We start from the raw sequence: 115,343 nt of genomic DNA on the forward strand, positions 1-115,343 counted from the left end.
TGACTTTTCGATTGGTCCATTACAGGGTTATAGCGGTGGCACCCACGAAATTTCGGTTGGTTATTTCTTCAACAAAAGAAACATCCGTTTAATGACGCCAAGGTACTTCTAAGTGATATAGTTGACGGATTTAGAATAAAACGGTTAACTTGCTTCAATGAAACAAAGTGCCGGCTTATTGCCCTTTCGTAAAGTAAACAACCAGGTAGAATTTTTCCTTGTACACCCCGGCGGGCCTTTCTTTGCTAAAAAAGATGCAGGTTGGTGGACCGTTTCTAAAGGTGAAATTATGGAAGGTGAAGAACCCTTGGTTGCCGCAATAAGAGAATTTAAAGAAGAAACCAGTTTTAAACTAAATGGAGATTTTATCGAATTAAAACCTGTTGTTCAAAAAGCAGGTAAAAAAGTGTTTTGCTGGGCAATAGTAGCTGATTTTGCATCGGCAGATGTGAAAAGTAATACTTTCGAAATGGAATGGCCACCACGCTCAGGAAAAATGAAAAGTTTCCCTGAAATTGATAAAGCCGGCTGGTTTAAATACGACGAGGCCGTTAAAGTAATCAATGAACAACAAATTTTATTTTTAGATGAGTTGTTAAGCCTGATTTAATCAAGCCAGCAACTCAAAGTTTAATTTATCTTTTTCTGCCCCGTTTATAATAACCGAAATTTGATGCGTACCCAGATGAAACCTTCTGGTGGTAATTAAAACAAATTTTTGCTTTCTGCTAACCGCTGTTTTTGAATTGGCCGGATAAACCCGTTCAGAAATTTTAAATACTTTCTTGGTATTCTCCCCGTTAAGTTTTTTATAATAAACAGCATATTCAAGTCTTACCTTTTGCTCCGTTTGTTTAGTGTTGGCAACCGAAAAGGAAAACTCCAGACTTTCTCCAATTTTAACCTCAGCCGTTAACAACTTAAAGTCCGATAATAAAATTCCTTCGTCAGAAAGGCCGTAATGTTTTAAAATGTCTACATGTCCTTGTTTTAGCAAGGTACGGCAGCCGTGTTTTACAATTGCATCAGTTTCTTTACTAATGCCCGACCACCTTTGTGCAATTTCCAAAACCGTTTGTGGATGGTCTTTAGCAATGTCGTTTAGGTTGTTGGCTACGCTGCGCCTTACCCATTCAGAAGAGTCGTTTTTAAGATTTTCCAGTATGGGAAGAATGCCTGCTGGATTTTTTTTCAAATCAGGAATGCCCATTGCCCAGGGTAATCTTGGCCGGCAACCTTCTGTAGCCAGTCTGCGTACTTTATGGTTTTCGTGCAACGACCATTTCTGCATTTCGTTAATCATGTTCCCTCCATATTTCAAAATAAACGGGCGAACAGCAAATTCACAACTTACAAATTGAGTAATAAATTCAAGCGCTTCCACCGAATTTGAAAAGTCATCAATGCCGTAAGTTTCAATATAATCTGGTAAAAACATGTAAGCAAGCCCATCTTCTCCAATCCCCTTAATTCTTAACTGATCAATTGTTCTTTTTATAAGGCCAATGGTTTTTGGATAATCTTCAGGCAGGAACTGATGCAGCACTTTCGAAGTATGTTTCATTCTTTCCTTAAGTTCCTTCGCCTCAAAATCAGGCGTAAAAATCTCCTCAATGAATTTCGTTTTGCTAAAACCGGGAACGGTTGTCGTTAAAACATTACTTAACCTTTCGTAAAAGGCAGGAGAATATAAATCTTTAAGAAGGCTGCTCATATTTTTAATATCTGCCTGTAAAGTTAAACCTTAAATTATATTTTGTTTCATCCAATGCATTTTTACGATTTATCTACATATATAAGTTTTTTGTTTACCAAATTTGTTAAACTACTAAGAGATAAAAAAAAATGAACGACATGAAAATAGGCTGGATTGGTTTAGGCAATATGGGCATCCCAATGGCAGAACAATTAATAAAAGCGGGTTATGCAGTAACCGTTTATAACCGGAATAAAGAAAAAGAAGTTGCGCTAAAAGATATGGGCGCCAATATTGCTTTATCGCCTGCTGAGTTAATTGAAAAAACAGCTATAGTATTTGTAATGGTTACTGATGACCGGGCTATTGAAGAAATTTTTAAAGGAGAAAACGGACTTTTAAAAGCAAATTCTTCAGGGAAATTTATCATTAACATGAGTACTGTTTCGCCTGGTATTTCCAAACAAATGGCAAAAGATTGTAAAGAAAGTGGAAATGAGTATTTAGATGCACCTGTATCAGGAAGTGTAAAGCAAGCAGAAAGTGGCCAGCTGGTGATTATGGTTGGTGGAAACGAAGAGGCATTTGAAAAAGTGAAACCGGTATTGGAAAAATTAGGGAAAATGGCTATGCGTGTAGGCGATACAGGAGCGGGCAACAGTGCAAAGCTGGCCATTAACTCACTGCTTGCGTATTATACACAGGGTTTGGCCGAAACGGTGTTATTCGCCAATGAGCAGGGAATTAAAACTGAAGATTTATTAAACCTGATTAATAATGCCGCCATAGGAAACATTTTTACAAAAATTAAAGGTGATGCGATTGCGAATGATAATTATAAAGCAGCATTTGCCTTAAAACATATTGTTAAGGATTTAAAACTGGCTAAAAACGAAGGACTTTCATCGCCACTGGCTAAAACCACCTTACAAACCTTTCAGGATGCTCAGGATGTATATGGAGAAGAAGATCTTATTGCGGTGATTAAATCACTAAAAAACTAAAAATCTCTTGGAGATCGGAATTAAAATGGCCTTGCTTGAATCTATTTCTTGCAAGGCTTTTTTTTAAAAACTTATTATGCCTTATGTAACGCATGTGAATGCGATGAACAGTACCAATTGTAAAAAAAAAATAAAAAAAAAGCATCGTAATATTTGCATCGTACGAAAAGTATCGTACCTTTAGGTTATGAAAAGTAATCAAACTGAAAATAACCTTCCCGAACCAACCAAAGCCGAACTGGAAATACTACAGGTTTTGTGGGAATTTGGTCCTTCAACAGTTCGGTTTGTAAACGATAAACTGAATGAGCATAGAGAAGTAAATTATACCTCAACGCTTAAGCAAATGCAGATTTTAACAGAAAAGGGAATCTTAAAGCGGGATGAAAGCCAGATGAAGCATATTTATATCCCGGTAGAGGCAGAAGAAAAAACGAAAGACCAATTGCTCGATCGTTTTGTAAATACCCTTTACAAAGGTTCGGCTTCAAAATTAATGATGCAACTTTTGGGCAACGAAAAAACATCAAAATCAGACATAGAAGAGATTAAGCGGCTATTGAATGGCATGAATTAATAAACCAGATAATAAAATTCTGAAGAACCACGATTATGGAATTTAAAATAATTAATCTTTTACCCGAAAACTGGCTACATGCTTTAGGCACTACGCTTTTTCACTCCCTCTGGCTTGGTGTTATCCTGGCTTTCGTCAGCGCTGTTGTCATTTTCAGTACACGTAAAGCAAGTGCAACAACCCGCTATAATTTACTAACCGCTTGTTTGGCGCTATTTGTAGTGGCAATTGGTGTTATATTTTATAATGAATTAAGCCTATCGGTGGCCGCGCAAACTTTGCTTAATAACCAGGCACAAGCAACTAATGTTTCAAATGTTTTAAACCAGCACATCTCTGATGGGACCAAAGCAGAGTTACAGGACAGTTTGGATAAAATACGTGCACTTTGGAATGCGTACAACTATCAGATAGTCATGATCTGGTTTTTAATCATCTGCGTAAAAAGCATTCAGTTATTGGTAGGTGTTAATACCATATATCATTTAAGAAACCATAAAGTTTATGCTGCAGGGCGTAAATGGGACGAAAAATTAGAAGAACTTGCCGCGAAATTAGGCATAAATCAACCTGTTAAATTATTGCAATCTGGTTTGGCACAAGTGCCGATGGCTGTAGGACATTTTAAGCCGCTAATTCTGATCCCACTGGGTTTGCTCAATGGGTTATCAGTTCCTGAAGTAGAAGCCATTCTTTCTCACGAACTGGCGCATACTAAACGTAAAGATTATCTGGTTAATTTTCTGCAAAGCTTTATTGAGATTGTGTTTTTCTTTAATCCAGCCGTATTATGGGTTTCAAAATTAATCAAAATTGAAAGAGAACACTGTTGCGATGATTTGGCAATTGCCTGCATTAACGACCGCAAAAATTATGTTAAAGCATTAATCTTTTGTCAGGAATTTAAAGAAAATGCACCAAACTACGCTATGGCCATTACCGGCAAAAAAAATAACCTGCTGCACAGAGCAAGCAGGATGTTGTTAAATACCAAATCAACCCTAAATAAGATGGAAAAGACAATTTTAACCGTTGCACTCGTATTTGTTGTGTTGTGCACGGCTGCATTTAAAAATGCAGAACAAGCAAAAAATAGCATTAAAAAACACATTTCTACAGCAATTACAACATTACAGGAAAGTGTAAGTACTCAGGATACCACTAAAAAGTCTGCAGCGGTTAAAAGCAAAGGCGGAAAAGCGGAGAAGCAATCACCAGTGGATTTAGAAAAGGCAATTTCTGATAAAGTTCGTATTTTGGATGAGCAGTTAATTAAGAATGACAAAGCCTTGGCAATTGCAGATAAACAACGTGTTGTAGATGATTCAAACTACCTCAAAAACCAAAAAAGGCATGCAGAAGATCAGAAACAGTATGCAAGAGATGCGGCACAATATGCAAAAGATGCCGCACAATATGCTGAAGACGCAAAACGTTATGCAAGAGACGGGAAAAACCTGCCTGTTCCACCAACACCACCCGTACCGGTTTATGTCCCTTCTCCAAAAACCCCAAATACGCCACCTACTCCTCCAACACCTCCAACACCTCCAACGCCATTAACACCAGTTACAATGGTGACTCCACCAGCAGCGCCACTGCCTCCGGTTACTTTAAAAAATGATGGAACCAAAACAACATCAAATACCGAACGTACCTACCGTTCAGTTTCTATAACCAATGGAGATGGAAAGGATTATACCGATGAAATAAACAGCGAATTGATGAGGGATGGCGTAGTAAGCCAAACCAATAAGTTATCTTATATGCTGGATAAAGACAATTTAATTGTTAATGGTGTAAAACAATCATCAGCTTTGCACAAAAAATATAAGTCAAAATATCTTAAAACAGATAACAGGTCTTTAGTATACAATTACGAGTCTAATGCTAAAAAATAGATTCTAAGACCGAAATAAAAAAAATAGTATGAAATTTAAATTAACGGCATTTTTAGCCGCAGGGCTTTGTTTTGCTTCAACTTTCGTGTATGCTCAACAACCGGAAACTAAGATTTTCGGACATGTAAAAGATGCAGAACTGAAAAATATAGAATTTGCAACAGTAGCTTTAATGAGAGATTCTACCTTGCTTAAAACAACATTTACAGAAACAGACGGACTTTTTAGCTTTGTGAAATTAAGTTATGGCAAATATCAAATTAAAGTTGCTGTTTTGGGTTCACCTGTTTATAAAACCGAAACGATTTTATTGGATGCAAATCACACAGAAATTAACCTTGGCGACTTAAAAATAAGTACCGGAGCCACCAATCTTAAAGAAGTAAATGTGACGGCGCAAAAGGCTTTTGTAGAACGGAAGATAGATAGAACGGTTGTAAATGTAGATGCCCTGATTTCTAATGCCGGAAGCACCGCTCTGGATGTTTTAAGCAAATCGCCTGGTGTAAATGTTGATCAGAATGGCAACATTACTTTAAAGGGAAAAAACGGTGTTGCCATTTTTATTGATGATAAACCAACGTATTTATCCGGCGCTGATCTCGAAAATTATTTAAAGTCTTTGCCTTCTTCTTCACTCGATCAGGTTGAATTAATGACGAATCCACCGGCGAAATATGATGCAGCAGGCAATGCAGGCGTAATCAACATCAAAACTAAAAAAACAAAGATTGCAGGTTTTAACGGAGGCATTAACCTGGCACTGAATCAGGGCGAGCTCACCAGATCCAATAACAGTTTTAATTTTAACTATAGAAAAGATAAAATCAACATATTTGGAAATTTAAGCTACAATTTGAACAACAGCTTTACCGACCTGGATTTAAACCGGAAATATAAAAAAGCCGATGGTAGCCCGGATTATTATTTCAATCAGAATTCATATTTTAAAAGGCACGGAAATACTTTAAACCTTAAAACGGGTTTGGATTATTATGCATCCGATAAAACCACATGGGGGGTGGTGTTTACGGGCATGAACCGGAAATCGAAACAGGTTAATAATAATACAAGCAATTTGTCAAATGCAAGTTTGCAGCTCGATTCTGTAATTAAAGCAGAAAACATCGATCATATTTTATATCAAAATGCTGGTATAAACTTAAACTACCGTCATAAATTTGATAAAGCCGGCAGGGAATTAACCATTGATGCAGATTACCTGCTGTATCGCAACCAAACCAACCAAACCTACTACAATTACAGTTATCTACCCAACATGGCTTTAAAATCTCAGGATATTTTATTGGGTAATTTACCTTCCAATATAGATATTTATACAGCAAAGGCAGATTATTCCCATCCTTTGGCCAACAACTGGAAATTAGATGCCGGACTGAAAACGGCTTATACACAAACCAATAATATTGCCGATTATGCTATAAACGCAAACAATAAAACAGTTGCCGATTACGAAAAAAGCAATCACTTTCTGTATAAAGAAAATATCAATGCGCTTTATTTAAATTTTAGCAGGGAGGGTAAAAGGTTCTCTTTGCAAGTGGGTTTAAGATATGAGAATACCATTTCAAACGGACATCAGCTTGGTAATCTGGTAAAACCCGATTCGAGTTTTAAAAGAACATACAACAGTTTATTTCCGACAGTTTATTTCACTTACAAACTGGATACAGCCGGGAATAATCAGCTCGGACTAAACTATGGAAGAAGAATAGATCGTCCGTATTACCAGGATTTAAATCCTTTTTTCTCTCCGCTTGATAAATTTACCTATTATGTAGGTAACCCTTTCTTAAGGCCTGCTTTTACACAAAGTATAGAACTTTCTCACACGTTTAAAAATAAAATAACAACAACGCTTGGCTATAGCTGGGTACGTGATGAGGTGAATGAAACCATTGAAATTTTAAATGGAACTTATTACAGCAGGCCTGCTAACGTAGGTAAAACAACGGTAAAAAACATAGCCGTAAATGGAGAAATAGACATTTCGAAATGGCTTAAATTAAATGCTTACTTAGAACTGGGCAACATCATATCCAAAACTGATTTTTATACCGGGTTTTTATCCACCAATGGTACTTATTTCAGAACAGCACCAAATTTACAAATGAAAATAAGCCCAACCTGGAATGCTGAGGCTAATTTTAGTTACCAAAGCAAATTATCCAATGTGCAGTTTCTGGTAGGTGCTGTTCACGAATTTGGCGCAGCAGTACAGAAAAAACTTTCGGCTAAAAGTACTTTAAAGCTTTCGGCAAGTGATATTTTTAAAGATCGTGTATTTGTGGGGGTAATTAATAACCTGGCAAATACAGAAGCCAACTGGACCAATCGCGGAGATTCGAGAGTGGTTGTGTTAAGCTACAGCTACCGTTTTGGAAAAGCATTTTCTACACCATCCAAACACGAATCATCAGGTGCAAATGAGGAGAAAAACAGGGTTAAGAACTAAAATTTAACCAATTGTGATAACAAGCTGAAAGGGAGCGGAATTTTAGATCAACTTTCAAGGTTTTATAATTATTGCCCCAGGAATTATTTATTCCGGGGGCAATAATTGTTTTGGAGTTAATACGCCTGGGAAAGACCTTAGCTTCCTTCATTCCTTAATATTTTTAGCGGAGGCTGGTTCAATACATTTCTACTGCTTAAAACGCCTGTAATTAAAACCAGTAAAATAACCGATCCAAATAAAATAAGTGTTGGCACTAAAGGCGGAATAAATGCTACATCGAAAAGAAATTTAGCCAAAACCCAGCTACTGCCCAATGCCAGGATTAAGCCGGCGGCCGAAGCAAAAAAGCCTAAAAAGAAATATTCTATGGCCGTAATGGTTAAAATTTGTTTTCTGCTGGCCCCCATAGTTCTCAATAAAATACTTTCTTTAGTACGCTGGTTTTTACTGGTTAATACCGCCGAAATCAGTACAATCCACCCGGTAGCCATACTAAAACCAGCCATAAACCTGATTACAAAACCAATTTTGCCAAGCAATTCATCCAGTAATTTTAAAATCAGGTCTAAATCAATTACAGAAACATTCGGGAAATCCTGCACAACTGCCGCCTGAAACTTTGCCGAAATTTCGCTCGATGGGATTCTGGTCATCAATACATGAAATTGGGGTGCATCTTCGAGTACACCCGCAGGAAATACAACACGGAAATTGGTTTGTAACCTGCTCCAGTTTATTTCGCGCAAACTCCCTACAACCGTTGGAATCATCATGCCCTGCACATTGAATAAAATAGTATCATTTAATTTTACCTGTATTCGTTCTGCAAACATTTGATCCAGGGAGATGTAAATGGTTTTACCGGGTTCTGTTTTTCCAATCCAGGTCCCTTCGGTTATTTTTTCTGCAGCCGTTAGTGTATCCTGGTAGGTTGCCCTAATCTCATTTCTAAAAGCACTGCGGTTGCTACTATCGGCGCTGGCTTTTTTGCCATTAATTTCCTCAATCCGCATGGTAATTACGGGCACCTGATTCATTAAAGGCAAATGATAGGAAGTAGTTAGTTTATTTAAAGGCTCCTTTTGTGTATTCTGAATATCAAACAATGCCATATTCGGCTGGTTTTTCCCTGAAGAAAAAGTAACCCGGTTAATCAGGATTACCTGAACAAAATATAAAGTACAAATAAACGCGGTAGATAGCCCGATAGAAACCGTAAGCATCAAAGTTTGGTTATTAGGGCGGTACAAATTTGCAAAGCCCTGGCGCCACAAATAACTTAAAGAATCTGGCAACAGCTTCCTCACCAGAAACATCAGTACTTTTGAAAATAAAACCAGCAATAAAAATGCTGCCGAAATACCAGCGGTAAACATCAGCGTTTGTAGCCAGTCTTTCATTTGAAGATAGGTGAAGCCAAAAACAAACAGAATCATCAGAAAATTAACAAACCACAACAAGTAATCGCGTTTTACTGTAGCTTTTTCAAATGAAGCGCGAATCGCATTTAAAGGCGAAATTTTACGAACCGAAAGGAGAGAAGGCAGGGCGAAAAGAATAGAAATAACTAAGCCAAGTAAAATGCCCTGTCCGATAGCCAGCCACGAAATTTGCATGGTTACTTCTACCGGAATAAAATCTTTCATAACTAAAGGGAACAGAAACTGGATAATTGTACCCAACGCTGACCCTAAAAATGCGGCAATAAAACCTATTATAGAAACCTGGATTAAATAAATGAAAAAGGCATCCTTAGCTTTTAATCCTAAACATCGTAATGTAGCTATGGCACTTAGTTTTTCCTGGATATAAACATGAATGGCGCTACCAACACCAATACAGCCCAACAATAAAGCTATAAAACCTGATAAAGCCAGAAATCGGTTTACATCCCGAAACGATCGTCCGGTTTGTGTTTTTCTTGATTCCACCGTTTCAGGATCAAGGCTTTCCTGGTCAAATCGCGGCTGCATTTTTTTAACAAAAGCATCAACAGATGAAGGATTGTTGTATCGATAATAAAAGCGGTTAATTACCCGGCTTCCCAATTGGATTAACTTGGTTTGATCCAGATATTGAAAAGGAATATAAACTATAGGTGCAATGCTTGATGAAATTCCGGTTTGCCCCGGTGCTTTATTTAAAATGCCTGCAATCCGGAAATTGAGCTCACCAATTTTTACCGAATCGCCAACTTTAGCATTGTATTGGAGCATTAATGTTTGATCAACAAGTACATCTCTGCCATTTTGAAACGTTTTTGCAGCACTCAGCGGATTGGTTTCTATGGTGCCATAATATGGATATTTACCTTTTAAAGCTTTAATTTGCACCAATCTGCTGCCATTGCCTTTTAAAAAGTAAATCATAGAACCAAAGCTTTTTTCCTGAGATTGTTCATCGCCCAGTGTATCCAGCATGGCCTGCGTATTTTTACTAATTGCCTTGCGGCTTTCTATAATCAGGTCGGCACCGGTTAACTCTTTAGCCTGCTGGTCTATATCCCTTTGCAGGTTATCTTTAAAAGAATAAACGGCAACTAAAGCTGCAATGCCTAAAATGATAGACGAAATAAATAAGAATAACCTTGACCGGTTTCTGCGGCTATCCCTCCAGGCCATTTTAAATAGCCAGGATGTACTGATTTTTTGAGTGGTAACGGATGGATTAGGCATGGCGCTGGCTTTCGTCTGATTGAATTAAGCCTCCTTTTATTTTAATGATTCGGCTGGTGCGGGCGGCAAGTTCCAGGTCGTGCGTTACAATAACCAATGTTGTGCCGGCATCCTTGTTTAAGTCAAATAAAAGTTTAATTATTTTTTCGCTGGTTTCAGCATCAAGGTTGCCTGTGGGTTCATCGGCAAAAAGGATTGCGGGCTGATTGGAAAAGGCCCTTGCCAAAGAAACCCGTTGTTGCTCACCGCCCGATAACTGTACCGGATAATGATGCGAACGGTTAACTAAGCCAACTTTATCCAAAAGTTCGAGTGCCTGGTTTTTAATGTTTTTTGCACCACGTAATTCCAGCGGCACCATAACATTTTCTAAAGCCGTAAGCGTGGGAAGCAGTTGGAAATTCTGAAAAATAAAACCCACATATTTATTTCGTACAGCAGCACGTTCATCTTCATTTAATTGCTCTAAAGCAATTTGATTTAATTCCACACTGCCACTACTCGATTGATCTAAGCCTGCACATAAACCTAATAAAGTGGTTTTTCCACTTCCCGATGGACCCGTGATGGCTACGGTAGAACCTGCTGTAATTGAAAAGTTAATTTGATCCAGAACGGTTAATTCCCGACCGGCACTTTGATAAATTTTACTTACATTTCGAATGTTTAAGATACTTTCCAATGGATGGGGATTTTAATTTTAAATGAAGATTAAGCGACAAACATTATGTACTTGTTGCCTGTTAAATTACTAATTTATAATTAGATAAAAATACTTGTATATGTTACGAAAACGCCTGATGGGATTAATTGTTTTGACCGTCTTCTTCGCTTCCTGCGGAAATCAGCAGAATAAAACCAATAATACTAAAACTTTAGATTCAACTGACCGAGCGGCCAAAAAATCTGATGTGAAAACTAAAAATATACTTTTTTTTGGTACAAGCCTTACCGCTGGTTATGGCCTTGATCCTACAGAAGCTTATCCTGCATTGATCCAAAACAGGATAGATTCTTTAAAACTTCCATACAAAGTTATAAATGCGGGCCTGAGTGGCGAAACTTCTGCTGGTGGCAAAGGCAGGATTGATTGGTTATTGAAACAGCCAGTAGATATTTTTGTGTTGGAATTGGGTTCAAATGATGGCTTGAGAGGGCTGCCGGTTGATCAGACCATTAAAAACCTGCAGGATATTATTGATCGGGTAAAAGGTAAATATCCTGATGCTAAACTGGTTTTAGCCGGTATGCAGATTCCACCAAATATGGGCGCCAAATATGCTACGGATTTTAAAAACATATTTCCTGAACTTGCCAGGAAAAATAAGATGGCGTTAATTCCTTTTTTATTGGATAAGGTTGGTGGCATTCCCAGGCTTAATCAGGCAGATGGCATTCACCCAACAGCAGAGGGCGATAAAATCCTGGCAGAAAATGTTTGGGTTGTTTTAAAGGATTTGTTGAAATAATAATCCATTTCAGATAATTTTTAACACCATTTTCCTAACCAGTTGTTGGCTTATAATAAATGTATTATGACAATTGAATCTATCAATCCTTTAAACGGATCAAAAATAAAAGCCTATACTGTAGATACAGAGGCACAAATTGCTGCGAAAATTGAAAAAGTACACTCGGGTTGGCTCGAATATAAACAAACAGGTTATCAATACCGGGCAAAGCAACTTTTAAAAATTGCAGAAATATTAACCCGGAGGAAGGAAGAACTGGCTAAGCTAATGGCCTTAGAAATGGGTAAACCCCTGAAAGCAGGAGTTGCTGAAGTGTTAAAATGCGCATCAGTTTGCAAATACTATGCTGAAAATGGAGAACAGTTTTTAGCAGATCAATTGATTAAAACAGACGCACAAAAAAGTTATGTAAGTTTTAGGCCAATTGGTGTGGTTTTGGCTATAATGCCTTGGAATTTTCCCTTTTGGCAAGTGTTTCGTTTTGTTGCCCCTGCTTTAATAGCCGGAAATGGAGGAATCCTTAAGCATGCATCAGGAGTTATGGGTTGTGCCATAGCCATTCGTGATGTGATTATAGAAGCAGGTTTTGATCATCCTGTTTTCGACGTTTTAATTACAGGAAGCAAAGCAATTGATAAAGTAATAGAACACCCTTTAATAAAAGCAGTAACCCTTACCGGAAGTACAGAAGCCGGTAAAAAAGTTGCGGCACATGCAGGTCAGTTTTTAAAGAAAACGGTATTAGAACTGGGGGGAAGCGATCCCTACATTGTACTTGCTGACGCGGACTTAGCCATGGCCGCTAAAGTATGTGCCGAAGCCCGTTTAATTAATAACGGACAAAGCTGCATTGCCGCAAAAAGATTTATTGTGGTTAAAGAAGTTGAAGAAACATTTACCGGGCTTTTCAAAGCACACATGGCCTCAAAAAAAATGGGAGATCCCTTGCAGGAAGGAACAGATTTAGGACCAATGTCGAGAGTTGAACTGCGCGACGAACTTCATGAACAAGTATTAGCCTGTATAAAACAAGGCGCCGAATGTATTTTGGGTGGTGAAATTCCAGATATGGAGGGCGAACATGCTTTTTATCCCCCAACCATTTTAAAAGGTGTAAAGAAAGGAATATTGGCCTACGATGAAGAGATTTTTGGACCTGTAGCCGCCATTATTACCGCTAAGGATACAGATGATGCCATTTTTATAGCCAATGATACACCCTTTGGGTTAGGCGCAGCGGTGTTTACAGCGGATAAAGAAGTGGCAGAAGATATTGCGAAAAACCGGTTGTCCGCAGGTTCTTGTTTTGTAAACGAGGGTGTAAAATCCGATCCGGCTTTGCCTTTTGGTGGCATTAATCAATCGGGTTATGGCCGCGAATTGGGCATGTTTGGGATTCACGAATTTGTAAACATTAAAACTGTTTATATAAAATAGGATGAACCATTAAAGAAAATTGAACTGATTTAACAGCAACACACCGAGTAAGCCTAAAACAGAAACAATACTTTCCATCGTGGTCCAGGTAGCAAAGGTTTGCTTCAAAGTGAGGTTGAAATATTCTTTAAACATCCAGAAGCCAGTATCGTTAACATGCGAAAACATAAGGCTGCCTGCACCAACCGCCAGTACCATCAATTCTGGTGAAGCAGTAGGGCCGATAAGGGGTAATACCATACCAGATGCGGTAAGTGCCGCTACAGTTGCTGATCCCAGTGTAATGCGTAGCGAAGCGGTAATAAGCCAGGCTAACAAAAGCGGTGAAAGATTTAAGCCCGCTGTAAGTGTTTTAACGGTTTCTCCAACACCACTATCTACTAAAATTTGTTTAAAAGCACCACCAGCTGCTATAATTAATACAATCATCGCAATACTTTTTACACCTTCTGTACAAGATTCCATCGCCTTAACAACGCTTCCGCCCTGAATAAGGAGGGTAAGCAAAACTGAAATCAATAAGGCAGAAGTTGGGTCGGCAAGGAAGGTGAAAATTGGTTTTACAGCATAATCTATTTTTATGCTGTTTCCAATGGTTCCGGCAATGATTAAAAATACGGGAAGTAAAGCCGTAATAAAACTTTTTAAACCCGAAGGAAGATTGACTTCCTGATCCATGCTAAACGAATGTAGAGTGGCTGTACGCTTTACAATAAGCCTGGGGAAATATACACCAGCGATAATTGCAATCGGAATGCTTAATATCAGCCCGTAAATTAATGTTTTACCTATATCTGCATGAAATATGCCTGCAAGTGCTACCGGGCCGGGATGTGGAGGCAGAAAACCATGGGTTACAGACAGGGCCGCTGCCATGGGAATGCCAACATACAATTTTGATAGGCCTGTTGCAGATGCAATGGCAAATACCAGCGGAATGAGAACTACAAAACCTGCATTGTAGAAAAGTGGAATACCCACCAGTATACCCGTTAGTAAAACCGCCCATTGTATATTTTTTTGTCCAAATGCACGGATTAGGATAAATACAATTTTTTTTGCGGAACCACTATCCTCAATTAATTTTCCCATCATGGCACCCAGGGCAAGTACCATAACCATGCTGCCTAAAGTGCTGCCAATCCCATTGCTTACTGAAGCCATTACATTGGTTGCAGGCATACCTAAAAATAAGCCCGTAACAATGGCTACGGCCAGTAAGGCAATCATAGGGTTTAGCTTTTTTAAAATCAGTACAAAAAGTAGTAAAATTCCAAAAAGTACAATAAATAGCTGCATAAAATAGGTTTATTAGATTAGAACAGGGCGCTCGATTACTTCTTAACGGTAATGCTTCGGCCGGTAACGAGGGTAAATTCATAAATTCTGTATAAACCGTCATCGCTGATGTTAATGCTTTCCACCAATCCGGTTTTGCTAAAAGTATCTGTAACCACATCGCCCACTTTAACATCCTGTAAAATTTCGGTGGGCATTTCGTTAAATAATCTAATCATGTAGTAAATATAGGGATAAAGGTTTTTTATTTATCCCGTATGTTTTATTTATATTGGAACATTGGAGTTCTCACCTCGAAGAATATTTACATGAAGGTTTCTGCTCCAATTTCTTACTGATTTTAAATTACTTTACTATTTGCCATGAAAAAGATTCTGTTATCATTCCTGTTTCTTATTAGTTTATCGGTTTCAGCGCAAAAGAATTTAAGTCCTCGGCAACTTTATCCAGGATTATTTGAACAGGTGCAGCTTAGCGGAATTTATCCGGATGGAAAGTCTTTTCCGGATGCAACTCCAAAAAGATTGCCCAAGGAAATTATGGAGGATTACCAATTTCAGAAAAGCAGGAAAGCATTTGATCTAAAATCTTTTATAGATGAAAATTTTACTGCCCCCGAAAGCCACAGTGTACATTATACTTCAGATATACAGGCCGGTATAGAAAAACACCTGGATACTTTATGGACGGTGCTTAAAAGGAAACCTGATGCGACTGTTGAATTTCAAACCTCACTTATTCCATTGCCAAATGCTTATATCGTGCCAGGCGGGCGTTTTAGAGAAATTTACTATTGGGATTCGTATTTCACCATGCTTGGCCTGAAAGAGGCGGGCAAAAAAGAACTGATAAAAAATATGGTCGATAATTTTGCATGGCTAATTCAAAATTATGGCTTTATACCCAACGGTAACCGAACCTATTATTTAACCCGATCGCAGCCACCATTTTTTGCCTTAATGGTACAACTTCTTGCAGCGGGTGATTCGTCTGTTAAAATAAGCGATTACAGCGAAGCTTTAGAGAAGGAATATGCCTTCTGGATGAAGGGTGTAGAAAAACTTCAAAATGGGAAGGCCATAAATCATGTTGTAAAATTTAAAGATGGTACCATTTTAAACAGATATTGGGATTCGGGCAGCGTACCCAGAGAAGAATCTTATGCAGAGGATTTAAAATCTGCTCAAAAAACAAACCAGGTAAAAGCAGATTTTTACAGAAATGTACGCTCGGCTGCAGAGTCTGGATGGGATTTTAGCACCAGATGGTTTGCCGATGGTAAAACCTTTGGAGAAATTATAACGACAGATTTGATCCCCGTTGATTTAAATGGGCTGCTTTATAACCTCGAAAATGTAATTGCATCCGCTTACGCGCAAAAGGGCAACCTGGCAAAAGCGAAGTTATATTCAGCAAAAGCAACCAAACGAAAACAGGCAATATTAAAATACTGCTGGAACCCCTCATTAAAGTTTTTTACCGATTATAACTGGAAGAAACAGCAATACTCAAAACAACTTACCCTGGCAGCCACATCGCCTTTGTTTTTTAAGATAGCCTCAAATGCCCAGGCTGCTGCGGTTGTCGAAAAAATTAAGTCGGCCTTTTTAAATAATGGCGGATTAATAACCACATTAAATAAATCTGGAGAACAATGGGATAGTCCGAATGCCTGGGCACCGTTGCAATGGATTAGTATTACCGGGATGAGAAATTACGGTTATAATGCATTGGCTGATACGGTTTCAAACCGTTGGATAAATTTAAATGTGAAAGTATTTAAACAAACCGGAAAACTGATGGAAAAGTATGATGTTACAGCCTCTGAAAGTTTAGGCGGTGGCGGAGAATACCCTTTGCAGGATGGCTTTGGCTGGACCAATGGTGTTTTGCTGAAATTGCTTAGGCTTAAATCAAAATAACACCACGCTTATAAATAATTACAGCATGCAAGGCCTTTTTATAAGCAAGATAAGCAAGGCAAAACAACAGGAAGGAAACCGGACTTCATTAAAAGTCCGGTTTCCAAATAGGATATAAAATTATATTTATAAGTATTTAAGCACTTAATTTTCTCTGGTTCTCTATTGATAATACGCCATTGCCTTCAATTAAAAAGCAAGCCAAGCCAACGAGAACAGCTACAGAAAACCAAAATTCAGAATAAGGTCTGAAAATATTTTCTGATAAATTAACAAAAAATACCGCACCAATTAATACGGGCAAATTAAGTAAACAAAATAGTCTGGTTTGTGTACCCAGGGCAATTGCCAAACCACCAATAATGTGTAATACAATAATTAAATGCGCTAAAAGGCTGATTGAGATTGCTGTTCCCAGCATTGCACCACGCATCAATCCGTTAAAAGCATCTAAATTCAGGGCAAACGCTACTCCTTTCCAAATTAAAACAATTCCTAACACCATTCTGAAAAAGTCGAGCCATTTTGGGTGGTGGTGATCCCCCCAGTTTTGGATTTTTTTGAGCATGTTCATAATTTCTATATTTTGGTTATATCAATTTACGGAAATTATTTAAGGATAACAAAAAAGCCGCTTAGCGGCTTTAATAAATTTTAAAGGGAAAAGCGTATTACAGCTTTTCTATGTTTTATTTAATAATCCGATCTTTTATTTTAACCGCCGGGTTACCTTGGTAAATGCTATAGGTTTCCAGGTTTTTTGTGGCTACGCTGCCCATAGAAAGTACAGAATGGCTACCCAAGGTTAGCCCCGGAGAAACTTTAGCTCCTGCTCCAACCCAAACGCCATCTTCTAAAAAAATAGGTTTTGTTATTAAATCAAAGGTTGTTCTTGTAAAATCATGATTCCCTGTTATTAACATCGCTTGCTGGGAAATGCAGCAGTTTTTGCCAATTTTAATCACATCAAGGTTTTCCAGGTAACAATCAGCAAGCCAGCTATAATCACCAATATCTAATTTCCATGGGTATTTGATGTAAATGCCCGGCTTAATTCTAACCTCTCTACCAATCTTAGCCCCAAACAAACGCAATAAAAAAACTAAAATATTGCTAAATGGCACAATCCTGCTTTTAAAAAAAAAAATACTTGTAAAATACCAAATAAATTGTTTGAGTGTAGAAGCTCCTACATTGAAGGAACCGATATTGAAATTTTTACGTAGTTGTGTATTAAGCACTAATTAGGTCGGTTTTAGTTGCATTTTTATCAAATGCAGGGTTTCTTTTAATCCATAAGTATAACATTGCAAAAATGCATACGTACACAATAATGTTAAATACTTCGTGATGGTAGGTGAAGTTGTTGCGTTGTGATTTAAAGAAACCCAGTAAAACGCCCAGTCCTGCAATTCGTAAAATGTTAAGTACATATATGGTAACCATACCAATAACAAGCATTTTTAAAGTCGATTTCCACGATGCAGGAAAGGCCAGCACAAAAGCTGCCAGAAAACTCATCACACCCAGGCCCAGGCAGGAATAATTTATCCTTAAATATGGACCGTCAATAACCATAACATCCATTTCGTTATGAATGGCGTAAAAGCCAAATAATTTTATAATCCATACAGCAGGTTTAATCAAAGCCGTTTTTAGGGCCTGAATATAATCCAGATGCGTAGCAATAAAAGCATTGTAGTATTTCCCTTCGGGATTCATTACACTGTTCATAAATAAATTCCCCTGGCTAAAGAATATATACAGTACAAATAATGTAATTATAAATTTAATTGCTTTTTTATTAGCTTGCTTTTTAGCTTCTTCAGTTGTCATATTTTTTTATTTCGGACTTCGATTTTAGGGTGATTTCTTTTTTCAATAATTTAATTTTTTTATCAACTAATTTTCTAAACCAAAACCCCTGTAAATAATGAAACTTAATTCCTGTTATACCATCAAATATACCCAGTTTAAATAACATCCGATAACTAAAATACAAATAGGGGCGTAAACCAAGTGGCAATTTCCACCATAATCTTTTTAACCATGCCCGTTGTTCATCAGGATTGCCCAAAAGGGTAGGTTTTAATGTTTGAACTCTTAAATTCTGGGCTCTTTCAATTTCCTCTGCCGCAATCAGGTCACTGTATCTTTGGTGTTTTGATAGCCAAAAGTTGAGATCATTTTCTTTTAAGTTTTCTTCAATTATACATCCTTCTTTCCAAATCATTGTTTGACCGGTAACAATAAAACGATGATCCATATTCTCGTTCAAATCTGAGAAACCTACCGCAGTTCTAAACATTTTTAATAGATAAAATGGATAATATCCTCCAAATCTAATCCATTGACCTTGAAAGTAGTTTTTGCGGTTAAAGTAAATCCCGTTAATATCCTGATGTTCCATATCTTTAAATTCGGCAAGGCGTTTAAAAAGCTCGGGGCTAACAATTTGATCGGCATCAAGACCAATTGTCCAGGGGGTATTAATGTCGAAACTCTTCAATGCATGGTTCCACTGTAAAGGATGGTTAATAAAGGGATTTGTTTTGATTTCAGCATGATAATCCTTAGCAATACAGAGTGTTTTATCTGTACTGCCACTGTCCATAATATATAAGGGCGCATTCAAATCTTTAATTGATTCCAGTAGCCTGGGTAAATGAATTTCCTCATTAAAAGTTAATACGATAAAACTAAAATTCTTATTCAAAATTTTCAATACTTTGATATAAATCCATATACTGCCCGGTTATTTTCTCCGGATTAAAATCAGTATTTATGATGTGATGTGCCGTTTCATTTATAAATTGCCTTTTTTGACGATCGGCGTATGCGGATAAAATGTTTTTGCGAATACTTTCAACATCCAAGTTAGTAATCCAGCCAAGCCCTTTTGAATCTACATAATCGGCCAGCCCAACCTGCTTTGAAATAAGTGCCGGAGTACCCACACTTAAACTTTCGATAACTACATTTGCAAAGTTCTCATTAAAAGAGGTTAACACTAATAAATCATGTTTAGCCATCAGGTTAAATTTGTGTTCGTTGCTAACTTGGCCAATCCAGCTGATATGATCTTGTATCCCTAAAGTCTTAATTTGTGTTTTGAGCTTATTGAGGTAAATTGCTTCGCCGCTCCCGGCCAGGGTTAAACTCCATTCCATTTTTATTGTAGATAGTGCATCAAACAATAATTCCAAACCTTTTTTCTCCTCAATACGAGAGAGAAAAATTAATTTAAATGGATCATTGGGCTTGGAAATACCACGGTTTATTTGCGCTGTAGGAAAGTTTACCATATTGGGTATAACAATAATACTTTTTGGATGAATTAAACTTAAAATATCTGCTTTTTCTTTTTCGCTTGTGGCATGAATCCGGGAATATTCCAATAATTTTTCCCCTAAAAAACGATGAATCTTATCCTTAGTAAAACCATTCCTGTTGCTTAGAGTATAACTTGTTAACATTCCCCTGGGCGAAAGTACAACAGGAATTTTATACCACTTCGCAACCAGACAGCTTAATATGGAAACCAGGTTCCACCAGGCATGAATATGAATCACAAGTTTTTGTTCTTTATTCTTCTTAATTTCCTTAGCCAATGCATGGAGCAAAGAAGGTGAAAAATGTGTATGATCTTTAGTTAAACGGTTAAAATATCTAACCGAAACGCCATTAACCTGATAGGTTTTGCCAGGTATAACATCCAATTCAGTTTTTCCGTTGGCAGTAGTCGTTAGTAGTTCAATTTCGCAATTGAGTTTTTTGCCATAGACACGGAGTTGCTCGCATAAAATACCAACGGATTGGATCGGGCCACCGTAAATATACGCCGGCTTATAGGAAGCTGTAATATGGATTATTTTCAATATTTAATTAAAAAAGCTTTGGCTTTTAGTATGTTAAAAATAATAAGCATGGTTATGTAGCTCCAGAATACAGAATTAAACATAAATTCGAAACTGTTGCCTCGCCAAAATAACTGAAATAAGCCGGCAAACATTACGGCTGAACCTAAAAAATATCCTCCGAATAACATCTCTGCTTTTCTGCTTATAAATTGTGCGATGTAGCCAAATAAAAACAAGCCAATCCAAATCCCTGGATATCCATAAGAAAGAAAACAATCAACTATGTAAGCAGGTTTTGCCGAAACAGCAGAATTATCACTAATAATTCCGGCCCTGTACACCCGGTCCATAACCAGGTTTTCGGTTACAGGTTTGGCAGACCAAAGCGCTCTTGGTATAATGGATTGTATGCCTTGCTCTACCAAATCATATTTATAGTATGGTATAAACTGAGGAGTGCTTTTGGTAAAACCAATAAACATATCTATTTCTGATAGCCGGTTGGTTAAAAAAGACCAATAGTTTTGTTCAAGGTCTTGCGAAAGATTTCCTTTGTCAAATACAGCATCTAAGCCTTTATCACGCGCTTCAATAAGCCCGCCTCCAGAAAACGCCACCCCTCTGTAAGCCCCTATAAATGTGGGTAACAGAATAAATAAAGCAATTAAAATTACTGTAAATAGTGGAATTATTTTTTTTCCGTAAACAGGGATAAGAAAAATGCCGAGTAGCAGAAAACAAATGATAATGGGTTCTTTATAGCCAGATACAGAGATTTTTAACAAGTTAGCCAGAAAAAGTAATGCGGTTAATAGTATTAAGGTATTTTTTCTTTCGTATAGTGCAAATGCAAATGCAATGGTGCCAGCTACAAAACTCAATCCGTTTAATTGTACGCTAAATTGATTAAGAAAACTAATTTTTTCAAAAAGCAGACCCAGGGGTAAACAAATTATGGATAACTGGAATAAAAAACTGCTCATTGAACCTACCCTGAGTAAGTATTTCTTATTAAAGTTATAATCCATTTTAAATAGGATGCCATGTACCAGGGCAGCATGACCAAGAACATAATATCTTTGGCATTTAGCAATATCTTCAAATAAATAACTGTTTAAAAAACTCTTATTAACCAGTTTAAAATATTCGTAGCCAAGTGCATTTACATAATAGAAAATAGAAGTACAGGCCATGTAACCAACAAAAATTACATGTAACAAAAATATAGGCCTTAAAAGTTGCTGCAGCACGGGTAAATCATCAGGCAGTTTTTTTAACCGCCCGCTAAAGGCCATGTAAAATATAAAGAAAGATCCAAACCAGGCAATCAGGTAAGATGTATGCGGTAAATCCTTAAACAAAAAGGATAATACAAACGGAATGTATAAAAATGTAAAGGCAAAAAAATTCTTAGCAAGCATTAATTTTAATTTGTTTTTTTATTGCTAAAACTTGTTCTTCGAACGACCAGCTTTGTATTTTATGATAAGATGCTAAACCCATCGATTTTATTTCCTTTTTATCATGGAATAAGCTTTTGAGCGATTGTATTAAATCTGGTAAGTTTTGGCTTTTAAAAATCAGTCCGTTTATTTTATTTTCAACCAAATCAACCGCACACCCTACAGCATCAGAAACCAGAACAGGCTTACCTGCTGCCATAGCTTCATTTACTGCTAATCCCCAGGTTTCGTTCAAAGAGGGTAAACAGAAAACATCACAGGCTTGGTAAATAATAGGCATTTGGCTTTGATTTTGGAAGTCTATAAAGGTAATGTTATTTGTACTCAATTTTTGAACTTTACTTTTCAAGCTATTCTCCAAAATGCCATTACCAACCAGTAACAAATGGGTATTGGGTTGATTTAAGCTGATAAAAGCATCTAATAATAATTCTGGATTTTTTACAGGCGCTAACTTACCGGCAAAAACAACCAGTGCATCTTGTTCACTAAGGCCTAATTCTGTTCTTAGTTTTAAAGCTTCTGTATTTCTGTTTTCGGTAAAACGTTTGTTATCAATGGCGTGTGGCGCATGTTTCAACTGACTTTCTGCTAATCCGGCCGCTAAAAAATAAGCCTTATTATTGGCGCCAACATAAAAGGCTAGGTCGATTTTTTTATATATCCTGCTTAAAAAAAATCTTCTGATTATCTTTTTCCAGGCTGGCTGATTATTTAATAATGTGCTATCCCCTCTAAACCAAATTGGTATTTTGCCATGAAAATAGCTGATGGCCTTGAGGTGGCTTTTGTACGACCATCCATAAACTAAAAGAGCATCAGGTTTAAAGGCGTTAATTTTTGCTATAATATCAGGGTTTTTGATGCCCTTGTAATGATGGCTTCCGGGCTGACTTGATGTGTTTTCAAGAAATTCATATTCATAACCTTCCAATAAGGGAACATCCCAGATGATATTTTTTCCAAACCCTTTGTCTTCAATGTTATCATGACCGAGTGTATAAAACACCTTTAAATCTAACGATTCGTCTGCTGCCAAAAGCTTAAATACCGGGGCGTAATATTGTATAGGGTGCGAAACCAGGATGGCTAAACGAAAAGGCATATTTATTTTGGAAGGGCTATAATTTCGGCACCTGAAATGTGCGGTTGATAAATAAAAGGTTTAGTATTTCCGTAACCATCAACCTCCGTAAAACCATAACCAAGTTTTTCTAAAAATTTAAAAATAGCCTCAGGTTCTTTTGTGCTTTTGAGCTGATAATTTCTATCGTATTCGAAAATAATAACGGGTTTATCTTTTTGAATGGTTTTCTCCAGGCCCTGTAAAACAGGATATTCATATCCTTCAACATCTATTTTAATAAAGGCAATAATTTCAGGTACATACTCATTTAAATAATCATCGCCTTTTTTACAGTCAATTTTTGTGTTTTTTTCTCCTTCTTCAAAAAGATTGTGTGCACCTGGATTTTTTAAATTTTTGCTGAGGTGGATATTTAATATTTCGTTGTTGTTGCCCAAAGCAATTTGAACAGGTTGTACCTGACTTAAATTATTTAATTCAATATTTTCCTTCAGTATATTAAAATTATCTTCAATGGGCTCAAATGCAATAACTTTTCCTTTTGTGCCGGTAAGGGTGGCAAAGTACAAAGTATGGAAACCAATATTCGCACCGATATCCAATACGGTCATCCCTTCGCTTACATATTTTTTATAATGTGTTTTCAGATAAGGTTCATAATCGCCGGTAAAATATATACAGGCATCTATATAATGTTGTGTATTTAGTTTTAACCTGAATTGTTTTTTTAATGGCCTACTTATGGTTTGTACAGGTTTTAATAGCTTGCTGTTGTAAAGCCAGAAAAATAATCTTAATTGTCCTTTAAATGGCTTTCGGTTTAATATGAATCTACAAATCGTATTTAACATAAAGAATTTTCTTTTACAGCAATAACTTCATCAAATAATTCGCATTGTTTTTTTGTCATATGCTTTGCGCTGTATTGCTCAAATTCAAGCCAGTTGGTATTTACTTGCTCAATACTTTGGTTGCCCATTTTAATTAAAAAGTTAAGAATAAATGGGATTGATTTTTCTTCGTTATTAAGATCTGCTACTAAGCCTGCCTCACAGTTTTCTATAATTTTTGCAGCGCTGCTTTGCTTGTTAAATATGGCCAGCAATGGTTTTTTTGCCAGAATATAAGGAAATATTTTAGAGGCAGTGTACTGAGGATCGTCGGAAGCGGGAATGATTAGGCCGTTTGCATTTTGTAAATAACTTAAGCTTTCATAAAAACCAACCCGATCGGTTTGTTCAAATATATAATGTTCAATGCCGAACTTAACCGCAAGTGGTTGAATGGTTTTATTTCCTGTTCCTTTTTCGGCGTAGCTGGTTCCAATAAAATAAATCCTAAGCTTTTTAAAATTTTCTGGTTGCTGTTTAAGCCCCAACTGGAAGCTTTTAAACAAAATTTTTAATGATTTTTGTAAATCATGACCTCCACGACCTACGTACACCAGATTAATAAAATCTTCGCCTGTTTTAAATGAAGGATTAAAATTTTTTATATGTTTTAGAGAAATTTCCTGATCTTTTTCAAATGCGCCAAATGTAATCGTAGAAGAAGGAATGTTTTTTATTTGAGGGTACCTATTTTTTAAATCATTAATATAAGCCTCAGAAACGCTGATTAATCCATCTGTATTTTTTATACCTACAGGCTCCAGGTACTTATTTAGCCTGTACGAAAACCAGTATTTATTGGGCCTTTCCGATTTTGGCTTGTTCTGATAATAATCGGTATGCCAGGGATCTTGCATATCAACTACATAAGGAATACCAAATTTTCGTTTCCAATAGCGCCCTAAAATGGTAAGAGGAAACTCGGTAGTCGAGAAATAAATTAGATCGAATTTTTCTTTTTTTATCAATTGGCTGACATACTTTTTATAAAAAATAATCGACCGAAGAGAGAGGCTTCCTAAACCAAATTTAGAGGTCCATTTTTTTGAAAATGCTTTTATCTTGTGAATTTTAATGTCTTTAGGAATACTTTCTAACAGCAGCGGATCTTTCAATAAACTGGTGTACTGCTCATCTACCATTACAACTTCTGGATTCCATCCAAAATGCCTGAAATAAGATAGACTCATTCTTACTCTTTGCATATCAGGTGTGTTAACAGGAGCAAAGTAAGGCGAAATAATTAGCAGGCGTTTCAATGCGTTTTGACCAAATTTATGTTGTAGCGGAATTGGCACATTTAATTTAAATGGCTAAGGGTATGATGAACCACCGATAAGAATTTCAATTTTTCCTGCAGCCAGTTTAAGCTACCCGATGCATATTTTTTTGAGTTTATCTTTTGCAATACAAGTAAGTCGGGGCGATGAATGTAATCAAGCAGAATGTTTTTCAACGAATCCAGATTGCCACGTTGGTACACAAATCCAATCCCTTTATATTCTTCCATAAATTGCTTTTGGGCAGAGGTATCAGAAGCTATAACTGGCAATCCAGACTGTAAATAAGTGAAGATTTTGTTGCTTAAAGCAAAATCATTATTTAAGCAAAATCCAGGTTCAAGCGCCAGGCCAATATCAAACTGACTACAAAAGTTTATAACATCTGTTGATGGAATGGGCGGGTAATAAAAAACTTTTGATAAATCGACATTATAATCTGCGCACAATCTATTAAACTCTTCTTTGGTATGGCTGGCCATGTTACCCAATAAATGAAGCTCCATTTGTTCGGATAGGTTAAGGTATTTTAGTACATCTTCTATACCTCTGTTATGGCCTATGGTTTGCGAGAACCAGACAAGTTTTAACTTTTTATCCGTGCTTTTTAGGTTAAGAGATGAACCTTGCTCAAAAACATTTAAAATCGTAACTGGATTTAGTTCTGGGAAAAGTACTTTATAGGTATTGGAAATAAGCAGACTGGATGTTGTTAAATAATCCAATTCAGGAAAGTACTGATCTTCAATTTTTGTTTTTAATCTCACATCCGGGTGGTTAAAATCATTGCTAACTTCATTACGGTGCAAATCTTCTGCGTCGAATCCAATTTTTGCCTTATTTTTTTTTGCGGCTTTAATGGCTGCTGGTAATGCAGCTAAATTATGTGCAATGTATAAATCAGCGTTATGTTTTATGGCTTCCCGGTATAATAATGCCGAACATCTGCCAATGGCCAATTCAGGATTTAAACTAAAAAACTTAAATAGAAATACCCGGCATTTAAATTTCAGCCTGCTGTATCCGTATGTAAATTTTCCCTGGTCGGGGCTTCCGCCAACTCTAATGGCTTTCCAGCTTTTTTCGGCGAGTAATTTAACATCTTGTACGGTACCCCAATTGTTCCAATACTGGTAGATAACGGTTACATCATAACCTGCTAACACTAAAGCATCGGCTTCTTTAACTAAGCGTGGGTTTAACGAGGGCTGGCCTGAAGTAATGAGCACAACTTTATTCATTTAATTATTTTGGCCAATTAATTTCCTATACAAGTTTAAATATTGGCTAACAATTACCTGCGATGAAAACCTCAACTCGCAATCCTGCCTAACTTTTTGGCGGTCTATTTCATTTATTTTAAAAACAGAACTAATCATTTCTTCTGTAGAACTGCATCGAAATCCATTTAATCCGTTTATTACCACTTCAGGTACCGAACCTCTGTTAAAACCAATTACGGGTGTACCACAAGCCATCGCCTCGGCCATTACAATGCCAAAGGGTTCGTTCCACTCAATGGGCATTAAAAAAGCCAGTGCATTGCCCAATAATTTGTTTTTTTCTACATCATTTACAGGGCCTATGTGAGTAATTTGATCATCAAGTTCCGGCCTTATTTTATCATCGTAATATTGCTGGTATTCAGGCGGGATGTTGCCTGCAATGATTAATTTCTTTTTAGTTTTTCTGGCAATTTCAATAGCTATATGTGCCCCTTTTATCGGCTCTATCCTCCCTAAAAAAACAAGGGGAGCATTATCTGCTATTTCTGGTTTAAAGTTATACACCTTTAAATCTACGCCATTAAATATAGGGTATGCAGCTGCATAATCAGCAATTTGGTTACTGATATAGGCACTGCAACCCGTGAACGATAATGTATTATGTTTAGCTAACTTTATAGCCTTTTTAATCTGGCTTATCGAAGGTTCTCTTTGGTAACTCATTAGCTTTGGGATACCTAAGGGAAGTTGTGGCAGTAAATACGCCAGCCTGCCAAAACTATGTACAATATCATATTTGTTGCTGAATAATTCTTTATTAATCAACCATGAATTTCTAATCACATCTATTTTATTGCCGCTACTTGCTCCTTTATAGGGAATAAGCTTTGCAGGTGTAACAGAAGCTGCGTGGGCAAATAAACTTACTTCGTGCCCAAGGTTAATGTAGCCATCAATCAGCATGGCTATAATTCTTTCTATGCCGCCATACAAAAGGGGAGGTACAGGTAATTCAGGATCGGCTATTAGGGCTATTTTCAAGTAGAGGATTGATATAATTTTAGATAATGATCAGTCATATGTGCTGAAGTATAATTTTTTTCGAAAACCTCCCTGCACATTGCCCTGTCAATTTCTTGTATATTGTTTACAGCAGAAACCAGATCTTCAAACGTTTCTCCTTTAAAGCCATTTATTCCGTTTACAATATATTCATCAAAACAAAATTTATTGTAGCTTATAACAGGACAGCCGCAAGCATTGGCTTCGAGCATTGTGGTATTAAAGGCTTCACTATCTATCGTCGGAATTAATAATGCTGCGGCCTCATTTAATAAGGTATTTTTTTGTTTATCATTTACCTCGCCAATAAATTTGATTTTTTCACCATCGCACTCAGCCAATACATATTGGTTAAACCAAGCTATTTCATGGGCGTAATCTCCAACTTTACCGGCAATAATTAACCTACGGTTTGTTGCTTTTGCTAATGATATTGCATCCATTACACCTTTAGTTTTACCCATTCTGCAAATTATAATTAATGGTGCATCAGGTAATATCGTTTTTTGCTCGAAGGTGTAAAGATGCTCAGGCAAACCGTTATTAACATAGTTCCAGTTGCCATTCAAATGGACAGATTTGTCCTGAATCCATTTTCCGCAGGGGCTAAAAGTTAAATTTGTTGGGTTCAGTGCCAGAAACCTGAGAAAGGAACTGGTTTCCAGTTCGGCCATGTGAAAGGTGTGAATTTTTCTTGTTTTGCTCCATATTTTCGGTAAGAAATAAATAAGCCGCCCGTGATTATGGATTACATCATATTTTTTGCTTAAAAGATGTCGCCATATTTTTTTAACCGCGTTTTTTTGATCTGAATAATTTCCAATTGGAATTAATTTTACACCTTTTTGTACAATAGAATCGCTATGCCCCATCAGGGTAACCTCATGCCCCCTTTTCACCAATTCATCTATTAAGTATTGAACAATACGTTCTGTACCTCCAATTGTAGTTGGAGGAAATGGCATAACCGGGTTAACGATTTGTAATATTCTCATTAACAGCTTGTACGATATTGATATAGGCCTGGGCCGATATTTCTAAAGTTAAATTTTTTAGAATGTAAGAACGTGGCGAAAAAGTTTCAATTTTAGATAAAAAAAGATCTAAACTGCTTTTAAAATTTGAAAGGTCTTTAAATTTAACGCCGCAAGTGTCATCCCAATAAGGAACAGAACTTACAGATTTATATTTGACCAATTCTGGATAAAAAGAGGGATCTTTCCAATAACCGCCCTCATCCCAGGCTAAAATAGGTGTTCCGGTAGCCAATATTTGTTGATAAGCAATACCTTGGGTTTCATGATTGCTCAGGAATATAGCAGCCTTAGCTATAGCTAAATCATTTATTAAATCATCATGTGTATAAGATCCATACCGGATAATCTTATAATTCAAGTTATAGGAATCTAATATTTTAAGAATAGGCAATAAGAATTGCTCGTTGTTTATCTGGTTCGCTAATGCAAATTTATCATAGATTAAAAAATCTATACTTTTATGTTGTTGTTTAATTTCAGGTGACCATTTTTCACTATCGATACCCACGGGCCACGCACAAACCTGATCTCCATAATAGGGCTTACACATTTTTTCCATCCATGGTCCCGGGACAAGCATTTTTTTTACATTAGGGTACTTAGTGAAAAAATCTGGACATTCAATCGGGTGTGAAAAGGTTCCCGCTCCAAAAAGAATGGGATTTTTAAAGCGTTTCTCAAAAATAAGATGAGGTTTTCCAATGATGCAGATTAACTCATTGGGGTGCTTTCTTGCATATTTATAATCGTTAAAACGATAAGGCATTTTTAATAAGTCAAGCCCCTTCATCAATTCAAGTGCTATCATCATTACACCTCCAGGCCTTGGCTTTCTTCTCACCAAACTTCTAATGATTTGCCGTGGATAACGATCGTATTTAATCCATCTGTCGGGATTTGGCTCTTCGTAAAAGAGATTAATTGGATGAGAAGACACTTAATACTTCTTTTTGTACAATATTTTTTTACTAAATTTTAAGGCGGGTACTTCTATACTCGCATAAAATACCCAAGCCATCGATATAGAAACTATCAATCCAAATATTAATGAAATTATCGGGAAATTTTCATGAAGTATATATTTTGAAATAGACATGCTTGTTCTGCCAAAATCCCAATGCGTTAAGTATAAGGAATAACTAATAGTGCCTAACCATAAAATTAGCTTGGTAAATAGATTGGTAACATTTATCCTAACATATAGAATAAATAACACAGTGAAGAGAGAAATTAAAGCTTCAGGAAAACCATTGTGATAGAAAGTAAAGATACAAATTATGGCAACTGAAATCCAGAATATATATATGTTCAAGTTTAGATATAACTTTTTGAAAGTAAGGATGCCTAAAGCAAACATGCTAAACCAATAAGGCAAATATGCTGATGTTGTAAACGACGATAAAAATAAGATAAGCGCAAACAGTACTAAAGTTCCGTAATTATTTTTTACCATAAAGTTATATGATAAGCCTAAAAAAATATAGAATTGAAACTCAATGGCTAAAGTCCAAAAAACCGGACTAATCCATTTGAGTCCAAGGACATCATTCAAATAACCAATGTGAGAAATGATTGTTTTGAAATTTGGAAATGGCCTTTTGCTTAACAAGATTAAGATTAACGATAAAATAATGATGATCAAGTATGGAGGTGATATTCTGGCCATTCTTTTTAACAGGAAACCTGGTGTTTGGCTCAGCTGAAAATTTCTATTATTCATGCTGATTGGAATAATAAAACCACTAACTATGAAGAAAATCTCAACACCTAAATAACCAAATTTTCCAGTTTTTCCTAATTCCTGAGAAACGAATGTACTCCCTGAAAGATGAAAATAGGTTACTGACAGCGCTGCTATCCCCCTTAGAAAGTCAATATTTTTTAGTCTGTGTAAAGGCTTAATTTGAGAATTATACACGTTTATTTTTGATTTACACAATATTACCTATTCCTCTATTAATTCCTTTGATTCAAGGCCGGCAATGTGCCCTTTAATGTTTAAAATATCAGTTAACTGATATTTGAATTTACCTTTCTTTAATACCCTTGCGGCGGCAAACTCTACTGAAATATAAGATCCTGATTTTAGCTTAGGATTAAAAAATTCTTGAATAAAATTCCAGAAACTTCTTAATCCAACAATCCGGTAAGGATAACTGTATAACTCATTTAAACAACTTAACAGAAATTCTTCGTAAACAATTTTATTTTTTACAAAATAACCTCTTGTTGAAATCGTAGATCTTTTAGTGTCAAAGTCAAAACCTTTAACCTTAAAATCTAATGCATCATCCATTTCCGTTTTGAAATTGTCGGTAGGGAAGTATCTGCCAGAAATCTTAAATATTTTCGTGTCAGAGGGGACATCATCCAGTACCGATAAAAGGATTAAAATTTCATTGATACTTTTATTTGCAAACTGATATTGTTTAAGCTGAATAACCTGTACACCATCTACCGCTGATCCAAATTTTGAGAAGTCATATTCCGCAGAATTATCTGCTAAAATTATCTGTTTAAATCCTGCGGATTTAAGTTTTTCAAGTGTATTGATCGTTTGTAGTTCTCTTTCTTCAAGCGAAAAAAAACTTTTAGTTGTATACGACATTACCTTTGGGCTTACGCAAGATGTTATAATAGCAATCATTCTTTTAACTTTAAATAGTACTGAATAATTCTAATGGTTTTCCAACCAAAAAAAGTAGCTAATTTTTGTGTTATCGGCCCACCAATAGAAGGCTGGTAGTTTTTTGGATCAATTTTAGGTAAGGCTTTAACCGCAATTTTATAAAGCTTATAATATCTGGGCAGGCATTTTAATGCAACGCCGGTTAGCATTTTATAAATTGCCAATTTGGCTTCGTAAGAGTTTACTTTTTTTAATAAAGTTTCTTTTTTTAATAAAACAGCAGTGAGCATGCTTTCAAACCTCTCTTTTGAATCAAGATCAGATAATGAACCCGCCATTTGTTTTCTATAGTAGCTATAACCTTTTTCACTATATACAATTCCTTTTGAGTTTAATACAACTCGTGAAAAAAATTCGCCATCATCATCATACGTTAAATTTTCGTTCCAAAACCCGGCTGCTTTAATAAGGTGTTTTGGTGTTAACCAGGCATGTATGCTTACCATTGAGCCGTAAGGAGTATTGCCTCCCCATAAATTCACTAAAAAATCTACAGGATTTTCAGAATATTTTAAAAAACCTTCCTCATAACTGCTTGCAGATAGATAAGACAATTGGTCTTCATCGTGAAAATGAATGGTACGGCAGATTGAAGCATATCCAGGTAATTGATGAAGGATTTTTAACTGACCTTCTATTTTATCCGGACTTAACAAATCATCTGCATCCAAAAACTGGATATAATCACCTTTGGCTATATTAATTCCGAGGTTTCTGGCTGCACTTGCACCTTTATTTTTCTGCTTAACAAGTGTTAACCTATCACTTTTAAACTTTTGGGCTATTGCATTTGAAGCATCATTTGATCCATCATCTACAACAATAATTTCAATATTGGTATAGCTTTGCTTCAGTGCAGATTGGATGGTTTCTTCAAGATGCTTTTCTGCATTATAAAATGGAATAATAATAGAAACCTTAGCTTGATCCATTTGAGCTATATTTAAGTTTTTTGGCTAAGTTTCTGGTTTTATTTTCTATTAAAATATAGAAAACGTAGGCTGCTATAATCACGATGGTTAATTCTGAAAATAAAAATAGCAATTCGTGTTTTTTAATATCAAATAATTTTTTTCCAATTCCTAAAAGATAGATTAAAATTAAAGGATGTATTAAATAAAGCGAGTAAGAGATTTTACCTAAAAATACAAGGGGCTTAAATGATCGGTTGCAATACTGTATAATCAACCCTGCTGCAATTAAGGTTAGAGTAATTAGCACGTCAAACTTATAGTATACAATAAATAAGCACACCAACATCACAATTAAGTAGGTGCTCTGCTTAGTTTTGGTATACTGCATTTGTGCCATGCCTAACGCGAAAATAGGGGCGTAGTTCGTGACTAAATAATAAGAATTTTGAAAATTAGCGAAGGTGCTTAAAGCGAATAACAGTAGAAAGGTGATTTTATAAATGGCGGAATTGCTTATGAAATAAAGCAAGCCTATCAATATATAAAATTGAAATTCTACACATAATGTCCAGAAAACAGTATTGTAAAAGCCCCATTTGGTAAATGGAATAATATAGAAAAGGTGAGAAATAAATTGTCCGGGAATAAATGGAATAATATTTCCGTTGTAGGATGGGATAAACCCAAGTAGCCAAAAAGTTACTAAAGTAAGGATAATTACAATAATATAAGGCGGGTCAATTCTGATGACCCTTTTTAGCAAAAATCTGAAAAAATTTTTAGGGTGATAATTGTTTTTTATCAGCGCGTGTAAAATAATGTAGCCGCTTATTAAAAAGAATACATGGACACCAATTTGCCCTTTATTGAAAATTTTCGATAATAAATGGTAATTGTTTAAATCAGAACCGTAATGGCAAAGCACCACGGCCAATGCTGCGAGTCCGCGGAGCTGCTGAACACCAATATTAAGCTGTGATTTTTTAATTAACTGCATTAAAAATTTCTATCCAACGCATTTTCCCAGCCTCATCTTCTACTTTATTCTGATTTAGAAAAGGTTCTGCCAGCATGCTCATATATGCCGTTGGATTACGGTCAAGCTCAATAATTCTATCTATCAAAGGGCTGAAATCCAATTTGTTTAATTGCAGTTTCATTTTTTGGGCTTTACCAATGGTTTTAAGCTTGCGACGAACTTTATAATATAACTTAGTATAAGTTGCCGGCCGGTAATCTTTAAAATTATACTGGCAGTTTGACTCTAAAAAATCTACTATGTTTTGATTAGCAACCGGTACATAGCTTGAGGCATCAACTAAGCTTTTTGGATTAAATACTTCGCTAATTAATGGATCGCCACAATAAATAGGTATGCTATTCATTTGCATGGCATCGTAAAGTTTTTCGGTCTGGTATCCTGGGTAAGCGTAACTCTCAAAGGCGATCGTAAATTTATAAGGTGTTAAAAATTGCCGTTTAATCTCCCATTTACTGCCGGTATATTGCGAATCAATAGATGGCATATTATTCATTGATCGGCCTGGTGCATCTACTTTTTTGTATTTAGATAGTTGCCTGAAAAACTCTTCCCGATAAGGAATATGGTTGGAATATAGAAAGTTGCAGAATTTAGTTTTTTTATTGAACTCTTCTTCCACATTTATATTTTTTATAAGTGATTTTGGATCTAAGCCATGCCATTGGATTCTTCTATAACGGTTGTTGTTTACTTCTTTTGCCGTAGGTACACCAAATGCCCAATCACAAATGCTTAAATCAGGCGTGATGCATTCGCAATAATAGCCTATCCTGAGGTAATTACCCTTAGATGGAACATCATTTCCGTAGGGTCCGAAAATAATAACATCCGGATTTTCAGATTTGACGAAATCAAACATTTGCGATAGTCCATTTTTATCAAAAACTTCTTCTTTAAATCCCTCAAATGATAATCCATTCTGAACTTTAATTTTAATCGCTTTTTTCAATGAAAAGGGTTTTTAGATGACCAAGATAAAATCTAATAAAAAACAGGGAAGGCGATTTAAGCCCAAAAACTAAAAAACGGCTAAAATTATTTTCTGCAGTTTTTTCGATTTGGGTAACAACTTTTAAGTACCTGGTTAACTTAAAAATGTACTTAAACAAAACGATCTTTTTCTTTAAATTTTTCGTTTTTTTTAAATAATCCTTAACAATTTTTAATTTTTCGTATTTGAATAACAAACTGTCTTTAAATGTTTTGGCATCCTCATGCTCTCTAAAATAAGACAAGTTTAGCGGCAGGTAATTAATTTCTTCTTCCTTTAAATCAAAATTTAATATCATTCCCCAATCAAATGAATAATGTAAACTCTTGTCAATATTTAATTTTTGAATGTTTTGGAGTATAATCCACTGTGAGGGTTGTTGAAAGTAGGATTTTTCACTGATTAAGCCATTAAATGTCAGGTTTCTAACCAATGTAGGTGGATTTTCATTTTTATAATTTGTAAAATGGGTACAACCACCTGCAATAATCTTTTGCTTATTGTTTTTTAAATAATGCCCGGCGATATTAAACAATGCCTTTTCTGCAAGTAAATCATCACTGTTTATCCAGTTAAAAATTTGCCCAGTACAATGATTTAATCCTTTAAGAATAGCATCTACTTGTCCGTTATCTGATTCTGAAATCCAATACTTTAAATGAGATTCGTATTTTTTTATAATTTCGACCGTATTGTCTTTACTTCCACCATCCACAATAATAAACTCAAGATTTGGGTAGTTTTGATTAATTATAGACAATAGGGTTTCTTCAATATATTTAGCCTGGTTGTAACTTGGGGTAACGATTGAGATTTTTGGCCAGTTATTTATGCCATTATAAATATCCGGATGAACCTCATTAATCCATGGCCAGCTTTTTTCGTTTTTATTTTGATTATCGCCTGTCATTAGTGTTTAAATCATTTCAAATTGACAGTTCAAACGATTAATATGAATTCGGGTGGCTGGTTTTTTTAATAGATTTCGTTCTAACTTATTCAAAATCCTACTAAAAATTTTTAAGTCAAACAGGATCGAATATTTTAATACCAATCGAATAATCTTAATGGCCTTAAGCATCCTTAAATCATTTAAAATGGAAGGTGGTAAGTCTTTTTTTTCTTTGTCTATAATTTTGTTTACTTCAGCCTGGTAAGTATTTAAAAAATTGAGCGAAAGTTGGTTGGCAGATCGCATTCTGAAGCCACCGATCAGTACATCACAGGGATAAAGATTTGAAAATTTGAAGAAACGAATCCATAGATCAAAATCAGCGGCATATTTGTAATCTATATTTAAACAGCCTCCGGCTTTTTCCCAAAGATTTTTTCTCCAGGCGGTTGATTCCTGTTGCAACCACTGGTAATTGTGTGTATAAAAGTCATATTTAGTAAAGCCAATTGCCCTATCGGCACCAATTACTCTTCCTTTTTCGTCAAAAGAAATATTAATGCCTGTAATCCAATCTACCTGAGGAAAAGCATTAAAAATCTCTGCTACATTAAATAAAGCTCCAGAATTTAACAAGTCATCAGAGTTAATCCACATTAATATTTCTCCCGTGGCCTTTTCGAATCCTTTATTTAATGCATAGTATAATCCTCTGTCTTCTTCTGTACACCAATAAGCAATCTTAGCTTCGTGTTTTTTAATAATATCCACACTACTGTCACTGCTTTTGCCATCAATAATAATATACTCTAAGTTAGGATAACCTTGCTCCGTAACCGATAGAATGGTTTTTTCTAAATATGCATCTTGATTTAAATTAGTGGTTACGATAGAGATTTTTGGCCAGTTAACCCGTTGCTTACTCATTTATTTCAGGCTTTATATAAAACTGTTTTAATTTTTCAAGATCTCTCCGCTTATGCTGATGATTTACATTAATCTCTCCAATAAAACTTTCGGTACTTTGATGAGGAATAATTACAGGTTCTTCCTTCGCGTATCTTTTTAAAATATCGTGTACCAAAATATCAGGTGAATAATGGTTGTATATTAGTTTTAGAAACCGCTGGTCTATACCTAACTTATTCAGTTTTCTGAATTTAAGCATAGCTTTTTCCATTTTAAAGGAAGGATCAAAACGCCGGTCAAATAATCCACCCATAATTAAGTCGGTATGATCTGGATGATCCCTGATAATATGGAGCGTTTTATTGGAATTCATCCATTCATCCACCATTAATTTTTCCCGCTCAGAAGCTATACTGTCAATATCCCTAACAAGTGCATGAGATACAGATTTATCGTCTAAAACCAAATAACGCCAAAACGTGTATCTAAAATCAATGCCTCTGCTCTTCATAATAATGAGCTCGCAACGGTAGCTTTTTATTTTTTTTAATACTTCTTCCTTTAAATCGTCACTCACATATATTCTGATGACCCAATCAGGAAAAAATGTATGGTAACTCGTCATGCAGGAATCTATATTGGCGAAATATTTTTTATCATGACCAAATAAAGAAAAAGAGATTACTTTCTTATTTGCTTGGGGAAACAGAATGGCCTGCTTTATTTTAAATAAGGAGAAATTGATTTTACAACCAGAAACCTCATTTAAAATATTTTTGGTAATGTTTTTTAGAATGTGATAGATGGTCACCAGATTTTGTAATGGATATCTTTAATTTTTAGTTCCCCGTACCCGAAATTATCTTCCAGGTTATAGTTTTTCCCACTTTCGCAATCTGCACCTTTGATATTTAAGGTGTATCTGTTTTCTATTTTATATAAAAAAAGCTTACCGGGAATGGTAATCATTATGTTGAGGTTATAATTGCCAGAGAAAATATTATCGGGTAAAATAACATCAAATTTTATGTTTACTTCGCCATTTTTAACAGATATTTTCTTTCCGTGCGTGTAGTATAGGCTGCCGAATAAAATGGAGATGTTTTTAACGGGATCCACTAAATACAATTCAATATCAATTAAATCTTCAATAAAAGATTCTGCCCGTAATTCTACTGAGATAATTTTATCTTTTATATTGATAAATGCAGTGGATTGTTGATTAATTAATATTTCTTTAATTAAGAAGTTATTATTTCTGTTGTTGGCAAAATAAGTTTCTATGTCAATATAGTTTTCTTGCGAAAGAAGGCTGTTATAACTGTTAATAGACTGTTTTATTCCCCCTTCGAACAAAATCTTTGATTTATCGAGTAAAATTCCCTTATTGCAAAGTGATTCTATGCTTGACATGTTATGACTCACAAATAAAACAGTTCTGCCTTCTCCTTTGCTTACTTCTCCCATTTTACCCAGGCACTTTTTTTGAAACTCCGCATCGCCAACGGCTAATACCTCATCTACAATTAAAATTTCTGATTCTAAGTGTGCCGCTACCGCAAAGGCCAACCGCACGTACATACCTGATGAATACCGTTTTACCGGTGTGTCGAGATAACGTTCTATCCCGGCAAAATCTACAATTTCTTCTAATTTTCGTTGAATTTCCTTTTTGCGCATGCCTAATATGGCTCCATTTAAAAAGATATTTTCACGGCCAGAAAGTTCAGGATGGAATCCTGTACCTACTTCCAGCAAACTTGCAATGCGCCCCCTACCACTTATTTTTCCGGAGGTAGGTGCTGTAACCTTACTTAAAATTTTAAGTAGTGTACTTTTTCCTGCGCCGTTTCTTCCAATAATCCCAACAGCATCTCCCTGTTCAATTTCGAAACTAATGTCTTTTAAACTCCAAACAACATCGCTCTCACTTTTAATTTTCTGATTATTGAGTTCGCCAATTTTTAAAAAAGGATCTTCTTTGCCCCGGATACGGGCAAACCAACGCTCTAAATCGCGACTGACAGTTCCGGTGCCTATTTGTCCGAGTTGATAGGCTTTGCTTATGTTTTCTGATTTTATGGCGATGTTCGACATTTTATGCACTTAACGGTTAACGAATTTAATACTGATCATTAAACCGTATCGATAAAAGTTTTTTCTACTTTATTGAAAATAATCATCCCGAACAGGAGTACAAGTAAACTGGTACCGGTGGCGTAACCTAAGCTGTACCAGCTAAAACTCCCTTCGCCCAAAAAGCCATTTCTAAAGGTTTCTATAATTGGCGTCATGGGGTTGTATTCTATAATCCAGCTATAAGTGGGGTATTTTTCAATCGCGGTTGAAAGCGGGTAAATCACAGTTGTAGCATACATTAGAAGTTGTACACCAAACGCAACTAAGAAGGCTAAATCTCTGTATTTGGTCGTCATAGCAGAAATAATCATACCTGCTCCTAAGCCGAGCAGCGCCATTAATATTACCACAATTGGGAATAATAAAATGGCCCAGGAGGGTTGAAAGTTCGCACCAGATAAATAATAATATACCATTAAAATGAGGAATAAGATCATTTGAACGGCAAAGCGAACCAGGTTGCTCACCACAATGCTTAAAGGCATAATCAGCCTTGGAAAATACACTTTCCCAAAAATGCCTGCATTATCTCTAAATACGGTCGATGTTTTGTTTAAACAATCAGCAAAATAATTCCAGGCCGTAATGCCTGCCATGTAGAACAAAGGTTTAGGTAATCCATCTGTAGAGATACCCGCCAGGTTACCAAAAATAAACGTAAAAATGATGGTGGTAAACAGCGGTTGGATAAAGAACCACAGCGGCCCTAAAATCGTTTGCTTGTAAAAAGAAACAAAATCACGGCGTACTAAAAGCCAAAGCAGATCGCGGTAGGCCCAAACTTCATTTAATTTAAGATCAAAGACCGAACTTTTAGATTCTATTAGCCAATCATGCTGATGAATATCTGTATTTAAATCTGGTTTATGCAATATATTTTATTTAGCGTATTTTTTTTTGCCTGAATGCAATTTTCTTAGGCACCTAATAAGTTACTTACTTTTTGCGTGTAGTTGTGATAACCAAAAGTATTAAAAACAGCATATTGCTGTTTAAGCCTGCTCTCTGCCTCTAAAGGATGATTTAAGGCATGCAAAGTACTTTGGTAAATTGCTGTGGCATCCTCAGGGTCAATTAACTCACCCAACTGGCCGTTTAGCAAAGCATCTGTACTGCCGTCTTTATTGCCGGCTATTACCGCACAACCGTAAGCCGCTGCTTCTATAAATACCAATCCAAAACCTTCAGCTTTACTGGGCATGATAAATACATCAGCAAGTTGATAATGTAAGCCCAATTCGGCATCTTTAATGTAACCGGTGCAGGTTACATTTTTTTCTAACCCACACTTTTCAATTAACTTATCAATGCGTTCCTGTTCCGGAGCATCAGCCTTTCCAACCAATAAATAAATTAAATCAGGGTATACCTTAACTATTTCTTTCAGGCAATTGATAATTAGATCGTAACCTTTATATTGCTCTGATGAGGCTAAGCGGCAAATGGTTAGCAATACCTTTTGATTGGGATTGATGCCATACCTTTCTAAAAGCAACGCTGATTTTGTAATCTCCTTTGGCCATAAGAAATAGGGATCTAAACAATTATTTAGGATTTTTATGTGGTTTGGTTCTATTTTATTTACTTCAGTAAGCCGGCTTGCTGTATAATGACTAACTGCCCAGATTTCTATTTTGTTAAGTAATTGCCTTTTCCAACGCTCTAATGTATTCCACACTTCTATTCCATGAACAAATAGTATAATCCGTAAGCTTGGTTTTAACTTTTTTAGGATCCTGGCAAAGGTTAATAAATGCACATGGCTTAATATCAGAATATCGGCCTTTAAACCTTGTTTAATTGATGCTAAGCCAAAAGCAACTTGTTTGCCGTGATAACCTTTAAAAGCAGATTGTGGTATATAATTTAAATCAGGCTGGTTATCGTACATCGATAAAACCGTAAACGAACGAATTTTTTGCTCGATGTTTAAATCGCTCAGGGTTTTTGAAAATGTTCGGCACACCTGCTCAATACCTCCGGTTAAACCAAAGGTATGTAAGGTTAAGAAAAGAACATTTTTATTTTTCAAATGATGAAGTTACGTAAAGCGCCATGGCTTTAGACCAGTGAAGTTTTCCTTGTTTAAAATCATCAGTCAATTGCATTGCCTTCTTATTGTTATTCAGGGTTAATTGATTTAAAAAAGGTTGGTTTTCTTTTAACCATTTTTGAAATGGAAAGGTGAAGCCCATTTTAGGCCTGTTCCATATTTTATCCGGTAAAAAATTAATAAAGGTATTCACCAATAATGATTTGGGTTTGTCGCCTTTAAATTTTATAGCATGATTAATTTGAGCCAAAGCACATATTAAGTCCTGATCTAAAAAAGGAACCCGTACCTCAATACCGTGTTGCATGCTCATGGAGTCTGTATCCTTAAGCAATTGGTTTTGCATGTACATATTACTTTCCAGCCAGCTTGCCTGTTCTTCGGGTTTCAGGTTGGCAGGCATGGCATCAACTTTCATGTTTTTTAAAACCTGATCAACTTCTTTGACTGAGCGATTTAAAAGTGCAGCAATTTCTTTTGGGTCAAATATTCCCCTTAAAAAGAGATAGTGACCAACCGTATTTTTATAGCTTAAGTAATAAATTCTTTTTAGCGCAGGCTTATTCAAATTGATGGCGGATTTAAGAAATACTCCGGGTAATTTAGACAACAGATTAACCAGATTCATTCTTTTAAAAGAGGGATAACCACCAAACAGCTCATCTGCACCAATACCCGAAAGGACCGCTTTTAAGCCATTTTGCTTTGCGAAATAATTGATAAACCACGAATTTATTCCATCCGTGGTAGGCTGATCCATTGCTTTTAAGGCGGTAGGGAATAATGCGTTAAAATTAGATTCTGTAATGGTATACTCCTGGTGTTTTCCATGGATTTTCGAACTTACAATATCCTGATATGGTTTTTCTGAGAAGGTTGTATCTTCAAAGTTTATAGATAACGTATTTAAGTAATTGTTTTCCTGCAGAGCCGTTTGCTCATTAGCCAGCAAACTGATTAAACTACTGTCTATACCACCGCTTAAAAACACACCAATAGGAGCATCTGCAAGTAAATGCGCCTGAATAGCTTTTTTTAAGGAATTGCTGATAATTTCTTTAGCTTCATCCTTCCCGTTAACTTGTTCAGGATGTTTTTCGTTTAAAAATGAATGTATGTTAAAGCTGCTGGTTTGATGATTCCAGGTAAGGTATTTGCCCTTAGGTAATATTTGTACATCAGATAATGTGGTATACGGCTCAGGAATATGCCCGAAGGCTAAAAAGTAAACTTTCCAATCGGGGTTTTCGGTGTAAAACGGACTGATTTTTTTAAAGGCTCTTATTTCTGATGCAAAAACCAATTGCTGCTGGAGGTGGGCATAATAAAGGGGCTTAATACCAGAAGCATCCCGTACTAAAAAACTCAGATTTTTTTTTGCATCATATAACGCAAAAGCAAACATTCCTTTAAGTTTTTCAAAACTTTTGGTTCCCCAGGCAGCATAAGCGGCAAGTATTACCTCGGTATCGCAATGGCTTTTAAATGTAAGACCTAATTCAATTAAAGCTGCTTTTAACTCAGTGAAATTAAAAATTTCGCCGTTATAGGTAATCACCAATTCTCCATCATTGTAATGCATGGGTTGTTCGCCCGCAGTACTTAAATCTATAATAGCCAGTCTGCGATGCCCAAATGCAATTCCATTTTCCTTATTGAAAAAAAAACCGGCTCCATCCGGACCACCGTGCGCCATAATTGTACACATCGATTTGACGCTTGCTTCTATCTCTTCGAATGCGAGATTTTTATCAATTATTCCAGCTATTCTGCACATATTACCTGCTGATATTGATTAATGTTAATGGGGTGTGGTATTAATTTATTTGATTTAAACACAGCTTCGCCCTTTCAGTCACATATAAAAAAAATGACTTTTGCTTTAGAATGTTAGTTTTGAGGGTCCCGTAATTTTATTGGCTTACTTCTTTATTTGTATCGCTCCCCACTAATCGGTATGCTGTAATTAAAATGGTTCTATAAATGCTATAGAAGTGTTAATGTTGATAGAGTAGCCCATATTTTGTAAACGTAAAATAATACGTTGCTTGTTATGTAAAGATACCAACTCAGCAATAATTCCTTTAAATGGGCCGGCTTTAATCAGCACCTTTTGGCCTGGTTTAATATTATACTCAAATATTTCCAGCTCTGTATCCGTCGCTAATAATAACTTTAAGTCCTGAATTTGTTGTTCAGGTATAGAAGTAATATTTCCTGAAAAGTAAATAAACCTGGTTACGCCCTGGGTCATCAATACTTCAGCATGTTCTTTTGCTGATATGTATACAAACAAATAGGATTTAATTAATGGTTCTTCTACAACCTTTTTCCTGTCGCTCCATTGTTTAAGTGTTTTGCGTAAAGGCAGATAAGTTGTTATGTTTTTCCTAATAAGTTCATTATAAGCTTTTTTTTCAGCTCTTGATCTTGTGTAAATCGGATACCATCTATAATTATTATCAATCATTGAACTGGAAAATTATGATTAAGGAGTTTAAAGATCAGCCTATTAAAGCTATTTGTTTATATAATTAGCTAATTTATTTTTTCTTCCAAAACATCCACCATTTCCGGTTCTCATCTTCATAATAGCCTGATCCGGAGTATCCTGAATAATCAGAATAATAATAAGTACTGTTACCGCTGCCACGACTATAATCAGTTGTATAGTAATTGGAGTAGAGCGCATCGTCTCCAAAAGCATTTAAAATAATGGCTAAGTTACTTAAGCCATACTCCCGCGATAAACGTTCGGGAATTGCTGCGGCCCGTTGCTGTGACACACCAGAACGAATAACAAACAGATTTACATCAGATTTTCTGATCAACGGAATGGCATCCGATACCAGGCCAACCGGAGCAGTATCGACCAATACATAATCATATATTGGGCTTAACTTATCCAATAGTTCTTTCATTGCTGCAGAATGCAATAATTCAGAAGGGTTAGGTGGCGTTGGCCCCGACGGAATAAAATCTATATGATGCAACTCATCATGCACAAGTACATCTTCCAAGGCATGCTGCCCGGAAAGGAGCGTGCTTAAACCTTTTTTGTTATCGTTGTTGAATGCCTTATGGAGTTTTGATTTTCTTAAATCTGCTGCTATTAAAATTACTTTCTTTTCAATAAGCGCTAATGTACTCGCTAAGTTAACCGTTACAAAAGACTTACCTTCTCCCGAAATTTCTGATGTAATGCATATTGTTTTACTTTGCTTATGGCTGGCCAAAAAGCTTAAATTGGTACGTACAGAACGTACCGATTCAGCAAAAACCGATTTTGGTTTAGATAAAGATAAGGCCTGTTTGCTATCCTGATCAATGAAATCAGGGAACTTTCTAATCACACCAATAATTGGCGTATGCGTTAAACCTTCAACAGTTTCTTTATCATAAATGTAAGGATTTAAGAAGCGCACCAGTAAAATTAAACCAAAGCCGGCTGCAAGGCCAAGCATAATAGCCGTCATATAAATTTTATTGGCATTTGGCGCAATAGAGTAGAAATTTGGATAAGCTAAATTAACGATGGAAGCGCCAGGAACAACTGCCGCCGCATTCATCTCTGCTTCTAATTTTTTCTCAGATAAGAACGAACGCACTTTATTATTAACCTCGAAATTGGCCTGTAGCTTTACATAGTCTTTTTCTTTATTTGGAATTGAACTGATGCTTTGGTTTACCCCCGAAATTTGGTTGTTAATGTATTGGATCGTTTTTTCAGTACTGTTTCGCATGGAGTTAATACTGGTTCTGATGCTGGTTTTTACATTAGCGATTTGCTGTTCAATTTGCTTTACAGGTTGGGAGTTTGCCGTAAATTGGGTAAGTTTAATCTCTCTATTGCTTAATAAGGTATTTAACTGATTAACCAGTATGGATACGCCACTGTTAAGCTCTCCATCCAAATCAAAACCAATTTCTACCTTCGAGCGGTTATTGCTAATTTGCTCTTCCAGTTGTTTAATACCTAAAAGCTTAATGTTTAATTCCGATTTTTGTTTCTCCAGATCAGATAACTTTCCAATCGTTGTAGAAGTTGCTGCGGTTAAGTCTACAATTTTATTCTGTGTTTTATAATTGGCGAGGTTGGTTCCTGATTTTCCTGTTTCTGCATTGATAAAGCCCAGTTGATTGTCTATAAAATCAACAGTTTGCTTAGCCGATCTTCTCCTCTGAATAATATCAAATGCCACATATTCTTTCATAATGGCATTTAATATATCTGCAGCAAAAACAGCATTTGCGTCATTTTGACTTAAGCTCATCACATTGGTAAAGCGCGCTGCTTCAGAAACATATAAACCACCCATTGCCCTGCCAATAAAATCCTCTTTACTGTTAAATTTAAACAGATAGGTGCTTGAACTGGGTAAGTGGTCCTTAATACGGAATATCATATTACCCATATTAATTTGCTGCCCATATTGGTAAGTTACAGTTTCTTTTTTATTGCCTTGAGAAATTTTGAAATGTTGATTGTCTACAGCATTAACTTCATATAATGCATGACTAAAATCGACACTGTCTTGTTTAATTATTTCAATTACAAACGGAACATTTGGGTACAATTCTGTTGTACGCACCCTGCCTTTAATAAAGTAGCTAATTTTATAATTAAGCGTTTTTACTGCATTTAATATTACTTCATTGCTGCGGATGGTAAAACTTTCAGCCTGAATTTTGTCGGTATAATTATAAGGCTGTCCGCCCATTCCTCCACTGGTGTTTATAGCTGGATTACTGTCTTCAAGCTTTAAAGAAGCACCAGTTTGATATAAAGGTGGGGTATACCACAAATATAACCAGGCACCGCAAAGTGCAATTAAAACAGTACCTGCAACCCAATACCAGCGACTAATAAAAACTTTAAATATCTTATAAAAATCTATGGTCTGGCTAACTGCCTGTTTTTGTATGAAATGTTCGCTATTTTCCATTAACGTGTAAGGGTTAGGATTAAGACAGCTAAATTTACCACAACCAAAAAGGGCTGGATAATATTGTTAACCCCCTGCAGTTTTTCGCTTAAAGCAGAACTTTTTGTTGGTTGTAAAACGATAATGTCGTTATTCTGAAGGATAAGCTTTTTACTGGCTAAACTATTAATATCATTCAGGTTTACATAAATAATTTCCGGATGGCTTCGGTCGCCACGAATAATTTTTAAGGTTTTTGGATCAGCTGTTTTTGAAATCCCTCCTGCTTCACCAATAATATCAATTAAGGTTGTATTATCTTTTTCCAAAAGAAAATTACCTTGCTTACTGAATTCGCCCAGCAGGGTAACCTTTAAATTAATTATGCTAAGCTCTATGATTGGATCTTTTAAAAGTTTCTGCTTATAAATATCCTGTATTTTAATAGCAGCCTCGCGCCGGGTTAAACCCGTAACTTCTACTTTGCCAATGGCAGGTAGAGTAACATTCCCATCTGGTTCTACAGGATAAGATAACACATTTGTATTATTGCCCGATTGTGAGGAGTAAGATACACCGGTAGAAGATCCTGAAGTTGTAATGGCCCCAAATTCAGGGTTTTGAAGGTTACGGATAGCCAGTTGATCAATAGGTTTAATTTTATAATAAGCATCGCTTATACCTTGATCGTTTACTACATAAACTTGTTTAATGGTGTCTGTTACAATATCGCTTGAAGCATTAAAAAGAGTACGTTCTTTTCTTACTGAACAAGCTGTAAACAGGAGTGAACAAAATAAAAGAGCATATAAATATTTTAAATAATAATGTATTTGCATAGGTAGTATTCCTGAAAATTAGGGCGATGATTCTTGTAGTTCAATTACAAAAATAGGATTTAATGACGTTGAAAAGAAATCATATTGTATAATGGCCCTCAAAATTTGGCTATATCATCAATAAACAGCCATATAATAGGGTTAAATAGTTTTTCAACGTGCATTTTTGGGGAAATTAATGCCCTTATTCAGCCACCTTATTTCAACGTTAATAATCAGTTGATATGGTTTGTAATTAAGCTCTCCGTTATTACAATTAGAGAATTACCAGCAACTTACCATCAAAATTTTTAAAAGTTAATTTGATTAGGACTTTACCTGAAATTATGAAAACATATACTTAAATGTAACTGCTTTGGTAAAAGCATTTAGTCGCTGTTTTTAATTAGTTTTATGTAGGTAATGTGCTTGTATTTAGACAGTTGTTTTGCTTACTGTGTTTTTTTGATCAAAAATATTTATATTGATAATTGTCAATATTTTAATTTTTTGTAATATTTATAATACATTTTTTTAATACGTTTGTTTCGTTGTTTTCGGCTGTAATCCATCAGCCTAAAGTTGTCTAACCCTTTTTATGAATAAAATTAAGCTGTTTGTCTTATTAGTATTTACTTTTTTTTATGGTAAATCGTTTGCAGTACCCGGTTGTGCTATTAATTACGCCGTTTCAGGCATGGAAAGAATTTATTATGCACCCTTAACTCGAGTATCGGGTTCAAGTTTAGATAATTACGGAGGCTCTCCAACCTATAATAATTCCGGGTTTCCGACTACTTGCCCCAGATACAATTATCAAACTGCAGTATCAGATGGCACAAGATGTTGTATAAACGGAGTTTGCGATGCTTCTTACAGGTATGTGGCTAATTTTACGCCTATAAATTGCCCCCTTGATGATTACATCCCCGTTTTAGTTTTGGTTATGGGCGGGATAGGTTATTCTTTATTAAGGAGGAATAGCCTGAGCATATTTTAATTTATAAATCATTCATCCGTAGAACCGTTCACTTTGTTTGAGTGTTGTTTTAAAAGCCTGTTAAAACTTCTGGTCGATATGCCAAGATAGGCTGCCATATCTTCCTTAGAAATGGTAATCTGTTCTTCTGTTTGCAGCTTTAATAGTTTATCCAATCCATATTCTAAGGTATACAGTTGTTGAAAAGAGGCCCTGGTACTGGTTTGGATAATTCTGGTTGATAGTTCCTGAAGGAGTATTTTATTAAAGGCTGTATTTTCTTCTACCAGCTTAAGGAAAAAATGATCTGGAATGGCATAAACGGTAATATCACTTATGGCTTCAACGTTGCAAAGACAATTGATTTTTTTTAACGCCTCCAGTTCTCCAACAACTTCTCCCGTACCCAAAAATTCAATAATAAAATCTTTGCCATTTTCTTCAGAAATGAAACATTTAGTAATCCCATCCTTGATGATGTAAATGTTTTTAATGGAATCTCCCTGCTCAATAAATCTTGTTCCTTTTGCAAAAGATTTTAGCCTGATGTTTTTTTGATGGCCCGTTTCTGTATAAAAACGTTCTATAAACGATAAAAAAGTAAGGTTCGTACGTAGCATAATTCAGTTCAGGACAATTGTCCTTCCAAGGATTTTTTAATTGGTTTATTTTTGCTGATGTAAAAGTAAACATAACGAGTTGATCATTACCATTCAAATTCGTAAAGAGTTATACATGAATAGGGATAAACAGGTTTATATTAGCTCCAGTACCGTTAAAAACACATTATATGCCAATGAAAAATAAAATTACCGTAATCGCTTTTGATGCAGACGATACACTTTGGGTAAACGAACCCTATTTCAGGGAAACAGAAGCTAAATTTGCTGGTCTTTTAGAAGATTATTTGCCACACCACACAATAACTGCTGAATTATATAAGACAGAAATAGGCAATTTACCTTTATACGGTTATGGAATTAAAGGGTTTATGCTGAGTATGATAGAAACCGTTTTAAGGATAACTGAAGGTACTGTTAATCCGCTAATTATAAGCAAAGCCATAGCGTTAGGGCAGGAAATGCTAAATAAACCCGTTGAATTGTTGGATGGGGTTGAGGATGTTTTAAAAGCATTATTTGGACGTTATAAATTAGTAGTGGCAACCAAGGGTGATTTACTTGATCAGGAGCGGAAGCTTAAAAAATCAGGTTTGGATCATTATTTCCATCATATAGAAATTATGAGCGACAAGCAGGAGAAAGATTATTTAAAATTACTTAAACATTTAGATTGCCCGCCCGAAGAATTTCTAATGCTGGGTAATTCCTTAAAATCTGATGTATTACCCGTGTTGGCTATTGGTGGGCATGCAGCACATATTCCATACCATACCACCTGGGTGCACGAGCATATAGACCATAGCATTGAACATGAAAATTTTTATCAAATGGAAAACCTTGGGGAAGTATTGCCAAGATTAACTGAATGAGCCATTTTAATCCTAAAATATTAGAGACTCTTTTATTAATGCCGAAAAAACAATAATTATATTCAGATGAGAAACAAAATAGATATAGATACCTGGATCAGAAAAGATCATTTTAATTTTTTTAACACTTTTGAAGAGCCATTTTTTGGGGTTACTGTAGATGTTGACTGTACTTTTACCTACCGTGAAGCCAAGGAAATGGGTGTTTCCTTTTTTCTGCTTTACCTGTATAAATCTTTAACAGCCGCCAACCAGATAGAAGCCTTTAAATATAGAATTATAGATAACGAAGTTTGGAAATATGACGAAGTGCATGCTTCGGCAACCATTAGCCGCCCCAACGGAACCTTTGGCTTTAGTTATATGGATTTTAGTCAGGATTTTTCTGAATTTAAAACAGCAGCGTTAGAAGAAATTAAAAAAGTAGAAAAAAGTAATGGATTAATCCTCGGTTCATCCGGACAAAATGTAATTCACTATTCGGCATTGCCTTGGTTAGATTTTAAATCCATGTCGCATGCCAGAAAATTTTCTATTTCTGACAGCTGCCCAAAAATTTCTTTCGGAAAATTTAGGAACGAAGGTGATAAAAAATTAATGCCGGTTTCTATTCATGTAAATCATGCTTTAATGGATGGTTTTCAGGTGAGCCAGTTTGTAGATTGTTACCAGCAACTGTTACAGCAAAACATTAAGCAATTAATACCAGGCTAATATTCTGTTAATAAACAGGAATTAATTTAGATACATGCTTGTAGTAGTATTTATTATTCCTATTTATATTCTGGGTTTTATTGCGGTGTTTTACATGGAATCTCTATGTAAAGCATTATTATTTCTGGCGCTGATAATGATTGCCACATTTATTTTGTGCCTGTTTATTATTTATCCGCCTGAGTCAGCCTTGTTTGTAAGCAGTCTGATGCTCATCTCTACAATGAAAGTAAAAGATTAAAATCAATGAAGTTTCACTTTAATTTGCAAACAAGAAACTTATTGCTATTTTTGCCAACCACAAAAGCAATTGGCTTATTTGATCTCTGGATTGAAAATAAAATTGACAATGTTAGGCATCACATAAAACGGGGGATTAGCTCATTTGGCTAGAGCGCTTCGCTGGCAGTGAAGAGGTGATCGGTTCGAATCCGATATTCTCCACCCTTAAAGGCCGATCTATTCATTTAGATCGGCCTTTTTTATTTCAATTCTGTAAGCATCTTTGTATATTTTAACACAAATGTTTTACAAATGCCAACCTTCAGAGCAATCGTATTAAAACATCATAAAAAAAAGATAATATCTGGACCTGCTTTCTGAAAAATCAATCCGTATAGAAATCATTTATAGTATGTAGATTAATAAAAATATCTTCACCATCAAATCCATTAACTTTAATTATTAATCCAAACCCATAATAAATGGCCACGTATTATCATTAAGTGAAAACCAGCTTTGTAGTTTGTAAAATTCGTTTCCAGCTTCCGAGTAATAAGGATCTCAAAATGGCTAATAAATTTAGTGAAAAGACTTGTGTGAAATGATTTATTAATTTCTTGCTTTCTCGAAATTAAAATTATATTAGATGAATCATCATCTCTCAAAATTTACTTTAAACTAATTAACTGATGAAAAAATTAACGCTCTTCAAAGGCAAAGCTATAGCTTGCCTTGCTCTCCTGTGCCTGTTTTTGATGCAATCCTGTCGTAAGGATAATCTTATGCCTAATTCAAGTGATCTTCAAAAAGGTATTTCTATTGCTGAGGCAAAGCAATATTTTGAAGCGAATTTAAAACAGGTAACAAATTCAAAGAAATTAATGAGCACTGGAAAAGGTGCTCAAAATTCGGGGGTTACAAATTTGGAGGCCTTATTGAATAACAAAAAGCCATTATGGGATAAAGCATACCGAAGCTTAGTTTCTAATGGTAATGCAGTAAAAATACCTTTAGATTTTGGCTCTGCAATGGCAGTTGTTGGATCTAAAAAGCAGGTAATGCCTTTCAGCTCACTTAACTATCTTTATATGTACAAAGATAGCTCATCTCAAATACATGCTGAATGGGTTATTTTAAAACCTGATTCTGTATGGCTATATGGAAATAGAGAAAACTACTTAGGTAAAATATATGTTAAAGATTGGGATGGTAAACCCCTTAAAACACTTTCTTTTCCTGCAATTACTAATAATAGTCCAACAGCAAGAACTTCAATTGGAGCAAAAGGAAAAATTATGTCGGCCCCAACTGAACCCATCCTGGGTGAAAACGGTTATACATTCTGCATAAGATTCAAAACTGATGTATGCACCTGTCCAAGTGGACCTTGTGACTGGTTGACCTGTAATGTTTGTGGAAGAACGGCTTGCGCAAATGACATTTCAATATGGATAACTCAAGATGTCTTTGGTGATCCAACCAATGGACCAAGTGGATCAGGTGGTACTGGAGAACCTCCTGTATCTAATCCAGGTACAGGAGGTGGTTCTTCAAATCCAAATAACTACACTCCTGATAATTGCGATCCATCTCCGAATTACGTTCCCATTCAGTATCCAGATGGTACGAGTAGCATACCAGCTTGCTTACCTGTACCACAAGATCCACCACCACCAATAGCACAACCTGTAAGTGTACAACAGTTTCTAAAATTAAGTTTAAATATTCAGCCCGGTGAAATAGAATTAATCAACTTTATTGATGATCCATCTAACCTAGAAAAGATAAATACGCTGTCAATTTACTTTGTTCAAAATGGTGGCGCTACGTCAGAAGGTAACATAGAATTTTTAAGGTGGGTGAGTGTATATTTAATAGAAAATCCAAATGTAAGCATAGAAGCGTTAGTACAGTTTAATAATTCAGTTAAGACTAACCCCTTTGCGCTTATACAAGATGTGCCATGCGAAACATTGAAAAAATGGATTGCTACAGCTAAGTTTGTTCCTGATGCGTCAATTATAAACAAGTTAAGAACATTAGCTGACAATTATGTTGATCAGAGGAGGACGTACTATCACAAATATATTGCCTACATACAAAATATAAATGCCGCTTTTAGTCCTATAGTTAATATGGATAATTTTTCGGTAACAATAACTACCTTACCTGAGATAAATGGTATAAGAATAACAGCCGATCAATTTATTCATTACATTAGAACAAACCTTAATTCGTTAACAGACGGTACTAAAACTTTTATGCCATATAATTATTACGGAATTGATGATCGTTCAAAATGGGTTTCAAATGATCCAAAAGGAAGTATTCTTGCCTTAGATATCTCAGGTCCTGACAATGCTTCTGTTATTACTTCAAAATCTACGTCAAATGGCTGGACATTTACAACAATACACGAACCAATTTATGGGACACATCCGGTTAGTGGACATCGTGATTTTGGATATATTCGAAACGCAGACTTATCATATACCTTTTTTACTAGAGGTGTTGATAGATTAACAACTGGGGATGCCTATTTAGCAGAAGTAATTCCAACACTTATAGGGTTTGAAAAAGGACTTCCTTTCTCACAAGCAGATAAATTATGGACTTCTTTTCAGTATGGGATTGTTAATTTTGTAAATTTAAACGGAGGAGTAGCTTCCATAGATGTACCAGAAATTTTAAGACCAAAATGGAATTTAGTTAAAGAAGTGATTGACGGTAAAAAACCATTAAGTGTCTTATCCAAAAATTGTCCTGATTAGCTGATTTAAAATGAAAAAAAAAACAATCTTTTATATATTATACTTTATTTGCTTGATACAAGCGATACTGTTTTTAATGTTTCCTTTTGGGGGGCTTTCAACTATCGCAGACTATATTTCAGTTGGAATGTGGTCTGAAAAATCAATTAATAACTGGGCCTTAACTCATAACAGAGAATATTTAAGTAAATTATTTCATCTTTTTAATGTTGCGTCGACTATTCTTTATTTTGGGTCAATTTATTTTTGTTCTATAATCCCTCTATTCTACAAGATGAAAAATGAAGAAAAATATAGTATAGGGATCATTTCGGGGTTAATTTGTATATCCATAATTATTATCGGAAATATAATTAAATTACTCTAATCAATTTTTACGAAAGTTTTCAGCAAAATGGTGGCATTGCTTCTGAAGGTTGCGTAGAATTTCAAGGAGGTCTACAGAGCCTGAATGGCATCAAAGGGGTTTTCAATAATGTTTTAGATTAAAGCAATTTATAAATGCAAGCAAACGAATTTGTTGAGAAAATTGGCTCGTTAAAACCAAGTCGGGAAGAATTTAAAGCTGATACCCCAAGTGATCTGATTGACTATTGGATCAAACAATTTGAGATTAAAAAAATTTCGGATAGGTAGGAGAATAATGAAATCATGAATTTGCTTTCAAACTATGATTTAAGCGAATTACGGATTAATAATATAACTTTTGATCCTAACTATCAAGAAGATGAGGAGTATTTATATTTTGGATTTGATATAAACGATAGATTAGTCCTTAATAAAAATAATGGAAAAATTTTCTCATTCGATCCGTTTGGAGATAGAGTTGTATTTGCATGTGCAGAAAACTCTGATAAATTTCTTGATGCACTTTTTGAGATAATGCGGTTTTCAAAAGAAAAAATGATAAATATTTATCCTGAAGAAATTAGAGATGAAAAATCCTCAAAAGTTGCGTACATAACTGCTTTAAAGGCAGGAGGTCAAGAGTATGAAGAATATTATAAATCAATATTGTGGTTAGAATAAATGTGCATCATCCGGTAATCAAATTGGTAGCCAGTTTGGACCGAAACAGAAGGGGCACTTTCACCGAAATACACTGGCTTACTTCTTTTTCTATGTGCATTTATTGCGCTCGTGTCGTAGAGATAATCGAATTCCAAATTCATGGAAAAATGGAGAAAGATTTGTTACAGTTTTTAGTGGATTAACGGGTATTTACATAATGATTCCTAACTATGCAGGGCCAAATTATTTTGCAGCCTCAGGACATGCAGGATCTTATACAACACCACCAGTAACACATTACTACTTTACTGCAAGGGGGGGTAAGTAAAATAACATTATGGAAATTACAATAAAACTTATGAGAAAAATATTAATAATAAATGCCTTAATATTATTTTCACTTGCAACATTTGGGCAGGGTAAAGAAAATGAGAAAGAGTGGCTTCAATCCTATAAAGATCAGGTTTTTTATAATGGACTCTTGAAAGGATTAGGAAATAAAGAAGTAACTGATAAATTAATAAGTTTAGATAAATCATTTTATAATCCTGTCTTTATAATTCTTCATGGAAAAGCCATTATTAAAGGGAGCGACTATTTAGTTGAATTGATAAGAAAAGATTATGATCAACAACAGGGTCGTGTTGCAGCGCCTGCATCTGGAAGAAGACCTTTTTTGGTTGCGCTTCGATTTTATCAAAGTGAAAAACTTAATCAAATGGCGAAGGAAGAATATAACAAATGGATGAAAATGCCAAATAGACAAAAGTCTATTAATGAGGCTAATAATGCCTATTAGAGTAATCTTTATTTAAATGTTAGAAACCTCTTTATGCATTTCAAAACAATTGTTTGCTGATTTCCTACCTTGAAGGCATTAATTCGATCTGCTCAGAACTTATCATTTACTTTAAAAATGAAATAAAACATAGACGGAATTAATAATTAGTAACGGATGAATTGGAGTTACTTAGACTTATTAAGATAAAAAAGATGCAGAGGTAGCATGCCTCTGCATAATAACATTACTCTAACCCAATTCAAGCTTGAAATCAACCTCACTAAATGTTATCAATGTAATAACTGATTTAATTAAGGATGGTTTAAAAAACTACATTATCATACAAAGAAGTATATTTTATAAACATTTCTTTTCCCTATAATTATTATTATGGATAATTTATGTAATTAAATGGCTATCAATAAAATACTTTAATCGAAACTAATCAATAAGGAGGAGCTTGCAAGAAGATTATGACCGGATATTGGGCCTCCCAGTTTTTACGATGATCGGTTAGCATCCATGTTCTCCACCCTTAAAACACAATTTACGCTTTTAGATTATTTCTAAAGGCATTTTAACTACACTGTGAGTACTATTTTTCCAGCGGTTCTACGGGTTTCAACTTGTTGATGTGCTTCCACCATAGCTGTGAAAGGATATGTTTTAGCTATATATGATTTTAATTTTCCTGTCGACAATAAATCGGCGAAAGCTCTTAGCGCCTCTCCATTAAATTGTAAACCCCACAAAGATAAGGTCACTTTTTTTTCCTGTGCTTTAGACATCAGTTGATCGTTTGTAAGCGCCAAAATTGAAATGATTGTACCACCTGGCTTGGTTACATCAATAGAATGTTCCAATGTTTCTCCTCCAACAGTATCAAAAACAAAATCAACATCTTTAACTATTTCCCAGAAATTTTCAGTTTGATAATCAATATGTTTATCAGCACCAAGAGCCATAACAAAATTGTGGTTTTTGCCGGAAGACGTTGCGATTACTTCAGCGCCTAAATATTTAGCTATTTGTACTGCGTAATGGCCCACACCACCTGCAGCCCCATGAATAAGAATTTTGTTTCCTTTCTTAATCTTCATTCCATCAACCAGTGGCTGCCACGCGGTCAAACCAGCCATAGGGGAAGCAGCAGCTTCTTCGAAAGTAATACTCTCTGGTTTACGAGCTAATAAATTTACATTGACTGCAACGAATTCGGCATAACCTCCGGCATTTTGTAAAAGTGCAAAAACAGCATCACCTATTTCAAATCCATCAGTATTGTCAGACTTTTCGACAATTTCCCCGGATATGTCCCAACCCATGATTACCGGTCGTTCTTCGCCGAATATATGCGTGATAAATGCAGGTGTGTTTCGATAAATGGTATCTGCTGGGTTTATGCCGATGGCTTTTACCCTGATTAGAACTTCTCCACTTTTTAAAGTAGGTTTTTGTACTTCGCCAAGAACCAGTCTGTCGGCCCCTCCGGCTTCATATAATAAATATGCTTTCATCTGTTTGTTTTTTTATGCTTCATTTCAAAGCTCAAAAATTTGAGTACGGCTTAGTCAGGCTGGACTCATATTAATCAAAAATGAACGTTAAGCTACCGTTATCTGTGCTGTACGATTAACTGCCTGCAATAATTTTCAAAAAGTTAGCACTATTTTTCAATTTTAAATGTTTTTACTAAATATTTTTTTAATGCTGCGCAAGAGAAAAAGTAGATTTAACTGTATGAAAAAAATATAAGCCTGAAAGGGCTTTTTTAATTTATAAGCCTTATTTTTACCACCTTATGCAAAACGATAAAAAAGAAATATTCGAAAGCGTTGCACAACGTTTAAAAATTGAAGGTTTTAATGTGGTAAACCGCGATGAAACCCGTCCATGGGGAGGTTTTTTTGTAATTGATGAAGCGCAGGCGCAGCAATTTGCCGATACTTATTTTGATGGCTTAAATGTTGAAGACCTTAAAATTGGCGGAAAATTAAGTCCTAAAATTTTAATTGTAGCACCTAATACACGTCTTTCGTGGCAATATCATCACCGTCGTGCCGAAATTTGGCAAGTGGTAACGGGTACAGTTGGCATTAAAACCAGTCAAACCGATGAAGAAGGTGAAGTAAAAAAATATAACCCTAAAGATCAGATTAAATTACAACAAGGCGAACGCCACCGTTTAATCGGTTTGGAAGATTGGGGTGTTGTAGCCGAAATTTGGCAACATACAGATGCTTCAAATCCATCAGATGAAAGTGATATCGTTAGAGTACAAGACGATTTCGGAAGATAAAAAATTTTAAGACTGTATTAATTTACCTTATACCGTAATAAAATAACCGGGAAATCGGAACGGTAGGGGATTAGTACAGTCTTTTTACTTAAACTACACCACGCTCTAAAAAAGGTTTTCTGTTCTATAGAAACCAAAAACCTAAAAAATTCGTTAATAACAGTACAATACACACACAAATAGTAAATGATTATCTTAATATTTTTTCTTGCACACTGGTTTCTTTCACTTTTTAGCCAAACTTTTTTTCTGCACCGTTACTCCTCACATAAAATGTTTAAAATGGAGCCTTTTTGGGAAAAGTTTTTCTACTTGGTATTATTGATCTCGCAAGGTTCTTCTTTTCTAAACCCAAGGGCTTATGCCATTTTACATCGCATGCACCATGCGTATAGCGATACAGAGAAAGATCCACATTCTCCCCATTTCTTTAAAGATGTATTCGGGATGATGATTGCAACCAAGAACATGTATTTAAATTATTTACGCTTTAAGGTAGAACCCGAGCCAGCTTTTAGAGGAAATTATCCGGAATGGCCACTTGTTGACCGCATTGGAGATTCGTGGATCTGGAGAATTTCTTGCGGTTTATTTTACATTGGCTTTTATGTTGTTTTTGCAAACCACTGGTGGATGTTTTTATTGTTGCCAATCCATTTCCTGATGGGTCCATTACACGGTGCAATTGTAAACTGGTGCGGTCATAAATATGGCTATTCAAACCACGATAATGAAGACCATAGCAAAAACTCGCTTCCCTGGGATTTCTTGTTAATGGGCGAATTGTTTCAAAACAACCACCATAAAAAACCTAACAGTCCAAATTTTGCATCTAAATGGTGGGAATTTGACCCAACTTACCCGGTAATGAAGGTTTTGCACTGGATGCGCATCATCAAAATCAGAAAGGTTTAATTTTAATATTATGATCAATCTGCTCAAAATTGTTTTCTCGGCACTGTTTATTTTTATGTGTTATAAAGTAATCAGTACTTCTTTAGAGAGTAACCTTTTTGAGCAGTGGGATTTTCTTGGCAGCATTCCCTGGATGCGCGCCACATTATGGGATTTTTATGCCAACATCTTCATAATCACCTTGTGGATGTTTTATAAAGAAAAAAACGTTTTTCTTAAAATCGTTTGGACCATTTTATTCGTATGTTTAGGTAGCATTGGCACTTTAGGTTATGTTTTAGTTCAATTATTTAAACTAAAAACAGGCGAAGGTGTTAAAGAATTGCTCGACAATAGGTAGAAGGCGAGGTATAAGGCAAAAGGTTTAACCTGGCGATTATACAAGCCTTAAATCTTTAGTTTTAACCCCTAAACCCTACATGGATTATAAACATATTCTATTTATAGCGCTTCTCTCCTTAATTGCCTGCAGCAGCATTATGGCCATCGTTTGGCTGTGGGCAAAAAAAATTAAAAATGCCGGTGTTGTTGATGTTTTCTGGGCTTTAAATTTTCCGGTAATTACCCTTATTATTTTCTTTTTATCTGAAGGCTTCGAAACCCGAAAGCTTTTAATCTGTGGAATGTTCTTGTTGGCAGAGTTGCGTTTGGGTTTACATTTATGGCAACGTGTAATAGGTCATTTAAGCGAAGAAGAAGGGCGATACCAGCAATTGCGTAAAGAATGGGGACAAAATGCCAATCGAAATTTCTTTTGGTTTTTTCAATTTCAGGCCATCTCTAATGTGCTTTTAGCTATTCCATTTTTCATTATCACTGCCAATCCCACGAGAAGCATTTCTATTTTAGAATACTTGGGTTTAATAATATGGATAATTTCTTTTTTTGGAGAAATGATTGCCGACAGGCAGCTTGTCGCCTTTAAAAAAGACCCAAGCAATAAGGGGAAGGTTTGCAATACCGGACTCTGGCAATATAGCAGGCATCCAAATTATTTCTTCGAATGGCTAACCTGGATGGGCTATTTCGTTTTTGCCTTAGCATCGCCCTTGGGTATTTTGGCTGTTATTAGTCCGGTCATTATTTTATATTTATTATTAAAAGTTACGGGTGTTCCAAATAATGAAGAACAAAATTTAAGGAGCAAACCCGAAGCGTATAAAAAATACCAGCAAACAACCAGTGCCTTTTTTCCCTGGAGTAAAAAGACCGGAAAATAGAAAATGGATGTGTATTTGTAAATCCATCAATCATTTTACCTCGTATTTCATTCAACAACCATCTTACATATTATGTGGTACAATAAACTATTAGAAAACGATAAACTTCCCGATGCTGCATTGCGTATTGGTATTAGAAAACTGCTTAAACAACGTTTGGATGATGAAACGCTGAAAGATGAAGAATTGCAGCAGCAGAAATTTATGGATTTGGTAGCGGAGTTAAAATCTTCTCCAATTGCAGTAAATACTGCCGATGCCAATGAGCAGCATTACGAATTACCTACGCAATTTTTTCAATATTGTTTAGGTAAAAACTTAAAGTACAGTAGCGGTTACTGGAAGCCAGGTGTTAAAGATATCGATACTTCGGAAGACGATATGCTGGCATTAACCTGTAAACGCGCAGATTTACAAAGTGGGCAAAATGTATTAGAACTGGGTTGTGGCTGGGGTTCTTTATCGTTATATATGTCGGCCAAGTTTCCTGAAAGTAAGTTTACCGTGGTTTCAAATTCGGCTACGCAGAAAATTTTTATTGATGAAACGGCAAAGCAAAGAGGAATTCAGAACCTTACTGTACTTACCGCTGATATGAATATTTTTACCATTGCCGATACTTTTGACAGGGTAGTTTCTGTTGAAATGTTTGAGCATATGCGTAATTACGAATTGTTACTGGCTAAAGTTTCTTCGTTTTTAAAACCCGATGGTAAGTTATTCGTACATATTTTTACACATAAAACTTTGGCTTATAAATATGAGGTTATAGATGAAACCGACTGGATGAGTAAATATTTTTTTACTGGCGGAATTATGCCATCCAACCATTTGTTCTTTTATTTTAACGATGATCTGAAAATAGATAAACATTGGGTAGTTAATGGCACCAATTATGGCAAAACATCCGAAGCCTGGTTAAGCAATATGGATAAGCATAAGAACGAAATTATGCCAATTTTAGAAAGCACATACGGTAAGGATCAGGCTGTGAAATGGTGGGTGTATTGGAGGTTGTTTTATATGGCCTGTGCCGAACTCTTTAATTACAATAAAGGAAATGAATGGATGGTTTGCCATTATTTATTTGCAAAGAATAAATAAGGTAAATAATGCTGGCGGCATTGCCTTACAGCACTTGCCTTAAAATTTATACCTTATTGCCAAATTTAATTTTTTCCAAACCACATTATGAAGAAACTTGCCATTATTGGCTCTGGCATAGCAGGTATGGGTTGCGCCCATAAACTGCAGCATAAATACGATATTACGTTGTTCGAAGAACTGGATTATATTGGTGGACATACCAATACCATTACCCTGGAAGAAGATGGCAAACCCATTTATCTGGATAGTGGTTTTATGGTGTTTAACTATCAAACCTATCCTAATCTTTGCCAATTATTTAAAGAAATAGAAGCTCCGGTTATTAAAACCGATATGTCATTTAGCGTGCAGTTTCTGCCAAAAAAATTAGAATATAGTGGCTCCAGTTTAAACCATTTGTTTGCCCAGCGGAAAAATTTATTCAATGTTTCCTATTTAAAAATGTTGATGCAGATTAACCGTTTTAATAAACAAAGTGTCGAAATTCTGGATAAACCAGAATACCAAAATCATTCTATAGGGCAATTTTTTAAGGAATTTGGCTACAGCAATAACATGCTGTGGCAATACCTGATTCCAATGAGCGCTGCGGTTTGGAGTGCCCCAATGGAACAGATCCTGGATTTTCCGGCGGTTACCCTTATCCGTTTCTTTAAAAACCACGGCTTTTTAGGGCTCGATACCCAACACCAATGGTACACTTTGCAAAATGGAAGTCAGGCCTATCGTGAAAAATTAATAAGCCCTTTCCGCGACAAAATAAAAACCAATACCAAAATTGTTTCTGTAAAACGGTTAGAAAATGGAAGAGTAGAGGTCGAAACGTCAAAAGGAGAAAAATTTGAATTTGATAAAGTAATTATGGCCAGTCATGCGGATCAGACTTTTGAGATAGTGAAAGATAAAACTCCACAGGAAGCAGAGCTACTTTCAAAATTTAAGTATCAGTTAAATAAAGCTGTTGTGCATACCGATGAAAAACAAATGCCACAAGCTAAACTGGCCTGGAGCAGCTGGAACTATAGGGTAGAACAACAAGGTGATAAATTATTACCCAGTACCATTTACTGGATGAATAATTTACAGGGCGTTTCTAAGCAACGAAATTATTTCGTATCGATTAACCCTACCGATACCTTAAATGCAGGTGATGTAATTAAAGAAATTGATTATCATCACCCACTATTTGATGTGCCAGCCATGCAGGCGCAGGAACAGTTGCATAAACTTAATGAAACCGGCCCTATTTATTACTGTGGCAGCTATTTTAAATATGGTTTCCATGAAGATGCATATAAAAGTGCAGTTGATTTATGTGAAAAGTTGTAAATGGAATATAATAAATCTGATTCGACGCCCGCTCATTCCCAATACCTAAATAACAAAAATGATTCGTAAATTGTAGTAAACATGAGCTTACCCATATCGTCATATATCTATACCGCTAAAGTGATGCATCATCGCCTTGCGCCAAAAAAGCATTCTTTTTGGTACAATATATATATGTTTTATATCGATTTGGACGAGATGGATTTATTGGCAGAAAAACTACGATGGTTTAGCAGAAACCGTTTTAATCTGTTTTCATTTAGGGATAAAGAACATCTTCAGCTCCCGAAAGAAAATCCTAACCAAACTAAAAATACACGACAACATTTAGAAGATTATTTAAAAGAAAACGGTGTTGATGGAACAAAATTAAAAATAAAATTGCTCACCAATCTTAACGTGTTGGGTTATAACTTTAATCCGGTTTCTTTTTATTACTGTTTTGATGAGGATGAAAACCCCGTTTGTTGCGTGGCAGAAATTAGTAATACTTATCGCGAAATGAAGCTTTTTTTCTTCGGTAAGGAAGCGTTGCAGGGCGATACCTTTAAAAAAGTGACAACAAAATATTTTTATGTTTCTCCATTCATAGATCACGATGATGTTTTTGATTTTAAATTAAAAGTTCCCGGAGAGCAATTGGATATTAAAATTGATGACCTGGATAAAGCTGGTAATCGATTCTTTATAACCACATTAACAGGAGAGAAAAGGGTGTTAACCAACAGGAGTTTATGGCGGTATTTCTTTTCAATACCTTTAATTCCACTACAGGTTATGGGTATGATTCACTGGCAGGCTTTAAGGTTGTGGCTAAAAAAAATACCTTTTCATCCAAAATCCGAAAACCCTGAACTGCAACGCAACGTATATAAGCCATACAAACCATAACCTAAACGCTCAAAAAAAGATTATGAATACCATTACCGCCACCAAAACATCAACAGGTTTTTTCGAAAGAATAGTACTTAATGCGCTTTCAAAAATGAGCTTAGGTAAGCTGGAACTGACTTTGCCAAATGGCGAAACTTTGTTTTTTGGCCAGGGTGAAAATAAAATTAGTGCAAACATTCAGGTTAATCACCCTGATTTTTTTAAATCAATAGCCCTTTATGGCGATATTGGTTTTGGCGAAGGTTATACCGCTGGCCTTTGGGATACCAGCAACATTACAAATGTTATTAAATGGGTTATCCTGAATATAGAGAATGCACCTTCTGTTAGTGGAAGTAAAGTTAAATCTGCAGCGCTAAACATTTTTAAATGGGTAAATAAACTTTATCATGTACGCAGGGCAAATACATTGGCGGGTTCACAAAAAAATATATCTGAACACTATGATTTAAATAATGATTTTTTTGCAACCTTTCTGGATAAAACCATGACCTACTCAAGTGGTTATTTTAACCAGGGAGATTTAAGCCTGGAAGAATCGCAGTATGCAAAGTACGATCGCTTAGCTAAGCAACTTAAAATAAAATCAACTGATCATGTTTTGGAGATTGGTAGCGGTTGGGGCGGAAATGCAATTTATTTGGCTAAGAATTATGGCTGCAAGGTAACTTCGGTAACGATTTCAAGAGAACAGCAAAAATTAGCAATAGAAAGGGTTAAGAACGAAAAACTGGAAGATAAAGTAGAAATTGTCATTCAGGATTACCGGAAAATTGAAGGTACTTTTGATAAAATTGTGTCTATAGAAATGCTGGAGGCTGTTGGACATCAATATTTAGGTGCCTATTTTGAGAAATGCCAGGATTTATTAAAGCCCGATGGAATTTTGGCTTTTCAAGTGATCACATCGCCCGATAGCCGGTATGATAAACTACGTAATGGAGTAGACTGGATTCAGAAACATATTTTCCCGGGTTCTTTATTGCCCTCTGTGGCGGCCATTAATAATGCGGTAAATGAAACCGGTGATATGACACTGGTTGATTTAAAAGATTTAGGACTCGATTATGCAAAAACCCTTCACCTTTGGTTTATGGAGTTTAACAAAAACCTGGATAAAGTTAAGACATTAGGCTTTGACGAAACTTTTATCCGTAAATGGAATTACTATTTAAATTATTGCGAAGCAGCTTTTACCATGCGAAATATAAATGTGATGCAAATGGTTTATGCCAGGCCAAATAATACCAATCGTTAGTATAAAAATAGCTTTCTTAATATTAGAGTCTTTTTGAATATTTAAGTTGTTTACCGGTCAAATTCTTTAGTTTACCGGTTAATTTATCAGTAACACATAAAAAGTATTTTATGGTACTGTAACAAAATGCAATTTGCATCGACTAATTACAAAAAGATTAACTAATAAACATGAAACGAACTCTACTTTTAATTTTTACTTTAGCTATATTTATTAATGCACAAGCCCAAATACCCGGGATGGGCGGAGTTGGCGGCGGCGGCTCAAAAGCTACAGTTACCGGACGTATTACAGCCGTAATTTTAGATTCATTATCAAAAACACCTATTGATTACGCCACTATTTCTTTGGTTAAAGTTAGCAACAACAAATCTGTTAACGGCGGGGTTACCGACCCAAAGGGTAAAATTACCTTGCAAAATATAGCACCGGATACCTATAAAATAATGATAGGTTTTATGGGATATAAAACAAAATCTATTACAGTAACCACCACGCCATCTAAGCCAGATAATAACCTGGGGAATATTTATATTTCATCAACTGAAAATAATTTGGCTGATGTTCAGATTCAAGGTACCAAAGCTATAATCGAAAATAAAGTAGATAGAATGGTTTACAATGCGGAGGCAGATGGAACCAATGCCGGTGGTGATGCTACAGATGTAATGCGTAAAGTACCCATGCTATCTGTTGATGCAAATGGTGATGTGCAATTACGTGGCGCTGCAGTTCGGGTTTTAATTAATGGAAAACCATCTGGTACCATGGCAAGCAGCGTTTCTGATGCGTTAAAAATGATTCCGGCTGAGCAAATTAAAAGTGTGGAGGTTATTACCAGCCCATCAGCAAAGTACGATGCTGAAGGATCAGGTGGCATTATCAACATCATCACTAAAAAATCAAATGCGCAAGGCGTTAGTGGAAGTGTAAATGCAACTGCCGGAAGCCGCCAAAATAATGGCTCTTTCAATTTAACGGCTAAAACTGGCAGATTGAGCTTAAATACTGCCATAGGAGGCTTTTATGCTTATCCACAAAATACAAGAACAGAATATGTTACCAATACCACCTACCCAAATGGAAGTGTTGTAAATATTTTGCAAAGCGGTAATTCAAAGTGGAATAGAAATGCAGTAAACGGTAGCTTTGGCTTAGATTACGATTTTAATGCATACAACAACATCAGTTCAAACGTAAAATTTAACCGATTCTCAAACGGTGGTCCCAGCGAATCAATCTATAACATCAATGATGCCATTGCCACAAATATAGGCAAGGCAGATATGACAATTAATAACATGGACTGGAATGTTGATTATAAAAAGACGACAAAGAAAGAAGGAGAAGAATTTACCCTTTCTGGTCAGTTATCAACAGGCAGAACGCCAAACAATTTCAGCAATATTCTTACCTCTGCACTGAATCCTAATGGCGAAGAAACCATTAGTGAAAATACGGGTAAAAACAATGAATATACAGCGCAGGCCGATTATACCTATCCATTTACTAAAGCGACTATATTAGAGGTTGGTGCAAAAGGAATTTTCCGTAATATAAAAAGTCAGTATTCAAATTCTTCAGAAAGAGACTTCGATTATACCCAGGATATAGCAGCAGCATACGGAGTAATCAGTTTTGATTTAACGAAAAAGATCAAATTTAAAGGAGGCCTGAGGGCTGAATATACTGATATCAATTTTGCGGGCGGTCCATCAAAAAATAATTATTTTAACCTGTTTCCAAGTGCTGTTATATCGCAAACCTTTAAAGGCAATCAAACCTTAAAATTAAGTTATAACAGAAGAGTTCAGCGGCCATTATTGGCTTATTTAAATCCTTTCAGAAATGAAAGTGACCAGTTTAATATTATGCAGGGTAATCCATTCCTTGATCCGGAATTAAGTCAGAATATGGAATTAGGTTATTCAACATTTATTAAAGGTTCAATCATTAATGCTTCTGTTTATTACCGCCGTACAAATGGCGTAATAGAAAGTTCAATTTCACCATTAACTGAAAATGGGGATACCAAAACGCTTACCAGTTATATCAACGTAGGTTTAGCTGAAACCTATGGTTTTAATGTTTTTGCATCTTACAATCCAAAACCAAAATGGACTTTGATGACAAATTTTACTGGAGATACTTATTCCGTTACCAATACGCAAACAAATATTAACACAGGTACATATTTCAATTTTAACTGGTTTGTACGTTCGGCATATGGTTTTGGTAAGGGATATAATTTTGAGCTTTTTAATGTAATTACTTCTAAAAAACGTACTTATCAAGGTGTTACTGATCCATTTTACATCTATGGGGCATCAATTAAAAAAGATCTATTTAAGAAAAAAGGTAGCATCGGTTTAACTACACTGAATCCTTTCACGAAGGATTTGCATATTAAAACAGTAAACAACGCTGTTGATGCAACAGGTACAATTTACAAGAGTGCAAATATTTACTATCCGTTGCGTTCGTTTGGCGTTAACTTTAGTTATTCTTTTGGTAAGCTTAAATTTACAGAGAAAAAGAAAATTAAAAACGACGATATTAAACAGGACCAGCAGCAGCAAGGTGGTGGTATGGGTGGTGTGCAGTAATAGCAAACTACAGCTTTGTATTTTAAATTCTGTTTAGTAAATTCGTTTAAAAAACTAATATGAAAAAATCGAATTTAACAGCTTTTGCTAATGTTGAAGTTCTTACGAGAGCTCAATTAAAAAAAATTATGGGTGGAGTAGAAAACCCAGATTCTGGACAAGGACCAAGTACAGGTAATGGGTGTGCTGATAAATATTTATCGGTTGCGCCTGATTGCAGAGCCCAATATCCAGCTCCTCTAAGTGGTGAAACTGCTAACTCTATAACCCAATATGCACAATGCATAGCATCGGGTTATCAAACTTTAGCAGGAGAAGGTTGCCCATAAGAGTTTGCTTATACATACTTAAAGAGGAGTGCCAAAAGGTACTCCTCTTTTTTTATTAGTTTAATTTTCGGGTAACGGTATAAGGGGCTAACGCAATTAAACATTAATTCTTTTTTACTCTTTTCAAGATCATTAAGCTTAAAGGGTTCATTGGGTAACCGCTGATGTTATTTTGAAGCATTACCACAGACTGATCGTAAAAAATAGGTACAACTGGTGAGTAATCCATTACCATCTGGTCCATTTGACGATAAAGTTTAAAGCGTTTTTCATTATCGGGTTCATAATAGCTTTGCTCAAATAATTGATCAAATGCCTTATTGTAAAAGGCTGTATAATTTGGCCCGTATGGTACTTTGTTTTTGGAGTAAAACATAGATAAATAATTCTCACCATCGGCATAATCAGCAATCCATGAGCCACGGAAAAAGTTTACATTATTTTTGGCCATCAATTCTCTTAAACTTGCACTTGGGCTTACATCTATTTTAGTTTTTATTCCAATGGCACTTAATTCTCCCTGGATAAATTCTATCAGGTCTTTATAAGTAGTTGTGGTGTTTAAAGTAATTTCCTTTAATCCTTTCCCTTCCGGAAACCCCGCTTCAATTAATAACTTAGCTGCAAGTTTTGGATTGTAAGAATAACCATGCACTGCAACACTATCGAAACCGGGCATTCCTTTGGGGATAAAACCCGATGTTGCTGGTATGCCGATTCCATTACGCAGGTATTTAATTAATTTATCACGATCTATAGCGTAATTAATGGCCTGTCTAACTTTTTTAACTTTTAAAGGTGAGTTTTTAACAATCGCTAAAGAAGTATCAACCAAAATTCCTACATATTCGGTACATAAATAGGCTCCTTTTTTTAACTGGAATTTCCCTTTATATTTGCTCGTCATTTTTCCGCTTTTGGTCAAAATATCGTCGCGGTAACTGCCATCCACACTATAATAAAAATCAAGGTCCTTTTTTAAAAAACTCATAAAACCACTTTGCTTATCAGTTATAAAGCTGGCTTTTAATGCATCAATATAGGGCAATTGTACGCCATTGCTATCTTTTTCCCAGTAATGATTGTTTTTTAAAAGAACCAAAATTTCGCCTTCTTTCCAGTATTTAAAACTAAAAGGGCCAGTACCCACCGGGTGGCTCCTAAAATCCTTTCCATAATGTTCAACCACTTCTTTAGGTACTACAGAGCAATATTGTGAAGTTAATAAACTCATTAAAGGAGGGAAAGGCCTGATCAGTTTAATCTGAAAGGTAGAATCATTAAGGGCTACAAAATTATTTTGGTCTTTAACTTTATCACTAAAAATCCAACCACCGGATGAGGCTACTTTAGAATCTATTAAACGATAAAAACTATAGGCAAAATCGGCAGCAACCACTTTTCTCCCCTTGCCACTCTTAAAAATCGGATCGTCATGAAAGTACACATCGTTGCGCAAATTAAAAGTATAAGTAAGCGCATCAGCAGAAATTTGCCACGAGCTGGCGATGCAGGGAACAGTTTTTAAAGTAGAATCTATTTGTACCAGGCCATTAAATATCTGGTTGGTCATCCATATGGCATTCTGATTTCTTGCAAAGGCAGGATCTAATGAAGTTAAACCCTGATCGAGGTTAATATTAAAGACTTTTTTATTCTGGTCTGCAGATTTTTCCTGACAAGAAATGAAAATAATGCTGTAAAAAATCCAAAATATATACTTAAATGAGCCTCGCATGAATAAAGGAATGTTATTTTTGCACAAATTAATAAATTTAATGCAGATGTCTTTTTTAAACGATTTATTTATTGGCCTTGATGCCGTTAAACAGGAAGAACTACAGGAACGTTTGGATATTGTAGAGCATAAAATTAAGTTTATGGATAAAATACCGGTAGCCTGTTTAGATTTAAGCAATAACCCGAGTTATTTTTTATCAGAAGAAATTGCACAGGCTGGCGGTATGATTGAATCGGATGTTATGAGCGCTGTTTACGTGGTGTATTATCAACCTGGCAAAACCCTTACCGATTTAATGAGAGAAGTGCCGGCAATGCTGGATGCCGATTGGCAATCGGTACAAAACAACAGGATTGTGCTGTTAAATGATGATGTAAACCGTGAGCGTTCTGCAGAAAATGTAGTGTCGCTGATAGAAGATTTTGCTGAAATGTTGCATCCAGGTTCATTCATTTTTGGGCATGAAGGCGATAAATGGATCAGGTTTGGAGCCTGATACTTTGAAATTGCAGCGTTAGGGTTATGTTTCTAATCCATCATAATTCAAAACTAAACTAATTGCAATAGACTCATTCAGAATATTTTAATAATTATGAAAAAACTTCTTACTTTATTTTTGTTTGCTGTCTTAAGCCTTTTGGTAAAAGCACAGGGTGTTCCGGCTTTAACAGCAGATGTTGCCGAAAAGCTATCTAAAATGCCGTTGGGATGTATCGGTCAGGAATTTCCAAATAAAACTTCCCATGTGGCCAATACTGCGGTTGATGGTCGTTTATTGCCAAGCGAATTGCATCCGGCTTTTTATGGTTGTTTGGATTGGCACAGTTCTGTACATGGGCATTGGATGTTATTGCGTTTGCTAAAAACAGTTCCGGATTTAAAGAATAAACAAGAAATTATCGCGCAGCTAAATAAAACTTTTACGCCGGAAAAAATGCTTGCCGAAGCAGAATATTTTAGCAAATACCAGGTGGCTAATACTTATGAGCGTACTTATGGTTGGGCCTGGTTATTAAAGCTCGACCAGGAATTATACACCTGGGATAATCCGGATGCTAAAAAATGGTACACCGCCTTGCAACCGCTAACACAACAAATTTTAAAGCTTTGGAAAACTTATTTGCCAAAACAAACTTATCCTAACCGAACCGGGGTACATCCAAACACGGCATTTGGGCTGGTTTTTGCTTTAGATTGGGCACGCACTTTTAAGGATACAGCTTTTGAAAAACAAATTGACGATAAGGCTAAGGCATTTTACCTGGATAATACAGTTACTCCGGCTTATCTGGAGCCTGATGGTTCAGACTTCTTTTCTCCGAGTTTGGAAATTGCTGATTTAATGAGACGGGTTTTGCCCAATACACAGTTTGTGCAATGGTTAAACAAATTTTACGAAGAAAAAAGCATTAAGCGCATCAGTGAGTTGCCCGTAATTAGTGACATTAATGATTATCAAGGGGTGCACCTGGTTGGATTATCGTTTACACGTGCATGGTGTATGAAAGGGATTGCAAAAGAATTGCCTAAAAACCATAAATGGAAAAAGCATTTCGAAACGACAGCCAATCGTTTTTTGGCAAATGCCTTACCGCTTGTTTTTGCTGGAAATTATGGCGGCGATCATTGGTTGGCCTCTTTTGCAGTTTATGCTTTAGAAAAGTAGAACAACAAGCTTTATTGTTTTACAGTATCTGAGGTTTTATAAACCTGATGGTCGTGGAAATCCTTTTTAACGTTATCGAAACTGTAAATTTAGCAATGTTTGGAGATGTTAAAAAGATTGGAGCAAACAGCAGGAAGAGCTTTGAAATAAAATGTTGGTTTTGCTTTTCAAATTACTTTAATTCTGTTTCTGGCTATATTATGTTTTTATTTAAGCTTTTGACTTTAGGCTTTTACCTCAAAACTTTATAAACTTATCAATCTGTTCGTTGGTAAACTTAATGGTATCTTCTTTAATTAAATTTCCATCAGCATCCAGTTCCATTTTAATGTTTGGGATATGTAAACGTAAAGGAAGAATGTTGAGGTGGATATAATGGCAAACGCCAGTAAAATGATCTACGCCACGGATATTTCCATATTTTCCTGATGAAATGCCTACTAAAGCAGCTTTTTTATCGTAAAAACTTTCCGGGAAATTACTGGCATCAATCAATACCTTTAATACACCGGGATAACTTCCGTTGTACTCAGGCATAATAAAAATAAATTTTTCGGTTGTGGTAATCAGGTCCTGTATTTTTTGAAATGCGACAGATCTTTTACCATACATATCGGTATTTAACACATCAGCCGGCAGGTGTTCCAAGCTAAAAATGCCAGCTTCAACGCCCTTTGTTTTAAGCTGATTCTGATAATATTTAGCAACTTTAAGCGTATTGCTATTGGATCGGTTTGTGGCGGCTATAATTGTAATCATGTATAATTGTTAATAAGATGTTCAAAACGCAGGCAGGCTTATTGCTAAAATTGCCATATAGTTTGTATCTTAGCTGATTGTGAAAAAGGGCGTAAACAGCACAAAAATAGAACTTTTTGCTGATTAAATCGCATTAAATAATACAGCCCAAATAAACGTTAAGTAAATTTCGGATAGATAAATGAGCAAAATTATTGCATTAGCAAATCAAAAAGGTGGCGTTGGTAAAACAACCTCATCTATTAACCTGGCTGCGAGTTTAGCCGTATTAGAGTATAAAACTTTACTGGTAGATGCTGATCCTCAGGCAAATTCAACTTCAGGTATTGGTTTTGATCCCCGGAATATAAAAGACAGCATTTACGAGTGCATCATTAACGATATTGATCCTGCACAGGCCATTCAGAAAACGGATACTCCAAACCTGGACTTGCTGCCTGCACATATTGATTTAGTAGGGGCCGAAATTGAGATGATTAACCTGAATAACCGTGAGTATAAAATGAAAGCGGTTTTGGAGAAAATTAAAGATCAGTACGATTTTATAATCATCGATTGCTCTCCATCATTAGGTTTAATTACCATTAATGCTTTAACCGCTGCCGACTCAGTAATTATTCCGGTTCAATGTGAGTATTTTGCACTGGAAGGTTTGGGTAAACTGTTAAATACAATTAAAATTGTACAAAACCGTTTAAACCCTGAGTTAGAGATTGAAGGGATTTTATTAACCATGTACGATGTGCGTTTACGTTTATCAAACCAGGTGGTAGAAGAAGTTAAAACACATTTCCACGAGTTGGTTTTTGAAACCATTATTCAGCGTAATACGCGTTTAAGTGAAGCCCCAAGTTATGGTGTTTCTGTAATTATGCATGATGCAAACTGTAAGGGTGCTATTAATTACTTAAACCTTGCCCGTGAAATTGTAAAGAAAAACGGCTTGTTAAAAGAAGAAGAAAACATAGATACAGCAACTTTATAAATTATAGATGACATCTTTTCAGCGAAAAACAGGTTTAGGAAGAGGGTTAAGTGCGCTTTTAGATGATAGCGAATCTTCTCATCCGCCGAAACAGAGTGTAAACCCTGTAAGTGAGACCGAGCAGGTTGGTACCATCAGTCATGTAAATTTAACAGAAGTAGAAACCAATCCATATCAGCCGCGTACAGAATTTGATCAGGTTGCTTTAAATGAGCTGGCCGATTCCATTAAAGTACAAGGTTTAATACAACCCATTACCGTTAGAAAACTTTCTGCAAATAAGTACCAGCTTATTTCAGGCGAACGGAGGTTCAGGGCTTCTAAACTGGCCGGCTTAACGCAAATACCAGCGTACATACGCAGTGCCAACGATCAGCAAATGCTGGAAATGGCGCTGATTGAAAATATCCAGCGTGAAAACCTGAATGCGATTGAAGTTGCATTAAGTTTTCAAAGAATGATTGATGAAGTTGGCTTAAAACAAGAACAACTGGGCGAGCGTGTTGGTAAAAACCGCACAACAGTAACCAATTATTTGCGTTTACTGAAACTTCCGCCTGCAATTCAGGCTTCCATCCGCGATCAGAAAATATCAATGGGCCATGCACGTGCGCTCATTAATGTTGATGGAGTAGATAAGCAATTGTTTATCCACCAGGAAATATTAGAAAAAGGCCTTTCGGTGCGTAAAGTAGAAGAACTGGTGCGTAACCTGCATCATGTTCCATTAAAAGAGAGCGAAAAACCAAAAGAAAAAGTAGTTTCTTTTCAGTATAAAAAATTGCAGGATGATCTGGCATCTAAATTTGCCACCCGCGTAAAATTAAAAGTAGGTCAGAATGGAAAAGGAGCAATTGAAATTCCTTTTATGAGCGATGACGATCTAAACAGAATCTTAGAATTATTAGATTGGTAATGCGAAAAAGTAGGCTGATTATACTGGTTTCTTTGTTTACTTTTTTTCTTGTAAATCTGGCAGGTGCACAGGTTAAAGACAGTGTGTTAAAACCTGTGGATACTTTAAATTTAAAAACAAAGGCAGTTAAGCCAATAGCCAAAGATACCGTCAAAAAAAAGAGCCTAAAAGACAGTTATGTAAACCCTGGTAAAGTTGCCGGGCGCAAAGCTGTATTTAAATCTTTATTGCTGCCGGGTTTAGGACAGGTTTATAACATACAGTTGCTTAACGATGGATATGGAGAGAGGGCCGGTAAAAATCAAACTTTTCAGAAAATATACACCATTGGAAAAATTGCAGCCATTTACACCGGTTTTACGGTACTTACACTCTCTTATATAGATAACAGCAATAACTATAAAATCTTTTTAGCCGAGGCACAGTATAGAGAGGCCAGAACGCAGGGCAATACAACTTTGGAGCCTAATCCTGCTTTAGCCAGGTACTCTGATTCGGGTATTCTTACCGCAAAAAGTACTTACAAACGTAACCAGCAAATTGTATTATTCTCTTACGGTTTAATTTATTTTGCCAATGTGGTAGATGCGTACGTGGCAGCACGTTTGCATTTTTTTAATATAGACGATAAGCTTACTTTTAAAGTTGTTCCAACAGTAATTAATAACAATAGTATGTATAGTTTTAACACGGCAACACCGGCATTAAAACTATCTCTTACCTTTTAATTGAAATATGAAAATTGCGCTTTTAGGCTACGGAAAAATGGGCCAGATTATTGAGAAATTTGCTTTAGAGCGTGGCCACGAAGTTGTTTTGAAAATATCTTCCAAAGATACCTTAACACGCCAGGATTTAAAAACAGCTGATGTAGCAATAGATTTTAGCACGCCTGATGCTGTAATGCAAAATATTGATACCTGCTTTGATGCTGATGTTCCGGTGGTAGTAGGCACAACAGGCTGGTATGGAAAACTGCAGGAAGTAAAAAATGAATGCGATTTAGGTAACAATACCTTACTTTATGGCTCTAATTTTAGTATTGGCGTAAATTTATTTTTTAAGCTAAATAAAACTTTAGCTAAACTGATGAATAATTACCCGGCTTACGAAGTACAGGTAGAAGAAATACACCATACCCAAAAACTCGATTCGCCAAGCGGTACAGCCATTACAATAGCCGAAGGCATAGTAGAAAGTCTGGAAAGAAAAACAGAATGGTTAAATGAAGTAGTTGGAACTGATGTGGAAGTTTTTCCAACAGCAGATCAGTTGCTGATAGAATCTCATAGAATAGAAAATATACCGGGTACACATACTGTAATTTACAGTAGTGAGGTTGATGATATTGAAATTAAACATACCGCGCACAATAGGGCAGGTTTTGCTTTAGGAGCTGTTGTAGCAGCAGAATGGTTGCAAAATAAAAAGGGTTTTTTCAATATAACTGATATATTTGAATAGAACCGCCAAAGTATATTCAAAAGAATAGCTTTGTAGTTATAACATTGCAGATAATAGTTAACCGATTATATAAAATAACCTGTTAATCTTTTAAAATAAATTATGAATTATAAATTCTGGCAGAAAAAAAATGATGCCAATAAAAAGAAAAAAACTAAAACCCGCGAGTGGGTAGATGCGATTGTTTTTGCTGTAATTGCAGCAACCATCATCAGGGTATTTTTTATAGAAGCTTATACCATACCTTCGGGTTCAATGGAAAGATCGCTATTGGTAGGCGATTTTCTTTTTGTAAGTAAAGTAAATTACGGCGCAAGGATACCGATGACGCCTGTTGCTTTTCCTTTTGCCCACCACACAATGCCAATTACCGGAACAAAAGCTTATTGGGATGGTGTACAATGGAAATACCACCGTTTACCAGGTTTATCGGATATTAAAAGAAACGATGTAGTGGTGTTTAACTTTCCTGAAGGCGATACGGTTGCACTCGAAAACCAAAATCCAAGTTATTATGATTTGGTTCGCAACTCTGACTGGAAAACCGTTAACAGTCAATACACCATAACCAGCAGACCGGTTGATAAACGTGAAAATTATATTAAACGTTGTATTGGTATTGGTGGAGACGTGGTAAGCATGACTAACGGAATAGTAAGCATTAATGGTAAAGCCGAGCCTTTAAAAAGTACGGGTATGATGCCTTATAAAGTAGAATTTAAAACCAGCGATGTTAATTTCTCGGTTTTTAATGATATTGGACTGAAAATTTCTGATATACAACAAACTTCAAACCCAATGGTTTATGTGGTGAATGCATCCTCAGAAATGGCGGATGACATCCGGAAATTTGATTTTGTAAAATCCATTAATATGGCTGCAGAACCTGCCGGTGAAGATGGTGGTTTGTTCCCGCATGATCCTAACCGTAAATGGAATGTAGATAATTTCGGGCCAGTTAAAATTCCGGCAAAAGGAATGACGGTTCAGCTTGATAGCACAAGTATGCCAATATATTACAGGGCAATAAGAACCTACGAAGGAAATAAAGTAGAGAAAAAAGGCAACGAATGGTATATCAACGATAAACCAGCAACAGCTTATACTTTTAAAATGAATTATTACTGGATGATGGGCGATAACCGCCACAATTCTGCCGATTCACGTTATTGGGGCTTTGTACCAGAAGATCATGTGGTGGGTAAAGCTTTATTTATCTGGATGAGCTGGGACAGTGATGCCTCATTCATTCATAAAATCAGGTGGAGCCGGTTGTTTAGAGGCATTCATTAAAGGAAATTTAAATTGTCAAATAAAAGAGCGGAAGATTTTAAAATCTTCCGCTCTTTTTGTTTTAGGCCATTGCATTCAAATAATATTCAACTGCCTGATTGTAACAATCTAAAGGTTCGTTTATCTAAAAACATGAACTCGAAAACATCCCCTTTTACAGGGTAAAGACAAATTTAATTATCGAGCTCAGGTTAAAAATATATTGCAACCAACTGATCTTTAACTAAAACAGCATTTATAAATGATGAACTGGAAATTCTGGCAGAAAAATGGAGCGGTAAATAAGAAGAAAAAAACTAAAACAAGAGAATGGTTTGATGCCATTGTTTTTGCTGTAATTGCGGCAACTCTAATCCGTGTATTTTTTATAGAAGCCTACACCATACCTTCCGGTTCAATGGAGAAATCTTTATTAATTGGTGATTTCCTTTTTGTGAGTAAAGTGAATTATGGAGCAAGAATACCGATGACACCAGTTGCTTTTCCTTTTGCCCATCATACCATGCCCTTAACCGGAACAAAAGCTTATTGGGATGGGGTACAATGGAAATACCATCGTTTGCCAGGTTTAGCAGATATTAAAAGAAACGATGTTGTTGTTTTTAACTTGCCGGTTGGAGATACCGTTGCGCTTGAAAACCAGGATCCCAGTTACTACAGTTTGGTTCGTCAATCTGATTGGAAAACCGTAAACAGCCAATACACCATTACCAGCCGACCGGTTGATAAACGGGAGAATATTATTAAAAGATGTATTGGAATATCGGGCGATGTAGTGAGTATGGAAAATGGAATTGTTAGCATAAATGGCAAAACTGAACCTTTAAAAAACACCAGACAGATGCCCTATAAAATTCAGGTTAAAACCACCGATGTTAATTTTGACGTGTTTACAGAATTGGGTTTTACCGTTAGTGAAATGCAGCAGCTCAGTGCAGATACCTATTTAGCCAATGCTACTCCGGAAATGATCGAAAAAGTGAAAAAATTGGATTTTATAAAAACTGTTGTCTTAGATGTCAAATCCCCGGCAGTAGATGATGGCGATCTTTTCCCTTTGGATCCAAACCGTAAATGGAATGTAGATAATTTCGGGCCAGTTAAAATTCCGGCAAAGGGCTGGACAGTGCAACTTGACAGCAATACAATGCCCCTTTATTACAGGGCAATAAGAACGTACGAAGGAAATAAAGTAGAGAAAAAAGGAAACGAATGGTATATCAACGATAAACAGGCAACATCTTATACTTTTAAAATGAATTATTACTGGATGATGGGCGATAACCGGCATAACTCTACCGATTCTCGTTATTGGGGCTTTGTTCCTGAAGATCATATTGTGGGGAAAGCGCTTTTTATTTGGATGAGCTGGGATAGTAAAGCTTCATTTTTCCACAAAATAAGGTGGAACAGATTATTAAAAGGAATTAATTAATAATTAAAAACCCAGTAAGAAACGACTTGCATTTTTATGTAAGTCGTTTTTTTATAGATAATTAATCTTTTTAATTTTTTTAAAAAGATATTAATTGTTTTGTATTTTTTTATTAAGTTTGTTTAAAACCAAATAAAATGTCAGCAATAATTGAAAAAGGACAACGCTTAAAAGCCGACATCATTAAGCTTTTGTATTACAAAAAAGTATTATCGTTAACAGATTTAAGTAAGCTTACCCAAAAAAGCTTACCGTTAATTACTTCTACTGTAAATGGATTGGTTGAAGAAGGCCAGATTATTGAGCAGGGTTTGGCGCCATCAACCGGAGGGCGCAGGCCTATTATGTTTCTTTTAAATCCAAATTATAAAAAATATATTGTAGCTGTGGCAATGGATCAGTTCATTACCCGCCTTACTATTTATGATTTATCCAACAAAAAAGTTCTCCCAACCCAGTTGGTTGATTTAGATATGTCTGCCGCCGATAGCCCCGATGAATTAATTGAATTTATAAACAAATGCATTTCAAAATCCAATATAAATAGGAGCGATTTATTAGGGGTGGGAATAGGAATGCCAGGTTTTGTAAATGCAGAAAAAGGCATGAATTACTCTTTCATGCATATTCAAGATGGATCAAGTTTACAGAATTACCTCTCACGAAATTTAAATCTATCTGTTTTTCTTGATAACGATTCCAGTTTAATTGCTTTAGCCGAATTAAATTTTGGTCAGGCGATTGATTTAAAAGATGTTTTGGTCGTTAACATTGGTTGGGGAACAGGTTTGGGCATGATTGTTAATGGTCAGCTTTACCGTGGAAGCAGTGGTTATGCAGGTGAATTTAGCCATATCCCCTTATCAAATTCAGATGCTTTGTGCTCTTGTGGCAAACGTGGTTGCCTTGAAGTAGAAACCTCTCTTTTAGTTATGGTCCGTAAGGCAGAGAAAGCGGTAAATGATAATGCCGAAACAAGTATGAAAGCATTATTTGCTGATCAAAGTAAAAGCCATGCAGATCATTTTTTAGATGCAGTAGTTAATCAAGATCCGATAGCCATTTCAATCCTATCTGATGCTGCATTTCAAATTGGTAAAGGTTTGGCAACGCTAATTCATATTATGAATCCTGAACGAATTATTTTAAGTGGTCGAGGAGCGAAAGCAGGAAAAATGCTTTTACCGCCAATACAGCAAGCTATCAATGAATTTTGTATTCCAAGAGTAGCAGACCAAACCACTATAGTACTTTCCAAACTTGCTGAACAGGCAGAATTATTAGCCGCAGCGAGTTTACTCGTTGAGCATAGCCATTTTAACTAATAACCATACATGAACCTAAACCCTACTATATGACAAAATAAAGGACTCAACAAACAAAATACATCTATTAACAACCAACTACTAAATAACTATTACTAACTACAAAAAAATGAAAAAAATGTACTTAACGTGTTTAAGTACGCTATTGTTAACTATTTTTACAATAGCTGCTTATGCACAGAAAACTGTTACAGGAACAGTAAAAGATTCTGCGGGTACTCCCATTCCCGGTGTAAGTGTTCTCGAAAAGGGAACCCAAAATGGAACTTCTACCAATGCCGATGGTAAGTTTAGTCTTACCGTAAAAGAAGGTGCCAAACTAATTTTTAAATCTATCGGTTTTTTAAACCAGGAAGTTACCGCTTCATCCAATCAAACTATTGTTATGTTGGACGATACTAAAGCCTTAAACGAAGTTATTGTTACTGGATTTGGTGTCAAAAAAGATGTTAGAAAACTAAGTTATTCAGCAACAGCCGTTAGCGGAACAGAGTTGGCTGAAGCTAATTCTGCTAATGTTATTAATGCACTACAAGGAAAAGTAGCAGGTGTAATGATAAATCAGGGAGCCAGTGGCCCGCAATCATCTTCCAGAATCAGAATTAGAGGTAATGCCTCATTAGGAAATAATACGCAACCTTTAGTTGTTTTGGATGGTGTGCTTCTTGAGCAAGGTGTTTCTGGTGCAGATTCTTATGGGGATAATGCAGATTTCGGAAATATCATGAAGAATTTAAATTCTGATGATTTTGAAAATGTTACAGTATTAAAAGGTGCTGCTGCCTCAGCCTTATATGGCTCTAAGGCTCAAAATGGGGTTTTATTAATTTCTACTAAAAAAGGAAAGCAAACCAAAGGATTAGGCGTAAGTGTTTCCCAAACAACTTCTTTTGATGATGCTTATAAATTTGTGGATCTTCAGAATGAATACGGTGGTGGTATTTCTCCTGTTTTTGCTAAAGATGCAAATGGAGTAGATGTTGTTGATCCATCAGCGGGTTACTATGTAGGAGGATATTCTTTCGGTCCAAAACTGGATGGTAGAATGGTTAAAGATTTAGATGGTGTTATGAGGCCATGGGTAGCCAATAATCCTTTAGATTTCTTTCAGACAGGAAAATTTATAAATACAAACGTATCTGTTGAAGGTGCTTCAGAAAATACAACTTATAGATTATCTTATACTAATTTAAGCAATTCGAGCGTTTTACCAGGAAATAAGCTAACCAGGGATGCATTTGCATTACGCGCAACACAAAACATCTCAAAAACCATTTCAATTGATGCAAGTGTAAACTATAGTATTTCGAATTCACTTAATCCAGCAAGACAGGGCAGTGGAAATAATCCTCTTTTTGCTTTTACCTATTATCGGCCTCGTAATGTTGATCTTTTGACATATGTTAATAATAACATCAACCCTGTTACAGGTGGCGCATTAAATTCAAGTAATGCTTCATTATATGATCCATATGGTATCGGTGCAGTTGCTTATACACTGGATAATGATAACAGAACTCAAAAGGAAAATACTTTAATTGCAAACCTTGATCTGAATATAAAAATGACTCCCTGGTTATCAGGTTTATTGAGAACCAACACGAGTTATTATGGTACACAATACGAACGCAAAAATAGGGGAGCTGGTATTAGTTTTGCTGGTGGTAATTATGAAATTACCCAGTCTGTTAATAAATCATTTCGTATTCAGGGATTGTTAAATGCCACTAAAACCTTTGGTGAAGATTTCGAGTTAAATGCATCATTAGGTGGAGAAACTTATCAAAAAAATATTAATAACTCAGGGTTTTATAATACTTCTTATACAGATGGTGGTTTAAAAATCCCAGATGTATATTCAATTTCAAACTCAATTAATCCAGCCATTACAAAAGCCTATCCAAATCCAGGTAAACGTACTGATGCGATTTATTTATATGGTGATGTTACGTGGAAAAATATGCTAACATTAAATTTCAGTGCACGTAATGATTGGTCTTCTACGCTTACATACAGAGATGGATCAGGTGATTATTCTTATTTCTACCCGAGCATAGGGGCATCCTGGGTGTTTACTGAATTGCCAGCCTTAAAAAATCATGATTCAATTTTATCATTCGGTAAAATTAGAGCTGCTTATTCTTATACTGGTTTAGATGCTGATGCGCAGTACACCAATACAGCAGGTTATTATAATTTAAATGGATCTTTTAACAATGCAAACAATGGAAATCAATCCGTATATGGATTTTCTGACGCGATTTTAAAAAATGCAAATCTTAAGAACCAATTAACGAAAGAACTTGAGGTAGGAGCTGATATTAGGTTTTTCAAAAACCGATTAGGTTTCGATATGTCTTACTACAAAAGAAATTCTACGAATCAAATCTTAAGTTTTTCTTTACCAACAGAATCTGGAGTTACGTCCCAATCTTTAAATGCGGGAAATATTCAGAATCAAGGTATCGAAATTTTAGTAACAGGCAAGCCAATTGTTTCCAAAGATTTTAACTGGAACGCATCTCTTACTTTTACCCGAAATAGGAATAAAATTATTGAATTAGTGCCAGGTGTTGATACGTATGAATTGGATTACGCTTTTGGGAATGACATTGCTTCCGTTGCTAAAGTAGGGGGCTATTATGGTCAGTTAATTACGGGGTCAGCGTATTCTTATTATCAAAAGAAAGATGCAAGTGGCAATCCTATAGCAAGCCCAAGTAATGGCAAAAAAGTAATTGGTAATACAGGTTATGGAACCACTGGAGGCTATTATACTTATGTAAGATCTCAGGATTATGATGGGACAAAGAAAGATTTAGGTTCGATGATGGAAGATTTTCTTACCAGTACGAGACAAGAATTATCTTACAAGAATTTTTCCTTAGGTTTTCAAATCGATGCAAAAATTGGAGGTTTAATGGCTTCAGGAACTCACCAATATGGTTCAGCTAATGGTTCGTTTGCAAATTCATTATTCGGTAGAGACGCAGCTTCTGGAGGTGTAACCTATACCGATGTAAATGGCGTTGTACAGCATGATGGTATTATTCCAGACGGCGTATTAAATGATGGATTAAAATCAAACGGTGTGGATTTAGGTGGGATGACTTATGCTGATGCAGTTAAACAAGGCCTTTTAAAACCAATTCCGGCGTATGCATATTACGAAAATTTAAGTCAATGGTCTAGCGGGATTAGAGAATATTCAGTATTTGAAAATTCTTGGGTAGCTCTTCGTGAGGTTACAGTAGGATATACCGTACCAAGTAAATATTTAAGCAAATTAAAAATAAATACTTTGAGCTTAAATTTAACAGGAAGAAACATTGCTTACTTATATAAAACAGCTAAGGATGGTATAAACCCTGAAAGTATATTTAGCAATAGAGCTGGTGCCTTTGCTGAATACGGTGGCTGGCCTTTGGTAAGAAGCTTAGGTTTTAATATCAGAGCATCGTTTTAATTATTAAAAAATATAGATATGAAAACTATAAATAAATCAAAATATTTTTTCTTAATATCTACAGCCTTACTATTGATGGGCGGGTGTAAAAAAGAGAAATTTGTAGAAGCAAACTTAAATCCAGAAACTTTATATTCAATCAAACCTGAGGATCAGTTTTTAAAAGCGGCATCAGGCTCACAAGACGATTTTGAGTATTTCGCCGACGTTTACCGTGCGGCAAATCTTTGGATGCAATACAGTACTTTAGGTACAGGTAATGGATTAAATTTTAACAATGTAGGTTCGCAGTTTAATACCCGCTATGGTAAAATATTTTATGGCAGATTAGGGCCTGCGTTAATTGATGCTATAAAAAATATAGAATCAATGCCTGAGGCAGATAAAAATGCAAGGATACAGATGAAAGCAATTTCACAAATCTTATTGTCTTACTACGCATTTTATGTAAGTGATATTAACGGAAGTATACCTTATACCCAAGCCTTTCAAGTTAGATACGGAGGCACTAAAACTCCGGTTTATGATACACAACAAGCAATTTTTGCAAAAGTAGATGCAGAATTGAAAGCATCTGTTGCTACTTTGAAAAGTACACAGGCGGTAACCCAAATCAGTCTGGCTGGAAATGACCCATATTTTAATGGAGATGCTACACTTTGGGCTAAAGCAGCAAATGCTTTACGTTTAAAAATAGCAATGCGTTTAATGAAGGTTGATCCAGCTACCATGAAAACAATTGCAACTGAAGTATTAGCGGATCCATTACAAATGGCTGGCATTAATGATTCGTGGATGCTTAAAGTAGGTCCGTCATATGCTGATGGTACCGGAAATTGGAATCCTGGAAACTTTGCGGCTGGGAAACCAGTTTTAGACTTTTTAGTGGCTAAAGGCGACCCGCGATTAGCGATATACTATCGTCCTAATAAAGCTGGGAATTATGTAGGCAGTTTTACCAGTCCTGATGAAGCAAAATTACCAGCCAATGCACCGTTATATACTACAATAGATAATTTTTCACAATTACAGCATAGATTATTTACACCAAATTATAATGAAAATGATGGTTTGGGTGCTGGTAAAGGTAAAGGGTTTTTTCCCGTATTAACCTATGCCGAATATTGTTTTATACGTGCGGATCTTGCAGCACGTGGTGTTACAACCGATCTTGCAGAAACCTGGTATAAAAATGGCGTTTATGCATCCATTCAGTTTTATAGTGATAGAGCAGTTGATGCTAACGTATCAAACTTTACAGCAGTAACAACATCAAATATCGATACTTATTACAATATGACTGGTATAAAATATGATGCCGCTAAAGCAACAGATCAAATAGCTTGTCAGGCTTATTTAGATTTTTACAGACAACCACTTGAGGCATGGGCCTGGTGGAAAAGAACTGGTTTTCCTAATACCACCTCCGTTTTAGCATGGTCTGAATTAAAGGCAAATGGGTCAATTTTGCCTTTAGCCCGCAGGGCGGGTATAGAGGTGTTCAGTACTTCGAATTTAAATTATGTTAATCAACAATCTGCATTAGCAGACATGGCCAAAAATCCTGATTTTGGCAGTGGACCAAATGATGCTTTCGGTCGTGTTTGGTGGGATAAGAAATAATTATTATATTAAAAACCCCTAATTATTGTTAGGGGTTTTTTTAATCAAAAAACTTATGAAGCTATTTAATTTTTTTTTAGGATTAGGCTTTTTATTGGTTATAATTTTTACTCCTGCTATTTTAAAAGCGCAAGGGAATTTAATATCTCCTACAAAAATAAACGCAATTAATTTAATTGATTTAGGCAATAATGTAAATCACATTAGTTTAAATAAAACAACGATCATAATATTTTTGAGCCCAGAATGCCCGTTATGCAAAAATTATTTACCGGGCTTAATAAAACTTCAAAATTCTCATAAAGAAATTAATTTTTATGGGGTAGTTCCGGGCAAAAGTTATTCATTAAAGGAAATAAGCAAGCTTAAAAATGAATATAAAATTAATTTCGAATTGCTTACAGATCGTGATAAGAGACTTTCTAAGTATTTAAATGCAACCACTACGCCAGAGGTTTTTTTAATAAATAAAATGGGCGCTATAACTTATCAGGGACAAATTGATAATTGGGCATCTGCATTAGGGCAAAAGCGCCTTGTAATTACTGAAAAGTATCTTGAAGAGGCAATTAATGATTTGTTGAGTGGCAAACTATCCTTTAAAAAGACCATTCCTGTTGGTTGTTTAATTAATGATATATAAATGATGTTTAAATCTTTAATCTTACCAACAGTTATTACATTGATTATTGGTGTAAATACTGTAAATGCTCAAAAAATAACTTACTATAAAGATGTAGCACAAATTATTCAAAATAAGTGTCAACCTTGCCACAGACCTGGAGAGGCTGCTCCTTTTTCTCTTTTAAGCTATGAGGATGTTGCAAAACGAGGATCATTTATTAAAAAGGTAACTCAATCTGGCTATATGCCTCCATGGAAACCGGATAATCATTATAGAGACTTTAAAAACGACCGATCATTAACGGATGACGAAAAATTAATCATTGCAAAATGGGTTGATGCAAAAATGCCAATTGGCAATATAACAGATAGCAAAAAGAATTTAACTAAAAAATACATCGCAGGCACTCAATATTTTAGACAGCCTGATGCTGTTTTTAAAACAACTTCGGCATTTAAAGTTTTAGGAGACAATAAAGAAAGGTTTATTGTTTTTAAGATTCCTTTTGAGGTTGGAGCGGAGAAAAATGTTGAAGCCATCGAATTTTTTTCATCCAATAAGAAGATTGTTCACCATGCAAACTTTGCAATTCATCCTGTTGCTGAAGATATTGATATTAATCAGGGAGCGGAATATTTGAACCTAACCGATGATGATCGGACTAAATATTCCCAGTATTTTCCTTTTAAAAAAACAATGACTTATTATGGAGGATGGATTCCTGGAACATCATATGAGTCGTACCCTAATAACTTCGGTTGGATTTTACCTAAGCGGGGTGTAATTCTATTAACAATACATTTTGCACCTTCTGCAAAAGATGAGGAAATTATCTCAGGCGTAAATTTCTTTTTCAAGAAAACACCAATAGAAAGAAAGGTTGAAGTGATTAGCCTTGGATCTGCTGGCGTGGGTGAAAAATCTATCGATCCTTATTTTTACATTCCTGCTGGTTCGATAAGAAAATTTGAATTAAAAATTACGACACCGCAAGATCAATCACTTCTATATATATGGCCCCATATGCACTATATAGGTAAAATATTTAAATCTTATGCAGTTACCCCCCAAAAGGATACCATCCAATTGGTCTCAATTCCATCGTGGGATTTCAGATGGCAGGAAATCTATCAGTTTAAAAATTTGGTTAAAATTCCAAAGGGGTCAGTATTAACAATAGAAGGTACTTACGACAATACAAAAGAAAACCCAAATAATCCAAGTAATCCACCCCAAAATGTTTATTCGGCAAATGATATGAAATCTACTGATGAGATGATGACAATGCTACTTGTATTTTTACCTTATAAAGAAAATGATGAAAAAATAGAACTTAAATAAACTTCTATTAATTATAACCTTAGCTTTTTAGCCCGACTTAATAAACTAATATGAAAATAAAATATACCCTGACTATATGTTTAATTACGCTAATAAAATTTGTTAATGCCCAACAAAACGGTATTCACCAGCAATCAACTAAATATGAATGGCCTTCTGACCCACAGGTTAAAGAAAAACTCGACCAATGGCAGGATAAAAAATTTGGCATGATTATCCACTGGGGCCTGTATTCAGTTCCTGGAATTATGGAATCGTGGAATCTTTGTTCAGAAGATTGGATAGACCGCGACAGCACTATTGCTTACGAAGATTATAAAAAATGGTATTGGGGTTTAAGTAAAGATTTTAATCCTGTTAAGTTTAATCCCGAACAATGGGCAAAAGCAGGTAAAAATGCGGGAATGAAATACCTCGTTTTTACAACCAAACACCATGATGGTTTTGCTATGTTTGATACCAAAGAATCTGATTTTAGCATTGCCAAAGGACCTTTTGCGAATAATCCTAAAGCCGATGTTGCAAAATATGTTTTTGATGCTTTTAGAAAAGAAGGGTTCATGATTGGGGCATATTTTTCTAAACCCGATTGGCATTCGCAATACTACTGGTGGCAAAAATATGCAACAGCGGATAGAAACAACAACTACGATATTAGAAAAAACCCATGGCGCTGGAATAAATTTAAAGGTTTTGTTTACAATCAAATTGGAGAACTGATGCATAACTATGGGTCGGTAGATATTCTTTGGCTCGATGGCGGATGGGTTCGTCCTTTAGAAACCGTAAATGAAGAAGTGCTTTCCTGGGGTGCAAATATCCCAAAATGGAGCCAGGATATTGATATGCCGAAGATTGCACAAATGGCCCGACAAGCACAACCCGGATTATTAATGGTTGATAGAACGGTACATGGTCCTTATGAAAATTATCAGACACCTGAGCAGAAAATCCCCGAAAAACAACTGGATCATCCCTGGGAAAGTTGTATGACTTTAGGTAACAACTGGGGTTTTGTAGCCAACGAACCTTATAAACCGGCAAACGAAGTTATTCATAAACTCATAGAAATTGTAGCAAAAGGAGGCAGCTTACTTTTAGGCGTTGGACCAAAGCCGGATGGAACATTGCCCGATGAAGTAACCAACCGGTTGAATGAAATTGGTAAATGGACATCAATAAATGGTAAAGCCATATACAATACCCGCATTACCAAAAATTACAATAGCGGGCAAACCTGGTTTACGCAGAGTAGGGATGGGAAAGCAAAATATGCACTTTATTGTGTTAAAAAGGATGAAAAGCTAACTAAAACGATTACCTGGAGCGGAAATGCACCTAAAAAAGGTTCATCAGTTATTTTATTGTCAAGTGGTAAAAAATTAAAATGGAAAGTTTTAAACAACGATACAATTGTAGAGTTGCCTGCAAATGCAGCCAATGAGCGTATTGCTTTGGCTTTTCAGTTCGCAGCAGAATAAGAAAAATAATAATTATTCAAAATACTGTTTAATGATTTTTATGGAAAATCTTTAAGCAGTAATCATCCCTGAAATTAATGAAATTCAATCCAATCATTTTTATCCTGCTTTTATTGGTTGCTTTAAGTCATCCATCTTTTGCAAATGATGATGTAAAGAAAGGCAAACGTAAGCTAAATAGAAAAGAACAACGGGCCGATCCACTATATAAAAACCCGAAAGCACCTATTGATGCCCGGGTAAATGATTTATTGTCCAGGATGACACCGGAAGAAAAATTCTGGCAGTTGTTTATGATTCCCGGTGATTTAGAAGGTACGGACAAGAACAGGTATAAAAATGGGATTTTTGGTTTACAGGTTAGTGCAGTTGCTCAGGGCGGTGGTGGTGCAAACCAAATGCTAAGTTACAATACCCTGGAAAATGCCTACACCTTGGCTAAAAAAATCAATACTATACAACGTTATTTTGTTAAAGAAACCCGTTTAGGTATTCCGATGATTGCTTTTGATGAAGCTTTACATGGTCTTGTAAGACAGGGTGCAACTGCATTTCCGCAAGCCATTGGTTTGGCCGCAAGTTTTGATACGCTGATGATGGGGAAAGTTGCCGCAACAATAGCTAAAGAAACTAAGTTGAGAGGCATTCGTGATATTTTAACACCGGTCATAAACATTGCTTCGGATGTTCGCTGGGGCAGAACAGAAGAAACTTATGGCGAAGACCCTTTTCTAACTTCGCAAATGGGACTGGCTTTTGTTAAGGCTTTTGAAACTCAGAATATCATTACCACCCCTAAGCACTTTGTTGCTAATGTTGGCGATGGCGGTCGCGACAGTTATCCAATACATTTTAATGAACGCTTAATGGAAGAAATTTATTTCCCACCGTTTAAAGCAACCATACAACAAGGTAAAAGCAGGTCTTTAATGACGGCTTATAATTCGGTTGATGGCACCCCGGCAACTTCAAATTATAATCTTTTAACCCAAAAATTAAAAACAGACTGGGGTTTTAAAGGCTTCGTTATTTCTGATGCTGGCGCCGTTGGTGGTGCAAATGTTTTACATTATACGGCTAAAAATTATGCAGAAGCGACAACACAAGCCATTATTGGCGGCCTTGATGTGATTTTTCAAACAGAATTTGAACATTATAAATTATTTATCCCTCCATTTTTGGATGGCTCCATACCTCAAAAAAGAATCGATGATGCTGTAGCAAGGGTATTGAGGGCCAAATTTGAATTGGGTTTGTTCGAAAATCCATATGTATCAGAAAGTGAAGCGCAAAAATCAATAAAGGATAAAAGCCATAAAACTGTGGCTAAAGAGGCTGCATTAAAATCTTTTGTTTTGTTAAAGAATGAAAAATCAATACTGCCTTTTAAAGGTGTAAAAAACATTCTGCTGCTTGGCGAGGATGCTATAGAAGCCCGTTTGGGTGGTTATAGTGGCAGTGGCAATGGTAAAATCAATATACTGGATGGATTAAAGAAAAGAAGCGGCCAGGATGTGAATATTGTTTACAGTAAAGGCAGCACCAGAACCCCTGTTTTGTATGTGCCAATTGAGGAAGCATTTTTAAAATCAGGTACTTCTAAGGGGCTTTCAGCAGAGTATTTTGATAATCTTGAACTTTCTGGAAATCCTGTTTTAGCTAAGCTTGATAAGTCTGTAAATTTCATGTGGACACTCCATTCGCCTGACAAAAAATTGGCTAAAGATCAATACGCGGTCCGCTGGAAGGGAACAGTTTCTGCTCCTGAATCTGGAACTTATCAGATTGGTTTAGAAGGTAACGACGGTTATCGTTTATACCTCGACGGTAAATTGTTGATTGATCGATGGGAAAAAAGATCTTATCACACGCAATTAGTCCCATTCAGTTTTGTGGCTAATCAGGATTATAGTATTCAGATAGAATTTAAGGAGTCGAAAGGTAATGCTTATATTAAATTGATTTGGGACTATAAAACACCCGATACACGTAAAACTGAAATAGAGACAGCGGTTAAGCTTGCAAAAGATGCAGATGTAATTGTAGTTGCTGCAGGCATAAAAGAAGGCGAGTTTTTAGACCGGGCAATGTTAAATTTACCTGGTAGCCAGGAACAATTGATTAAAGAAATGGAAAATACCGGAAAACCTGTAGTTGTGGTTTTGGTGGGTGGCAGTGCCATTACGATGAATAATTGGTTTGATGAGGCTTCGGCAGTTTTAAATGTTTGGTACCCTGGCGAAGAAGGTGGCAATGCAGTTGCAGAAACTTTATTTGGTGATTATAACCCGGCCGGAAAATTGCCGGTTACTTACCCGGTACACGAATCTCAGCTGCCCTTGGTGTATAACCACAAACCCACCGGCCGCGGCGATGATTATAATAACCTGAGCGGAGAGGCACTTTTTCCTTTCGGTTTTGGTTTAAGTTATACCACATTCGACTATAAAGATTTAAAACTTTCTAAAATGCAGATCAATTCAGCCGAAAGTATTAAAGCTGATTTTACACTTCAAAATACTGGAAAATACGATGGAGAAGAAGTTGTTCAATTATACATTCGTGATATGATTTCAAGTGTAGCTCGACCTGTTTTAGAGCTAAAAGGATTTCAAAGGGTTAAATTAAAAGCTGGCGAAAGTAAACCGTTAAGTTTTACCATTACGCCGGACATGCTGCAAATGCTTAATGCAGAGATGAAAACAGTAATTGAGCCTGGTGATTTTAGAATTATGATTGGTTCTTCCAGCAAAGCACTACAACTTAAGGATACACTGACTGTAATAAAGTAATTTAGAATATTCGCATCAAGCTATATTGCCGCAGATCTTTTACTAAGTTCTGCGGCTTTTTTATTTTAATCTAAACCAAAGTTTTTAAAGGCAATTGATACAAAGCCATTTGATGTAGACATATTAAGATTAGAAAAGGTGATCGTTTTTTCTGCAGCATTTATAACACCATTAACTTTTGAACCGCTACTTGGTGTTGCGGTTGCAGATACGGGTATATAACCAGAACTTATTTTTACAACTAAGGTTGAGCTTGGGTTGTAACCATTAACATTATAAACATAGGTTGATGTAGCATTAACTGGGGGTGTAGATATGGTTGCAGCAATATAATATCCATCAAGTATCAATCCGTAATAAGTGGGGGTATTGCTCATGGTGGTAACGCGGAAAGAATAGGTATTTGTGGGATAACCGTACAGATACTTTATAGCAACCTCATCATTTGCATTGAAAGTACGATCAGTGCCGTTACTGCAGGCAAGCATAAACGAATTTGGATCAGCAGAAGCAGGGGTCCCTGGAATTTGAATTGCGCCAGGAAAATTTTGAATATCTGAGCTGTTATAGGTATTTCCTTCATTTTGACTGTTGGCGCAACTATAACCTCGGTCATAATAGTCGGTATGCCTTAAACCTATGCAATGGCCGATTTCATGCTGGATGACAGAGGTTATGTAACCAAGATCGGGATTTGTACCAAAAGCCGCAGGATTTGTATTTAATCCGATTTCATTAAAAGGATTGCCTGAGAAAGGGAATCCTCCATATCCAAGTTTAATGCCCTGGGAAGTTGCCGCCTGGTTAAAACCAATAATTTGAATGTCGCCATTGCTGTTAACAAACTGAAAGTTAATTTTTAAATTTAAAGAGTTGTATCTGGTCACCGCATTACTCGCAGCTGTTGAATAAACCGCTGGTAAATTTGAAACAGAAATGGTTATTGTTCTGGGTAAATTTTGAACCAAATTATAAGTTTGGTACTGTTCTGATTTGGCAATTATTAAATTTGCAGAACTTGCTGCCTTACCCAAGGTATTTTTAGGCAAAAAGATATCGCCCTCAACAATATAACCATCATTAAGGATTTGGACCCCCTTTGTGTTAAAGCCCATTTCTTTAATCTTGTTCAGAACGGTTTCAGGGATTTCGGTATTTTGTTCGGGCGCTACAGCTTGCTTTTTAGAACAGGATTGGATGGTTAAAATAATTAAAAAGGTAATGAGCGAATAAAGAATTTTCTTTTTCATAATTTAAGTGTGTAGGTTTAGGGTTACATGATTTTAAATCCAATATACATAAAAGATGATTTAAAATTCAATACAACCAGGTAGTTAACCTTTAATTATGAATGGATACAGAGTGTTACTGTTTATAGGAAGTTTGTCATTGTTCTTTTAATCGAACGTAACGAAATCTTTATAGTGAGGTGCTGAAAAAGAAGTATTTATTGGTGTGGATAAATGAATTAAAGTTTTTCCATTAATTTTTTAATACCAAGCTTCTCTGCAAGTTCATTTAGGTCTTTAACCACTACATCTATAATTGGAATACCATTAGTAATCCTGAATCTATAGAAGGGTTTTTCGAACGATTTTAAAAGTGTTTCGACTACTCGTCCCGATTTTTACCGGGAAGCTCAATGTGACAGATTTGGCGAGAAATTGCATTGATGATAGAACCTCTTTTATATGATCAATACCAAGATCGGTCTCCTTTTTTATAAGGCACGCAACCATCGTAATGGCCTGGAACGGAAACATACCTCAGGGCTTCTGTAGCGCCAACTTCTGAGCTGAAATAGGCCCATAAAATGGCTTGTTTAATATTGGTGAAATAGTGATTGGGTAAACCTTTAAAACCCTTGTCCTCTTTTCTTTTCTCTCTTTCCTTTTCTGGTTTTTGTTTTTGATAGAAATTTGCTTCCTGATCCAGCACGGTTAAAAAATCGTTTCTTTCAGCGGTGTTACAGTTTATAAATACCTTCCCTTTACTTTTTTCACAATCTTTATCGATTTGTTTTAGGCCTTCATAAAAATTCATTTGCTCCTGTTCCGTATAACAATCAGCAACAATAACTTTTATAAAAGCCGATACAGCAGCAGCTTTAGCACCCTGGGATTTTGGGGTTGTTGGTAAAATTGTTTCACCTACCTCATCCAATAATTCAAGCTCTCTGTAGGTTAATAAACTGGCCGTGCTGCTGGCCGGATCTTTAAAACTACTCAAGAAAAAATCGGCACCTACAACGGCCCCGCTTGTTAATAAGGCTATCGATTTTAATAAGTCTCTTCTGTTCATATCATTTTAATTACAGATTTCCTTTTTTCAATTCATTTACGGCAAAATTTGCGGCTCTTGCGGTTAGCGCCATATAGGTGAGAGAAGGGTTTTGACAGGCAGAAGAAGTCATACAGGCGCCATCTGTAACAAAAACATTTTTGCAATCCCAGATCTGGTTATGCTCATTCAATACCGATGTTTTTGGCGAACGCCCCATGCGGGCAGTACCCATTTCATGGATGCCATGTCCCATTGCATGCCCATTATCCCAACTCGAAATGTTTTTAACCCCGGCAGCATCAAACATGGCGGTTATCTCAACCAGGATATCTTTTCGCATTTTTAGTTCGTTTTCCTGCAATTCAGCGTCCATATTCAATACCGGAAGTCCCCACTTATCCTTAACATTTTTATCTAAAAAGATTCTATTGCGATGATCCGGAAGAATCTCTCCGAAGCCACCAGCCCCAATAGACCAGCCACCTGGTTCGGTTAAGGCTTCTTTGAAACCAGCCCCAATACCTAATTCAGGAATATTCTGGCTCCAGCCCGAGCGACTGGCACCTCCCTGAAAGCCAAAGCCTCTTAGGTAATCTCGCTTATCTCCAAATAGATTTACAAAGCGAGGTATATAAAAACCATTGGCCCTTTTGCCATAGTAATACTTGTCTTCATACCCTTCAACAGTTCCCTGGCAGCCTAAGTTATAGTGATGATCCATTACGTTATGGCCAAGCGCTCCGCTGCTGCTGCCCAGTCCTCCTGGCCATACATCCGTAGCCGAATTGAAAAGCACCCAGGCACTATTTAAAGCAGATGCACAGAGGAAAACAATTTTTGAATGAAATTCATATGTTTTATTATTTTCAGCATCGAGCACTTCAACTCCTTTTGCTTTTTTTGTATTCTTATCATACAATATCTGTGTAACAATAGACCATGGCCTAACCGTTAGGTTACCCGTTTTTTGTGCAGCTGGTAAGGTAGAAGACTGTGTACTGAAGTAACCGCCAAATATACATCCTTCCCAGCAGCGGTTCCTGAACTGGCATTTTGTCCTTCCGGGGATGGCTGCAGTTAAGTTTGCAGTGCGTCCAATAATCAAATGCCGCTGATCCTTGTAGTGCGCTTTAATCCTTGCCGATACATCTTTCTCTACGCAATTTAAATCCATTGGAGGCAGAAATATTCCATCAGGTAGTTGTAAAAGCCCTTCTTTAGATCCGCTAATACCCGCAAATTTTTCCACATGGTTGTACCATGGTGCTAAATCTTTATATCTGATGGGCCAATCTACTCCAATACCCTCTTTCCCGTTTGCCTCAAAATCAAAATCGCTTAGGCGGTAACTTTGTCTACCCCACAATATAGAACGGCCACCCATCTGATAACTTCGCCACCAGGTAAATGGTTTGGTTTCAACATATGGGCTATCTTGTTCATTGGCCCAATAATCCATAACCGGTTCGGAGGCAGCCCAGCCCCGGTGTATAACCGGATATTTTTTTCTTTGCTCCTGAGTGGTCGTCCCACGATGTGGCATTGCCCATGGATCACTTTGTGCTGACTTGTAATCTTTTATGTGCTCAAAGTTTCTTCCTCGCTCTAAAAGAAGCACTTTTAACCCCTTTTCTGTAAGTTCCTTTGCGGCCCATCCGCCACTGATTCCGGAGCCAACAACTATCGCATCGTAGGTGTTTTTATTCATCACATCAGATATTTGGTGTGTTGTAAAACTATCTGCTATTGATTAAAACAAACTCCATTATTTTCTTTAATACAGCTACTATTTTAATAAAAATGTATCTTAGGGTACAACTAACCTGAAATAAACAGATATGAAGCCAATGATTGAGAAGTTAACGCTCAGTGAAAACACTTCATTTGTAGCAAGAACGTATCGTACACCCAATTTTGAGGTGCCCTGGCACCAACATGTTGAATATGAGCTGATTCTTTTTACAGAGGGCTATGGCAAATGTTATATCGGCAATTACATAGGCGATTTTGCCATAGGCGATATTTTCTTTCTTGGAGCGAACCTCCCGCATACTTTTCAAAAGGCTGAAAAAGATTTGGTCACAAGTGCTGTGGTGGTTCAGTTTCATGGAGACTTTTGGGGTGATGATTTTATTAACCTGCCGGAAAGTAAATCCATAAAAGAATTCTTTAAAATATCTGCCAAGGGACTTAAAATTTCTGATAATGGTAATCCCCGGCTTGGTATCTTAATTAAAGCTTTGGAAGATGCTGAAGGTTTTTCCCGAATCATAAAATTAGCTGAATGTCTTGAATTGATGTCTACCGCTTACACTTACACTTTACTTTCTATCCAGAATTTGGAAAACCTTAGCCAAAAACAGGATCGGATTAATGCTGTGTTTCAGTTTACACTCAAAAATTTTCAAAATGTAATAACCTTAAAAGAGATTGCAAAAATAGCTTGTATGAGCGTACCTGCTTTCTGCATGTATTTTAGAAAAAGCACAAAAAAAACATATATAAATTTTGTTAATGAGCTTAGGATTGGGCATGCCTGTAAACTTTTAATGGATACCCAGAAGGATATTATGAATATTTGTTACGAAAGTGGATTTAACACTTTAACTAATTTCCATAAACAATTTTTAAAATTAAAGTTTACCACGCCGTCGGCTTATCGGAAGAATTTTAATAAACAACTTGAAAACCCTTTGGTTCCGCAACAAATTGATAGAAGTTTATCTGAAACAAGCACTTCATGGGGAATGCAAAGTGCTTTTTAAAATAGACCGAGGTCGGTGTCGCAGGGCGGAAGTCCGAAGTTAGCGTGGAAAACCTATCTATCTCTACGTTCTTTGTGCTTACTTTCGCGTTTTTTGTAGTTAAAGCAGTCGAAATACTCAAAAACCTTAATTCAAACTATCAATCCCCAACTTTTCTGCAAGTTCATTTAAGTCTTTAACCACTACATCTATAATTGGAATTCCGTTAATTTTTCTTTCCTGCTCAAATTCGTGTTCAGGTTCGCCGGGAATGATTACCTTTTTATCAGGATCTATCGTTTTTGCACTTTTAAAGCGTTCAATCCAGTTATCTAAGTGATCTTTGAATTCTGCTGCAGGACGAAACCCATCTACGCGCATGGCGCCTAAAAAATGCCCAAGTCCTTCACCCACCGGATTTGCAGAAGGTTCTAAAAAAGCAACGAAAGGAGGTACCCACGGGCCATAGTTTGCTCCTGAAAGTACTGCAGACAAAATATCAACGGTGGCACTTAACCCGTAACCTTTGTGGCTACCATGGTCTTTATCACTGCCTAAGGGCAATAAAGAGCCTCCATTCTTTAATTCATTGGGGTCAATAGAAGCCTTTCCATTTTTATCCTGTACCCAGCCATCAGGCACATCTTTATTGGCTCTTTGTGCTATTTCGAGTTTTCCGTTTGCAGCGGCGGCAGTTGCCATATCTACAATTACTGGAGGATATTTTCCTGCCGGAAAGGCATAACACATTGGGTTGGTGCCCAGTAATCTTTCATTCGCATAAGTAGGGGCAACTAAAGGACTGGCATTGGTCATACTCACACCTATCATATCTTTTTCTACCGCCATTAAAGCATGATATCCTGCGATACCAAAATGATTGGAGTTTTTAACAGAAACCCAGCCACTGCCATATTTCTCTGCTTTTTCTATGGCCACTTTCATTGCAAATGGCGCTACAACCAACCCTAATCCACCATCACCATCAACCGTTGCAGTAGTTGGGGTTTCATAAACAACCTTAATGTTGGGCGTTGCATTTATTCTTTTCTTTTCCCAAAGACGAACATAACCACTTAAACGTGCTACTCCGTGCGAATCGATGCCCCGAAGGTCAGAACGTAATAATACATCTGTAGCTAAGTTTGCATGTTCATCGGAGCAACCAATCTTTTTAAAAACACGATAAGTGAAGGTTCTGAGTTCGGTTTCGGTAAAAGTTATAAAATTCATTTTTGCAATGTTTTCAAAGGCTTAATCTTCAAACATGAAGTAGTAAAGATTAAAATCGTTATGGTAATAATAAAGTAAAGTCGCCACCTAAAGGCTCAAAGTTTTCAATCAGGGAAGAAAGAAAATCTTCTCCATAATTTACATACATAGGGGCAATATTAGAAATTCTTTCCTGTAGAGTGCCATTAGGAAAAAGTCTTTTCTTTACATTTTCAATTTGTTGAAGAGAAAATTCATGTTTTCTTTTCTCCGCCCTGAATAATTTCTTTTCCAGATTGGATAAAAGATGATTGGTTTTTTGCCTCGCTGAATCTGTAGAAGCAGAAAGTGTTTTGTCTACCTTAAAAGAGTTAAGCTTAATTTGATCAAAAATACTGTTAACCGCTCTTATCTCATCTGCAAGGCTAAGCTGGGCAGTAGAATTTTTCTTTACCCAAATGTTTTTTAATTCTTCTACAGGTAAAAAAGCATCTTCTAATGTAAAACCTAAACTGTGCAGGTTTTCTGCGCTCCGTTTATCAATCAGTAAGGCCGAATTTCGCAGAAGCAATACAGGGAAATCAACTTTATAAAAATCGAAATTGGCTTTCAACTGCATCCAATAAGATACTTCTGCGCCACCACCTATATAGGCTATATTTGGTAAAATTAATTCCTCATACATAGGGCGCATCACCACATTCGGACTAAAACGCTCAGGGTAGGTATTAATCTCTGTTTTTAATTCTTCTTCCGTAAAACGGATATCGGTATGATTTACGCTATAAGTTTTCCCTTCCAGAATAATGCGTTCACGTAATTCATCTTTGAGGTAAAAGAAATTAATATCCCGACCATTAACCTGGGTTTTATAACCTAAATCTTCCAACTTTGATGAAGTCTCCTGGATGATTCTTTCGCTGTTTTGCTGTAGAATATCTGTCGTGATGATTGGTGCAAAAAGCTTTTTTAAGCGCCTGTCATCAGCATTTACTATTACAAGGCCATATTTTTCAAATAAACTACTCACCATAAATCTAGTGGCATCAGCTAAATTATCATGTTGTAAATAAGCTTGCTCCACCAATTTGGCAATTCGTTTGCCATTTTTTGAAATGCCTAAATAACCTTTGTAGGCTGTAACTGCTGCGGCAACAGTTTTGGTACTTAACCTTCCGGTGGCACCATTGGTTGATTGTATCCAGCTGATGTTTTTCTCATCAACACTTACATGGTTAATTTCATCAAAGTCATGATCTTCGGTTGCCATCCAATAAACAGGAACAAAGTTCTTTTCAGGATGCGCAATTTTAAGTTCAATAGCTAAATTAATAGCGGTAACTATTTTGTAAATAAAATAAAGCGGACCCGTAAACAGGTTCAGCTGATGGCCAGTAGTAACAGTAAAGGTTTGGTCTAAAGCTAAAAGATCAATGTTTTTAGTTACAGATTTATTGACTTGCAGGTGTTGGTATTGTTGTTTTAAAACATCAACTAAAATGGCTCTGTCGCCTTTAAAATTTCTGTTTTCTATGGCTTGTGCCAAGCCATCCATATCGGGGCGGTAACTGTAAAAAGCACTAAGTTGCTCTTCATTATTTATATAATCTAAAACCAACTTTGAGAAAGAACCGGTTTCCTGATAAGAAATATATTTTGCCTGCATGATTTGCGAATTAAGGCAAATTTAAGGAGAAAATGCTTTTGCCTTGTATATTTTACAAATAGTAGATAAAATGTTAAAGAATTAGATAATTAAAAAGGAGTTGGAGCGTACTCGTTTTGTCCGCTTGCCGCGGGGGCTTGCTTTTTTTTGGCAGCAAAAAGAAACAAAAACTGCCGGCTTGCAATCTTTCTTTTAAAGCTATTGGTGAGGCTTTTTCAGTGCTTACCGAAACATTGACCATGCCGGTTTAAAAGCTGAACGGAGAGATCGTGGTTTGGCCTTGTTGGGCATAAATACTACATCATGCAAAACTAACCTTAAAATTTCTACTGTTTTTACCTAAGCACGCCACCGGCATAGCAGTATTTCGCCGGAGAGCACATTAGAATTCTTGCAGTTGTTAGTATTGCGAATAACCAAGGGAATATGCAGCGGGCGCAGGGCTGAGAATGGGCCTAAGCCTCATATTGCCGCTATTAGAATTCTGATGCTGCTATTCAAGAAAGGATGCAAGCCTTGACTTTTGGGTACCTTTTTGTTAAGAAAAAGGTACGAAGCCCGTCTGGCTAAGACAATTATTCCGCTTGCCGCGGGGGCTTCTCTTCTTTGGACAACCAAAGAAGCAAAGTTGCCGGCTCGCAATCTTTCTTTTAAAGTTAGTAGCTAAGCTTTTTCAGTGCTTACCGAAACATTGACCATGCCGGTTTAAAAGCTGAACGGAGAAATCGTGCGTTGGCCTTGTTGGGAGGAAATTGCAGCTGCTAAATCATGGTAAACTAACTTTAAATTTTCTACTGTTTTAACCTAAGCACGCCACCGGCATAGCAGCATTTCGCAGGAGAGCACATTAGAATTCTTGCAGTTGTTAGTATTGCGAATAACCAAGGGAATATGCAACGGGCGCAGGGCTGAGAATGGGCCTAAGCCTCATATTGCCGCTATAGTAATTCTGATGCTGCTATTCAAGAAAGGATGCAAGCCTTGACTTTTGGGTACCTTTTTGTTAAGAAAAAGGTACGAAGCCTGTCTGGCTAAGACAATAATACTATCTATCCGCTTGCCGCGGGGCTTGTTTTCTTTTTGACAGCAAAAAGAAACAAAAACTGCCGGCTTGCAATCTTTCTTTTAAAGTTAGTAGCTAAGCTTTTTCAGTGCTTACCGAAACATTGACCATGCCGGTTTAAAGCTGAACGTAGAAATCGTGTGTTGGCCTTGTTGGGAGGAAATTGCAGCTGCTAAATCATGCTAAACTAACTTTAAATTTTCTACTGTTTTAACCTAAGCACGCCACCGGCATAGCAGCATTTCGCAGGAGAGCACATTAGAATTCTTGCAGTTGTTTTAGTGTTTCGAATAACCAAGGGAATATGCAGCGGGCGCAGGGCTGAGAATGGGCTAAGCCTCATATTGCCGCTATTAGAATTCTGATGCTGCTATTCAAGAAAGGATGCAAGCCTTGACTTTTGGGTACCTTTTTGTTAAGAAAAAGGTACGAAGCCTGTCTGGCTAAGACAATATTATTTATCCGCTTGCCGCGGGGGGCTTCTCTTCTTTGGACAACCAAAGAAGCAAAGTTGCCGGCTCGCAATCTTTCTGTTAAAGTTAGTAGTTAGGCTTGTTCAGTGCTTACCGAAACATTGACCATGCCGGTTTAAAAGCTGAACGGAGAAATCGTGTGTTGGCCTTGTTGGGAGGAAATTGATGCTGCTATTCAAGAAAGGATGCAAGCCTTGACTTTTTTCTTTTTGTTAAGAAAAAGGTGCGAAGCCAGTTTAGCTAATACAATGTTATTTTCCTGTCTGTTTCTAAGCCCATTTTCTTTCTATAATACTTCTTAACAAAATCATAAGTAAGGCTAAAATACCAAAGCATAATCCTATCCATGGAATGTATTCTACTCCTTTAGTAACAATAATCCATCCACCAACTGCGGTACCTAAAGATACTCCAAGATTGCCAAAAGAAGTAGCAAGACTATTAGCAAATTCAAGCGAATTCGGTGCAGCTGAAATCATATAAGCCGAGGCATTTAAAAAACTCGGAGAATACAAAAACCCCCATAAAGCAATAACGAGGATGATTATAATTGTATTTTCTCCAGAAAAGAAAAGTGCTACAGGAATTAGAATGGTTCCCGAAAGGAAAATAGCTGTTGTTCGAGGAATGTTTTTACTCAACATTTTTCTCGCCAACCAATTGGAAATTATACCCATCACTCCAAACAAGAACAACATATAACTAATCATAGTACTGTCCATATTTTTTGCTTTATTTAAGTAATCTGCAAAATAGCTATAAGTAGAAAACCAGGCTGCAATCATAAAAAAGTTCATCGCAGTGCTGATTAAAAATTTTGGATCTTTAAGTATTTTTAACTGACTTCCATAAGATTTCTTTTCGGTTACAGGTAAAGACGGTAACACGAAAAAAATACCTAATAACGCCACAAAACTTACTATTGCTTGTACTGCAAACGAAGCCTTCCAGGTAAATAAACTGGCTAAATAAGTGGCAAACGGTACTGTTGTAACCATAGCAATTGCAATGCCGCCTAATACAATACCCATTAAATTATTCTCTTCCTTTTTATGTGCTTGTGCTACAGCCACCGAAATTGCGGTTGCAATATATACAGGTTGTAAAAATGCAGGCAAAATTCTGACCAATAATAATAGCCAGAAAGGCGGCGAAAGTGCTGATACAATCCCTGTTAAAAGAAAGAGTGAAATCGCGGCCAACATTACTTTTTTTCTATCGTATTTAGAAACCAATAATGTTATAAACGGACCTGTTATCGCGATAATTAAAGCGAAAGCACTTAATAGAATTCCTGCTTTATCAATCGTGATGTGGTAATAATCTGCGATTTGTGGTAATATTCCAATTACTCCAAATTCGGTGGTAATTACACCGATCATTCCCAAACAACCGATGTATGCAAACTTTTTCATTGTAAATTATTGATTGTTAAGATTAGAATAAACCACATTTTGGAACAAGTTCCCAAGATCCCAAAAAGAAGCTGGCTGATATTCTTGTGTCATAATAATTCCAATTAGATTTTCTTGTGGATCTACCCAATAATGAGAATTGAAGGCTCCGCCCCAATAAAAAGAACCTACGCTGAGTGGATGGATATATTTATTTTTTGGTGTGATTAAGCCCACGCCCAAACCAAACTGAAAATCAACCTCCATACCATTAATTTTAGTCTGCTCATTAAGCTGATTGCTTAACATAAGGTCAATGGTTTTTTCGCCAATCAGTCTGCCATTTTTAGTTAAGCCCTTATTTAAAATGAGGTGTAGAAATTTAGCATAATCCGCAGTGGTTGAACTTAATCCTGCTCCACCAGAATAGTAAATGCCTTTTTCTAATGGATAATCAATGTTATTTCCTTCATAAATTAAATCGCTAACTTTATTGAGCTTTTGATCCGTTTTGGTGTAAACAGAAGCTAACCGATCTGCTTTAGCTGTGGGGAGGAGAAAATATGTATCCTGCATACCTAATGGCTTGAAAATTTTTTCGTTAAAACATTCATTTAAAGATTTTCCGGACCAAATTTCAATCAGATAACCTAAAACATCTGTATTTAAGCCATAAGTAAATGCTTTACCAGGTTGATGAAGAAGAGGCTGTTTTGCTAAAAGCTCTATTTTGTCTTTTAATAAACCACGGCTCCCCAACCCGGTAGAGATATGGGCTTTTTTATAAATGGCATTCATTCGCTCATCAACAGAAAAAACAGGATAACTTATTCCGGAAGTATGGCGAAATAAATCTCTGATGGTAATTTCTCTTTCAGCGGGTATAGTGGTATAGCTACTGTCAGTTTGATTAAATTGATCCAGCACCTTTACATTTTTAAACGCTGGAATATATTTTGAAACGGGATCTTCCAGTAAAAATTTACCTTCTTCCCACAGCATCATCGCTACAACACTTGTTATCGCTTTAGTTTGAGATGCTATCCGGAAAATATGATCCGTCTTCATGGCGATTTTATGCTGCTCATCCGCATAGCCAAAAGCTTTATTGTAAATGGTATTTCCATCTTTAATCAATAAAATGTTGATGCCTTTTACCTGTTGTTCTTTTAGCAACAGTACGGCTAATCGATCCACAGATTTTTCTATAGTTTGTTGCGCCATGCCTTTAATTGTCGGGAATAATAATGTGAATATCAAAATTGCTTGCTTGTACATGATTGAATTAATTTTATGGTTCAAAATTATTATGGAACAACTACTTTTGCATGTTGTACAGCCATTTGTATGGTACTAACAAATTTGTAAGTAATGGGAAAGAGAAAGGAAAATTCGACCAACATGCTGAACGAGAAAAGCATTGTAAGTAGCTGTAATTTAACTTATGCCGTATGTAAAGTAGGCGGAAGATGGAAGTTGCTCATTCTTTGTAAATTGGAAAATCATGAGTTGAGATTTGGTGAGCTCAAAAAATCAATTGTGGGCATTACCGAGCGTATGTTAACACTTCAGTTGCGCGAACTTGAAAAGGATGGATTGGTTAAACGAACTGTTTATGCAGAAGTTCCGCCTCGGGTAGAGTATGAATTAACGGCAATCGCTAAAGAATTGATTCCGATTTGGGCAAAGTTAAGTGGATGGGGTGCTAAACATCGTGAATTAATTAACGATTAATAGCCGTTATTTTAAATCAATATTATTGCAAAATACGGAGAAATGCTCTGTAGTAAAATTGCCTGGTTGAGATTAAATCATCCCCAACCTTAAAAAGGATAGGGATGATAATTTAAATTTTAAAGGTTACTTTCTACAGCACCAACTTTTTCTCTGTAAAGATCAACAGGACCATCGAGTAACACCGCAATAACCGTTAAACTTTTATCCAGTCTATCTTCTGGTACAGGAATGTAAACAATGCCGGGTATTTTACTCCAGTAAAGTTTATTGTAAATTTCATGCGGAAGCATGGTTCCGTCTCCCACCACCCTGATTCTGCTGATTTGGTTTTTTAGGCCTTTTATTGCAATCGGACCTGTTGGTTTTCCTTCTACAAATAAATAAAGCGTTTGCCTGTCGGCAGATAATACGGTGTTCCCATCGTAATGACCTGCAGGAATGCCAGCTGTTGTTTTATATAATGCTTCAGCATTTTTAATAATCCATTCTTGGGCTTCGGTATCTAATGGTTTTACATCAGATGTAAAGCTTAAGCCATCAGCAGATAAATTGGTGCTATTAAAAATATTAACCCCATGATTTAAGTCAGTTGAAAGTTTTTTAAGCTTATAAGTGGTTGAGAATTTACTTTGTGTACCAGTTAATGTTGTTAAATCAATGGGTTTACCAACCAGAATATCGGTTTTAAGGACTTCATTAAATTTTACTGCAAGCACGGTTACATCTTTATCATAAGCACTTTCGGGCACATCTATAATATAGTCCTGGTTTTCAAGTTGCTTAAAATTAACTTTGCCCTGATGGCCAATAACAGAAACGGTGGCAATTTTCGAGGCCAGTCCAGAAAGGGTTATTCCTGCTTTATTTTGGTAGTCAAGATATAAAAATAAAGTCTTTTTATCTTTAGATAATGCGGTTTTACCATTAAAATGCCCCGCCACCAATCCGGCTTGTGTACCATAAATAGCTTCTGCATTTTTTTTAGTCCAGCGGCCTAAGTTTTTTAATATGGCAACCTGTTCTTCAGCAATAGTTCCATCTGCTTTGGGGCCAATATCAAGTAATAAATTTCCACCCATGCTAACGCAGTCAACCAGGGTACGGATAATCATATTGGAGCTTTTATACTTTTGATCGTAAGGTTGATAACCCCATGAATCGTTCATGGTGTAACAAAGTTCCCAATATGGAGAATTTGGCTTCACTACCGGCACACCCTGTTCAGGCGTTTCATAATCACCATGTTCATCCAAACGCGAGTTAATAATAATATTAGGATTATAGCTGCTTAGTAACTGACGAACTTTATCTGCTTGCCATTCAGCCGCAGAATGTTCCCAGTTTCCATCAAACCACAATAAATCTGGCTTAAATTGGGCAGATAACTCGTTAAGCTGATTTTGATAGTAGCTTAAGAAAGCATTCCAACGTTTAGGATCAGCTTTTGCATCGTAACGTTTACGGTCTCTTGTAAAAACATCGTAGTTGTCGTAACTCCAGTCTGGCAAAGAAAAATACAAGCCTGTTTTCAAGCCTGACTGTTTTAAAGCAGCAACAAATGGCGTAATTAAATCTTCTTTTGCTGCACTGTTTTTTAAAGTGGTTGTTGCATCTGCGGCTTTAGTATTCCAAAGCGAAACCCCATCATGATGTTTGGTGGTAATTACGGCATATTTTGCACCACTTTCTTTAATCAGTTCAACCCAGGCTTTAGGATCATATTTTGAAGCGGTAAAGCCCTGCAACTGCTTCATATAAGTATCGTGATTGGTGTAATTGTTAAAAAAAGACCAGGATTCTGCAATGCCATTTACGGAATAAATGCCCCAGTGAATGAAAATGCCAAGTTTTGCGTCACCAAACCATTCCATTTTGGATTTTGGTTCCGCAGGCTTTTGCGTTGGTTGTCCATAAATATTTCCGGTAGCAGTAAGTAATAAAAAGAAAAGTGTCTTTTTCAGGCTCATTTTATGTGGTTTTAACCCGTAAATATATTTTATTAGAATTATAATTAATTGAATTAAACAGGTAAAATATTAAGTTTAATTGGAGTAAAAGAACGATTGGAATTACCAGGTAACAGGAAAGTTATAGTATATAAAATCTATAGATTTTATTTTGTATGTTTGTGTTACATAATTAACAAGCATATTAATACAAAAGAGCTTATGAAAAATAAATTTTACCTGGTTATTTCTTTATCCTTTTTATTCGCATCGGGACTTAAGGCCCAGGTGGTAAGGGGAGTAGTGAGCGATTCTCTTCAAACCATTATTGGTGCAACCATTTCAGTATCTGGTCAAAACATTAAATCAGCTACCAATGCACAGGGAAAATACGAATTAAAGTTTCCTGCAGCAGGAACTTATACCATTAATGCGGCGTATGTGGGCTACCAAACTCAACAGAGAACCGTTACGGTAGCTGTTGGAGAAACTAAAGAATTGAATTTTACGTTGGCTGAGAATAAAAATGATCTCGATGGAATTGTTGTGGTGGGATCAAGAAGTGCCCCACGTTCGCAGATGGAAACACCTGTGCCCGTTGATTTAGTGGATGTTAAGAAAATGGCTCAAAATTCACCTCAAGTATCACTGGCGCAGATCTTAAACTATGTAGCGCCATCTTTTACTTCAAATGTAGCTAACCTCACTGATGGTACCGATCACATTGACCCGGCTTCTTTACGGGGTTTGGGTCCTGATCAGGTTTTGGTTTTAATTAACGGAAAGCGCCGCCACACTACTTCATTAATTAACATTAATGGTAGTTTAGGAAAAGGCTCTGTAGGTACAGATTTAAATGCAATTCCTACAGCCGCCATAAAAAGGGTGGAGGTTTTGCGTGATGGGGCTGCTGCGCAATATGGTTCTGATGCCATTGCCGGTGTAATTAACATTATTTTGAATGAAGATGTAAATAAACTTTCGGGAAGTATAACCGGAGGTGGTTTTACCGGAAAACATTCTGATGGTTTGGATGGCGCAACAACCCAGGCCAATGTAAACTATGGTGTGAAATTGAATGATAAGGGTGGTTTTTTAAACCTTACCGGATCTTTTGATTATCGTGATTTTGCTTCAAGAACTACACCTTATCGTGGTGTTATTTTTACGGACTATAACAACCCAACTTTATATCCGGCACCAACGGGAGCAGATATTACCGATGCCGAATTGACAAGAAGAGGATTAACCCGTGGAGATTTTGTTCCGAATATCGGGCAAAGTAAAAACCGCGGCGGCGCATTGTTTTTAAATTCAGTAATTCCGGTATCAGATGGCGCTGAAATTTATGCTTTTGGTGGTTTAAACTATAGAAATGGAACATCTAATGCTTTTTATAGAACACCACGTCAATTAACACAAACCAATGCAACAATTTACCCTAATGGCTTTTTGCCACAAATTATAACTGATAATAATGATCAATCATTGGCTATTGGGATCCGGGGGAAATTAGGCGAATGGAAAGCTGATTTTAGCAATACATATGGTCGTAATTATATTAATTTTACAACTGCAAATACGCTAAACGCCTCGTTGTTAACAGCATCTCCAACTTCTTTTGATGCCGGAGGTTACGATTTTGTTCAAAATACCACCAATTTAGATTTTACACGTTTTTTTAAAAATACGCTAAGTGGAATTAACGTTGCATTTGGTGCGGAGCATCGTTACGAAAATTATAAAATTATTGCTGGCGAAGAAGCATCTTACGTAAACTATGGCAACGCCATAAATGTGGGCACTACAGCTAATCCAATTTTAATTCCTGATCCAAAAGGAAATATTTCTACCCGTTTTGCTGCAAATGGAGCAGCTTACGCTGGCGGTGCACAAGGATTTCCTGGCTTTAGTAAGGATAATGCAACTAATGTAGGTCGCTCATCGGTTGCAGCTTATGGCGATGTTGAGGTTAATTTTACCGATAAATTTTTAGTAGACGGAGCTTTACGTTTTGAAAACTATTCTGACTTCGGTTCAACGCTTAATTTTAAACTGGCCGGACGATATAAATTTTCTGATCAGTTTGTATTGCGTGCCGCTGCAAGTACTGGCTTCAGGGCGCCATCCTTACAACAACGATATTTCAATGCCACATCAAGCGTATTCATTGATGGTAATTTTGTTGAATCAGGAACTTTTTCAAACGATAGTCGTGTAGCACAACTTCTGGGCATCCCTAAGTTAAAAGAAGAAACATCCACCAGTTATAGTGCCGGTTTTACCTCAAATTTAGGCAAGTTTAAAATTACGGTTGACGGATACCTTATTCGCATTAACGACCGGGTAATTTATACAGGCCAGTTTAGTGGAAGCAATGCGGCTTCGGCTTCGGCACAAGACAAGGAAATTTACAACTTATTACGCCAGGCAAATGCCAGTACGGCACGTTTCTTTGCAAACGCTGTAAATACTGAAACGAAGGGTATTGATGCCGTTATTACATACACAACAAGCTTGGGCAATGGTACTTTGAGGACAGATTTAGCAGGTACAATTTCTAAAACTTCGTTGGTTGGTGGTATTAACACTTCGCCATTACTGGCTGGTAAAGAAAATATTTATTTAGACGATGCCAGTGTAATTTTATTAACGAAGGTGGTGCCCCGTATTAAAGCGAATTTAACATTCGATTATACCTTGAATAAATTTAATGTGTTTTTGCGTAATGTATATTTTGGATCTGTATCACAACCGACCAATGTTATCGCCAACAGGCAGGATTTGCCTGGCCGTGTAATTACAGATTTGGGACTGGGCTACAACCTGACTAAAAACCTGAAATTAACCGTTGGCGCCAATAATATCTTTGATGTTTATCCAGCCGAACTTTTATTGGGTAGCCAGGGCACTTCAGGTATTTTATATCCAAATCAGGCACCACAATTTGGTTTCTTAGGCCGATATGTATTTACCAGAATCAATTTTAATTTCTAATCACTAACAATAACCACTTAAAAGCCGGCAAATTTATTTGCTGGCTTTTTATATAAACAAGATTTACAGAATAATGTTGTTTTTAGGTTGCAGGGCAGGTGGTAAGTCTGTTTCGCCAAGCATTTCTCTTAAATCTATTTCGATGGTACGGCTCATTTGAGAAATAGGCACATCATTAGCACTGCCTTCAAAAGGATTTTCGGTACTTTCTCCAACCTGTTCAAGTGATGTGTATACCCACGATATTAAAACACTAAAAGGAATAACCAGCCAAACCATATTACCTTTCATAATTCCATCTACACTTTCATTAAGTTTATCGAATTCTTTTAACATGCCGAAAGGAAGTAAAAAACAAAACAGTTTAATAAAGAAAGCATTAATGGTTGCAAATTGGCGTGGGTAGGGGAAGTTTTTAATTCTTTCACTGCGACCTTGCTGATCGTAAAAATCTCTGATCATTTTTTGCAGTTCGATAAACTGAAGCATATCTATTTCCTGGTTAACAAGCAGTTCTTTAACTGTTTTTGATTGTAGACTCATAAGCTGTACGGCCCTGTTCTTAGTACTTAAAATATATTTAAGTTCCTCCGCCGGGATGTATTTAGCCAGTTCGGTTTCCAGTGCGGTTTCCTTTTCCGGGATAATAAAGAAGTTTCTGTATTCAGCATTATAAGATTTGTTACCATTTTCCCATGCCCGGCTATCTCTCATTTGATAACGTAAGGCTGTTAACCAGGCAAAATGGCGGTAAATCAGCTCTTTAGTTTTAACCGGGTTATCGATTAAAAAATCGCGGCTCATGGTACCCCAGGTTCTGCTGCTGTTTAAAATTGCGCCCCAAATTTGCCTGGCTTCCCAGGTGCGGCTATATGTTTGTGTATTTTTAAAACCCACAATAAATGCTGTAGCCGTACCTAATAAAGCAACAACTGTCCAGGGGATGGCCAGCCAGCTAAAACCAAGGGTTTTATATAAAACAGTTGGAATAATACCTATAAAAATTAGTATAAAGATGTTTCTTCTTGTCCATATAAGAAACTCGGATAGCCTGTAAGATTTACCTGAATGCATAGCTGGTATTTTTAAGAAATATTGGAGTGGCAATGAGATTAAGGCGTTCGCGCAATGATTGTTATTTCGCGAAAATTATAGAAATAAGCCCAAAAAGAATTGGAATAGAAATTAAAATTAAACCTATAAACTGCCAGAGGGGTACTTTGGCTCTTTTAGAAATTTCTGCAATGCCATCTTTATATGTAAATGGCATTTGATTCCGGCTTAAGGTTTGTTTACAATGCAGGCAATGCGAAAAATACTTTTTCCCCACCGGGAAAATCGGAATCCAGAATATATGGAAATAGCTTGAAAACACCGTGATAAAAACAGTATCCTGCTCCTTGCAATACGTACAGCTGGTATCAGCCAATTTTTCGGTAAGTATGGTCGAATTTCTCGTCCCAAAGAAAAAAATCATAAGCGCTTTAGTTTTGGGGATGTAAAACTGAGCGGGAGATGGACAGCTCAATCCATACAAATATAAAATAAAACCTGAAATAACCTAAGGTCCATTTTTAAATCCGGGGCATAAAAAAACCGGTTTTGAATAAACAAAACCGGTTTAATATTTGGATTAGTGTATTACCATTTTTTTCTGCGTTCGCCACCTTCTTTGTTTCCACCTTCACGGCTTCCACCTTCACGTCTGCCGCTACCGCCAGTACTACCACCACGATCTTCACGTTTACGACCAGAGAAATCTCTGAATCCGCCACCGCTGTTTCCGCCTTCACGTCTTTCGCCACCGCCAGAACTTCTTCTGTCGCCGCCACCGCCGTAACTACGTCCACCGCCGCCACTTCTTCTTTCTCCACCAAAACCACCGCTACGTCTTTCGCCGCCATCGCGTCTTGGTCTGCCATCACTTCCGTCACGACCACCATCGCCACTTTTCTCGATACGAACATTACGGCCTTTGAATTCTACAGCTTTGAAACCTTCGAAAACTTTTTCGGCTACGTCATCTTCAACTTCAAAGAAAGAATAAACACCTTTTAAGTCGATTTTACCAACGCTTTTGCCACCAATTTTTGCATTGTTGCAAATGAATGATAACATATCGCCACGGGTAAATTCATCTACAGAACCTAAGTTGATAAACAAACGGGTGTAACCTTCGCTACCTCTGTTGTTACCACGTACGCGGTCACGTTCGTTACGATCTTCGGCAACTGCTGCATTTAAATCAGGAGCTTTAGAATAATAGTCTAAGAAACGGTTAAATTCTAAAGATGCAAAACGTTTGATTACCTCTTCTTTACTTAATTCCGCAAATTCGTCCATAATACGAGGAATGTACTGATCTATTTGCTCCGTATTTACTTCTACATTATGTACTTTATGTACTAAAGAGAATAATTGTTTTTCGCAAACATCAAATCCCGTTGGAAGCTCAGCTTTAGTAAATTGTTTACCAATAATGCGTTCCAGCTGACGGATTTTACCAACTTCTTTAGAGTTGATGATACAGATTGAAATACCAGTTTTACCTGCACGGCCTGTACGACCAGAACGGTGGGTATAACTTTCAATCTCATCAGGTAAAGAATAGTTAATTACGTGTGTTACGTTGTTAACATCAATACCACGGGCAGCAACATCAGTTGCAATTAATAATTGCATGTTACGCTCACGGAAACGTTGCATTACCTTATCACGTTGTTGTTGTGATAAATCACCGTGTAAAGCATCCGCATTGTAACCATCTTTAATTAAGTGCTCTGCAACATCCTGTGTATCCAGTTTGGTTTTACAAAATACAACTGCAAAGATTTCAGGGTTAAAATCTACAATCCGTTTAAGGGCTGCATATTTATCACGTGCACGAACGATGTAATACTCATGTTCAATGTTTACGTTACCTGTGTTTTTTGTGCCCATGGTTAATTCTACAGGCTCATTCATGTATTTTTTAGCAATACGGCGAACTTCTGCCGGCATGGTAGCCGAGAATAACCAGGTTTTTTTGTCATCAGGTGTGGTTGATAAAATGTCGTTGATGTCATCCTGGAAACCCATGTTTAACATCTCGTCAGCTTCATCAAGCACAACATATTTAACGCCGGAAAAATCAATTGCCTTACGGCCAATGATATCCAACATACGGCCGGGCGTGGCCACTACGATTTGTACGCCTTGGCGTATTTCACGTAGTTGTTGCATAATGTTTGCACCACCGTAAACGGCAACTACATGCGCATTAGCAACGTTTTTAGAAAAGTTTTTAAGGTCGTTAGCGATCTGTAAACATAACTCGCGGGTAGGGCATAAAATCAATGCCTGCGGTTTATTGCTTTTAAAATCGATTAGTTCTAACAGCGGCAAACCAAATGCGGCTGTTTTTCCTGTTCCTGTTTGGGCCAAACCAACAAAATCATTAGTGCCTTCTAACAGTACAGGAATACTTTGCTCCTGAATAGGCGTTGGATTTTCAAATCCAAGGTCCTTTACGGCATTAACGACGTCATCACTTATCCCCAATAATTGAAATGGGTTTGTCATTCGTCTTTTTATTATTTTAATTGAGCCGCAAAGGTACAGTTAATAATCCGTATTTTATTGATAGTTAAGGAAATAGTTTTTTGGTCTAATTGTTTGAGAATTAAGGGGAAAGGTTTAAAGTTAAACGAAACCCGTAAAATAGATGGTAAGCGGGCTATAAATAAACCTCTGCACTGAAACAAAATACTTAGGAATTGAAAAGCAAAAGCAATGCTTTTGCTTTAAATGGTGCCTGCTTTACCCTGCAATCTTTTTAATAATAAATGTTATGTTAAAGCAAGAAGCCCCTGCGGCCAATGAAACAGATGCTTCGTGCCTCAGCATGACTGCACATTAAAAAGCATTTGCGTTGCAATCAGGTTTAAGTGGCAGCAAAATAGTTGGTGTTAACGCAGCCTTTCAGCCGATCGGATTAATCTTTCATCTTTATTGATGCCGAAAATGGCCAGTACACAAAACAAAATGGCTAATGCCGGCATGTAAGCGCCAACTCCAAAAGAGGCTCCTTCACTTCCTCCGGGAAGCACTTTTAAGTGAACACTGCACCAAAAAGCGAAGCCGCCAATTAAAATGATTGTTAAAATCACTATTCGTTTTTGCAGGCTTCTTTTCTTGAAGTTGAAAATATTCATCAAACAAATTACAGCTACAACAATATTGGTAATTAATAAGGGTAAAAATACATCCACCGATGGTTCTTTTCCTGCAATGTTTTGATGTAATCCATTGCTGTAAATTGCAGATTCAGCCCCATTAATCTCTTTGGTTGCAATTGGTAAAAATATCATTAAAACTAATGTTAAAGTTGCAAGCAACAACCAAACGGTTTGTATTCTTTGTATCATGTTAATTTAATATTTAAGGCAAATATATTTAATTCCACCTTACTACTCCATCTAATAAAAGGAAAAAAGTATTTTTGCATCACTTTGAGTAAAAAACGATATTTCATACAACTGGCTTATGATGGCAGCTTATACCACGGCTGGCAAATTCAACCGAATGCAATAACGGTTCAGGAATACCTGGATAAAGCAATGTCTATATATTTCAGGCAAACGATAGAAACCCTGGGCTGCGGACGAACAGATGCAGGTGTACACGCTACTGAGTTTTTTGCACATTTTGATGTTGAAAACACAGATGAAGCAAGAGTTTTGAATGCAGTTTCGGGTATTAATGCGCTATTGCCTTACCAAATTGCAGCAAAAAAAATAATTGCAGTAGCAGCCGATGCACATGCAAGATTTGATGCAACCGCCAGAGCCTATAAGTACTATATTCATTTTGAAAAAGACCCGTTTAAACTTAATCGTTCATGGCTGGTTAAAGATAAATTGAATGTGGTTTTAATGAACGAAGCTGCGAAAGTGTTATTTAACTACCAGGATTTTTCATGCTTCAGTAAATCGAATACGCAAACTTTTACCAACAATTGTAGAATTACCGAAGCTTTTTTTGAAGAAAAAGAAGAAGGCTTGGTATTTACCATCAAAGCCGACCGGTTTTTAAGAAATATGGTACGCGCCATTATGGGAACCCTGGTTAGGGTTGGTAAAGGCGAAATTGACATAGAAGATTTGAAAAAAATTATAGAAAGTAAAAACCGCAGCAAAGCAGGTCAGTCTGTTGCAGCTTGTGGTTTATATTTGGTGAAAATAGAATACCCTTATTTAAGGTAAGGGTTAAAAAACTTAAGGTAAGGGGGAGCAGCCGCCTTGCCGATAACGATATGTTTTTAAAATTTGTATAAGAGCGGTACCTTAAATCCTGATCCTTACACATTAAACCCTAAAAATGGCAGTTACAGGCGACGTATATAACACAGGATTATTAAAACGTATTTTTCAGTATGTAAAGCCTTACCGTGCTGTTTTTGTCTGGTCGGTAATACTAACCATTTTGTTGGCTGCTATTTCGCCAGTCCGGCCCTTTTTAATTAAATATACCCTTGATAATTATATTTTAACCGGAAAATATCCGGGCTTAGTCAATATGACCATCCTGATGGTTTTTATGTTGATTTTACAAACCCTTATCCAGTACAATCATACCCTTTTAACCAATACTTTAGGGCAATCTGTTATCCGCGATCTGCGTATAAATGTTTTCAATCACATTACTAAGCTTAAGCTTAAATTTTTTGATAAAACACCTATAGGACAATTAATTACCCGTACGGTTTCTGATTTGGAAACCATTGCGGATATTTTTTCTGAGGGATTAATCTCTATGATTGGTGATACCCTGCAGGTTGTTGTCATTATTGGTGTAATGCTTTATACCGATTGGGAGTTAAGTATTGTGGTTCTTTTGCCTATTCCTTTGTTGATTATGGCAACCCGGAAGTTTCAAAAATCTATAAAAGTTGCTTTCCAGGAAATTAGAACAGAGGTTGCAAACCTGAATACATTTTTACAGGAACACATTACAGGCGTTTCAATTGTACAATATTTTGCGAGGGAGAAACAAGAATACAAAAAGTTTAATGCCATCAATAAACGTTACCGCGATGCAAATATCCGCTCAAACTGGTATTATTCGATCTTTTTTCCTGTAGTCGAATTAATTTCGGCCATGTCATTAGGCTTATTGGTTTGGTACGGTGCAAAAAGTATTTTAGCCAAACCACTTGATGTAACGCCCGGTACCATTACACAGTTTATTATGTATTTAGGAATGGTTTTTACACCCATTCGTCAATTGGCCGATAAATTTAATACACTTCAAATGGGGATGGTTGGTGCCGAACGTGTTTTTAAAGTGCTGGATACTGACGAGCGCACGCCAAACTTAGGTACAGAAAAACCAGCGCATTTGCACGGAAATATTAAGTTTAAAAATGTTTGGTTTGCTTATAATGAGGATATCATCACCCAAAAGCCTGCATCAACAAGTAATCTTAATAGTGGTAATGTTGCTGATGAACAGGAAGGACATCCTTCTATAAATTATGTGCTTAAAGATTTATCATTTGAAGTTAAGGCTGGCCAAACGGTTGCTTTGGTAGGCGCTACAGGAGCCGGAAAATCATCAACCATTAATATTTTGAATCGTTTCTACGAAGTTAAAAGAGGAGAAATAACGGTAGATAACATTCGGATTGAAGATTTTGAATTGGATTACCTGCGCAGTAATATTGCAACCGTTTTACAGGATGTTTTTCTTTTTTCGGATACCATACTAAACAACATCACTTTAAATAATCCATTAATTAGCATTGAAGAGGTTGTTAATGCAGCTAAAAAAGTAGGTGCCCACGATTTTATTGAACGTTTGCCAGGGGCTTACCAATATAATGTGATGGAAAGGGGGGCAACCCTCTCTGCTGGCCAGGCGCAATTGATTTCTTTCATCAGGGCACTGGTTCATAACCCTGCCATTTTAGTTTTAGATGAGGCCACCTCTTCAGTAGATACTGAAACGGAGCTACTGATTCAGAAAGCCATTGATAACTTAATGGATGGACGTACCTCTATCGTTATTGCTCACCGCTTATCAACCATTCAGAAAGCGGATCAGATTATTGTACTGGATAAAGGCGAAATAAAGGAAAAAGGGACTCATCAGGAATTGTTAAAACTTAATGGCTATTACAAAAAATTGTACGATTTACAATTTTCATCTGAAGGGATTGCTAAAAACGCTTAACTTTTGAAACCCTTTTATAGCGTAAACGTTAGAACTTTCGATAAGTTCTAACGTTTATTTAAATGACTTACTTCTCATCTAAGGGAATTTGGCATATATAACCTATGCCCTGTACAAAATTGCAGGAGCCGCATTGATCCTCGCACGATATTTCTGGATTTGCCCATGGGAGGCATTGTTCATTACAACGAGGTTTGCCAGGGCCCACACCGCCAAGTACATTTTTCATTTCTAATCTGGATAATTTACGCGTTAAATGGTTCATTGTTTTAAGAGTTTAAGTGGATTTTAATATAAATATAATTAAATCTCGATTACCTTTTACTTCCAGTTTGATGTTGTTAACTTTAAAGCGAAAGCAGCTGCTGGTAGAAAATAATATTGGTGGCAAATTGATAATGGAATTTTAAATACAAAACATCGATCCCTATATGAAATCAATTAGACTATTGGCAATACTATTTATGCTGGTATTAACATTCAATGTTTCGGCACAACAGAAATATGTTATGGTTATCCACGGTGGCGCAGGTACAATTTTAAAAAAGAACATGACCCCTGAAAAAGAGGCCGCTTATATTGCTGCATTAACGGAGGCTTTAAAAGCTGGATATGCGAAAATACAGGCCGGTAAAACAAGTTTAGATGCAGTTGAGGCAACTATTCATATAATGGAAAATTCTCCTTTGTTTAATGCTGGTAAAGGAGCGGTTTTTACCCATGATGGACGAAATGAATTAGATGCCGCCATTATGAATGGTAAAACTTTAGAGGCCGGCGCCGTTGCGGGGGTTACCACGGTTAAAAATCCAATCTCAGCCGCCCGTGCAGTTATGGAAAAGTCGGAACACGTAATGATGGTTGGGGCCGGAGCCGATCAGTTTGCAAAAGATGCAGGGCTTGAAATTGTAGATCCAAAGTATTTCTGGACTAAAGAAAGATGGGATGGTTTGCAAAAAGCCATTAAAGAAGATTCCACAAAAGCTGTGCTGGATCATGGAAGTAAGAAATCTGAACTTTTAGGAATTAAAAACCACGATTATAAATTTGGAACAGTGGGTTGCGTGGCTTTAGATAAAGCAGGCAATTTAGCTGCCGGAACTTCAACAGGTGGAATGACCAATAAAAAGTATGGCAGGGTGGGAGATTCGCCGATTATTGGCGCAGGAACATATTGTAATAATGAAACTGCAGGTGTTTCTTGCACCGGTTGGGGCGAATATTATATTCGTAATGTAGTGGCAAAAACCATTTCTGATTTGATGGAATATAAAAATCTATCCGTTGCAGAGGCCGCAAAAATTGTATTGGATAAAGTTGGAAAAATGGGCGGTGATGGTGGTTTAATTGCATTAGATAGAAAAGGAAATGTAACCATGCCTTTTAACACGGAAGGCATGTACAGGGGAACGGTTACTGCCGAGGGAAAAATTGAAGTATTGATTTATAAATAGATCTGTTCTGTACGAAATCAAAAATATTTCTATATTTCATTTTCCAAAACAGTTTAAATTTAAATGAAGTCAGTTTTTTCTAATCTAACCTTTCAGGTTTTAATTGCCATAACAATCGGTATTTTGGTTGGTGCCTACTTTCCAGGTTTTGCCCCAACGGCAAAATTAATTAGCCAGGGTTTTATTAATATGATCAGCATGTTAATTGCACCCATTATATTTTTTACCATTGTTTTAGGTATTGCCCATATGGGTGATATGAAAAAGGTTGGTAGAGTAGGTGGTAAAGCTTTGCTGTATTTTGAACTGGTAAGTACGGTCGCTATTGCAATTGGTTTACTGGTGGCCAATATCCTTAAACCGGGAGTGGGTATTGAAACAGCAAAAGGCGATGCGACAAAAATTGCAGGTTATGCCGAGCAGGCCAAGGAGATGAACTGGGCCGAATTCTTTCTGCACATTATCCCGCATAATGTAATTGCTTCCTTCGCTGAAGGTAATATCCTGCAGATTTTATTTTTTGCCATTTTGTTTGGATATGGATTAAACAAGCTTGGAGGCGATGGTACCGTAGTGTTAAACGC

Annotated in this window: 96 protein-coding genes and 1 tRNA gene (1 of these 97 running past the window's edge); 48 read left to right on the forward strand and 49 right to left on the reverse strand. The window is 36.4% G+C overall.

Going from position 1 to position 115,343, the window contains the following annotated elements; translation table 11 throughout:
* The first annotated feature begins 157 nt into the window (after positions 1-157).
* Positions 158-610 (forward strand): NUDIX hydrolase, encoded by a 453-nt coding sequence (locus R2Q77_RS16635; RefSeq protein ID WP_316804850.1) that lies wholly within the window; start codon positions 158-160, stop codon positions 608-610.
* Here R2Q77_RS16635 and R2Q77_RS16640 read toward each other — a convergent pair whose 3' ends face one another.
* A complete protein-coding gene (locus R2Q77_RS16640; RefSeq protein WP_316804851.1) occupies positions 611-1,714 on the reverse strand; it encodes a DNA alkylation repair protein in 1,104 nt (367 codons plus the stop codon).
* A 131-nt stretch (positions 1,715-1,845) separates the two neighbouring features.
* Between R2Q77_RS16640 and R2Q77_RS16645 the strand changes: the two genes are divergently transcribed.
* From R2Q77_RS16645 to R2Q77_RS16660, 4 genes are all read left to right on the forward strand, one after another.
* A complete protein-coding gene (locus R2Q77_RS16645; RefSeq protein ID WP_316804852.1) occupies positions 1,846-2,700 on the forward strand; it encodes an NAD(P)-dependent oxidoreductase in 855 nt (284 codons plus the stop codon).
* A gap of 187 nt (positions 2,701-2,887) precedes the next feature.
* Positions 2,888-3,277, forward strand: coding sequence for a BlaI/MecI/CopY family transcriptional regulator (locus R2Q77_RS16650; RefSeq protein ID WP_316804853.1), 390 nt, complete (start codon positions 2,888-2,890; stop codon positions 3,275-3,277).
* 35 nt (positions 3,278-3,312) lie between these two features.
* Complete coding sequence (locus R2Q77_RS16655; RefSeq protein ID WP_316804854.1) at positions 3,313-5,178, forward strand: M56 family metallopeptidase; 1,866 nt, start codon at positions 3,313-3,315, stop codon at positions 5,176-5,178.
* Positions 5,179-5,206: 28 nt separating this feature from the next.
* Positions 5,207-7,654, forward strand: a complete 2,448-nt coding sequence (locus R2Q77_RS16660; protein ID WP_316804855.1) for a TonB-dependent receptor — start codon at positions 5,207-5,209, stop codon at positions 7,652-7,654.
* 137 nt (positions 7,655-7,791) lie between these two features.
* On the opposite strand, the gene R2Q77_RS16665 is transcribed toward R2Q77_RS16660, so the two are convergent.
* Both R2Q77_RS16665 and R2Q77_RS16670 read right to left on the reverse strand, forming a co-directional pair.
* Positions 7,792-10,332, reverse strand: coding sequence for an ABC transporter permease (locus R2Q77_RS16665; RefSeq protein ID WP_316804856.1), 2,541 nt, complete (start codon positions 10,330-10,332; stop codon positions 7,792-7,794).
* Positions 10,325-11,014 carry an ABC transporter ATP-binding protein gene (locus R2Q77_RS16670; protein ID WP_316804857.1) on the reverse strand — a complete coding sequence of 230 codons (690 nt, stop codon included), beginning with the start codon at positions 11,012-11,014 and terminating at the stop codon, positions 10,325-10,327. Before R2Q77_RS16670 ends, R2Q77_RS16665 begins: the two co-directional genes overlap by 8 nt.
* 100 nt (positions 11,015-11,114) lie before the next feature.
* On the opposite strand from R2Q77_RS16670, the gene R2Q77_RS16675 reads away from it, so the two are divergent.
* Together R2Q77_RS16675 and R2Q77_RS16680 are read left to right on the forward strand one after the other, a co-directional pair.
* A complete protein-coding gene (locus tag R2Q77_RS16675; RefSeq protein WP_316804858.1) occupies positions 11,115-11,801 on the forward strand; it encodes an arylesterase in 687 nt (228 codons plus the stop codon).
* A 66-nt stretch (positions 11,802-11,867) separates the two neighbouring features.
* Positions 11,868-13,241 (forward strand): NAD-dependent succinate-semialdehyde dehydrogenase, encoded by a 1,374-nt coding sequence (locus R2Q77_RS16680; protein ID WP_316804859.1) that lies wholly within the window; start codon positions 11,868-11,870, stop codon positions 13,239-13,241.
* Between the two features lie 9 nt (positions 13,242-13,250).
* Here the strand turns inward: R2Q77_RS16680 and R2Q77_RS16685 are convergent, their stop codons facing one another.
* Together R2Q77_RS16685 and R2Q77_RS16690 are read right to left on the reverse strand one after the other, a co-directional pair.
* Positions 13,251-14,540, reverse strand: coding sequence for a gluconate:H+ symporter (locus tag R2Q77_RS16685; RefSeq protein WP_316804860.1), 1,290 nt, complete (start codon positions 14,538-14,540; stop codon positions 13,251-13,253).
* A 35-nt stretch (positions 14,541-14,575) separates the two neighbouring features.
* Positions 14,576-14,758: a hypothetical protein gene (locus R2Q77_RS16690; protein WP_316804861.1), complete on the reverse strand. Its 183-nt coding sequence runs from the start codon at positions 14,756-14,758 to the stop codon at positions 14,576-14,578.
* A 144-nt stretch (positions 14,759-14,902) separates the two neighbouring features.
* Here R2Q77_RS16690 and treF point away from each other — a divergent pair, with 144 nt between their 5' ends.
* Positions 14,903-16,462, forward strand: a complete 1,560-nt coding sequence (gene treF, locus R2Q77_RS16695) for an alpha,alpha-trehalase TreF (RefSeq protein ID WP_316804862.1) — start codon at positions 14,903-14,905, stop codon at positions 16,460-16,462.
* A 136-nt stretch (positions 16,463-16,598) separates the two neighbouring features.
* On the opposite strand, the gene R2Q77_RS16700 is transcribed toward treF, so the two are convergent.
* The 28 genes from R2Q77_RS16700 to R2Q77_RS16835 all read right to left on the reverse strand — a co-directional run bounded on the left by R2Q77_RS16700 (position 16,599) and on the right by R2Q77_RS16835 (position 45,760).
* Positions 16,599-17,036, reverse strand: coding sequence for a DoxX family protein (locus tag R2Q77_RS16700; RefSeq protein ID WP_316804863.1), 438 nt, complete (start codon positions 17,034-17,036; stop codon positions 16,599-16,601).
* A 115-nt stretch (positions 17,037-17,151) separates the two neighbouring features.
* The gene (locus R2Q77_RS16705; RefSeq protein ID WP_316804864.1) at positions 17,152-17,703 is read right to left on the reverse strand and encodes a WcaF family extracellular polysaccharide biosynthesis acetyltransferase; all 552 of its coding nucleotides are present in this window, start codon (positions 17,701-17,703) and stop codon (positions 17,152-17,154) included.
* Entirely contained in the window at positions 17,696-18,298 is a 603-nt protein-coding gene (gene xrtY / locus R2Q77_RS16710) for an exosortase Y (protein WP_316804865.1), read from the reverse strand. Before xrtY ends, R2Q77_RS16705 begins: the two co-directional genes overlap by 8 nt.
* A complete protein-coding gene (locus R2Q77_RS16715; RefSeq protein WP_316804866.1) occupies positions 18,288-19,178 on the reverse strand; it encodes a glycosyltransferase family 2 protein in 891 nt (296 codons plus the stop codon). The genes xrtY and R2Q77_RS16715 overlap by 11 nt, the downstream gene beginning before the upstream one ends.
* Positions 19,171-20,340, reverse strand: coding sequence for an XrtY-associated glycosyltransferase XYAG1 (locus tag R2Q77_RS16720; RefSeq protein ID WP_316804867.1), 1,170 nt, complete (start codon positions 20,338-20,340; stop codon positions 19,171-19,173). The genes R2Q77_RS16715 and R2Q77_RS16720 overlap by 8 nt, the downstream gene beginning before the upstream one ends.
* The gene (locus R2Q77_RS16725; protein WP_316804868.1) at positions 20,337-21,743 is read right to left on the reverse strand and encodes an exosortase Y-associated Wzy-like protein; all 1,407 of its coding nucleotides are present in this window, start codon (positions 21,741-21,743) and stop codon (positions 20,337-20,339) included. Before R2Q77_RS16725 ends, R2Q77_RS16720 begins: the two co-directional genes overlap by 4 nt.
* Entirely contained in the window at positions 21,733-22,890 is a 1,158-nt protein-coding gene (locus R2Q77_RS16730) for a glycosyltransferase family 4 protein (RefSeq protein ID WP_316804869.1), read from the reverse strand. The genes R2Q77_RS16725 and R2Q77_RS16730 overlap by 11 nt, the downstream gene beginning before the upstream one ends.
* Positions 22,891-22,892: 2 nt before the next feature.
* Positions 22,893-23,723 carry an FkbM family methyltransferase gene (locus tag R2Q77_RS16735; RefSeq protein WP_316804870.1) on the reverse strand — a complete coding sequence of 277 codons (831 nt, stop codon included), beginning with the start codon at positions 23,721-23,723 and terminating at the stop codon, positions 22,893-22,895.
* Positions 23,717-24,967 (reverse strand): glycosyltransferase, encoded by a 1,251-nt coding sequence (locus R2Q77_RS16740; RefSeq protein WP_316804871.1) that lies wholly within the window; start codon positions 24,965-24,967, stop codon positions 23,717-23,719. Before R2Q77_RS16740 ends, R2Q77_RS16735 begins: the two co-directional genes overlap by 7 nt.
* A gap of 95 nt (positions 24,968-25,062) precedes the next feature.
* On the reverse strand, positions 25,063-26,283 hold the full coding sequence (locus R2Q77_RS16745) for a hypothetical protein (protein ID WP_316804872.1): 1,221 nt from the start codon (positions 26,281-26,283) through the stop codon (positions 25,063-25,065).
* Positions 26,284-27,309: a glycosyltransferase family 4 protein gene (locus R2Q77_RS16750; protein WP_316804873.1), complete on the reverse strand. Its 1,026-nt coding sequence runs from the start codon at positions 27,307-27,309 to the stop codon at positions 26,284-26,286. It lies immediately after the preceding gene.
* The gene (locus R2Q77_RS16755) at positions 27,306-28,325 is read right to left on the reverse strand and encodes a glycosyltransferase (protein ID WP_316804874.1); all 1,020 of its coding nucleotides are present in this window, start codon (positions 28,323-28,325) and stop codon (positions 27,306-27,308) included. Before R2Q77_RS16755 ends, R2Q77_RS16750 begins: the two co-directional genes overlap by 4 nt.
* The gene (locus R2Q77_RS16760; RefSeq protein ID WP_316804875.1) at positions 28,303-29,304 is read right to left on the reverse strand and encodes a glycosyltransferase; all 1,002 of its coding nucleotides are present in this window, start codon (positions 29,302-29,304) and stop codon (positions 28,303-28,305) included. Before R2Q77_RS16760 ends, R2Q77_RS16755 begins: the two co-directional genes overlap by 23 nt.
* Entirely contained in the window at positions 29,305-30,285 is a 981-nt protein-coding gene (locus tag R2Q77_RS16765) for an acyltransferase (RefSeq protein ID WP_316804876.1), read from the reverse strand. It abuts the gene before it with no gap.
* Positions 30,286-30,312: 27 nt separating this feature from the next.
* Positions 30,313-31,014, reverse strand: a complete 702-nt coding sequence (locus tag R2Q77_RS16770) for a hypothetical protein (protein WP_316804877.1) — start codon at positions 31,012-31,014, stop codon at positions 30,313-30,315.
* Positions 31,011-31,988, reverse strand: coding sequence for a glycosyltransferase family A protein (locus R2Q77_RS16775; RefSeq protein ID WP_316804878.1), 978 nt, complete (start codon positions 31,986-31,988; stop codon positions 31,011-31,013). Before R2Q77_RS16775 ends, R2Q77_RS16770 begins: the two co-directional genes overlap by 4 nt.
* Positions 31,975-32,967, reverse strand: coding sequence for an acyltransferase (locus R2Q77_RS16780; protein ID WP_316804879.1), 993 nt, complete (start codon positions 32,965-32,967; stop codon positions 31,975-31,977). Before R2Q77_RS16780 ends, R2Q77_RS16775 begins: the two co-directional genes overlap by 14 nt.
* On the reverse strand, positions 32,954-33,961 hold the full coding sequence (locus tag R2Q77_RS16785; RefSeq protein WP_316804880.1) for a glycosyltransferase family 10 domain-containing protein: 1,008 nt from the start codon (positions 33,959-33,961) through the stop codon (positions 32,954-32,956). Before R2Q77_RS16785 ends, R2Q77_RS16780 begins: the two co-directional genes overlap by 14 nt.
* A complete protein-coding gene (locus R2Q77_RS16790) occupies positions 33,945-34,913 on the reverse strand; it encodes a glycosyltransferase family 2 protein (RefSeq protein ID WP_316804881.1) in 969 nt (322 codons plus the stop codon). Before R2Q77_RS16790 ends, R2Q77_RS16785 begins: the two co-directional genes overlap by 17 nt.
* 6 nt (positions 34,914-34,919) lie before the next feature.
* A complete protein-coding gene (locus R2Q77_RS16795; RefSeq protein ID WP_316804882.1) occupies positions 34,920-35,822 on the reverse strand; it encodes a glycosyltransferase family 2 protein in 903 nt (300 codons plus the stop codon).
* On the reverse strand, positions 35,815-36,615 hold the full coding sequence (locus R2Q77_RS16800) for a hypothetical protein (RefSeq protein ID WP_316804883.1): 801 nt from the start codon (positions 36,613-36,615) through the stop codon (positions 35,815-35,817). Before R2Q77_RS16800 ends, R2Q77_RS16795 begins: the two co-directional genes overlap by 8 nt.
* A complete protein-coding gene (locus R2Q77_RS16805; protein WP_316804884.1) occupies positions 36,612-37,901 on the reverse strand; it encodes an ABC transporter ATP-binding protein in 1,290 nt (429 codons plus the stop codon). The genes R2Q77_RS16800 and R2Q77_RS16805 overlap by 4 nt, the downstream gene beginning before the upstream one ends.
* A 38-nt stretch (positions 37,902-37,939) precedes the next feature.
* On the reverse strand, positions 37,940-38,815 hold the full coding sequence (locus R2Q77_RS16810; protein WP_316804885.1) for an ABC transporter permease: 876 nt from the start codon (positions 38,813-38,815) through the stop codon (positions 37,940-37,942).
* Positions 38,816-38,859: 44 nt separating this feature from the next.
* Entirely contained in the window at positions 38,860-39,975 is a 1,116-nt protein-coding gene (locus tag R2Q77_RS16815; protein WP_316804886.1) for a glycosyltransferase family 4 protein, read from the reverse strand.
* Positions 39,965-41,773 carry an asparagine synthase (glutamine-hydrolyzing) gene (gene asnB, locus R2Q77_RS16820; RefSeq protein WP_316804887.1) on the reverse strand — a complete coding sequence of 603 codons (1,809 nt, stop codon included), beginning with the start codon at positions 41,771-41,773 and terminating at the stop codon, positions 39,965-39,967. The genes R2Q77_RS16815 and asnB overlap by 11 nt, the downstream gene beginning before the upstream one ends.
* Positions 41,774-41,962: 189 nt before the next feature.
* Positions 41,963-42,466, reverse strand: coding sequence for a UpxY family transcription antiterminator (locus R2Q77_RS16825; RefSeq protein WP_316804888.1), 504 nt, complete (start codon positions 42,464-42,466; stop codon positions 41,963-41,965).
* 73 nt (positions 42,467-42,539) lie between these two features.
* Positions 42,540-44,942, reverse strand: a complete 2,403-nt coding sequence (locus R2Q77_RS16830; protein WP_316804889.1) for a polysaccharide biosynthesis tyrosine autokinase — start codon at positions 44,940-44,942, stop codon at positions 42,540-42,542.
* Positions 44,942-45,760, reverse strand: coding sequence for a polysaccharide biosynthesis/export family protein (locus R2Q77_RS16835; protein ID WP_316804890.1), 819 nt, complete (start codon positions 45,758-45,760; stop codon positions 44,942-44,944). The genes R2Q77_RS16830 and R2Q77_RS16835 overlap by 1 nt, the downstream gene beginning before the upstream one ends.
* Before the next feature lie 577 nt (positions 45,761-46,337).
* Between R2Q77_RS16835 and R2Q77_RS16840 the strand changes: the two genes are divergently transcribed.
* Positions 46,338-46,739 (forward strand): hypothetical protein, encoded by a 402-nt coding sequence (locus R2Q77_RS16840; protein ID WP_316804891.1) that lies wholly within the window; start codon positions 46,338-46,340, stop codon positions 46,737-46,739.
* Between the two features lie 8 nt (positions 46,740-46,747).
* Here R2Q77_RS16840 and R2Q77_RS16845 read toward each other — a convergent pair whose 3' ends face one another.
* Complete coding sequence (locus R2Q77_RS16845) at positions 46,748-47,338, reverse strand: Crp/Fnr family transcriptional regulator (protein ID WP_316804892.1); 591 nt, start codon at positions 47,336-47,338, stop codon at positions 46,748-46,750.
* Between the two features lie 176 nt (positions 47,339-47,514).
* Between R2Q77_RS16845 and R2Q77_RS16850 the strand changes: the two genes are divergently transcribed.
* The 7 genes from R2Q77_RS16850 (at position 47,515) to R2Q77_RS16880 (ending at position 53,727) form a co-directional block, all read left to right on the forward strand.
* Positions 47,515-48,210: an HAD family hydrolase gene (locus R2Q77_RS16850; RefSeq protein WP_316804893.1), complete on the forward strand. Its 696-nt coding sequence runs from the start codon at positions 47,515-47,517 to the stop codon at positions 48,208-48,210.
* 66 nt (positions 48,211-48,276) lie between these two features.
* Positions 48,277-48,924 carry a chloramphenicol acetyltransferase gene (locus tag R2Q77_RS16855; RefSeq protein WP_316804894.1) on the forward strand — a complete coding sequence of 216 codons (648 nt, stop codon included), beginning with the start codon at positions 48,277-48,279 and terminating at the stop codon, positions 48,922-48,924.
* A gap of 370 nt (positions 48,925-49,294) precedes the next feature.
* Positions 49,295-49,368, forward strand: a tRNA-Ala gene (locus tag R2Q77_RS16860).
* Between the two features lie 467 nt (positions 49,369-49,835).
* Positions 49,836-51,917 carry a hypothetical protein gene (locus tag R2Q77_RS16865; RefSeq protein WP_316804895.1) on the forward strand — a complete coding sequence of 694 codons (2,082 nt, stop codon included), beginning with the start codon at positions 49,836-49,838 and terminating at the stop codon, positions 51,915-51,917.
* A 501-nt stretch (positions 51,918-52,418) separates the two neighbouring features.
* Positions 52,419-52,553: a hypothetical protein gene (locus R2Q77_RS16870; protein WP_316804896.1), complete on the forward strand. Its 135-nt coding sequence runs from the start codon at positions 52,419-52,421 to the stop codon at positions 52,551-52,553.
* Positions 52,554-52,568: 15 nt separating this feature from the next.
* A complete protein-coding gene (locus R2Q77_RS16875; RefSeq protein WP_316804897.1) occupies positions 52,569-52,946 on the forward strand; it encodes a hypothetical protein in 378 nt (125 codons plus the stop codon).
* 319 nt (positions 52,947-53,265) lie between these two features.
* Positions 53,266-53,727: a hypothetical protein gene (locus R2Q77_RS16880; protein WP_316804898.1), complete on the forward strand. Its 462-nt coding sequence runs from the start codon at positions 53,266-53,268 to the stop codon at positions 53,725-53,727.
* Between the two features lie 563 nt (positions 53,728-54,290).
* On the opposite strand, the gene R2Q77_RS16885 is transcribed toward R2Q77_RS16880, so the two are convergent.
* Positions 54,291-55,226: an NADP-dependent oxidoreductase gene (locus R2Q77_RS16885; protein ID WP_316804899.1), complete on the reverse strand. Its 936-nt coding sequence runs from the start codon at positions 55,224-55,226 to the stop codon at positions 54,291-54,293.
* Positions 55,227-55,510: 284 nt separating this feature from the next.
* On the opposite strand from R2Q77_RS16885, the gene R2Q77_RS16890 reads away from it, so the two are divergent.
* From R2Q77_RS16890 to R2Q77_RS16935, 10 genes are all read left to right on the forward strand, one after another.
* On the forward strand, positions 55,511-56,008 hold the full coding sequence (locus R2Q77_RS16890) for a phosphoheptose isomerase (protein ID WP_316804900.1): 498 nt from the start codon (positions 55,511-55,513) through the stop codon (positions 56,006-56,008).
* A 186-nt stretch (positions 56,009-56,194) separates the two neighbouring features.
* Entirely contained in the window at positions 56,195-56,923 is a 729-nt protein-coding gene (locus tag R2Q77_RS16895; protein WP_316804901.1) for an acyl-CoA desaturase, read from the forward strand.
* 10 nt (positions 56,924-56,933) lie between these two features.
* On the forward strand, positions 56,934-57,263 hold the full coding sequence (locus R2Q77_RS16900) for a DUF1475 family protein (protein ID WP_316804902.1): 330 nt from the start codon (positions 56,934-56,936) through the stop codon (positions 57,261-57,263).
* 79 nt (positions 57,264-57,342) lie between these two features.
* Complete coding sequence (locus R2Q77_RS16905; protein ID WP_316804903.1) at positions 57,343-58,143, forward strand: DUF1295 domain-containing protein; 801 nt, start codon at positions 57,343-57,345, stop codon at positions 58,141-58,143.
* 72 nt (positions 58,144-58,215) lie between these two features.
* Complete coding sequence (locus R2Q77_RS16910; protein ID WP_316804904.1) at positions 58,216-59,247, forward strand: SAM-dependent methyltransferase; 1,032 nt, start codon at positions 58,216-58,218, stop codon at positions 59,245-59,247.
* 87 nt (positions 59,248-59,334) lie between these two features.
* Positions 59,335-60,579 carry an NAD(P)/FAD-dependent oxidoreductase gene (locus tag R2Q77_RS16915; RefSeq protein ID WP_316804905.1) on the forward strand — a complete coding sequence of 415 codons (1,245 nt, stop codon included), beginning with the start codon at positions 59,335-59,337 and terminating at the stop codon, positions 60,577-60,579.
* 81 nt (positions 60,580-60,660) lie between these two features.
* Entirely contained in the window at positions 60,661-61,470 is an 810-nt protein-coding gene (locus R2Q77_RS16920; RefSeq protein ID WP_316804906.1) for a DUF1365 domain-containing protein, read from the forward strand.
* Positions 61,471-61,492: 22 nt separating this feature from the next.
* Complete coding sequence (locus R2Q77_RS16925) at positions 61,493-62,731, forward strand: cyclopropane-fatty-acyl-phospholipid synthase family protein (RefSeq protein WP_316804907.1); 1,239 nt, start codon at positions 61,493-61,495, stop codon at positions 62,729-62,731.
* 170 nt (positions 62,732-62,901) lie between these two features.
* Complete coding sequence (locus R2Q77_RS16930) at positions 62,902-65,337, forward strand: TonB-dependent receptor domain-containing protein (RefSeq protein ID WP_316804908.1); 2,436 nt, start codon at positions 62,902-62,904, stop codon at positions 65,335-65,337.
* 59 nt (positions 65,338-65,396) lie between these two features.
* Positions 65,397-65,666, forward strand: coding sequence for a hypothetical protein (locus R2Q77_RS16935; protein ID WP_316804909.1), 270 nt, complete (start codon positions 65,397-65,399; stop codon positions 65,664-65,666).
* A 103-nt stretch (positions 65,667-65,769) separates the two neighbouring features.
* Here the strand turns inward: R2Q77_RS16935 and R2Q77_RS16940 are convergent, their stop codons facing one another.
* Positions 65,770-67,404: an ABC transporter substrate-binding protein gene (locus R2Q77_RS16940; protein ID WP_316804910.1), complete on the reverse strand. Its 1,635-nt coding sequence runs from the start codon at positions 67,402-67,404 to the stop codon at positions 65,770-65,772.
* A gap of 46 nt (positions 67,405-67,450) precedes the next feature.
* Between R2Q77_RS16940 and R2Q77_RS16945 the strand changes: the two genes are divergently transcribed.
* Positions 67,451-67,903: a hypothetical protein gene (locus tag R2Q77_RS16945; protein ID WP_316804911.1), complete on the forward strand. Its 453-nt coding sequence runs from the start codon at positions 67,451-67,453 to the stop codon at positions 67,901-67,903.
* A 96-nt stretch (positions 67,904-67,999) separates the two neighbouring features.
* Positions 68,000-69,073 (forward strand): DUF2891 domain-containing protein, encoded by a 1,074-nt coding sequence (locus R2Q77_RS16950; RefSeq protein ID WP_316804912.1) that lies wholly within the window; start codon positions 68,000-68,002, stop codon positions 69,071-69,073.
* 237 nt (positions 69,074-69,310) lie between these two features.
* Here the strand turns inward: R2Q77_RS16950 and R2Q77_RS16955 are convergent, their stop codons facing one another.
* A complete protein-coding gene (locus tag R2Q77_RS16955) occupies positions 69,311-69,832 on the reverse strand; it encodes an NAD(P)H-dependent oxidoreductase (RefSeq protein WP_316804913.1) in 522 nt (173 codons plus the stop codon).
* Between the two features lie 181 nt (positions 69,833-70,013).
* Here R2Q77_RS16955 and R2Q77_RS16960 point away from each other — a divergent pair, with 181 nt between their 5' ends.
* From R2Q77_RS16960 to R2Q77_RS17020, 13 genes are all read left to right on the forward strand, one after another.
* A complete protein-coding gene (locus R2Q77_RS16960) occupies positions 70,014-70,817 on the forward strand; it encodes an AAA family ATPase (RefSeq protein ID WP_316804914.1) in 804 nt (267 codons plus the stop codon).
* A gap of 7 nt (positions 70,818-70,824) precedes the next feature.
* A complete protein-coding gene (locus tag R2Q77_RS16965) occupies positions 70,825-71,733 on the forward strand; it encodes a ParB/RepB/Spo0J family partition protein (RefSeq protein WP_316804915.1) in 909 nt (302 codons plus the stop codon).
* The gene (locus tag R2Q77_RS16970; protein WP_316804916.1) at positions 71,733-72,461 is read left to right on the forward strand and encodes a DUF5683 domain-containing protein; all 729 of its coding nucleotides are present in this window, start codon (positions 71,733-71,735) and stop codon (positions 72,459-72,461) included. The genes R2Q77_RS16965 and R2Q77_RS16970 overlap by 1 nt, the downstream gene beginning before the upstream one ends.
* A gap of 7 nt (positions 72,462-72,468) precedes the next feature.
* Complete coding sequence (gene dapB / locus R2Q77_RS16975; RefSeq protein ID WP_316804917.1) at positions 72,469-73,197, forward strand: 4-hydroxy-tetrahydrodipicolinate reductase; 729 nt, start codon at positions 72,469-72,471, stop codon at positions 73,195-73,197.
* A 102-nt stretch (positions 73,198-73,299) separates the two neighbouring features.
* Positions 73,300-74,490, forward strand: a complete 1,191-nt coding sequence (lepB, locus tag R2Q77_RS16980) for a signal peptidase I (RefSeq protein WP_316804918.1) — start codon at positions 73,300-73,302, stop codon at positions 74,488-74,490.
* A 244-nt stretch (positions 74,491-74,734) separates the two neighbouring features.
* Entirely contained in the window at positions 74,735-75,925 is a 1,191-nt protein-coding gene (gene lepB / locus R2Q77_RS16985; RefSeq protein WP_410479306.1) for a signal peptidase I, read from the forward strand.
* A gap of 137 nt (positions 75,926-76,062) precedes the next feature.
* The gene (locus tag R2Q77_RS16990; RefSeq protein WP_316804920.1) at positions 76,063-77,250 is read left to right on the forward strand and encodes an ROK family protein; all 1,188 of its coding nucleotides are present in this window, start codon (positions 76,063-76,065) and stop codon (positions 77,248-77,250) included.
* A 109-nt stretch (positions 77,251-77,359) separates the two neighbouring features.
* Positions 77,360-80,716, forward strand: coding sequence for a SusC/RagA family TonB-linked outer membrane protein (locus R2Q77_RS16995; RefSeq protein ID WP_316804921.1), 3,357 nt, complete (start codon positions 77,360-77,362; stop codon positions 80,714-80,716).
* Positions 80,717-80,734: 18 nt separating this feature from the next.
* Positions 80,735-82,339, forward strand: a complete 1,605-nt coding sequence (locus tag R2Q77_RS17000) for a SusD/RagB family nutrient-binding outer membrane lipoprotein (protein WP_316804922.1) — start codon at positions 80,735-80,737, stop codon at positions 82,337-82,339.
* Between the two features lie 25 nt (positions 82,340-82,364).
* Entirely contained in the window at positions 82,365-82,982 is a 618-nt protein-coding gene (locus R2Q77_RS17005; protein WP_316804923.1) for a redoxin domain-containing protein, read from the forward strand.
* Entirely contained in the window at positions 82,983-84,305 is a 1,323-nt protein-coding gene (locus R2Q77_RS17010) for a cytochrome c (protein ID WP_316804924.1), read from the forward strand.
* Between the two features lie 50 nt (positions 84,306-84,355).
* Positions 84,356-85,786, forward strand: a complete 1,431-nt coding sequence (locus R2Q77_RS17015; protein WP_316804925.1) for an alpha-L-fucosidase — start codon at positions 84,356-84,358, stop codon at positions 85,784-85,786.
* A gap of 77 nt (positions 85,787-85,863) precedes the next feature.
* The gene (locus tag R2Q77_RS17020) at positions 85,864-88,578 is read left to right on the forward strand and encodes a beta-glucosidase (RefSeq protein WP_316804926.1); all 2,715 of its coding nucleotides are present in this window, start codon (positions 85,864-85,866) and stop codon (positions 88,576-88,578) included.
* A gap of 65 nt (positions 88,579-88,643) precedes the next feature.
* Here R2Q77_RS17020 and R2Q77_RS17025 read toward each other — a convergent pair whose 3' ends face one another.
* The 3 genes from R2Q77_RS17025 to R2Q77_RS17035 form a co-directional block, all read right to left on the reverse strand.
* Positions 88,644-89,828, reverse strand: coding sequence for a M57 family metalloprotease (locus R2Q77_RS17025; RefSeq protein ID WP_316804927.1), 1,185 nt, complete (start codon positions 89,826-89,828; stop codon positions 88,644-88,646).
* Positions 89,829-90,273: 445 nt separating this feature from the next.
* Entirely contained in the window at positions 90,274-90,879 is a 606-nt protein-coding gene (locus R2Q77_RS17030; protein ID WP_316804928.1) for a gluconate 2-dehydrogenase subunit 3 family protein, read from the reverse strand.
* A 10-nt stretch (positions 90,880-90,889) separates the two neighbouring features.
* Positions 90,890-92,569: a GMC family oxidoreductase gene (locus tag R2Q77_RS17035; protein ID WP_316804929.1), complete on the reverse strand. Its 1,680-nt coding sequence runs from the start codon at positions 92,567-92,569 to the stop codon at positions 90,890-90,892.
* A gap of 130 nt (positions 92,570-92,699) precedes the next feature.
* On the opposite strand from R2Q77_RS17035, the gene R2Q77_RS17040 reads away from it, so the two are divergent.
* Positions 92,700-93,626 carry an AraC family transcriptional regulator gene (locus tag R2Q77_RS17040; protein ID WP_316804930.1) on the forward strand — a complete coding sequence of 309 codons (927 nt, stop codon included), beginning with the start codon at positions 92,700-92,702 and terminating at the stop codon, positions 93,624-93,626.
* 126 nt (positions 93,627-93,752) lie between these two features.
* On the opposite strand, the gene R2Q77_RS17045 is transcribed toward R2Q77_RS17040, so the two are convergent.
* The 4 genes from R2Q77_RS17045 to R2Q77_RS17060 form a co-directional block, all read right to left on the reverse strand.
* A complete protein-coding gene (locus R2Q77_RS17045) occupies positions 93,753-94,838 on the reverse strand; it encodes an Ldh family oxidoreductase (RefSeq protein ID WP_316804931.1) in 1,086 nt (361 codons plus the stop codon).
* Positions 94,839-94,896: 58 nt separating this feature from the next.
* Positions 94,897-96,483: a bacillithiol biosynthesis cysteine-adding enzyme BshC gene (bshC, locus tag R2Q77_RS17050; RefSeq protein WP_316804932.1), complete on the reverse strand. Its 1,587-nt coding sequence runs from the start codon at positions 96,481-96,483 to the stop codon at positions 94,897-94,899.
* Between the two features lie 1,805 nt (positions 96,484-98,288).
* Positions 98,289-99,434 (reverse strand): MFS transporter, encoded by a 1,146-nt coding sequence (locus R2Q77_RS17055; RefSeq protein ID WP_316804933.1) that lies wholly within the window; start codon positions 99,432-99,434, stop codon positions 98,289-98,291.
* A 6-nt stretch (positions 99,435-99,440) separates the two neighbouring features.
* The gene (locus R2Q77_RS17060; RefSeq protein ID WP_316804934.1) at positions 99,441-100,691 is read right to left on the reverse strand and encodes a serine hydrolase domain-containing protein; all 1,251 of its coding nucleotides are present in this window, start codon (positions 100,689-100,691) and stop codon (positions 99,441-99,443) included.
* Positions 100,692-100,784: 93 nt separating this feature from the next.
* Between R2Q77_RS17060 and R2Q77_RS17065 the strand changes: the two genes are divergently transcribed.
* Positions 100,785-101,147, forward strand: a complete 363-nt coding sequence (locus R2Q77_RS17065; protein ID WP_316804935.1) for a helix-turn-helix domain-containing protein — start codon at positions 100,785-100,787, stop codon at positions 101,145-101,147.
* Between the two features lie 119 nt (positions 101,148-101,266).
* Here R2Q77_RS17065 and R2Q77_RS17070 read toward each other — a convergent pair whose 3' ends face one another.
* Positions 101,267-103,117, reverse strand: a complete 1,851-nt coding sequence (locus tag R2Q77_RS17070) for an alpha-L-fucosidase (protein ID WP_316804936.1) — start codon at positions 103,115-103,117, stop codon at positions 101,267-101,269.
* A 201-nt stretch (positions 103,118-103,318) separates the two neighbouring features.
* Between R2Q77_RS17070 and R2Q77_RS17075 the strand changes: the two genes are divergently transcribed.
* Complete coding sequence (locus tag R2Q77_RS17075; protein ID WP_316804937.1) at positions 103,319-106,093, forward strand: TonB-dependent receptor; 2,775 nt, start codon at positions 103,319-103,321, stop codon at positions 106,091-106,093.
* Positions 106,094-106,156: 63 nt separating this feature from the next.
* Here R2Q77_RS17075 and R2Q77_RS17080 read toward each other — a convergent pair whose 3' ends face one another.
* The 4 genes from R2Q77_RS17080 to R2Q77_RS17095 all read right to left on the reverse strand — a co-directional run bounded on the left by R2Q77_RS17080 (position 106,157) and on the right by R2Q77_RS17095 (position 110,499).
* On the reverse strand, positions 106,157-107,167 hold the full coding sequence (locus tag R2Q77_RS17080) for a bestrophin family protein (protein WP_316804938.1): 1,011 nt from the start codon (positions 107,165-107,167) through the stop codon (positions 106,157-106,159).
* A gap of 61 nt (positions 107,168-107,228) precedes the next feature.
* Positions 107,229-107,570 (reverse strand): zinc-ribbon domain-containing protein, encoded by a 342-nt coding sequence (locus tag R2Q77_RS17085; RefSeq protein ID WP_316804939.1) that lies wholly within the window; start codon positions 107,568-107,570, stop codon positions 107,229-107,231.
* 164 nt (positions 107,571-107,734) lie between these two features.
* Complete coding sequence (locus tag R2Q77_RS17090; RefSeq protein ID WP_316804940.1) at positions 107,735-109,654, reverse strand: DEAD/DEAH box helicase; 1,920 nt, start codon at positions 109,652-109,654, stop codon at positions 107,735-107,737.
* A gap of 386 nt (positions 109,655-110,040) precedes the next feature.
* Positions 110,041-110,499, reverse strand: coding sequence for a DUF4293 domain-containing protein (locus R2Q77_RS17095; protein WP_316804941.1), 459 nt, complete (start codon positions 110,497-110,499; stop codon positions 110,041-110,043).
* 84 nt (positions 110,500-110,583) lie between these two features.
* Here R2Q77_RS17095 and truA point away from each other — a divergent pair, with 84 nt between their 5' ends.
* The 4 genes from truA to dctA form a co-directional block, all read left to right on the forward strand.
* On the forward strand, positions 110,584-111,336 hold the full coding sequence (gene truA / locus R2Q77_RS17100; RefSeq protein ID WP_316804942.1) for a tRNA pseudouridine(38-40) synthase TruA: 753 nt from the start codon (positions 110,584-110,586) through the stop codon (positions 111,334-111,336).
* A 115-nt stretch (positions 111,337-111,451) separates the two neighbouring features.
* On the forward strand, positions 111,452-113,305 hold the full coding sequence (locus R2Q77_RS17105; protein ID WP_316804943.1) for an ABC transporter ATP-binding protein: 1,854 nt from the start codon (positions 111,452-111,454) through the stop codon (positions 113,303-113,305).
* Between the two features lie 431 nt (positions 113,306-113,736).
* Positions 113,737-114,759 carry an isoaspartyl peptidase/L-asparaginase gene (locus tag R2Q77_RS17110; protein WP_316804944.1) on the forward strand — a complete coding sequence of 341 codons (1,023 nt, stop codon included), beginning with the start codon at positions 113,737-113,739 and terminating at the stop codon, positions 114,757-114,759.
* Positions 114,760-114,822: 63 nt separating this feature from the next.
* On the forward strand, positions 114,823-115,343 hold the 5' end (the start) of the coding sequence (dctA, locus tag R2Q77_RS17115) for a C4-dicarboxylate transporter DctA (RefSeq protein ID WP_316804945.1). Its footprint extends 748 nt past the window's final position; the window shows 521 of its 1,269 coding nt (coding positions 1-521); the start codon lies at positions 114,823-114,825; the stop codon falls past the right edge of the window.

The organism is Pedobacter nototheniae, assembly GCF_032678625.1.
GTDB lineage: Bacteria > Bacteroidota > Bacteroidia > Sphingobacteriales > Sphingobacteriaceae > Pedobacter > Pedobacter nototheniae_A.

Coding starts and splice junctions, on each gene's coding strand:
- R2Q77_RS16935 (WP_316804909.1), top strand. CDS start 65,397: ATGAAAAAATCGAATTTAACAGCTTTTGCTAATGTTGAAGTTCTTACG.
- R2Q77_RS16905 (WP_316804903.1), top strand. CDS start 57,343: ATGGATTATAAACATATTCTATTTATAGCGCTTCTCTCCTTAATTGCC.
- asnB (WP_316804887.1), bottom strand. CDS start 41,773: ATGTGCAGAATAGCTGGAATAATTGATAAAAATCTCGCATTCGAAGAG.
- R2Q77_RS16850 (WP_316804893.1), top strand. CDS start 47,515: ATGAAAAATAAAATTACCGTAATCGCTTTTGATGCAGACGATACACTT.
- R2Q77_RS16690 (WP_316804861.1), bottom strand. CDS start 14,758: ATGATTAGATTATTTAACGAAATGCCCACCGAAATTTTACAGGATGTT.
- R2Q77_RS16635 (WP_316804850.1), top strand. CDS start 158: ATGAAACAAAGTGCCGGCTTATTGCCCTTTCGTAAAGTAAACAACCAG.
- R2Q77_RS16685 (WP_316804860.1), bottom strand. CDS start 14,540: ATGCAGCTATTTATTGTACTTTTTGGAATTTTACTACTTTTTGTACTG.
- R2Q77_RS16885 (WP_316804899.1), bottom strand. CDS start 55,226: ATGAAAGCATATTTATTATATGAAGCCGGAGGGGCCGACAGACTGGTT.
- R2Q77_RS16925 (WP_316804907.1), top strand. CDS start 61,493: ATGAATACCATTACCGCCACCAAAACATCAACAGGTTTTTTCGAAAGA.
- R2Q77_RS16880 (WP_316804898.1), top strand. CDS start 53,266: ATGGAAATTACAATAAAACTTATGAGAAAAATATTAATAATAAATGCC.
- lepB (WP_316804918.1), top strand. CDS start 73,300: ATGAATTATAAATTCTGGCAGAAAAAAAATGATGCCAATAAAAAGAAA.
- R2Q77_RS17010 (WP_316804924.1), top strand. CDS start 82,983: ATGATGTTTAAATCTTTAATCTTACCAACAGTTATTACATTGATTATT.
- R2Q77_RS16955 (WP_316804913.1), bottom strand. CDS start 69,832: ATGATTACAATTATAGCCGCCACAAACCGATCCAATAGCAATACGCTT.
- R2Q77_RS17045 (WP_316804931.1), bottom strand. CDS start 94,838: ATGAATTTTATAACTTTTACCGAAACCGAACTCAGAACCTTCACTTAT.
- R2Q77_RS17040 (WP_316804930.1), top strand. CDS start 92,700: ATGAAGCCAATGATTGAGAAGTTAACGCTCAGTGAAAACACTTCATTT.
- R2Q77_RS16940 (WP_316804910.1), bottom strand. CDS start 67,404: ATGCGAGGCTCATTTAAGTATATATTTTGGATTTTTTACAGCATTATT.
- dapB (WP_316804917.1), top strand. CDS start 72,469: ATGAAAATTGCGCTTTTAGGCTACGGAAAAATGGGCCAGATTATTGAG.
- lepB (WP_410479306.1), top strand. CDS start 74,735: ATGAACTGGAAATTCTGGCAGAAAAATGGAGCGGTAAATAAGAAGAAA.
- R2Q77_RS16725 (WP_316804868.1), bottom strand. CDS start 21,743: ATGCTTGCTAAGAATTTTTTTGCCTTTACATTTTTATACATTCCGTTT.
- R2Q77_RS17075 (WP_316804937.1), top strand. CDS start 103,319: ATGAAAAATAAATTTTACCTGGTTATTTCTTTATCCTTTTTATTCGCA.
- R2Q77_RS16805 (WP_316804884.1), bottom strand. CDS start 37,901: ATGTCGAACATCGCCATAAAATCAGAAAACATAAGCAAAGCCTATCAA.
- R2Q77_RS16740 (WP_316804871.1), bottom strand. CDS start 24,967: ATGCAAAGAGTAAGAATGAGTCTATCTTATTTCAGGCATTTTGGATGG.
- R2Q77_RS16840 (WP_316804891.1), top strand. CDS start 46,338: ATGAATAAAATTAAGCTGTTTGTCTTATTAGTATTTACTTTTTTTTAT.
- R2Q77_RS16645 (WP_316804852.1), top strand. CDS start 1,846: ATGAACGACATGAAAATAGGCTGGATTGGTTTAGGCAATATGGGCATC.
- R2Q77_RS16835 (WP_316804890.1), bottom strand. CDS start 45,760: ATGCAAATACATTATTATTTAAAATATTTATATGCTCTTTTATTTTGT.
- R2Q77_RS17090 (WP_316804940.1), bottom strand. CDS start 109,654: ATGACAAACCCATTTCAATTATTGGGGATAAGTGATGACGTCGTTAAT.
- R2Q77_RS17105 (WP_316804943.1), top strand. CDS start 111,452: ATGGCAGTTACAGGCGACGTATATAACACAGGATTATTAAAACGTATT.
- bshC (WP_316804932.1), bottom strand. CDS start 96,483: ATGCAGGCAAAATATATTTCTTATCAGGAAACCGGTTCTTTCTCAAAG.
- R2Q77_RS16795 (WP_316804882.1), bottom strand. CDS start 35,822: ATGAGTAAGCAACGGGTTAACTGGCCAAAAATCTCTATCGTAACCACT.
- R2Q77_RS16920 (WP_316804906.1), top strand. CDS start 60,661: ATGAGCTTACCCATATCGTCATATATCTATACCGCTAAAGTGATGCAT.
- R2Q77_RS16730 (WP_316804869.1), bottom strand. CDS start 22,890: ATGCCTTTTCGTTTAGCCATCCTGGTTTCGCACCCTATACAATATTAC.
- R2Q77_RS17095 (WP_316804941.1), bottom strand. CDS start 110,499: ATGATACAAAGAATACAAACCGTTTGGTTGTTGCTTGCAACTTTAACA.
- R2Q77_RS16680 (WP_316804859.1), top strand. CDS start 11,868: ATGACAATTGAATCTATCAATCCTTTAAACGGATCAAAAATAAAAGCC.
- R2Q77_RS17110 (WP_316804944.1), top strand. CDS start 113,737: ATGAAATCAATTAGACTATTGGCAATACTATTTATGCTGGTATTAACA.
- R2Q77_RS16845 (WP_316804892.1), bottom strand. CDS start 47,338: ATGCTACGTACGAACCTTACTTTTTTATCGTTTATAGAACGTTTTTAT.
- R2Q77_RS16675 (WP_316804858.1), top strand. CDS start 11,115: ATGTTACGAAAACGCCTGATGGGATTAATTGTTTTGACCGTCTTCTTC.
- R2Q77_RS17035 (WP_316804929.1), bottom strand. CDS start 92,569: ATGAATAAAAACACCTACGATGCGATAGTTGTTGGCTCCGGAATCAGT.
- R2Q77_RS16770 (WP_316804877.1), bottom strand. CDS start 31,014: ATGATTGCTATTATAACATCTTGCGTAAGCCCAAAGGTAATGTCGTAT.
- R2Q77_RS16640 (WP_316804851.1), bottom strand. CDS start 1,714: ATGAGCAGCCTTCTTAAAGATTTATATTCTCCTGCCTTTTACGAAAGG.
- R2Q77_RS16915 (WP_316804905.1), top strand. CDS start 59,335: ATGAAGAAACTTGCCATTATTGGCTCTGGCATAGCAGGTATGGGTTGC.
- R2Q77_RS16825 (WP_316804888.1), bottom strand. CDS start 42,466: ATGATTGATAATAATTATAGATGGTATCCGATTTACACAAGATCAAGA.
- R2Q77_RS17080 (WP_316804938.1), bottom strand. CDS start 107,167: ATGCATTCAGGTAAATCTTACAGGCTATCCGAGTTTCTTATATGGACA.
- R2Q77_RS17065 (WP_316804935.1), top strand. CDS start 100,785: ATGGGAAAGAGAAAGGAAAATTCGACCAACATGCTGAACGAGAAAAGC.
- R2Q77_RS17000 (WP_316804922.1), top strand. CDS start 80,735: ATGAAAACTATAAATAAATCAAAATATTTTTTCTTAATATCTACAGCC.
- R2Q77_RS16945 (WP_316804911.1), top strand. CDS start 67,451: ATGTCTTTTTTAAACGATTTATTTATTGGCCTTGATGCCGTTAAACAG.
- R2Q77_RS16650 (WP_316804853.1), top strand. CDS start 2,888: ATGAAAAGTAATCAAACTGAAAATAACCTTCCCGAACCAACCAAAGCC.
- R2Q77_RS16855 (WP_316804894.1), top strand. CDS start 48,277: ATGAGAAACAAAATAGATATAGATACCTGGATCAGAAAAGATCATTTT.
- R2Q77_RS17055 (WP_316804933.1), bottom strand. CDS start 99,434: ATGAAAAAGTTTGCATACATCGGTTGTTTGGGAATGATCGGTGTAATT.
- R2Q77_RS16950 (WP_316804912.1), top strand. CDS start 68,000: ATGAAAAAACTTCTTACTTTATTTTTGTTTGCTGTCTTAAGCCTTTTG.
- R2Q77_RS16875 (WP_316804897.1), top strand. CDS start 52,569: ATGAATTTGCTTTCAAACTATGATTTAAGCGAATTACGGATTAATAAT.
- R2Q77_RS17020 (WP_316804926.1), top strand. CDS start 85,864: ATGAAATTCAATCCAATCATTTTTATCCTGCTTTTATTGGTTGCTTTA.
- R2Q77_RS17025 (WP_316804927.1), bottom strand. CDS start 89,828: ATGAAAAAGAAAATTCTTTATTCGCTCATTACCTTTTTAATTATTTTA.
- R2Q77_RS17015 (WP_316804925.1), top strand. CDS start 84,356: ATGAAAATAAAATATACCCTGACTATATGTTTAATTACGCTAATAAAA.
- R2Q77_RS17070 (WP_316804936.1), bottom strand. CDS start 103,117: ATGAGCCTGAAAAAGACACTTTTCTTTTTATTACTTACTGCTACCGGA.
- R2Q77_RS16930 (WP_316804908.1), top strand. CDS start 62,902: ATGAAACGAACTCTACTTTTAATTTTTACTTTAGCTATATTTATTAAT.
- R2Q77_RS16970 (WP_316804916.1), top strand. CDS start 71,733: ATGCGAAAAAGTAGGCTGATTATACTGGTTTCTTTGTTTACTTTTTTT.
- R2Q77_RS16890 (WP_316804900.1), top strand. CDS start 55,511: ATGCAAAACGATAAAAAAGAAATATTCGAAAGCGTTGCACAACGTTTA.
- treF (WP_316804862.1), top strand. CDS start 14,903: ATGAAAAAGATTCTGTTATCATTCCTGTTTCTTATTAGTTTATCGGTT.
- R2Q77_RS17030 (WP_316804928.1), bottom strand. CDS start 90,879: ATGAACAGAAGAGACTTATTAAAATCGATAGCCTTATTAACAAGCGGG.
- R2Q77_RS17060 (WP_316804934.1), bottom strand. CDS start 100,691: ATGTACAAGCAAGCAATTTTGATATTCACATTATTATTCCCGACAATT.
- R2Q77_RS16990 (WP_316804920.1), top strand. CDS start 76,063: ATGTCAGCAATAATTGAAAAAGGACAACGCTTAAAAGCCGACATCATT.
- R2Q77_RS16865 (WP_316804895.1), top strand. CDS start 49,836: ATGAAAAAATTAACGCTCTTCAAAGGCAAAGCTATAGCTTGCCTTGCT.
- R2Q77_RS16965 (WP_316804915.1), top strand. CDS start 70,825: ATGACATCTTTTCAGCGAAAAACAGGTTTAGGAAGAGGGTTAAGTGCG.
- R2Q77_RS16745 (WP_316804872.1), bottom strand. CDS start 26,283: ATGAATAAAGTTGTGCTCATTACTTCAGGCCAGCCCTCGTTAAACCCA.
- R2Q77_RS16755 (WP_316804874.1), bottom strand. CDS start 28,325: ATGAGAATATTACAAATCGTTAACCCGGTTATGCCATTTCCTCCAACT.
- R2Q77_RS16830 (WP_316804889.1), bottom strand. CDS start 44,942: ATGGAAAATAGCGAACATTTCATACAAAAACAGGCAGTTAGCCAGACC.
- R2Q77_RS16665 (WP_316804856.1), bottom strand. CDS start 10,332: ATGCCTAATCCATCCGTTACCACTCAAAAAATCAGTACATCCTGGCTA.
- R2Q77_RS17085 (WP_316804939.1), bottom strand. CDS start 107,570: ATGATTTTTTTCTTTGGGACGAGAAATTCGACCATACTTACCGAAAAA.
- R2Q77_RS16660 (WP_316804855.1), top strand. CDS start 5,207: ATGAAATTTAAATTAACGGCATTTTTAGCCGCAGGGCTTTGTTTTGCT.
- R2Q77_RS16655 (WP_316804854.1), top strand. CDS start 3,313: ATGGAATTTAAAATAATTAATCTTTTACCCGAAAACTGGCTACATGCT.
- R2Q77_RS16790 (WP_316804881.1), bottom strand. CDS start 34,913: ATGACAGGCGATAATCAAAATAAAAACGAAAAAAGCTGGCCATGGATT.
- R2Q77_RS16900 (WP_316804902.1), top strand. CDS start 56,934: ATGATCAATCTGCTCAAAATTGTTTTCTCGGCACTGTTTATTTTTATG.
- R2Q77_RS16700 (WP_316804863.1), bottom strand. CDS start 17,036: ATGAACATGCTCAAAAAAATCCAAAACTGGGGGGATCACCACCACCCA.
- R2Q77_RS16960 (WP_316804914.1), top strand. CDS start 70,014: ATGAGCAAAATTATTGCATTAGCAAATCAAAAAGGTGGCGTTGGTAAA.
- xrtY (WP_316804865.1), bottom strand. CDS start 18,298: ATGACAACTGAAGAAGCTAAAAAGCAAGCTAATAAAAAAGCAATTAAA.
- R2Q77_RS16910 (WP_316804904.1), top strand. CDS start 58,216: ATGTGGTACAATAAACTATTAGAAAACGATAAACTTCCCGATGCTGCA.
- R2Q77_RS16775 (WP_316804878.1), bottom strand. CDS start 31,988: ATGGATCAAGCTAAGGTTTCTATTATTATTCCATTTTATAATGCAGAA.
- R2Q77_RS16735 (WP_316804870.1), bottom strand. CDS start 23,723: ATGTTAAATACGATTTGTAGATTCATATTAAACCGAAAGCCATTTAAA.
- R2Q77_RS16870 (WP_316804896.1), top strand. CDS start 52,419: ATGCAAGCAAACGAATTTGTTGAGAAAATTGGCTCGTTAAAACCAAGT.
- R2Q77_RS16895 (WP_316804901.1), top strand. CDS start 56,195: ATGATTATCTTAATATTTTTTCTTGCACACTGGTTTCTTTCACTTTTT.
- R2Q77_RS16995 (WP_316804921.1), top strand. CDS start 77,360: ATGAAAAAAATGTACTTAACGTGTTTAAGTACGCTATTGTTAACTATT.
- R2Q77_RS16780 (WP_316804879.1), bottom strand. CDS start 32,967: ATGCAGTTAATTAAAAAATCACAGCTTAATATTGGTGTTCAGCAGCTC.